The 114,961-nt window shown below is 61.2% G+C and carries 99 protein-coding genes (1 of these 99 running past the window's edge); 43 read left to right on the forward strand and 56 right to left on the reverse strand.

Annotated elements, in window-relative coordinates; all coding sequences use genetic code 11:
* The 5 genes from ACJ8PI_RS21160 to ACJ8PI_RS21180 all read right to left on the reverse strand — a co-directional run.
* Positions 1–812, reverse strand: partial view of a LysR family transcriptional regulator gene (locus tag ACJ8PI_RS21160; protein WP_060428716.1) — the 5' portion only. It extends 97 nt beyond the left edge of the window; only the first 812 of its 909 coding nucleotides appear in the window; its start codon is at positions 810–812; its stop codon lies off the left edge, out of view.
* Positions 813–863: 51 nt separating this feature from the next.
* Positions 864–1,445 (reverse strand): DUF924 family protein, encoded by a 582-nt coding sequence (locus ACJ8PI_RS21165; RefSeq protein ID WP_049195636.1) that lies wholly within the window; start codon positions 1,443–1,445, stop codon positions 864–866.
* Positions 1,446–1,450: 5 nt separating this feature from the next.
* Positions 1,451–3,205, reverse strand: a complete 1,755-nt coding sequence (locus tag ACJ8PI_RS21170) for a monovalent cation:proton antiporter-2 (CPA2) family protein (RefSeq protein WP_033649378.1) — start codon at positions 3,203–3,205, stop codon at positions 1,451–1,453.
* Positions 3,198–3,461 carry a hypothetical protein gene (locus ACJ8PI_RS21175; protein WP_223182202.1) on the reverse strand — a complete coding sequence of 88 codons (264 nt, stop codon included), beginning with the start codon at positions 3,459–3,461 and terminating at the stop codon, positions 3,198–3,200. The genes ACJ8PI_RS21170 and ACJ8PI_RS21175 overlap by 8 nt, the downstream gene beginning before the upstream one ends.
* A 72-nt stretch (positions 3,462–3,533) precedes the next feature.
* Positions 3,534–4,307: an SDR family oxidoreductase gene (locus tag ACJ8PI_RS21180; protein ID WP_049213712.1), complete on the reverse strand. Its 774-nt coding sequence runs from the start codon at positions 4,305–4,307 to the stop codon at positions 3,534–3,536.
* Between the two features lie 432 nt (positions 4,308–4,739).
* Between ACJ8PI_RS21180 and uspB the strand changes: the two genes are divergently transcribed.
* Positions 4,740–5,075, forward strand: a complete 336-nt coding sequence (uspB, locus tag ACJ8PI_RS21185) for a universal stress protein UspB (RefSeq protein WP_016930435.1) — start codon at positions 4,740–4,742, stop codon at positions 5,073–5,075.
* A 73-nt stretch (positions 5,076–5,148) separates the two neighbouring features.
* Here the strand turns inward: uspB and pitA are convergent, their stop codons facing one another.
* Positions 5,149–6,651: an inorganic phosphate transporter PitA gene (gene pitA, locus ACJ8PI_RS21190; protein ID WP_033636373.1), complete on the reverse strand. Its 1,503-nt coding sequence runs from the start codon at positions 6,649–6,651 to the stop codon at positions 5,149–5,151.
* A 300-nt stretch (positions 6,652–6,951) separates the two neighbouring features.
* Between pitA and ACJ8PI_RS21195 the strand changes: the two genes are divergently transcribed.
* Positions 6,952–8,151 carry an NAD(P)/FAD-dependent oxidoreductase gene (locus ACJ8PI_RS21195; RefSeq protein WP_164134877.1) on the forward strand — a complete coding sequence of 400 codons (1,200 nt, stop codon included), beginning with the start codon at positions 6,952–6,954 and terminating at the stop codon, positions 8,149–8,151.
* Between the two features lie 77 nt (positions 8,152–8,228).
* On the opposite strand, the gene ACJ8PI_RS21200 is transcribed toward ACJ8PI_RS21195, so the two are convergent.
* The 4 genes from ACJ8PI_RS21200 to ACJ8PI_RS21215 form a co-directional block, all read right to left on the reverse strand.
* A complete protein-coding gene (locus ACJ8PI_RS21200) occupies positions 8,229–8,642 on the reverse strand; it encodes a VOC family protein (protein WP_164134876.1) in 414 nt (137 codons plus the stop codon).
* Between the two features lie 94 nt (positions 8,643–8,736).
* Positions 8,737–10,917, reverse strand: a complete 2,181-nt coding sequence (locus ACJ8PI_RS21205; protein WP_033649374.1) for a virulence factor SrfC family protein — start codon at positions 10,915–10,917, stop codon at positions 8,737–8,739.
* Positions 10,914–13,859: a virulence factor SrfB gene (locus ACJ8PI_RS21210; RefSeq protein WP_033654509.1), complete on the reverse strand. Its 2,946-nt coding sequence runs from the start codon at positions 13,857–13,859 to the stop codon at positions 10,914–10,916. Before ACJ8PI_RS21210 ends, ACJ8PI_RS21205 begins: the two co-directional genes overlap by 4 nt.
* The gene (locus tag ACJ8PI_RS21215; protein ID WP_164098105.1) at positions 13,859–15,097 is read right to left on the reverse strand and encodes an SrfA family protein; all 1,239 of its coding nucleotides are present in this window, start codon (positions 15,095–15,097) and stop codon (positions 13,859–13,861) included. The genes ACJ8PI_RS21210 and ACJ8PI_RS21215 overlap by 1 nt, the downstream gene beginning before the upstream one ends.
* Positions 15,098–15,380: 283 nt before the next feature.
* Here ACJ8PI_RS21215 and ACJ8PI_RS21220 point away from each other — a divergent pair, with 283 nt between their 5' ends.
* Positions 15,381–16,298, forward strand: a complete 918-nt coding sequence (locus ACJ8PI_RS21220) for a DMT family transporter (RefSeq protein ID WP_049213707.1) — start codon at positions 15,381–15,383, stop codon at positions 16,296–16,298.
* On the opposite strand, the gene pdxR is transcribed toward ACJ8PI_RS21220, so the two are convergent.
* The 9 genes from pdxR to ACJ8PI_RS21265 form a co-directional block, all read right to left on the reverse strand.
* Positions 16,295–17,788: a MocR-like pyridoxine biosynthesis transcription factor PdxR gene (gene pdxR / locus ACJ8PI_RS21225; protein WP_049213705.1), complete on the reverse strand. Its 1,494-nt coding sequence runs from the start codon at positions 17,786–17,788 to the stop codon at positions 16,295–16,297. The genes ACJ8PI_RS21220 and pdxR overlap by 4 nt on opposite strands.
* A 79-nt stretch (positions 17,789–17,867) precedes the next feature.
* Positions 17,868–18,491: a helix-turn-helix transcriptional regulator gene (locus ACJ8PI_RS21230; protein ID WP_033649366.1), complete on the reverse strand. Its 624-nt coding sequence runs from the start codon at positions 18,489–18,491 to the stop codon at positions 17,868–17,870.
* Positions 18,492–18,600: 109 nt separating this feature from the next.
* Positions 18,601–19,128, reverse strand: coding sequence for a fimbrial protein (locus ACJ8PI_RS21235; protein WP_033638613.1), 528 nt, complete (start codon positions 19,126–19,128; stop codon positions 18,601–18,603).
* A gap of 11 nt (positions 19,129–19,139) precedes the next feature.
* Complete coding sequence (locus ACJ8PI_RS21240) at positions 19,140–20,084, reverse strand: fimbrial protein (RefSeq protein WP_041037081.1); 945 nt, start codon at positions 20,082–20,084, stop codon at positions 19,140–19,142.
* The gene (locus ACJ8PI_RS21245; protein ID WP_164134875.1) at positions 20,062–20,673 is read right to left on the reverse strand and encodes a fimbrial protein; all 612 of its coding nucleotides are present in this window, start codon (positions 20,671–20,673) and stop codon (positions 20,062–20,064) included. The genes ACJ8PI_RS21240 and ACJ8PI_RS21245 overlap by 23 nt, the downstream gene beginning before the upstream one ends.
* A gap of 11 nt (positions 20,674–20,684) precedes the next feature.
* Positions 20,685–21,428 (reverse strand): fimbrial biogenesis chaperone, encoded by a 744-nt coding sequence (locus tag ACJ8PI_RS21250; protein WP_033654467.1) that lies wholly within the window; start codon positions 21,426–21,428, stop codon positions 20,685–20,687.
* Between the two features lie 30 nt (positions 21,429–21,458).
* Complete coding sequence (locus tag ACJ8PI_RS21255) at positions 21,459–23,960, reverse strand: fimbria/pilus outer membrane usher protein (RefSeq protein ID WP_048322013.1); 2,502 nt, start codon at positions 23,958–23,960, stop codon at positions 21,459–21,461.
* A 79-nt stretch (positions 23,961–24,039) separates the two neighbouring features.
* Entirely contained in the window at positions 24,040–24,591 is a 552-nt protein-coding gene (locus ACJ8PI_RS21260; protein WP_049195622.1) for a fimbrial protein, read from the reverse strand.
* Between the two features lie 88 nt (positions 24,592–24,679).
* Complete coding sequence (locus tag ACJ8PI_RS21265; RefSeq protein ID WP_033636355.1) at positions 24,680–25,216, reverse strand: fimbrial protein; 537 nt, start codon at positions 25,214–25,216, stop codon at positions 24,680–24,682.
* 1,116 nt (positions 25,217–26,332) lie between these two features.
* On the opposite strand from ACJ8PI_RS21265, the gene ACJ8PI_RS21270 reads away from it, so the two are divergent.
* The 3 genes from ACJ8PI_RS21270 (at position 26,333) to fetB (ending at position 28,248) form a co-directional block, all read left to right on the forward strand.
* On the forward strand, positions 26,333–26,620 hold the full coding sequence (locus ACJ8PI_RS21270) for a FaeA/PapI family transcriptional regulator (protein WP_033649362.1): 288 nt from the start codon (positions 26,333–26,335) through the stop codon (positions 26,618–26,620).
* A 190-nt stretch (positions 26,621–26,810) separates the two neighbouring features.
* Complete coding sequence (gene fetA / locus ACJ8PI_RS21275) at positions 26,811–27,488, forward strand: iron efflux ABC transporter ATP-binding subunit FetA (RefSeq protein ID WP_164134874.1); 678 nt, start codon at positions 26,811–26,813, stop codon at positions 27,486–27,488.
* On the forward strand, positions 27,475–28,248 hold the full coding sequence (fetB, locus tag ACJ8PI_RS21280) for an iron efflux ABC transporter permease subunit FetB (protein WP_033636352.1): 774 nt from the start codon (positions 27,475–27,477) through the stop codon (positions 28,246–28,248). Before fetA ends, fetB begins: the two co-directional genes overlap by 14 nt.
* Before the next feature lie 36 nt (positions 28,249–28,284).
* Here the strand turns inward: fetB and ACJ8PI_RS21285 are convergent, their stop codons facing one another.
* Positions 28,285–29,121 carry a TIM barrel protein gene (locus ACJ8PI_RS21285; RefSeq protein ID WP_049213034.1) on the reverse strand — a complete coding sequence of 279 codons (837 nt, stop codon included), beginning with the start codon at positions 29,119–29,121 and terminating at the stop codon, positions 28,285–28,287.
* 32 nt (positions 29,122–29,153) lie between these two features.
* Positions 29,154–30,596 carry a sugar porter family MFS transporter gene (locus tag ACJ8PI_RS21290; RefSeq protein WP_033636350.1) on the reverse strand — a complete coding sequence of 481 codons (1,443 nt, stop codon included), beginning with the start codon at positions 30,594–30,596 and terminating at the stop codon, positions 29,154–29,156.
* 556 nt (positions 30,597–31,152) lie between these two features.
* On the opposite strand from ACJ8PI_RS21290, the gene ACJ8PI_RS21295 reads away from it, so the two are divergent.
* Both ACJ8PI_RS21295 and iolB read left to right on the forward strand, forming a co-directional pair.
* Entirely contained in the window at positions 31,153–32,658 is a 1,506-nt protein-coding gene (locus tag ACJ8PI_RS21295; RefSeq protein WP_164134873.1) for a CoA-acylating methylmalonate-semialdehyde dehydrogenase, read from the forward strand.
* A gap of 77 nt (positions 32,659–32,735) precedes the next feature.
* Positions 32,736–33,557 carry a 5-deoxy-glucuronate isomerase gene (gene iolB, locus ACJ8PI_RS21300; protein WP_033636349.1) on the forward strand — a complete coding sequence of 274 codons (822 nt, stop codon included), beginning with the start codon at positions 32,736–32,738 and terminating at the stop codon, positions 33,555–33,557.
* Positions 33,558–33,595: 38 nt separating this feature from the next.
* On the opposite strand, the gene ACJ8PI_RS21305 is transcribed toward iolB, so the two are convergent.
* Together ACJ8PI_RS21305 and ACJ8PI_RS21310 are read right to left on the reverse strand one after the other, a co-directional pair.
* Complete coding sequence (locus ACJ8PI_RS21305; protein WP_004930856.1) at positions 33,596–34,432, reverse strand: MurR/RpiR family transcriptional regulator; 837 nt, start codon at positions 34,430–34,432, stop codon at positions 33,596–33,598.
* Positions 34,433–34,635: 203 nt separating this feature from the next.
* Positions 34,636–36,567 carry a bifunctional 5-dehydro-2-deoxygluconokinase/5-dehydro-2-deoxyphosphogluconate aldolase gene (locus tag ACJ8PI_RS21310; RefSeq protein ID WP_164134872.1) on the reverse strand — a complete coding sequence of 644 codons (1,932 nt, stop codon included), beginning with the start codon at positions 36,565–36,567 and terminating at the stop codon, positions 34,636–34,638.
* 545 nt (positions 36,568–37,112) lie between these two features.
* Between ACJ8PI_RS21310 and iolD the strand changes: the two genes are divergently transcribed.
* Genes iolD through iolE form a run of 4 tightly spaced genes read left to right on the forward strand, consistent with a single transcriptional unit; the run spans position 37,113 to position 41,983 of the window.
* Positions 37,113–39,053, forward strand: coding sequence for a 3D-(3,5/4)-trihydroxycyclohexane-1,2-dione acylhydrolase (decyclizing) (gene iolD / locus ACJ8PI_RS21315; RefSeq protein WP_164134871.1), 1,941 nt, complete (start codon positions 37,113–37,115; stop codon positions 39,051–39,053).
* Positions 39,054–39,088: 35 nt separating this feature from the next.
* Complete coding sequence (locus ACJ8PI_RS21320; protein ID WP_033649354.1) at positions 39,089–40,102, forward strand: Gfo/Idh/MocA family protein; 1,014 nt, start codon at positions 39,089–39,091, stop codon at positions 40,100–40,102.
* A 40-nt stretch (positions 40,103–40,142) separates the two neighbouring features.
* Positions 40,143–41,027, forward strand: coding sequence for a sugar phosphate isomerase/epimerase family protein (locus ACJ8PI_RS21325; RefSeq protein WP_060388430.1), 885 nt, complete (start codon positions 40,143–40,145; stop codon positions 41,025–41,027).
* A 59-nt stretch (positions 41,028–41,086) separates the two neighbouring features.
* Positions 41,087–41,983, forward strand: a complete 897-nt coding sequence (iolE, locus tag ACJ8PI_RS21330) for a myo-inosose-2 dehydratase (protein WP_019455194.1) — start codon at positions 41,087–41,089, stop codon at positions 41,981–41,983.
* A 58-nt stretch (positions 41,984–42,041) separates the two neighbouring features.
* On the opposite strand, the gene ACJ8PI_RS21335 is transcribed toward iolE, so the two are convergent.
* Positions 42,042–43,223, reverse strand: a complete 1,182-nt coding sequence (locus ACJ8PI_RS21335) for a P1 family peptidase (protein ID WP_164134870.1) — start codon at positions 43,221–43,223, stop codon at positions 42,042–42,044.
* Positions 43,216–43,731, reverse strand: coding sequence for a GNAT family N-acetyltransferase (locus ACJ8PI_RS21340; RefSeq protein ID WP_164134869.1), 516 nt, complete (start codon positions 43,729–43,731; stop codon positions 43,216–43,218). Before ACJ8PI_RS21340 ends, ACJ8PI_RS21335 begins: the two co-directional genes overlap by 8 nt.
* Before the next feature lie 389 nt (positions 43,732–44,120).
* Here ACJ8PI_RS21340 and ACJ8PI_RS21345 point away from each other — a divergent pair, with 389 nt between their 5' ends.
* Positions 44,121–44,816, forward strand: a complete 696-nt coding sequence (locus tag ACJ8PI_RS21345) for a pirin family protein (protein ID WP_033636340.1) — start codon at positions 44,121–44,123, stop codon at positions 44,814–44,816.
* A 693-nt stretch (positions 44,817–45,509) separates the two neighbouring features.
* Entirely contained in the window at positions 45,510–46,394 is an 885-nt protein-coding gene (locus ACJ8PI_RS21350; RefSeq protein WP_230200706.1) for a hypothetical protein, read from the forward strand.
* Positions 46,395–46,469: 75 nt separating this feature from the next.
* Here the strand turns inward: ACJ8PI_RS21350 and ACJ8PI_RS21355 are convergent, their stop codons facing one another.
* The 8 genes from ACJ8PI_RS21355 to yhfZ all read right to left on the reverse strand — a co-directional run bounded on the left by ACJ8PI_RS21355 (position 46,470) and on the right by yhfZ (position 53,767).
* Positions 46,470–47,324, reverse strand: coding sequence for an acid phosphatase (locus ACJ8PI_RS21355; RefSeq protein ID WP_049235329.1), 855 nt, complete (start codon positions 47,322–47,324; stop codon positions 46,470–46,472).
* A 54-nt stretch (positions 47,325–47,378) separates the two neighbouring features.
* Complete coding sequence (locus tag ACJ8PI_RS21360) at positions 47,379–48,689, reverse strand: YhfT family protein (protein WP_047570181.1); 1,311 nt, start codon at positions 48,687–48,689, stop codon at positions 47,379–47,381.
* A gap of 10 nt (positions 48,690–48,699) precedes the next feature.
* Positions 48,700–49,053, reverse strand: coding sequence for a DUF2620 domain-containing protein (locus tag ACJ8PI_RS21365; protein ID WP_033654455.1), 354 nt, complete (start codon positions 49,051–49,053; stop codon positions 48,700–48,702).
* Positions 49,054–49,066: 13 nt separating this feature from the next.
* Complete coding sequence (locus tag ACJ8PI_RS21370) at positions 49,067–49,960, reverse strand: phosphotriesterase-related protein (RefSeq protein WP_033654454.1); 894 nt, start codon at positions 49,958–49,960, stop codon at positions 49,067–49,069.
* On the reverse strand, positions 49,953–51,182 hold the full coding sequence (locus tag ACJ8PI_RS21375) for a phosphopentomutase (RefSeq protein WP_041037050.1): 1,230 nt from the start codon (positions 51,180–51,182) through the stop codon (positions 49,953–49,955). The genes ACJ8PI_RS21370 and ACJ8PI_RS21375 overlap by 8 nt, the downstream gene beginning before the upstream one ends.
* A gap of 53 nt (positions 51,183–51,235) precedes the next feature.
* Entirely contained in the window at positions 51,236–52,396 is a 1,161-nt protein-coding gene (locus tag ACJ8PI_RS21380) for a YhfX family PLP-dependent enzyme (RefSeq protein WP_049213043.1), read from the reverse strand.
* Between the two features lie 92 nt (positions 52,397–52,488).
* Positions 52,489–52,845 carry a hypothetical protein gene (locus ACJ8PI_RS21385; protein ID WP_033654451.1) on the reverse strand — a complete coding sequence of 119 codons (357 nt, stop codon included), beginning with the start codon at positions 52,843–52,845 and terminating at the stop codon, positions 52,489–52,491.
* A gap of 10 nt (positions 52,846–52,855) precedes the next feature.
* Positions 52,856–53,767, reverse strand: coding sequence for a GntR family transcriptional regulator YhfZ (gene yhfZ / locus ACJ8PI_RS21390; RefSeq protein ID WP_049213044.1), 912 nt, complete (start codon positions 53,765–53,767; stop codon positions 52,856–52,858).
* A 224-nt stretch (positions 53,768–53,991) separates the two neighbouring features.
* Between yhfZ and gntR the strand changes: the two genes are divergently transcribed.
* The 3 genes from gntR to gntK all read left to right on the forward strand — a co-directional run bounded on the left by gntR (position 53,992) and on the right by gntK (position 57,274).
* On the forward strand, positions 53,992–54,987 hold the full coding sequence (gntR, locus tag ACJ8PI_RS21395; protein ID WP_004930833.1) for a gluconate operon transcriptional repressor GntR: 996 nt from the start codon (positions 53,992–53,994) through the stop codon (positions 54,985–54,987).
* 341 nt (positions 54,988–55,328) lie between these two features.
* The gene (gene gntT, locus ACJ8PI_RS21400; protein WP_033636339.1) at positions 55,329–56,645 is read left to right on the forward strand and encodes a gluconate transporter; all 1,317 of its coding nucleotides are present in this window, start codon (positions 55,329–55,331) and stop codon (positions 56,643–56,645) included.
* Between the two features lie 101 nt (positions 56,646–56,746).
* A complete protein-coding gene (gene gntK, locus ACJ8PI_RS21405; protein ID WP_033636338.1) occupies positions 56,747–57,274 on the forward strand; it encodes a gluconokinase in 528 nt (175 codons plus the stop codon).
* 30 nt (positions 57,275–57,304) lie between these two features.
* Here gntK and ACJ8PI_RS21410 read toward each other — a convergent pair whose 3' ends face one another.
* On the reverse strand, positions 57,305–57,898 hold the full coding sequence (locus ACJ8PI_RS21410; RefSeq protein ID WP_033654449.1) for a YhgN family NAAT transporter: 594 nt from the start codon (positions 57,896–57,898) through the stop codon (positions 57,305–57,307).
* 193 nt (positions 57,899–58,091) lie between these two features.
* Between ACJ8PI_RS21410 and asd the strand changes: the two genes are divergently transcribed.
* The 6 genes from asd to glgP all read left to right on the forward strand — a co-directional run bounded on the left by asd (position 58,092) and on the right by glgP (position 69,251).
* The gene (asd, locus tag ACJ8PI_RS21415; RefSeq protein ID WP_033636337.1) at positions 58,092–59,195 is read left to right on the forward strand and encodes an aspartate-semialdehyde dehydrogenase; all 1,104 of its coding nucleotides are present in this window, start codon (positions 58,092–58,094) and stop codon (positions 59,193–59,195) included.
* A 442-nt stretch (positions 59,196–59,637) separates the two neighbouring features.
* Positions 59,638–61,824 carry a 1,4-alpha-glucan branching protein GlgB gene (gene glgB, locus ACJ8PI_RS21420; protein WP_047570194.1) on the forward strand — a complete coding sequence of 729 codons (2,187 nt, stop codon included), beginning with the start codon at positions 59,638–59,640 and terminating at the stop codon, positions 61,822–61,824.
* Positions 61,821–63,803, forward strand: coding sequence for a glycogen debranching protein GlgX (glgX, locus tag ACJ8PI_RS21425; protein ID WP_033654447.1), 1,983 nt, complete (start codon positions 61,821–61,823; stop codon positions 63,801–63,803). Before glgB ends, glgX begins: the two co-directional genes overlap by 4 nt.
* A gap of 15 nt (positions 63,804–63,818) precedes the next feature.
* On the forward strand, positions 63,819–65,096 hold the full coding sequence (glgC, locus tag ACJ8PI_RS21430) for a glucose-1-phosphate adenylyltransferase (protein WP_033636334.1): 1,278 nt from the start codon (positions 63,819–63,821) through the stop codon (positions 65,094–65,096).
* Positions 65,097–65,231: 135 nt separating this feature from the next.
* Positions 65,232–66,662 (forward strand): glycogen synthase GlgA, encoded by a 1,431-nt coding sequence (gene glgA, locus ACJ8PI_RS21435; RefSeq protein WP_164134867.1) that lies wholly within the window; start codon positions 65,232–65,234, stop codon positions 66,660–66,662.
* Between the two features lie 141 nt (positions 66,663–66,803).
* Positions 66,804–69,251, forward strand: coding sequence for a glycogen phosphorylase (gene glgP / locus ACJ8PI_RS21440; RefSeq protein ID WP_033636332.1), 2,448 nt, complete (start codon positions 66,804–66,806; stop codon positions 69,249–69,251).
* 63 nt (positions 69,252–69,314) lie between these two features.
* Here glgP and glpD read toward each other — a convergent pair whose 3' ends face one another.
* The 6 genes from glpD to ulaG all read right to left on the reverse strand — a co-directional run bounded on the left by glpD (position 69,315) and on the right by ulaG (position 75,231).
* The gene (gene glpD / locus ACJ8PI_RS21445; protein ID WP_060429255.1) at positions 69,315–70,823 is read right to left on the reverse strand and encodes a glycerol-3-phosphate dehydrogenase; all 1,509 of its coding nucleotides are present in this window, start codon (positions 70,821–70,823) and stop codon (positions 69,315–69,317) included.
* Between the two features lie 247 nt (positions 70,824–71,070).
* A complete protein-coding gene (locus ACJ8PI_RS21450; protein ID WP_004930797.1) occupies positions 71,071–71,829 on the reverse strand; it encodes a DeoR/GlpR family transcriptional regulator in 759 nt (252 codons plus the stop codon).
* Between the two features lie 50 nt (positions 71,830–71,879).
* On the reverse strand, positions 71,880–72,716 hold the full coding sequence (gene glpG, locus ACJ8PI_RS21455; RefSeq protein ID WP_039569119.1) for a rhomboid family intramembrane serine protease GlpG: 837 nt from the start codon (positions 72,714–72,716) through the stop codon (positions 71,880–71,882).
* Positions 72,717–72,887: 171 nt separating this feature from the next.
* Positions 72,888–73,214, reverse strand: a complete 327-nt coding sequence (glpE, locus tag ACJ8PI_RS21460) for a thiosulfate sulfurtransferase GlpE (RefSeq protein WP_019455180.1) — start codon at positions 73,212–73,214, stop codon at positions 72,888–72,890.
* An 84-nt stretch (positions 73,215–73,298) separates the two neighbouring features.
* A complete protein-coding gene (gene ulaR / locus ACJ8PI_RS21465; protein ID WP_033636329.1) occupies positions 73,299–74,054 on the reverse strand; it encodes an HTH-type transcriptional regulator UlaR in 756 nt (251 codons plus the stop codon).
* Between the two features lie 112 nt (positions 74,055–74,166).
* Entirely contained in the window at positions 74,167–75,231 is a 1,065-nt protein-coding gene (gene ulaG, locus ACJ8PI_RS21470; RefSeq protein WP_033638612.1) for an L-ascorbate 6-phosphate lactonase, read from the reverse strand.
* 354 nt (positions 75,232–75,585) lie between these two features.
* Here ulaG and ulaA point away from each other — a divergent pair, with 354 nt between their 5' ends.
* The 6 genes from ulaA to ACJ8PI_RS21500 are packed head-to-tail and all read left to right on the forward strand — an operon-like array spanning position 75,586 to position 80,012.
* Positions 75,586–76,983, forward strand: coding sequence for a PTS ascorbate transporter subunit IIC (gene ulaA / locus ACJ8PI_RS21475; RefSeq protein WP_033636328.1), 1,398 nt, complete (start codon positions 75,586–75,588; stop codon positions 76,981–76,983).
* Between the two features lie 14 nt (positions 76,984–76,997).
* The gene (gene ulaB / locus ACJ8PI_RS21480; protein ID WP_033636327.1) at positions 76,998–77,306 is read left to right on the forward strand and encodes a PTS ascorbate transporter subunit IIB; all 309 of its coding nucleotides are present in this window, start codon (positions 76,998–77,000) and stop codon (positions 77,304–77,306) included.
* Between the two features lie 10 nt (positions 77,307–77,316).
* The gene (ulaC, locus tag ACJ8PI_RS21485; protein WP_060453125.1) at positions 77,317–77,784 is read left to right on the forward strand and encodes a PTS ascorbate transporter subunit IIA; all 468 of its coding nucleotides are present in this window, start codon (positions 77,317–77,319) and stop codon (positions 77,782–77,784) included.
* A gap of 16 nt (positions 77,785–77,800) precedes the next feature.
* On the forward strand, positions 77,801–78,457 hold the full coding sequence (locus ACJ8PI_RS21490) for a 3-keto-L-gulonate-6-phosphate decarboxylase UlaD (protein ID WP_033636325.1): 657 nt from the start codon (positions 77,801–77,803) through the stop codon (positions 78,455–78,457).
* 9 nt (positions 78,458–78,466) lie between these two features.
* The gene (locus ACJ8PI_RS21495) at positions 78,467–79,375 is read left to right on the forward strand and encodes an L-ribulose-5-phosphate 3-epimerase (RefSeq protein WP_103773132.1); all 909 of its coding nucleotides are present in this window, start codon (positions 78,467–78,469) and stop codon (positions 79,373–79,375) included.
* Positions 79,326–80,012: an L-ribulose-5-phosphate 4-epimerase gene (locus ACJ8PI_RS21500; RefSeq protein WP_033638611.1), complete on the forward strand. Its 687-nt coding sequence runs from the start codon at positions 79,326–79,328 to the stop codon at positions 80,010–80,012. The genes ACJ8PI_RS21495 and ACJ8PI_RS21500 overlap by 50 nt, the downstream gene beginning before the upstream one ends.
* A gap of 3 nt (positions 80,013–80,015) precedes the next feature.
* Here the strand turns inward: ACJ8PI_RS21500 and malT are convergent, their stop codons facing one another.
* A complete protein-coding gene (malT, locus tag ACJ8PI_RS21505; RefSeq protein ID WP_033649340.1) occupies positions 80,016–82,730 on the reverse strand; it encodes an HTH-type transcriptional regulator MalT in 2,715 nt (904 codons plus the stop codon).
* 460 nt (positions 82,731–83,190) lie between these two features.
* Here malT and malP point away from each other — a divergent pair, with 460 nt between their 5' ends.
* Together malP and malQ are read left to right on the forward strand one after the other, a co-directional pair.
* On the forward strand, positions 83,191–85,596 hold the full coding sequence (gene malP / locus ACJ8PI_RS21510) for a maltodextrin phosphorylase (RefSeq protein WP_164134767.1): 2,406 nt from the start codon (positions 83,191–83,193) through the stop codon (positions 85,594–85,596).
* Between the two features lie 9 nt (positions 85,597–85,605).
* Entirely contained in the window at positions 85,606–87,696 is a 2,091-nt protein-coding gene (gene malQ, locus ACJ8PI_RS21515; protein WP_442528168.1) for a 4-alpha-glucanotransferase, read from the forward strand.
* Between the two features lie 70 nt (positions 87,697–87,766).
* On the opposite strand, the gene nfuA is transcribed toward malQ, so the two are convergent.
* A complete protein-coding gene (nfuA, locus tag ACJ8PI_RS21520; protein ID WP_004930777.1) occupies positions 87,767–88,342 on the reverse strand; it encodes a Fe-S biogenesis protein NfuA in 576 nt (191 codons plus the stop codon).
* 58 nt (positions 88,343–88,400) lie between these two features.
* Positions 88,401–89,084, reverse strand: coding sequence for a DNA utilization protein GntX (gene gntX / locus ACJ8PI_RS21525; protein WP_041037030.1), 684 nt, complete (start codon positions 89,082–89,084; stop codon positions 88,401–88,403).
* A gap of 40 nt (positions 89,085–89,124) precedes the next feature.
* Here gntX and bioH point away from each other — a divergent pair, with 40 nt between their 5' ends.
* On the forward strand, positions 89,125–89,895 hold the full coding sequence (bioH, locus tag ACJ8PI_RS21530; RefSeq protein WP_039569141.1) for a pimeloyl-ACP methyl ester esterase BioH: 771 nt from the start codon (positions 89,125–89,127) through the stop codon (positions 89,893–89,895).
* A 270-nt stretch (positions 89,896–90,165) separates the two neighbouring features.
* Positions 90,166–90,450 carry a YdgH/BhsA/McbA-like domain containing protein gene (locus tag ACJ8PI_RS21535; RefSeq protein ID WP_004930765.1) on the forward strand — a complete coding sequence of 95 codons (285 nt, stop codon included), beginning with the start codon at positions 90,166–90,168 and terminating at the stop codon, positions 90,448–90,450.
* A 43-nt stretch (positions 90,451–90,493) separates the two neighbouring features.
* Here the strand turns inward: ACJ8PI_RS21535 and ACJ8PI_RS21540 are convergent, their stop codons facing one another.
* The 5 genes from ACJ8PI_RS21540 to greB all read right to left on the reverse strand — a co-directional run bounded on the left by ACJ8PI_RS21540 (position 90,494) and on the right by greB (position 96,919).
* Positions 90,494–90,733 carry a FeoC-like transcriptional regulator gene (locus tag ACJ8PI_RS21540; protein WP_041037028.1) on the reverse strand — a complete coding sequence of 80 codons (240 nt, stop codon included), beginning with the start codon at positions 90,731–90,733 and terminating at the stop codon, positions 90,494–90,496.
* Positions 90,733–93,048 (reverse strand): Fe(2+) transporter permease subunit FeoB, encoded by a 2,316-nt coding sequence (gene feoB, locus ACJ8PI_RS21545; protein WP_164134766.1) that lies wholly within the window; start codon positions 93,046–93,048, stop codon positions 90,733–90,735. The genes ACJ8PI_RS21540 and feoB overlap by 1 nt, the downstream gene beginning before the upstream one ends.
* Before the next feature lie 72 nt (positions 93,049–93,120).
* Positions 93,121–93,345 (reverse strand): ferrous iron transporter A, encoded by a 225-nt coding sequence (feoA, locus tag ACJ8PI_RS21550; protein WP_025304553.1) that lies wholly within the window; start codon positions 93,343–93,345, stop codon positions 93,121–93,123.
* A gap of 609 nt (positions 93,346–93,954) precedes the next feature.
* Entirely contained in the window at positions 93,955–96,288 is a 2,334-nt protein-coding gene (locus ACJ8PI_RS21555; RefSeq protein WP_164134765.1) for a Tex family protein, read from the reverse strand.
* Between the two features lie 157 nt (positions 96,289–96,445).
* Complete coding sequence (gene greB, locus ACJ8PI_RS21560; protein ID WP_033636315.1) at positions 96,446–96,919, reverse strand: transcription elongation factor GreB; 474 nt, start codon at positions 96,917–96,919, stop codon at positions 96,446–96,448.
* Between the two features lie 230 nt (positions 96,920–97,149).
* On the opposite strand from greB, the gene cbpA reads away from it, so the two are divergent.
* From cbpA to envZ, 4 genes are all read left to right on the forward strand, one after another.
* Positions 97,150–98,112, forward strand: coding sequence for a curved DNA-binding protein (gene cbpA, locus ACJ8PI_RS21565; RefSeq protein WP_033636314.1), 963 nt, complete (start codon positions 97,150–97,152; stop codon positions 98,110–98,112).
* 5 nt (positions 98,113–98,117) lie between these two features.
* Complete coding sequence (locus ACJ8PI_RS21570; protein WP_033636313.1) at positions 98,118–98,423, forward strand: chaperone modulator CbpM; 306 nt, start codon at positions 98,118–98,120, stop codon at positions 98,421–98,423.
* Between the two features lie 257 nt (positions 98,424–98,680).
* Positions 98,681–99,400, forward strand: a complete 720-nt coding sequence (gene ompR, locus ACJ8PI_RS21575; RefSeq protein WP_004709363.1) for an osmolarity response regulator transcription factor OmpR — start codon at positions 98,681–98,683, stop codon at positions 99,398–99,400.
* Positions 99,397–100,767: a two-component system sensor histidine kinase EnvZ gene (gene envZ / locus ACJ8PI_RS21580; protein ID WP_033636312.1), complete on the forward strand. Its 1,371-nt coding sequence runs from the start codon at positions 99,397–99,399 to the stop codon at positions 100,765–100,767. The genes ompR and envZ overlap by 4 nt, the downstream gene beginning before the upstream one ends.
* 34 nt (positions 100,768–100,801) lie before the next feature.
* Here the strand turns inward: envZ and ACJ8PI_RS21585 are convergent, their stop codons facing one another.
* The 7 genes from ACJ8PI_RS21585 to ACJ8PI_RS21615 all read right to left on the reverse strand — a co-directional run bounded on the left by ACJ8PI_RS21585 (position 100,802) and on the right by ACJ8PI_RS21615 (position 107,704).
* The gene (locus tag ACJ8PI_RS21585) at positions 100,802–101,281 is read right to left on the reverse strand and encodes a type II toxin-antitoxin system VapC family toxin (RefSeq protein WP_033636311.1); all 480 of its coding nucleotides are present in this window, start codon (positions 101,279–101,281) and stop codon (positions 100,802–100,804) included.
* Complete coding sequence (locus ACJ8PI_RS21590) at positions 101,278–101,541, reverse strand: FitA-like ribbon-helix-helix domain-containing protein (protein WP_004930730.1); 264 nt, start codon at positions 101,539–101,541, stop codon at positions 101,278–101,280. Before ACJ8PI_RS21590 ends, ACJ8PI_RS21585 begins: the two co-directional genes overlap by 4 nt.
* A gap of 125 nt (positions 101,542–101,666) precedes the next feature.
* Positions 101,667–103,286 carry a phosphoenolpyruvate carboxykinase (ATP) gene (pckA, locus tag ACJ8PI_RS21595; RefSeq protein ID WP_015379308.1) on the reverse strand — a complete coding sequence of 540 codons (1,620 nt, stop codon included), beginning with the start codon at positions 103,284–103,286 and terminating at the stop codon, positions 101,667–101,669.
* 195 nt (positions 103,287–103,481) lie between these two features.
* Positions 103,482–104,360, reverse strand: coding sequence for an Hsp33 family molecular chaperone HslO (gene hslO / locus ACJ8PI_RS21600; RefSeq protein WP_033636310.1), 879 nt, complete (start codon positions 104,358–104,360; stop codon positions 103,482–103,484).
* 25 nt (positions 104,361–104,385) lie between these two features.
* Positions 104,386–104,793, reverse strand: a complete 408-nt coding sequence (gene hslR, locus ACJ8PI_RS21605; RefSeq protein ID WP_033636309.1) for a ribosome-associated heat shock protein Hsp15 — start codon at positions 104,791–104,793, stop codon at positions 104,386–104,388.
* Entirely contained in the window at positions 104,790–105,470 is a 681-nt protein-coding gene (gene yrfG, locus ACJ8PI_RS21610; protein WP_033636308.1) for a GMP/IMP nucleotidase, read from the reverse strand. The genes hslR and yrfG overlap by 4 nt, the downstream gene beginning before the upstream one ends.
* 98 nt (positions 105,471–105,568) lie before the next feature.
* Positions 105,569–107,704 carry an intracellular growth attenuator family protein gene (locus ACJ8PI_RS21615; RefSeq protein ID WP_164134764.1) on the reverse strand — a complete coding sequence of 712 codons (2,136 nt, stop codon included), beginning with the start codon at positions 107,702–107,704 and terminating at the stop codon, positions 105,569–105,571.
* A gap of 444 nt (positions 107,705–108,148) precedes the next feature.
* On the opposite strand from ACJ8PI_RS21615, the gene nudE reads away from it, so the two are divergent.
* Positions 108,149–108,703 carry an ADP compounds hydrolase NudE gene (nudE, locus tag ACJ8PI_RS21620; RefSeq protein ID WP_033636306.1) on the forward strand — a complete coding sequence of 185 codons (555 nt, stop codon included), beginning with the start codon at positions 108,149–108,151 and terminating at the stop codon, positions 108,701–108,703.
* A gap of 51 nt (positions 108,704–108,754) precedes the next feature.
* On the opposite strand, the gene mrcA is transcribed toward nudE, so the two are convergent.
* Positions 108,755–111,313, reverse strand: a complete 2,559-nt coding sequence (mrcA, locus tag ACJ8PI_RS21625) for a peptidoglycan glycosyltransferase/peptidoglycan DD-transpeptidase MrcA (RefSeq protein WP_033654851.1) — start codon at positions 111,311–111,313, stop codon at positions 108,755–108,757.
* A 121-nt stretch (positions 111,314–111,434) separates the two neighbouring features.
* On the opposite strand from mrcA, the gene pilM reads away from it, so the two are divergent.
* From pilM to hofQ, 5 genes are read left to right on the forward strand one after another with little or no spacing between them, the layout of a single operon-like run.
* Complete coding sequence (pilM, locus tag ACJ8PI_RS21630) at positions 111,435–112,268, forward strand: type IV pilus biogenesis protein PilM (RefSeq protein ID WP_033636304.1); 834 nt, start codon at positions 111,435–111,437, stop codon at positions 112,266–112,268.
* Positions 112,268–112,807, forward strand: coding sequence for a PilN domain-containing protein (locus tag ACJ8PI_RS21635; RefSeq protein WP_049213870.1), 540 nt, complete (start codon positions 112,268–112,270; stop codon positions 112,805–112,807). Before pilM ends, ACJ8PI_RS21635 begins: the two co-directional genes overlap by 1 nt.
* Entirely contained in the window at positions 112,800–113,294 is a 495-nt protein-coding gene (locus ACJ8PI_RS21640; protein ID WP_164134763.1) for a hypothetical protein, read from the forward strand. The genes ACJ8PI_RS21635 and ACJ8PI_RS21640 overlap by 8 nt, the downstream gene beginning before the upstream one ends.
* A complete protein-coding gene (locus tag ACJ8PI_RS21645) occupies positions 113,287–113,649 on the forward strand; it encodes a HofP DNA utilization family protein (RefSeq protein WP_164134762.1) in 363 nt (120 codons plus the stop codon). The genes ACJ8PI_RS21640 and ACJ8PI_RS21645 overlap by 8 nt, the downstream gene beginning before the upstream one ends.
* Positions 113,646–114,890, forward strand: a complete 1,245-nt coding sequence (gene hofQ / locus ACJ8PI_RS21650) for a DNA uptake porin HofQ (RefSeq protein WP_049213868.1) — start codon at positions 113,646–113,648, stop codon at positions 114,888–114,890. The genes ACJ8PI_RS21645 and hofQ overlap by 4 nt, the downstream gene beginning before the upstream one ends.
* Positions 114,891–114,961: the final 71 nt, after the last annotated feature.

A 114,961-nucleotide genomic window follows, 5' to 3' on the forward strand; every position in this document is an offset into this window, starting at 1 on the left:
ATCGGCATGGAGGCGGCGCGGTAAGCGGGCAGGACTTCCACCAGTTCACCGGCGTCGAGCAGGTGTTGCACGTCGTAGCGCGGGATTTGCATCAGCCCCAGCCCGGCGCGGCAGCAGGCGATATAGCTCTCGGCGTTGTTGACCACCACCCGGCTGGGCAGTTCGAGCCGCTGGGTGTGGCCGTCGGCGGTCAGGTATTCCCAGGGGGATTCGCGGCCGGTTTTGGGCGAGGCGTAACCGATGCTCCTGTGCCCCTCGGCAAGATCGGCGGGCTGAAGCGGATGGCCGAATTCGCTCAGGTAGGCGGGGCTGGCGCAGTTGATCAGCGCGATATGGCCGAGCGGGCGCATCACCAGGCTGCTGTCGTGCAGATCGCCGACGCGCACCGCGCAGTCGACCCCTTCCTGCACCAGATCGATGGCGCGATCGGCGGAGCCGAGCACCAGCTGCAGGTGGGGATGGCGCCGCAGCAGGCTGGGCAGCGCCGGCGCGATCAGCCGGCGGGCGATGCGGCTCGGCACGTCGACGCTGAGCCGCCCGGAGGCCTGGCGCTGGCTGGCCTGAAACGACTGATCGATATCCTCCACCTCGGCCAGCAGCGGGCGCAGCCGCTCGAGCAGCTGTTCGCCGTCGGCGGTCAGCCGCACCTGCCGCGTGGTGCGGTGCAGCAGGCGCACGCCCAGCTGCGTTTCCAGCTGTTGCACGGCGGCGGACACCGAGGCGCGCGGCACCTCCAGCACATGGGCTGCGCGGATAAAGCTGCCCATCTCCGCCACTTGCACGAATACGCGGTATTGATTGAATCTGTCCATCGATGCGCCCGTTATTGTCCTTATTATTGCCGCTTAAAGCATTCTGCGGCGTTATCCGGCAAACCCTCCTTGCTCCAGGAAGGCTTGCTCCTGCGTGGTAGTATCGCGCAACAGCAGCTGATTGCGATGTGGGAAACGACCGAAACGGCGGATGATATCGCGGTGTCCCTCGGCGTGCGCGCGTTCAGCCGGCCCCAGTTGAGCGTTTAGCGCCACGGAAAGATCCTGATCGGCGAGATTTTCCGAATGGGCGAACGGCAGGCAAAAAAACAGGCGCAGCGAAGGCTCGACGGCCTGCATGTAGTTCGCCGCAATGGCGATGCGGGCGAAGCGGCGCGCCAGCGGATCGGTGGCGTACATGTGGGCGGTGTTGCGAAAAGCGTTGCGCGGAAATTGGTCGAGCAGGATCATCAGCGCCAGCGCGCTTTCCGGCGTCTTAAGCCAGTCGTCGCGTTCACGCCGGGCCGCCGCCAGATGCAGGCCCAAAAAGCGCGCGCGAAAGCGTTGGTCGAAGCGCGGATCCTGCCGGAACCATTGCTCTGCGCCGGCGTCTCGCCAAAACCGCACCACCTCATCGGCCGTTTGATTATCGGCCGCGAGCGCATCGCTGCGCCGGCGGAAAAGGGTCGGCATGCCCGTCATTCCTTCTTCGCCTTGGTCGGCGCATTGCCCAAAATCATCGATGTACCGGCGTAAATGCCGCCGGACACCTCCATCGCCAACCGTTCGGCATCTTTGCGCCGCAGCTCGGCCATCAGATCCGCCGCGGTTTCCGGATCGGAGCCCAACGCCAACATAGCTTCATGCCCGAAAGACATGGCGGACTCTAAGGTGACGCGAATTTGGTAATCCACATTGGCCTTGATCAGCGCGATGGCATGTTCGCGGTCATGAGCGCGAGCCAGCACGCGGGCCTGCGGGAAGTGGGTTTTGGCGTGTTCGACAATCTGCGTGGCGGCTTGCGGATCGTCAATGCAGACCAAGATGGCGCGGGCGTAGCCGGCGCCCGCCGCATGCAGCACATCCATGCGCGCACCGTCGCCATAGTAAACTTTGAAGCCGAAGTCTTGCGCGTCGCGGGCAACCTGGGGTTCGCGGTCGATAATGGCGATATCGGCGCCCATCGCCAAAACGTGCTGGCTGACGATCTGACCAAAACGGCCGAACCCGACGATCAGCACGCTGTTGGTCAAGCCGGTGGGCTGTTCCGTGCCGTCCAACGAGGCGTCGGACGAGGCGCGCAGGCGTTGGTGGATCAACACCGCCAGCGGTGTCAAAGCCATCGACAGCACCACGACGGCGGTCATGTTGGCGTTGGCTTCCGCAGGCAGCACCTGATTGGCCAGCGCAGCGGCGAACAGCACAAACGCAAATTCTCCCCCTTGCGCCATGAGTACGGCGCGGTCGAGAGCATCACCGTGCGAGCTTTTCGTCAACCGGGCCACGCAGTAAATACACAGGCCTTTGATGAACATCATCGCCAGCACGCCGCTGACGATCAGCGGCCAGTTGCGCGCCACCACGGCCAGATCGAGAGACATGCCGACGCCGAGGAAGAACAGCCCCAAAAGCAGACCGCGAAAGGGCTCGATGTCGGCTTCGAGCTGATGGCGGAACGTCGATTCCGACAGCAGCACGCCGGCCAAAAAGGCGCCCATGGCCATGGAGAGGCCACCCAGCTGCATCAGCAAAGCGGCGCCAAGCACTACCAGCAGCGCGGCTGCGGTCATCACTTCGCGCGCTTTGGCGTGCGCCAGAATGCGAAACAGCGGGTTCAGCAGCCAGATGCCGGCCGCCACCAGCGCGGCCAGCGCACCGGCGGCGATGGCGATGCCGCCCCAGGCGGAACCGGATACCGGCGTCGATGAACCGGCCGGCGCGATGAACGCCACCAGCGCCAGCAGCGGGACAATCATCAGATCTTCAAACAGCAATACGGCGACGATTTTCTGACCGCGCGGGCTGGCGATGTCGCCGCGCTCGCCCAACAGTTGCATGACGATGGCGGTAGACGTCAGCACGAATCCCATGCCGCAGATGAAGGAGATGGCCAATGAAAAGCCGAAGGCCATGCCGATGGCGGTGAGCAGCAGCCCGCAGCTCAATACCTGCAGGCTGCCCAGGCCGAAAATATCGCGCCGCATGTTCCACAGATGAGAAGGCCGCATCTCCAGGCCGATGACGAAGAGAAACATCACCACCCCAAGTTCAGCGATGTGCAGGATGGTCTGCGCATCGTTGAACAAACCAAAGCCGAACGGCCCAATCGCCAAACCGGCGGCCAGATAACCCAGCACCGAGCCCAGCCCCAAGCGCTTGAACAGCGGCACGGCCACCACGGCGGCGCCCAGTAGCGTCACCACGTTGAGCAGGTCGCCGGCGCTTTCAGACATGGGCGAGGCGCCAGAATACGAACGCGGCGATGGCGGCGGGGATCGCGAACACCAGCAGCAGGATCGGCAACTCCGCCCGCAGGCTGTAGCCCGCGTGGGCGACGCCCACCCACATATTGACCGCCGCGATCAGCAACCAGGCCGGGACGAAAATTTTTGCCGCCAGCGCCATACCCGCCGCGCTGGCGCCCCAGAGCCAGCCGAACAGCACAAACAATCCCAGGAGAACTACGCCTCCGCCAATGACCATTAGCATGTGCATTGCAATATCCTCTACGCTGCGCCTCCTGGCGGGGGCGGACGCCAGACGCGCGCCCCCCATGCGGCGTTACTTGGTAGTATAGCCGCCGTTGATCAGGATAGTTTGGCCGGTAACCCACCAGCCGTCGCTGACCAGGTGGCGGATAAACGGCACCACGTCTTCGATATCGGTGAGGCCGGTTTTGCTGAACGGCGACAGCGCCGCCGCGCTTTGGTGATACGCCACCGCATCGGCGCCTTCGGCCGGATAGAAGAACGGGGTGTCCATCGGGCCGGGGCCGACCGCCGTCACGGAGATGCCGCGCTCGCCGAACTCCTTGGCGGCGGCGCGGGTGAAGTGCTCCACCGGCGCCTTGGTGCCGGCGTAAGCGGCATAGAACGGCGTGAAGGCGCCGAGCAGCGAGGTGACCAGCGTGCAGATTTTACCGTTGTCGTTGAGGTGTTTGCCCGCCTCTTTCAGGAAGAAGAACGCGGTTTTGGCGTTGACCGCGGTCATCTCGTCGTACTCGGCCTCGCCGATGTCGACCATCGGCTTTTTCAGCACTTTGCCGACGGTATTGATGGCGATATCCGGCTTGCCGACGGCGGCGACCGCATCGGCGAACAGCTTCTCGACCGCGCCCGCGGTGGTCAAATCGGCCTGCAGCGCGACGCCTTGCGCCCCGGCGGCCTGGATGGCGGCGACGGTCTTATCCGCTTCGGCTTTGGAGGCGGCGCTGTTGTAGTGGATCACTACCGCTTTGGCGCCTTGTTCAGCCAAATCGCGCGCGATCAGCCCGCCGAGATTTTTGGCGCCGCCGGCGATCAGGACGGTTTTTCCCTTGATTGAATGGTTTGCCATAACAGTTTCCTTGGATGAGCGTAACGGAAACCTGAGTCTAGCCAGCGTGGGGGGAAAGATCAGCGGCGTGGGGCGGGATAGACTATCCAGGAAAAACGACTAATTGCAGACGAACGGTTATCACTTATAACGCCCCGGCGGGGGCGTTTCGGCGCGTGGCGGTAAATTTTATCCACTGATCAGGCCAGTTTGCGTTTCATTAACCTACAATGATGAATATGGGCCTCACCATTTCCCCTCTGAGTGGAATCACGCCGTGCAAATCTCTCTGTGCGGTGCGGTAACGTCTCCGGAGGCGGTGGGTTATGGGCATGGCCCGTGCAGGCAAAAAAGGGGATGAGAGCGGTAAGCTCCAGCAGAGTATCGGGTAATGAGGTAGGGCGGTTGGACCCGGCGGATGGCCGCGGATAACAACGCCTTGAGGGGGTAATCATGATCAGTACCGTCGCGCTGTTTTGGGCCTTATGTGTGGTGTGTGTGGTAAACATGGTGCGGTATTACTCTTCTCTGCGCGCATTGCTGGTGGTATTGCGCGGCTGCGATCCGCTGCTGTACCAATACGTCGATGGCGGCGGTTTCTTCACCGCCCACGGGCAACCCAGCAAGCAGCTGAGGCTGGTGCGCTATATCTTTGCGCAACGCTATGTCGAGCACCACGATCCGGAGTTTATTCGCCGCTGCGAACGGGTGCGCGGGCAGTTCATGCTGACCTCGGCCCTGTGCGGCCTGGTGGTCATCAGCCTGATAGCGCTGATGATCTGGTATTAATGCCTTCCTGTTTCCCTTGATGCAGGCAAAAAAAAGGCGGCCCTGCGGCCGCCTTCCTCATGATGCTTATCGCTTAGATCAGCTTCAACGCAACCCAATACAGCGCACCGGAAAGCAGAATCGAGATTGGCAGGGTCAGTACCCAGGCCAACAGGATGTTCTTCACGGTTTTGCTCTGCACGCCGCCGCCGTCCACGATCATCGTCCCGGCAACCGCCGAAGAGAGGACGTGGGTGGTGGAGACCGGCATGCCGGTATAACTCGCCACGCCGATAGACAGCGCCGCGGTCATCTGGGCCGATACGCCCTGGGCGTAGGTCATGCCTTTCTTGCCGATCTTCTCGCCGATGGTGGTGGCCACGCGTTTCCAGCCCACCATGGTGCCGAGCGACAGCGCCAGCGCGACGGCGACGATGATCCACATCGGCGCGTACTCGACGGTCTGCAGCAGATCCTGACGCAGGTTCTTCAGGAAGCGCTGGTCGGCGGATGAGGTTTCCGGCAGCTTGGCGACTTTATCCGCCGTGTCGGTCACGCACATCAGCAGGCGGCGCAGGTGGCTGCGCTGCTCAACCGTCAGCTGATCGTAGCTTTGCAGGTTGGTCAGCATGCCCTGAGCCAGCTCGATCGCCGGCATGGCGCGCGAACTGTCGCAGTGGAACTCGGCCGGCTTGTTCGGCGCAGCTTCGTCATCCGGGCTTGGCACCAGCGGCGTCAACGACACCGCATGCGACAGCGCGTCGCCGTGCTGCTGGTAATATTGCTGCAGGTGGGTCACGGCGTCACGCGTACGGGTGATGTCATAACCGGTTGCATTCATATTGACCACGAAGCCGGCCGGCGCAACGCCGATCAGCACCAGCATGATCAGGCCGATGCCTTTCTGGCCGTCGTTGGCGCCGTGCGAGAAGCTGACGCCAATCGCCGACAGGATCAGCGCGATACGGGTCCAGAACGGCGGCTTGCGTTTGCCGTCGACCTTTTCACGTTCCGCAGGGGTCATGTGGATACGCTGGCGTTTCTTGGTGCCACTCCAATAGCGGCGCAAGGCGAACACCATCACTCCCGCCACCATCATGCCGACCAGCGGCGAGAACAGCAGAGAAAGGAAAATACCAATCATTTTCGGGACGTTAAGCGCATCCACCACCGAAGTGTGGGTCATCAGGGCGTTGGTTAAACCGACACCGATGATTGCGCCTATCAGCGTATGGGAACTGGAGGCCGGCAGACCGAAATACCAGGTGCCGAGGTTCCAGATGATTGCCGCCAACAGCATGGAGAAGACCATGGCTAATCCGTGTGCTGAACTGACGTTCAACAACAGATCGGTAGGCAGCAAGTGGACGATGGCGTAAGCAACACTCAAACCGCCGAGCATTACGCCAAGAAAGTTGAACAAACCTGCCATCACGACCGCAAGTTGCGAGCGCATGGCGCGGGTATAAATAACTGTAGCGACCGCATTGGCCGTATCATGAAAACCGTTGATGGCTTCATAAAACAACACGAACAACAATGCGAGAATTAACATCAGGCCGGTATGGAAATCCAGGCCAGCGAACAAATGCAGCATAAGCGTTACGCCAGTTTGTGGACATGAACGCCGCGCATTATCAGTGACAACCGGGGCCGGGGAAAAGGAAAATATGACGTTTTTTTGATTTGGACATGACGAAACGATGACGCGCCTATAACAAAAATATGGAATATCAATGCGTTATTCTCCTCTGACCTCTGTAATATTTTCTTACTATGGCGTTGGCGGCGCCGGGGCTTTACAATCTGCCGCCGTGAATTTGGCGGTGACCGGCGGCGAAACGGCGTAATATGGCGCCCTTTTGTCGCGATTGTGGTTTTGATAAGTGAGGCTCAGGTGGAACAGTTTGATGTCGTAGTGATTGGGGCGGGCGCCGCCGGCATGTTTTGCGCCGCGCAGGCGGGGCAACTCGGTTGCCGCGTGTTGCTGCTCGACAACGGCAAAAAACCGGGCCGCAAGATCCTGATGTCCGGCGGCGGGCGCTGCAACTTTACCAACATGTATGCCGAACCGGCGGCCTACCTGTCGAACAACCCGCACTTTTGCAAGTCGGCGCTGGCGCGCTACACCCAGTGGGACTTCATCGATCTGATCAACCGCTACGGCATCGCCTACCATGAAAAAACGCTGGGGCAGCTGTTCTGCGACGACTCGGCGCAGCAGGTGGTGGATCTGCTGGTCAAAGAGTGCGAGCTGGGCCAGGTGACGATGCGCCTGCGCAGCGAAGTGCTGGGCGTGGAGAAAACCGAACATGGCTACGCGCTGGCGCTGAATGGTGAAAAAGTGAGTGCTCGCTCACTTGTGGTGGCCAGCGGCGGTTTGTCCATGCCGGGGCTGGGCGCTTCGCCGTTCGGTTACAAGCTGGCGGAGCAGTTCGGCCTCAGGGTGCTGCCGACGCGCGCCGGGCTGGTGCCTTTTACCCTGCATAAGCCGCTGCTGGAGCATGTGCAGACGCTGTCCGGCGTCTCGGTGCCGGCGGTGATCACCGCCGAGAACGGCGTCAGCTTCCGTGAAAGCATCCTGTTTACCCATCGCGGTCTGTCCGGCCCGGCGGTGCTGCAGCTGTCCAGCTACTGGCAACCGGGTGAGTATGTGAGCATTAACTTACTTCCTGAGCTGGATTTGGCGGCCTTCCTGGATGATCAACGCCGCCAGCACCCGAACCAAAGCCTGAAAAACACCCTGGCGCTGCAATTGCCGAAGCGGTTGGTGGAGTGCTTGCAAACCCTGGGACAACTGCCGGAGGCCACGCTGAAGCAGCTGAATGCGCCGCAGCAGGCGGCGCTGGTGGAGCTGTTGCAGAACTGGCGCGTGCAGCCGAACGGCACCGAAGGTTACCGCACGGCGGAAGTGACGCTCGGCGGCGTCGACACCAACGAACTTTCCTCCAAGACGATGGAAGCCCACAAGGCGCCGGGGCTCTATTTTATCGGCGAAGTGGTGGACGTGACCGGGTGGTTGGGCGGCTACAACTTCCAGTGGGCGTGGAGCTCGGCCTGGGCCTGCGCCCAGGCGTTGGCGGCGCAGGAGCGTTAACGTTCAGCAGCGTGAAGGGGCTAGGCCGATTTAGAAGGCTATTTTATGATTATCCGACATCCGGAACATACCGTGATTTAATCGGCCGCCGGCCCCTTAAGCTCTATGCGATTGCCGTCCGGATCGCTGAAGTAAACCGATGGCCCGTCGCCTTCCGCGCCGTAGCGCGATTCAGCGGGCTCGACGGCGATCCCCTGCGATCGCAGATAGGCCAGCAGTTCGTCTTCGTTGAAAGGATCGATGCGCAGACAGAGGTGATCGACATTTTGCCGGTGAGGATCGGGCGCGTCGCCGCCTTTTTTTCCAAGCTGGCCGTTCACGTCGACCAGATCAATCATGGCCGTTCCGGCGCGCAGGTGCACCAGCCCCAAATCGGGCCGCCGTTTGGCGATGTCGCAACCCAGCATCTGGGTATAGAACCGCAGGCTTTTTTCCGCATCGCGCACGCGCAGAACCACATGATCGATAGTCTTCAGGCTGAAAGGGGGCATGATTTTCTCCCAGAATCGCTGCGTTACTCATCAGCATAATCGGCAACGCCCGATTTATCCTGTTTTCGCCCCCTATTGCTGCCAGAGCCGCCGCTTATCGCAGAGTCGCCACGATCTCTTCCAACGCCGCGCGCTGCGCCTCGCCGAGCGCGCTTTCCGTCGCCGCATTCTCCGCCAGCAGGGTTTGCAGGCCGATCAGCCAGTCATAGATATAAAACGCGGTGTTTTTGGTCGGCGTCGGCGCCAGCCGGGTTAACCGCTGCTGGCTGCTCCAGTCCACCGCCGGCTGCGGCGGCGGGGTAAAGATCGGCTGGCCGGGGTTGACGCGGCTCTCGGGGCGCGTTGCCGCATCGCGCCGCTGGAAGCCGAGCCAGGCGACGAAGTCGCCCAGTATCGCCAGCGCCTGGCTGATTTGCCGATCTTCACTCTGTTCCGGCAGGCCCCCGGCGCACAGCGCGCGTTCCAGCTCATCATCGAGCCGCAGGCGACAGGCGGCGCCGATCAGCGCATCGACCAGCAGTTCCAGATGCGGCTTTTCGACGCCGAGCAGCTCCAGCAACCGGCGGCTGTCCGGCAGGCTGCGCAGATGGTTGATCCAATCCGCGAATACCCGCGCGGCAAAGGGCGACGCGGAGGGCTCGCCGGATGCCGGGGTTTCCGGCGCGCCGAACAGATCGATGTCGAGCCCGAACGGTACAGGCGTCGTCGTCGGGGCCGGCGCGGCGTGCTGCTGTTGCTGATAAAGCTGGCGCAACGTATCGCGCTGCGGCAACAGCCGTTCCAGCAGTTCGCCGTGGCGGCCGGCCTGCGCCTGCAGCGCGCGCAGCAGCTGTTGGCCGCGTTGCTGCGCCGCGTGCGGAGCGGCGGCGGTGAGCCAGTTGCCGAGCAGGCTTTCCGTCAGCTCACGCTGCAACTCTTCGCGCTGTTCGAGCAGGCGCGCTTGCTTCTGGGCCGGGCGCGCCTGGGTGGCCAGGTAACTTACCATGCGGCGGCAATCCTGTTCATCCAGCGCCAGCAGCGTGGCCCAGCTGTCGCCGGGCTCGCCGACCTGGCGCTGTACGGCGTCGTCGGGGCGCGCTTTGCCTTCCCCGCGTTGATCGAACGGCGTGATCGCCCAGATCAGGCCGGGTTTGCGGCGCTGGCGCAGCGCCGGGGTTTCTCCCTGAGTCTGGTTGACCCAGTTGGCGAGCGCCTGGCCGACGCGGGCGGCGTCCTGCGGCGTGGCGGCGGCATCGGCCACCAGCAGCAGGTTGGCGTGCAGGCCGTCTGCGCAGCGGGTCAGCAAATGGGCGCGTTTCGCCTGTTGCAGCCGCTGCGTCGGTTCCGCCTGCGGGCAGGCGCGGCTGCCGGGCAGGTCGACCAGCGCCACGTCGGCGGGCAGGCCCGCCTGCGCCGTCTGCGGCAGAACGGTGGTGACTTCGGCGGTCAGCCAGGTCAGATCGCTCAACGCGATCTTCCGTTCACCGCCGTGTTCGGCCATCACGACGATCGCGGCGTTTTCCGCTGCGGCGCTCGCGGTCAGCAGCGGTAAGGCGCGGTGCGGAGCATGAACCTGTCGGCTGCCACCGAGGGCATGCAGCGTGTGCGCCAGCTGGCGATAATGCGCTGTCAGCGTCGTTTCCTCTCCCCACAGCGGCGCAAACAGGCGCGCGCGATCGTCGATGCTCAGCTGCGGCGCCAGCGCCACGGCCTGCGGCCAGAAATGCCTGTCCAGCGTCTGTTGCCCCTTGTCGCCGTGGCGGCGTTGGCTATCCCACAGCGCCAGCACATCGCTGTCGCTGAGGCCGTCGAGGGCGACGGCTTGGCGGTGACGCGCCAACGCTTGCAGATGGCCGGCGATCGCGCGGGCGTCCCAGTCCAGCCGGAAGCCGCCCATCGCGGCGGCATCGAGCGTGATGGCCAGCCACTGCGCTTCATCGAGCAGCGTGAGGGCGAGAGGATACTCGGTGGACGGCGTCGGCGCGGTGGCGCAGTAACGCACCGCCAGCGCGGCGTCGCCGTGCAGCCTTTCTGCGCCGGGGGCCAGCGCCGCCAGTAGGTGGGCCTTGGCGGCGGCGTTGTGGCCGTACAGGCCGATAGCGACCTGCTCAGGTTGCGCCTTCGCCAATTGCAGTGCGCGGTTATGGCAACGGCGCAGGCGCAGCGTCAGGCGATCGGCTTCCCGTTCCAAACGGGCGGACTGCCGGCGCGCGGCGCTCACCCAGGCGATCGCCTGCAGAATGCCGGCGCTGAGTGCGTGGTTCGGGGCCGATTGGGCGGTAGTGATAGCTTTCATCGTGGGTAAATGCTCCCGCTGTCTATCCAGTAGTGGGTCGCGCCGGAGGCGCTGGCAGCCAGGGTATTGAGTTTCAGTTGCAGATGGTGCGCCGGGACGGGGCTGCCGTCGGCCAGCAACGCCTGCGCGATCCTGACGCTTTCCGCGCCCTGTTCGGCGCTGGCGGTAATGGCCAGCCGCAGGGTGATCACCGCGTCGCCGGCCAGTTTGCGCGCCAGCTGGGCGTCATTGATGGTCAGCGTATAGAGCGGCGAGGCCGGCCAGCGTTCGTTGTCCAGTTGGCGGAAGCCCAGGCGCAGCGGGCCGCGCAGCTGGAAGCTGCCGGCGGGGTCGAGCGCGAAGTCGGCGCGATCCAGATCGATGTCGCGGTAATAGACGTTATCGTCCGCCAGCATGTTGTTGCCGTCCAGCATGCCCAGGTGGCGAATGGTGGAGTAAGGCTGGAAATCGCCGACGTTGAAGTAAAAGCTCTCCAGCCGCAGGTCGATCGCTAACAGGCACAACATGGCGCCCACCGCGGCGGTGGATTTCGGGTTGTCGATGCGGCCGCGTTTGTTGAACGGGTACCAGCTGCGGGTGTGGTAGCCCTCGAGCGGCAGAATGCGGCTGGCGGGCAGCGGCTGCAGGTGGCGCAGCAGCGCCTGCACGCCGGGGAAACGCGCCGGGCGGCCGGTCAACAGCAGCACGTCGCAGGTATACAGCGCCACCACCTCGGCCAGCAGGCGTAGGCAGCGACCGATGCCGATGCGATCGGACAAGAAGGCGGCGTGCAGATCGGCCAGGCGGATCACCAGCGGGGTGTGCAGAATCTCGAAGGCGTCGCTGTCGGCTTCGCGCTGCACCTCGCCGTTGATAAACGCCAGCACCTGCGGCGTCGGCGGCTGCGGCAGCAAATCGCCCAGGCTGGCGGCGATTTCCGCCCGGCTGTCCAGCGGGTCGTATTCTTCATAGGCGCCGAGCAGCGCGCGCCCGGCGGGCATGAAAATCTGCAGCGCGGCCTGCTGGCGCAGGGTGGAAAGCCCGTCCATACGCCCTTCGTTGCCGAACAGCCTGTCCATCAACGCCGGGGCGGCGCTTACGCCGGCGGCTTCGAACGCCTGCTGCACGGCGGGCAGGATAAACTGCTGGATGGCGTCCAGCAGGATATCGTCGCCGGCGACTTTAAAGCCCTCGCGGAACAGCAGGCGCGGGTTGATTTTGATGTTGTTGCCCACGCCGTCGTCGAGCGAATAGTGCGTGATCGCCAGATCGGTGGTGCCGCCGCCGATGTCGATGGAGGCGATGCGCAGCGTTTTGCCCGCCTGCTCATCCGGCGCCAGCGGCCGGTCGGGCCGGGCCATGGCGGCGAAAAAGGCGTCGGTGCGGCCGGCGAAGTTCACCTGGGTTTCATTGTACAGATAGACCATCTGGCCGCAGGTGGCCTCGTCCCACTCCATCTGCACCTGCGGCGCCGGGAAGCGGGCGTGCGCGCCGTCGAACGGCGCATCCTGCGGGTGCCAGTCGAGGGCCTTCCACACCAGCCCGATCGCCTCCTGCATGCGGCGGCGGAAGATCTCGCGCTCCGGTTTCGGCATCGCCGAAGGCAGCGTCAGAATGATGGCGCGCAAACGGCGCGGCGCGGCGGCGTTCGGCATGCGGCTGCGCTGGGCGATGCTGTTGATCTGCATCAGCGCCTGCGCCAGCAGCTCGCTCAGCATCAGCGTCATCACCGCGCTGCGGCTGTAATGGGCGGCGAACACCGGCAGCCGTTGCGCCGTCGGCAGGGCGGACAGCGGCACGCCTTCGTCGTTGATCAGGGTGGTCAACGGCGCGGCGGCGGCCATCGGCTCGTGCTGCTCGTTGAAGCGCCAGCCGGGCGCATAGCGCTCCTCGTCCCACAGGTAGCGGCGCGGGCTGGAAATGCCGGTAGTGCCTTCATGGCCCGTTCGCCGCTGCGCCAGCTGCGCGGCTTCGCGGCCGACGCGGGTGATGGACGGCCACTGGAAGGCGTCGTCGCGCCCGCTCTGGAAAGACAGATGCGGCTTGCCGAAGCCGGCCCGAGAAAACTCCACCCGGCTCTCGAACAGTTCGTTGTAGACGCGGTGCGGTTCGGACAGCGAACGCAGCTGCAGCTCGTAGGTTTGCTTCAGGCCGTTGCTCTCCTCCGGATGATCCTCGACCAGCACGCCGCAGGTGTGCGAGTTGCCGACGTCCAGCACCAGATCGACGTCGATCGCCGGTTGCTGCAGCGTCGCCGCCACCATCTTTATCTGCGGCACCGCCAGCTGATGGCCAAGCATGTGCAACAGATTGAGGTAGTGCGCCTGATACTCGAAGGTTTTCAGCCCGGCGTTGATCTCCACTTCGGCACGCTGCTCCCGCTCGGCGGCGCGCTGGCTGAACGCCTCGCGCAGCCAGCCGTCCACCCAGGTCAGATCGAGGAACTCGCCCAGCTCGTGGTTGCGGTGCGCCAGCGCGAAACGGAGATCGGTGCCGAGATCGCTTTCGCCCGGCGCCAGCGCCTCCTGGCCGGGCGCCGCGGCGCGGGTGTCGAAGGCCAGCACCACGCGCAGCAGGTTGCCGTCCTGATCCGGTTCATCCAACTGCACCACCTGCAGGCGCGCCCAGTTGTCCGGGCCCGACAAGAACAGGCCCGCCGGGGTGTGGCGCAAGCAGGGCAGCGGCAACCAGAGCTTATCCAGCAGGTGCAGCGACTGCTGCAGCGGATAGCTGAACTCCGGCCGCACCACTTCGGCGGCCTGGTCGCCCACGGCCGGCAGCTGGTATTTGCCGCTCTCGGCCTCCCATTGCAGGCGCAGCAGCGGGCCGCTGGCGGTCTTGCGCACGAATTTGCCGGGAAACTCGGCGTCCAGCAGCGGCGTCAGGGCAAAGTCCAGAAACTGAATGCCGCTGTCCTGAATCAGCGTAATGCCGTGTTTGTAGTCCGTAAGGGGTGCCAGCATCATTTACTCTCGCGCTTGAACGTCATGGGATAGGTGGTGTCCGCATCGTAGCGGCCGGTGCACTCCGCCGCGCCGGTGTCGCCCTGGCGGCAGACGATCTCCGGGATCTGGTAGCGGCTGCCGTCGCTGCAGCGCGCCTTGGTGCGGCTGTTGATCACCAGATTGCCGGACTGCATCAGCCCGGCTTCGACCGCCACCCGGCAGCTGACGCCGTCGCCGTAGGCGATGACGGCGATGCCTTTACCGCCGTTCAGACGATATTGCAGGCTGGGCCGCTTGCCGGTAATCGGGTCTTTCAGCGCCACCGTGGCGCGCCATTTGCCATTAAGGAAACGGGTGGAGCCGGCCTTCACCGCCTCGGGCGGCAGCACCAGCGCATGTTTGTCCAGCGGCGGCGGGATGACCGGCGCCGGGGGCGGCGGCATCAGCGTCGCGTGCGCCAGCGGTAAGCGCAGCTTGGGCAACGGCGCGGCGGTTTTTTCCGGCGGCGCCGGATGCTGGACCTCCGCCGGCATCGCCGGTTGCGGCGGCGGCGAGCGGTGCAGCCAGGCGGCCAGCGCCGCACTGCCCAGCAACAGTACGGGCAACAGCCAGAGAGCGTAGCGCTGGCGCGGGCGAACGACGGCAGAGGATTCGATAGGCGCTGCCGGGGCGGGCGCCGGTTCAGGCTCGGCGGCCGGGGCCGGTTTTACCGGTTCGACAACGGCCGTCTTGCGCGGTGCGGCGGCGATCGGCGCCGGTTTTTCCACTTCCGATTCGAGCGGGCGCAGGCAGGCCAGCGGATCGTCCGGGCTCTGCGCCTGCGGCTTGATAAAGCCCCAGAAGGTCAGCACCGGCCGATCGTCCACCAGGTAAACGTGGTTGGGGTCGGGCATGTGCATCGCTTTGGCCAGCAGCGCACCGAACAGGCGATGGCTGGGGTGATCGGTCGCCTGGGCCTGTTCCGTCAGGCTGCGGAAGATCGTCAGGCAGTGTTCCAGGTGGCGCACCGCCTGCGCGCGCTGGGCATCGCTCGCCGCCAGCCAGGAGGTGACCTTGCCGGGGAAGGGCGCATACCAGTCGATGCGGGTGCCGCTTTCGTTCGGCTGGGGGATCGCCAGACAGTCGGCGGCCTGCTGCTGCCGGCGAAGACGCAGGGTTTCCCGCAGCTGCTGCGCGCAGGCGTAGATCGGTTGCCCGTTTTCGCCTAAAGCCAGCACATCATCCAAACTGCCACTGCGTAAGAAGGGTTTCACCACGGCACCGCACCTTGTCCTGTTCTGCAAAAACGCATAAAAGTCCATGATACCCCGCAGGCAGAGCCGCCAAACGGCCAAGGACAGCCCGAAAAACGCCCTTCTTTGGCGTTAGCGGAACCGGCACAGTGAAAATCTCGCTATCCGGACCTGTCCGTGAACCGCTTTATCTGAAAAATAGAACCAGGCCCCGGCAAGTGACGCCGGGGAACGATGTTCTCTTTCACTATGACATCGCCTCGCGGGTTGCCGATTTCGGTATGCCTCAGGCGTGCGGAGCGTTCACATGACGGACAGTCAGTCTGAAAAAACTCTCGTTGTTCCCCCTGCGCATCCCGCCGCCGGGCATTCGCCCCAGGGCTGGATGAACGGCTTCCTCGGCATGATTATTTTCAGCGGCTCGCTGCCCGCCACGCGGGTGGCGGTGCTGGAGCTCGATCCGCTGTTTCTGACGGCGGTCAGGGCGGCGATCGCCGCCTTGCTGGCGCTGTGTGCGCTGCTGATCACCCGCCAGGCGCGGCCGACGCGGGCCGATTTGCCGCCGCTGCTGTTTGTGGCGCTCGGCGTGGTCATCGGTTTTCCGCTGCTGACGGCGCTGGCGCTGCAGCACACCACCTCGGCGCATTCGCTGGTGTATATCGGCCTGCTGCCGTTGGCGACCGCCGGTTTTGGCGTTTTGCGCGGCGGAGAGCGGCCCAAGCCCGCTTTTTGGGCTTTTTCAGGCGTCGGCGCCGTGCTGGTGGGCGCTTTCGCGCTAAGCCAGGGGAGCGGCGGAGCCTGGCAGGGGGATGCGCTGATGATCGGTGCGGTGCTGCTGTGCGGCCTGGGTTATGCCGAAGGGGCGGTGCTGTCGCGCCGGATCGGCGGCTGGCAGGTGATCTCCTGGGCGCTGGTGGCGGCGTTGCCGTTGACGCTGGCGGCCACCTGGCTGGCGGCGCCGGCCGGTTGGCCTGCCGTCAGCGGCGCCGCCTGGCTGTCGCTGGTTTACGTCTCGGTGTTCAGCATGTGGATTGGGTTTATTTTCTGGTATCGCGGCTTGGCGCAGGGCGGCATCGCCGCCGTCGGGCAGTTGCAGCTGCTGCAGCCGTTCTTTGGCCTGGCGCTGGCGTGCTGGCTGCTGCAGGAAACCGTCCAGCCGATGATGATCGCCGTGATGGCCGGCGTGGTGGTTTGCGTGTTCGGTGCCAAGCGCTTTTCCCGCTAGGCGCCGCTGCCGGCGCAGGCCAGGATCACCTGTCCGAGCCGTTCCACCGCCTGTTGCACCTGGCGGTCGGCGTAACCGCCCAATCCCAGCACCAGACCCGGCTCACCGTGGCCGGGCGCATACATCGGCGACACCGCCCGCAGCGCCAATCCGGCTTCGTTGGCGCATTGGGCGACCCGCACGTCATCGAGATCTTTCCTCAGCCACAGCACCATGTGCATGCCCTGATCGCAGGGCTGCACTATCGCCAAATCGGCGGGGATGTGCGTGTTGATCGCCTCGATCAGCACCCGGCGTTTCTCGGCGTAGACGCCGCGCATTTTGCGGATATGCCGGTCGAGATACCCTTCAGCGATAAAGGCGGCCAGCACGTGTTGATCCGCGCTGGGCGGATGGCGATCCATCAGGATCCTGGCGCCGCAAAAGGCGTCGACCAGCGGTGGCGGCACGATGGCGTAACCCAGCCGCAGCGAAGGGAACAGCACCTTGCTGAAGGTGCCGAGATAGAGCGTTCGCTCGGGCGCCAGCCCCTGCAGCGAAGGGAACGGGTGGCCGGCGTAGCGCATCTCGCTGTCGTAGTCGTCTTCCACGATCCAGGCCTGCCGCTCTTTGGCCCAGCCCAACAGGGCGCTTCTTTTCGCCATGCTCATCGGCATGCCCAGCGGATATTGATGGGACGGCGTGACAAAGGCGGCGCGGGCGTCGGCGGCCAGGCGGATACCGGCGGCGACGTCGATGCCGTCGGCGGCGACGGGCACCCTAATCATGCGCCGATCGCGAAACAGGCTGTCGAAAATGGCGGTGATGCCGGCGTAGGCGGGGTCTTCCACCCAGGCGCTGTCGCCAGCGTCCAGAAGGATCTGTGCGGCCAAATAGAGCCCTTGTTGCGTGCCGGAGGTGATGAGGATTTGCTGCGGCGTGCAGTTTACCGAGCGGGAACGGCGCACATAGTCGCAGATGGCTTCGCGCAGCGGCAACGCGCCCAGCGGATCGCCGTAGCCTGACGGGGCGCCGGGGCCGCGCGCCCGGATGCGGTTGCCGAGCCGCCGCCAGATATCGTCGGGCGCGGTATCGCCGATCGGCACCGAGACGGTGAACGGCACCGGCGGCAACGCCCGCGCCTGGGCGGCAAAGCGCGCCAGATGCTGCGCCTGTGCGGAAAGCGGCACGGCTGTGGACGGAGCGGCCTGCACCGTGGCGTGCGGCGTGCGGCGCGACGCCTGATAGTGGGCGACCCGGGTGCCGGAGCCGGGCTGCGGCTCGAGAAAACCTTCCGCCGTTAGCTGAGCGAACGCCTCCAATACCGTGCCGCGCGCCAGATTCAGCGCCGCCGACAGCCGGCGCGTCGAGGGCAGCAGGTCGCCCGCTTTCAGATCGCCCCGGTGGATGGCCTGGCGCAGGGCCTGCGCCAGCTGGTGGCTAAGTTGACCCGCCTGACGATCGAGCTCGCCGAGGGCGGGGACGTCAACGGCTTTGGCTGTTCTGGGCATGCATTCCGGCTCGCTTTGCAGTGCGAAAATGAGTATTCAGAGTAAACCACTTTGGCGTCACTCGCGAGCCTGTTGTCGTTCAGTTCAGCTCCCGCTGATTCAGCAGCACCCGATTCAACTCGCTGTTTTTGCGCACGTTCAGCTTGCGCATCGCCGAACGTTTGTGGGCGCTGATGGTTTTCTGGCTGCGCTGCAGCAGGCCGGCGATGCTACAGGCGGACATGCCGCTGCTCATCAGGCCCAGCACCTTTTTCTCACAGTGGCTCAGCGCGGCGAGGCGGCAGGCCTGGCATTTCCATATGTCGGCGGCGTGCAGCGCCATCCACGGCTGCTGAATGAATTTTTCCAGCGCCATCTGCAGCTTGAGGCGAATGGCGTAAACCGAGTCGCGCCGGTGGATGCTGAACAGCGGAGACAGGTTTTTCACCTGTTGCTGAGCCGTGTCGTCGAGGATCAGCAAGGTCAGCTGCCGCTGGCGCGGGATGCCGTAGGGGCTCCGGTAGCAGCAGGCGCAGCCCCAGCGCTCTTCCGGCGTGCGGAACACGATTTCGATGTTATCCAACGCCTGCAGCGCCAGCGGCGAGAACTGCGGATACAGGCGTTGGCATTCGTTCAGGGAGTGCAGATAGTCCTGCAGCAGCAGACGCAGCCCCTGCTGGTAGAAGTTATCGCTGTCGAACAGCGTGAAGCGAATATCTGGCATGGGTGGCTCCTTAAAAGGCCGCGGCGCCGCGCCGGAGCGAACGGTGACGGCCAATCGCCGGCGTTTGCGCGCCGGTCGTTTTCCTGATTTCCCTGAGGCGGTGCGGGGCTTATTGGTACGCCAGCACAAAATTGGCGACGGAACTGAATTCGCCTTCGGTAAGGCTTTTATCTTTCATCGCGCTCGGCCGGGCCTGGACATAGGCGCTGAACCTCAGGGCGTTGGGGCCGTCTTGCAATGTCACCGCATCGGCCGGTGTGCCCAGGTCAATCGCTTTGCCAGCACCGTCGAACAGCGCGATGGCGGCGCCGTTGGCGCCATTGTTGATCGCCAGCTTGCCCGGCAGTTCGGCATCTTCGGTGCCGGTAAAGGTGGCGGTGACCGATTTGAAAACGGCGGTTTTACAGTCGGTTAAGCGAATGGAAAATGACACGGGGTTGGTATGGCCGTAGCGGTACAAGGTTTTGATCAACACCGTATCCATCTCGACGGTCTGGTGAAGAGACTGCGGGTCGATATTGCAGGGTCTGCTTACCACGGAGCCGAAAAAGTCTATTTCCTTATTTTCCGCCGCGACTGCGGAGGAAAATAGAAAACCGATGCCGCACAGAGCGGTGATTGTCCGATAGCTCTTCATCATCACCACCATTAAATATAATTAATCAGCAAGATTACGGTCTTGCGGAAATTGCCTTCCTGTCCTTCCCCGCTGGCCTGCAATGAGGCGCTGTAGGATTTTTGCACCTGATCGCGGCCACTCATGTCGGCAAAGCTGTCGAACTGATTGTATTTAATCCATTTGGGGTTGGAATTATCGTGGATGCGCAAGGTTGAACCATTGTCCATATTCAAGCCGGTAGCGTCGGTCAGCGTGCCGTTTTTCACCATGAAATTGGCCTCCAGCGCGAAGCTGTCGCTGCAGCCGTTTTTGCGGATCAAGATGCTGAAATCCTTGCTCGCTACGGTGCCCGCATTGGGTTTCCAGGTCGGGATCTCACCGAAATCAACGCCTTCCGGGGTTGAAAGCTCCACCGAAGCGGCGCACTGGATCACCTTGATTTTATCCAGCCCGGTAAGGGTGAAACGGTAATTTTTTCCCGGGTGGACGTTGATGCCGCCTACGCCATCGAGCTGAAAAACGGCGATCTGACTGGCGCCCCCTTCGGTGATTTCTCCGGTTTTTTGCAAATAAACCTGATAGTTGACATGACCGAGCTCCCGTTGCTTGGGGGTACGAAACATATCGGTTTGTACTCGGGAGTTGATCAAGCCGAGATCCCGGCCGTTATAAATCACCCCCATGGCGATGCCGGCGGCGAACTGCCGGTTGTCCGGATTGGGATAGAAGTAAACCCATTCCCCCTTGGGTTTGCTGGCGTGCGCCCAGCACATAACGTCGCGGCTCATCGGTTTAGAGGTCCAAAGCCGGCTGCCGACCGGTAAGGTGGCCGGTATGGTCAACCGGCCGATATCCTCACTCTCTTCGGTAATGCCGTTCTCGGTATTCAGGTGGCATTCCAGCGCCTGAGCGCCGAATGGCGTCGCCAGGCAACCCAGCAACGTCAGGCGTTTATAAATAGACCAACTGGACATGCACCACTCCTTTGAATTGGTTTGCTTCGATGAACGGACGGGTTGATTCCAATTGAGCGCTGAACCACAACGTATTGCCGCCCGGCTGCAAGACATAGGGGGCGCCGGGTTGGTTGAGGGGCAATGCACGGCCCCGTTGATCTTTCAGCCGCAGGCCAACGCCTTGTACGCCGCCGTGCAGCTTCAGCAACTGCGGATTGTCGGGATCGCTTTCACCGAGGAACACCAGCGTGGCGGCCTGCTCCCCCCGCAGGTAGAGCAGGCCGGCATCGCCATTGCGCATGCCGGCCGGATTGTCCGCCAGCGCCCGCGCGCCCAGCAGGCAATGGGTAAAGGCGAGACGAAAACGTACCGGCGCGCTTTGATCGCCGACACGCCGGAAGGCGAGCGTGCCGATCTCACCGAGATCGACCGACTGATCGCGGCTGTCCGGCGCCAGGCTGCAGGGAGAGCTCAGCAGAGCGCCCTGAAAACCGACGGTGCCGCTGGTGCCCTGAACCTCTCCCGGCGGAGAGGCCATCGCGGCGCCGTTGCCGAGCAGCAAGGCGCCGATCAGCAGAGGCCGCAGGCGGCCGGTGAAGTCAGCCATGCCGTATCTCCTTATTTTTTTCCGGGTGCGGCGGTGCAGAGGCTAGCGCTGCAGGTGAAGCGCAGCTCGGGGTGGCCGCCGAAATCATTGATATAGGTGACGACGAAGGCGTCGAACCCATGGTCGCGCAAACGCACTTTTTCGCTGGATTTGGGGGACAGCATCACCGGCTGAAAATCGCCGATCGCGCCACCGCCTTGTTTTTGCGTCTGACGGGCGATGCCGGTCAGCGTGATGTGGAACGGCGTCGGATTTTCGATGGTGAAACCGTCGGCGGTTTTGTGGAACACCAGCTGTTCTTGCCATATCTCACCCTGCGGCGCGACGATGGCCTTCGGGCGGAAGAACAGTTTGATCTGCGTTTGCAGCGCCAGCTGCATCACGTTGGCTTTACTGCTTTTGGGCGGAATTTCGCGCAAATTGAAATAAAACACCGATTCGCGATCTTGCGGCAATAGCTCGGCTTCCGGCGTTTTGGTAATGCGCACGACGCTGCGTTCTCCGGCTTCCACCCGTTGCAACGGCGGCAATACCACCAGCGGCGAAACGATCTTTTGATGTTGCGCATTCTCGATCCAGGCCTGAGCAAGGAAAGGCAACTCTTTGTTCTCATTGGTTATGTTAAGGCTGATCGATTTGGCGTCGCTCACATAGATGGCGCGCGTGCGATCCAACGCGATCGCCGCGTCGGCCGTCGAAGCCAGCGTCATCAACGCCAGGCTGCCCGCGGTTACTGCTATCGAATGTTTGTTCATGTTATGCGTCTACTCTCAATGTGTTGCGGATTACGGTTTGGTGCACGGCAACAGCAGCCGGTCCAGCGGTTTGGCGGCGCCTGGGATGGCGATGCGGCACTGACGGCGGCCTTCCCAGGCGACGTCCAACCGCTCTTCCGGTTGGACGCCGGTCAGATACACCGAGCCGCCGTCGTTCACCACCGCGATCTCCCGTCCGGTTGCACTCAGCACCGTGGCGCCGAACGGCGGTTCGCTGCCGTCCGCCAGTTTGATGGTGGCTAACAGCTTGCTGCCTTTCACCACCTCGAAGTGGCGATAACCGATGGCGCCTTCCGTCAGCGTGCCTTGCACCACCGCGCGCGTGGCTTCAACGTCGTCCGCCAGCTTGTTGACGTCGATGCGCGTATCGGTGTTGTAGTAGCTGGTGATGTCCGAGATCACCGCCAATCCGAAGCGGTTGCTGTAAGCGCGGCCGTTGTTGATCGGCACGCCGGCGACGCCGTTGGTATCCAGCATCATGCGGCTGCCGCCGTTGCCGGCGTTCTGGTGCGCGGCGACGCCGTGCCGGGTAGCGGTCAGGCCGCCGCGGAAAGTTCCGCCTATCGAGGAGTAACTGCCCTGCTGATAAGACGCGTTGGCGTTGAGCGTGCCGAACGACGCGTTATGGGTGTAGTAACCGCTCGCCGTCGGTTTGCCGGACTGGGTGACGCCGCTGCCGACCTGCCAGGTATTGTTGATGTCGCTGTTGTCGGTGTAGGTCGCCGTTTGGGTCACGTCGCGGTTATTGACCTGCAGCGCGTAGCCCAGACGGTTGTGCTCGCCGATAGGCACGGTGAAATTGAGCATCGCGCTATCGTCGGTGCGGCCCCGATAGTGAGTGCGATAGGCCGCCAACGAGGCGGTGATGTTGCTGATCCCGCCGAAGTCGAACAGCTTGCTGGTCGACATGCCGTAGCGGTTTTGCGCGCCTGCGTCCCAGTAAGTCTGGTGTGAGTAGGTCAGATAAGCGGTGATCGCCTGAGCGCTGTCCTCCGCCATAAAGGTTTTGCTGGCGGTGACGGTATACAACTCTTTTTGTCGGCCGCTGTAGCGATCGTCAATGTCGCCGTAGCGCGCCTGCAGGTACTGCGACATGGTCATAAATTTGCGCTGCGAAAAGCGGTAGCCGGCAAAGGTGATTTGGCCGTTGAGCTCGTCGAAACGTTTGGCGTAGTTGACCTTGAATGACATGCCTTTGGCGCTGGGTTCATCGGGCAGGCGCGCGATCGACTGCGTGGCGTCCACCGACAGGGCGCCGAACAGGTTCAGGTCGCGCCCCAGGCCGAGAGCCCAGGCGTTGTAATCGCCGCCGAGCAGCGCGCCGCCGTACAGCGACCAGGCGTTGCTCAAGCCCCAGGAGAAATCGCCGGCGGAGAACACCGGCCCTTGCGTGCGGTGATCGTAGGCAGACGGCTTGCCCAGCGCCACGTTATAGCGCACGTAGCCGGGGCGGGTCAGATAAGGAATGCTGGCGGTATCTACCTGAAAAGTGGAAACACTGCCGTCTTGTTCTTCCACTTTCACATCCAGTTTGCCGCGTACCGAGCTGCTGAGATCCTGAATGGCGAACGGCCCGGCGGGCACCGTGGTTTGATACAGCGTGCGGCCTTCCTGAGAGACGGTGATCCGCGCGTTGCTTTTGGCGATGCCGCGTACTTCAGGCGCGTAACCCTGCAGGTTGGGCGGCAGCATGCGCTCGTCGCTGGCGAGGTTGAGGCCGGTAAAACGGTAGGCGTCGAACACCGGCGAATTCAGGTAGGTTTCACCCAGCGTCAGCCTGGCGGCCTGCATCGGCAGCGCGCGGTATGCGTAGATCTGATTCCAGTCGAAATTGCTGTCGCGTCGGCCGTATTGTTGGTTGAAATCGGTCTGATAATCGGCGCGCAGGCGCCAGGCGCCCAGGTTGGCGCCCAACGTACCGTAGCTGCTGAGGCTTTCGGCGGTGCCATTGTCGTGGTGCTGTTTACCGATTTGGCCGCTGAGATTGTAATCCAGCAGCACGCCGGGGATGCCATCGTCCCACTGCTCGGGCGGCGTCCAGTCGGGATCGGAGTATTTCATCCAGGCCTGCGGAATGGTGATCGCCAGCACGCCGCCGCTGATGCGATCGGAAACCGCTGCGCCTTTGATGCCGCGAATGTCGGCACACTGGTTGTCGCGCCACAGGGTGACTTTTTTGGCCGCTTCTTCTTTCAGCGCCATTTTTTCCACCAGGTCAGGCGGCAGGCACACCTGGCTGCCGCTCTTGTTATCCGGCGACGGGAAATACTGAATGCTGCGCTGGGGCAGCGTTTTCTGGTTGATTTTGATATCCAGCAGATAGGTGCCCGGCATGACGTAATCGGCGTCAGAAAAGCGGGATAAGTCCACTTTGCTGCGTTCGCCAATATCCAACACGTCGGTATTGAATTCCGTGGCGGAAAAGACCGGTTTTGCCCAGAGAACAGAGAGAATGACGATGATGGGCGTTTTTTTTATTGTCAGTAAAGACGTCATAGAATGATCACTCATGGCAAATCCGCGCCTAATAGCAGGTCATCCCGTAAGACCTGAATACGTAATGCTGTACAGCGTTCCTAACGAAAACCGGCTACAGATAAGACAGGGTGAATTTGGCCAATGAGCTGAAACCGCCCGCCCGTGCCCTGTCGGGGTGAATGCGCAGCTGGGCGCCAAAGCGCAGCGTGTTATCGCCAGCAACGATCAGATAATCCGCCGTCGTGCTGCCGAGCGGGATCGGGGTGCCGGCGTCGGTCAGCAACTCGATAGCCATGCCGCGCGCCTCGCCATGGACGGCGAGCCATTGCGGATCTTGGCTATCCGCGATGCCGCTGAAGGTGAGGTTGGCCGCGCGATAAATAAAATCGGGCTTTATCTGGCTGGCCAGTTCGCAGTTCACCAACCTGATGGCGAAGTGGCGGCGGCTGCCGATGAGGCTCGGCTGGGCATCTCGCCCGGCGTCGCTCATTGAAACCAGCCCGAAATCAACGGTTTGATCCAAACTGTCGCCGGCGATGTTGCACGGCGTTTCGACGATTTCGCCGCCCAGGCTGACTTTGCCGTGGCCCTGAGTTTTCGCCGTGGCGCTAGCGCTGCCGATGCTGAGCGCGATCAGCAATGCGCCTCGCCAATGGATGTTCATGCTGGCTTCTCCCTGTCGAGATCGGTTCCTTTGCCGGAGCCGGCGTCGTTAAGCATGGGGATGCCCGCGCCGGCATCCCCAACGAGGCTTACTGATAAGCCAGGGTAAAGTTCGCCACGCTGGTGAACTGGCCCGGCACGACGGCGCCGGAAGCGCTGTTACCTTGCAGGTATGCGGCGAATTTCAGGGCGTTGTTGCCTTCGTTCAGGCCCTGGCCGTCCGTTGCGGTGCCCAGCTCAACTTCCTTGGCGTGCAGCTGGTCGTAAATCACGATGCCCGCGCCGCTGGCGGAACCGCTCAGCGCCAGCAATTTGCTGTTGACGGCATCCGGCGTGCCGGTGAAGGTCACCTTGACGTTTTTCATGGTGTTGAGCGCGCAGTCTTTCAGCTCAATGCTGAAGGGTTCGGCGCTGGATTTGCCTTCTTTGGCCAGGATGCGGCTGCTGATCTGGCCCATCGGGACGGTTTGATCGACGGAGTCCGGCGTGATGCTGCAAGGCGCATCGATAATTTCACCGCTAAAGGTCACGGTGCCGCTGCCCTGGTTCGGGGTCGGCGCCGCATGTGCAACGGAGGCGGTAGAAAAAGCAATGGCGGTCGCCAGCATTAATTTATTCAGTTTCATTTCTCAGGTTCCTGTAGAGAGTATTTAAATAAAAAGAAAAGCACACCTAAATCCCCGCAGAGCAGCAACGCCCTGTTAGCCGCACTGCGATGGGAGCCAGATCCTTTTGCTTTGGGCAATACGCACACTTTTCGTTATTTGCTTTTAATAACGAAATGGTTATGTGATGTTTGGTCGGTTTTATTTGATTTTAAAACCCGAATATCGGTATGGCGTTTTGCTGGGAATATTCTTGCAAACAATAGCATTGCTTGGAAATAGATTTTGTTGAAATAACTCAAATTCAGAATATAAAACCAAAAGGAAAAAGTTAAATATAAGATCAAAAACCAATAGATCGTATGTAAATATTATCCAGAATAAATGACTGCATAAATAAGGTTATGCGAGATATTAGATCGACTGTAATAGCGGTTGCCCTACAATGCGCAATATCGCTTTGCTAATATTACGCTTTGACGAACATTGAAGAATTTTCTTTATGAAACAAAATGAAAAACATAAGCATTTGTTTTGTATGATTTTGTGTGGTTAGTTGTCCCTATGGTGTTCCACCGCCTATTCCCGGGTTGTCGATGGTTTGTCGAAGAGTCGTTAACAAAAAAATAACAACAAGGCAGTGGGAAGATTATTCTTATCAGATGCTATTTTTTGGACGCGCTTATGTTATTTAACCCATTGTGATTAACCAGAAAAGGGCAGGTGATGCCGTAGGCATTACATAATAATGACCTAAGTGATAATCAAAGGATGAACGATGGAATGATTACTGCGATTAATGCATTTAGCAGATGTAAGGCGCATGCGTTGACAATGTTGGTAATTATGTATTCGCGGTTCGTTATGGGATTGTTTAAACATCTTCATATCATGATAACCATGAAAAAAATTGCACAGAAAAATCCTAGTGAAAAATCCGAGGAATAATGCATGACATTTTATCGGCAAAGGTTGGATTCATTAATAAATATTCATTCGCGCGGTGATAGACAGCGCCAGGTCTATTTTATCGGAACAACGTTGTTTGCGCGGACGCCGCCGTGATTTATGCCCCTGCGCATCACTGACGTGCAGTCATGAACGGGGGCTCAGCAGTAACCACTCAGGAGGAATGCTATGGCCAAGGTGCCGAAAACGTTTGAAAGTAGAAAATCGCTGATGCTGGATGTGTTGCGGGGATTGTGCCGGGATCTTGTGGAAGGGGCCGGGGGCCTGCATCCCCCGCCGGAGCAGTGGCCGAAGACGCGCGAGCTGGCGGATAAATGCGGCGAAAACATTTATACCACCCGCACCCTGCTGCTGGCGCTGGAAAAGGAGGGCAAGGTCCGCTGCACCCACCGCAGCATCAACAATTCTCTACGCTGGTACAGCTGCGACGAACAGGCAGCGATAAAAAAAGAGTGATTCGACCCTGGCGGTCGCTTTTGACTATTCCTACAGCTAATCATTAGTAAAATTTATTATTTGACGGGGCGTTTTGCTCCGTCAATCCTCCTCTCCGCTCGCTGCCATCCGCACAGGCATTGCTAATATGTTTTTTGCGGCCATATACTTATCGCTCAGACGGGAACAGGTGTAGGGAGCCGGCATCGTAATGAAGGAAAAGAAAGACATACTGAGATTGGATGATATTCATTATCAAATAGACAACCAGGTGATCCTGGACTCCGTCTCTTTCACGCTGGGTGAAGGCGAGTTCAAACTGATCACCGGGCCTTCCGGCTGCGGGAAAAGCACCCTGCTGAAAATCATCTCTTCCTTAATGGATCCGACCAGCGGAAACCTCTATTTCGACGGACGAGCGATCGCCGAGATGTCGCCGGAGGCGTATCGCAAACAGGTTTCTTACTGCTTCCAGACGCCGGCGCTGTTCGGCAATGCGGTTTACGACAATCTGGCGCTGCCCTACCAGATCCGTCAACAGTCGCCGGATGAACGAAAAATGCAGGCCGATCTGGCGCGTTTCGGGCTGCCGGAGGCGATGCTGACCAAAAGCATCAATGAGCTGTCCGGCGGGGAGAAGCAGCGCGTGTCCCTGATCCGCAACCTGCAGTTTATGCCCCGGGTGCTGTTGCTCGATGAGATCACCAGCGCGCTGGACGAGGAAAATAAGCGCAACGTCAATGAGATAGTGCATCAGCTGGTGGCGGAGCACCGGCTGGCGGTGCTGTGGGTGACGCACGATACCGAAGAGATAGCGCATGCGGACGAGGTGATCACCCTGCGCGCGCACGGCGCCGAGCAACAGGAGCAACAGCATGAATCAGCATAACATCACCAACGAATCCTTAGGCTTGTCGATGATCCTGGTGGTGGTCGCCATTCTGATCAGCCACCGGGAAAAGCTGGCGCTGGAAAAGGACATTATCTGGAGCATCTGCCGCGCGGTGGTGCAGCTGATCATCGTCGGCTACGTGCTGAAGTACATTTTCGATCTGGATAACGCGGTGCTCACCGTGTTGATGGTGCTGTTCATCTGCTTTAACGCGGCCTACAACGCCAAGAAACGCAGCAAGTACGTCGAACACGCGTTCGTGACGTCGTTTATCGCCATCACCACCGGCGCGGTGCTGACGTTGGCGGTATTGGTATTGACCGGTTCCATCGAATTTACGCCGATGCAGGTAATCCCCATCTCCGGGATGATCGCCGGTAACGCCATGGTGGCGGTGGGATTGTGCTACACCAACCTCGGCCAGCGTTTCAAAAGCGAACAGCAGAAGATTCAGGAGATGCTCAGCCTGGGGGCGACGCCCAAGTTCGCTTCGGCGGCGCTGATCCGCGACAGCATCCGCGCTTCGCTGATCCCGACCGTGGATTCGGCGAAAACCGTTGGGCTGGTCAGCCTGCCGGGCATGATGTCCGGGCTGATCTTCGCCGGCATCGATCCGGTGAAAGCGATCAAATACCAGATTATGGTGACCTTCATGCTGCTTTCCACCGCCAGCCTGTCGACCATCATCGCCTGCTATCTGGCCTACCGTAAGTTTTACAACGCGCGCCACCAGCTGGTGGTCGGCAACCTGAAGTAACGCCATAAAAAACGGCCTCCGCGGAGGCCGTTTTTTTTACCCTTGCAGCAGGGCGATGCTCTGGCGGATTTCCCGTTCGATATCCGCCTCGCTCCAGCTGTCCAGCTGCGAAGAGAAGGGCTCGAAGGCATAGACGCCGGTGTAGCCCAGGCGTTCCAGGTTTTGCACCTGGCGGCGGCTCTCCAGCCGATCGCCCTCGCTCAACATGATGCGCTCTTCGTCGCTCAGCGCGCCTTTATCCCGCCCATCCTCCACGCCGGACAGATGCACCAGGCCGATCTGCGCCACCTGGATCTGCGCGTCGAAGTCGGCCTGCGCCACACCGCTTAAATAGTGGTGGAAAGTATCGAGCACGATGCGGTACGGCGCGCCCGAATCGCGGATGAGCGCCTGGGTCAGCAGCGACGATCGCAGCGAGCTGATGCCGAAGCCCAGCGGCTCGACGTACCCCTGCACGCCATAGCGGGCAAACAGCGGCGCCAGCAGCCGCAGCGCGGCGAGGGTGTCGTCGCGTTTTTGCTGCTCGCTGCGCGTGTCATCGGCGCTGCAGTGTGGGCACAGCACCAGCGCCCGGCTGTGGATGGCCTGCGCCTGCGCCAGCAACGCTTCGGCGCGCTGCTGCAGCGCCGCCGGGTTGTCCATCAGATTGAACATGCCGATGGCGTTGATCGTGACGATCTCGATGCCGTATTGCGCAGCGAGCGCATTGAGCTGCGCGTCGCTCAGATCGTCGGTCACCTTGCCGCTGGGCATATCGTTGCGCAGCTCAACCTTACTGAGCCCGCAGCGTTTCACCAGGCGGAAAAAACTGTCCAGATCGAGATTCGGCGCGATCTTGCGGTTAATGCAGAAGCGGTCCAGTGCAATGGTCATGAGGCATTACTCCAGCGGTCAGGGTTGAGAGATCAGGATTTGCCGTTTTCCAGCGGCAGCGGCTTGCCGTCGGGCAGGGGGTGGCGGTGGCGTTTGGCCAGCACCACCTGCTCCATTTTTTCCAGCGAGACGCCTTTGGTTTCCGGAATATAGCGGCCGATGAACCAGTAGCTGAACAGGCAGCAGGCGGCGAAGATCCACATCGGGAAGGCGCCGTGGAAATGCGAGAACAGGTAAGGGTGGTCGTTGATCATCGGGAACGACTGCGACACCGCGAAGTTAGCGACCCACATGCAGCCGACGGCGATGCTCATCCCCTGCGCGCGCATGCGGTTCGGGAAGATTTCCGACACCAGCACCCAGGCGCCGACGCCCCAGGACAGCGCATAAAACACCATGAAGAACAGCATGCCGAACAGCGCGAAATAGCCGGTGGCCTGGGTGTAGAGCGCGTATGAGGTGAGCAGCAGGCCGGCGATGGCGCCCAGCGTGCCGTAACGCATCAGCGGAATGCGGCCCATGCGATCCATCAGCATGGCGCCGATGACCGAACCGACCAGCTGCAGCACGCCGATCCAGATGGTCTGAAACAGCGCTTCCTGCGCGTTTTCGGTGACGGTTTTCAGCACCACCGGCGCGTAGTACATCATCACGTTGACGCCGGTCACCTGCTGCAGCATGGCGATCATGCAGCCGACGAACAGGATGAAACGCACCCGCACATCGCCGTAGTTCAGCTTCCGATGCCGCTGCTGTTGATCCTGCTGCAGCGAGTCTTTGATTTCTTTCAGCAGATTCTGCGCGTGGGCGGCGTTGGAAACCTTGGTCAACATCGCCAGCGCCTGATCGTCGCGGCCCATCATCACGTTCCAGCGCGGCGACTCAGGAATGACGAACACCAGGATGCAGAACAGAATGCAGGGGATGACGCCCGAGGCGAACATCCAGCGCCAGCCCATTTCCACCAGCCAGGCTTCGCTGGCGAGGCTGGCGATTTTGAAGTTGACGTAGAAAATCACGATCTGACCGAACACGATGGCGAACTGCTGCATACTGAGCGCGCGCCCGCGCATGTCCTTCGGCGACACTTCCGACATGTACATCGGCGACACGGTGGCGGCAATGCCGACCGCCAGCCCGCCGATGATGCGGTAGATGACGAACCAGGTGAAGGTCGGGGCCAAGGCTGCGCCGACGGCGGAAACGGTGAACAGCAGCGCCGCCAGCATCAGCGCCTTTTTACGGCCCCAGCGCGCCGCCAGCGGCCCGGCGGCGAAGGCGCCGACCACGCAGCCGATCACCACGTTGGAGACCGCCCAACCGGTTTCGGCCGGGCTGAGATTGAAATAGGTTTTCAGCGCTTCGATCGCGCCGGAGATCACGGCGGTATCGTAGCCGAACAGAATGCCGCCCAAGGCGGCGATGCCGCAAATTCGCAATATGTAGCCGGTATTGTGCTTACGCTGATATGACATGTGTTGCTCCGATTTTTATCCTGGCTTCCGTCCGCACGGTTGGGTTATCGGGAAGAGGGCGAGCGGAAGGGTGTGAACCGTGCCTGTCATCAAGGCGATGTCGTCGATAAATGCTGGAACAAACAAGAACATTTATTTCATAATTAGTGAATAATGGAATATTGATTTTTAGATCCAGTTCAAAAAAAACCGTCACGCGCGATCCGGGCGCCTTGGGCGTTCGGGGGCGGGCGGTAACGGCGACAGGGCAGGCGCGGTGCGGGTTTTCTGTAGCAAAGTCAGTGTGTATTGCCCCTGGTTTCTCCTGCGCCGTTGCGCTTTCCCTGGCGCGGTAATGAAAGCGCCAACCCGATCGACACCGCAAAATTGCGACCTCACGCACTAAAAACAAATTTTTCAAAACAATTTATTTGAAACTTTTTTTTCAATGAAATAGAGTTTGCTGCATCCGGTCAGGATGTAGCCGGCTTGCCGACGGGGTTTGGCGAGCGGGACGATTAACGCCGCGCCGCCGGCGAGTGGCCAGGCGACAGCGGACTTGAAAAGAGGGCGTGACATGAAAACCGTGGGTAACTTTATTGACGGGCAGGTGTGCCTGAGCAGCAGCAATCAAACCGTCGACGTGCACAACCCGGCCAGCGGGCAGGTTGAGCGGCGCGTCACGCAGAGCACCGCCGCCGAAGTCAAGCAGGCCATCGACGTGGCCCATCGGGCGTTTGCCGATTGGTCGCGCACCACGCCGCTGCGCCGCGCGCGCATCATGTTCAATTTCAAGGCGCTGCTGGAACAGCACCGCGACGAGCTGGCCGAGCTTATCGTCAGCGAGCACGGCAAGGTGTACTCGGATGCGCTGGGCGAACTGACGCGCGGCATGGAAGTGGTCGAATTCGCCTGCGGCATCCCGCATCTGATCAAGGGCGAGTATTCGCCGGACGTCGGCAGCGGCGTCGACAGCTTCTCGCTGATGCAGCCGCTGGGCGTGGTGGCGGGCATTACCCCGTTCAACTTCCCGGCGATGGTGCCGATGTGGATGTTCCCTATCGCGCTGGCCTGCGGCAACACCTTCATCCTCAAGCCGCCGGCGCTGGTGCCTTCCGCCTCGGTGCGCCTGGCGGAACTGCTGAAAGAAGCCGGCCTGCCGGACGGCGTGTTCAACGTGGTGCACTGCGCCAATGAAGACGCGGCGCAGCTGTGCACCGATCCGCGCATTCAGGCGGTGAGCTTCGTCGGCTCCTCCACCGTGGCGGAACATATCTACACCACCGCCAGCGCGCACGGCAAGCGGGTGCAGGCCTTCGGCGCGGCGAAGAACCAGGCGATCGTCATGCCGGACGCCGATCTGGACGCCACGGTCAACGCGCTGATGGGCGGCGCGTTCGGCTCCGCCGGTGAGCGCTGCATGGCGCTGCCGATCGCCGTGGTGGTCGGTGACGACACCGCCGATAAACTGATCGCCAAACTGAAGCCGCTGATCGCGCAGCTGCGCGTCGGGCCGGGCTTGCAGCAGGGCGGCGAAGAGAATGAAATGGGGCCGCTGGTGTCGTCCGCCCACCAGAAAAAGGTGCTGGGCTACATCGAACTGGGCGTGGAAGAAGGCGCCACCCTGGTGGCCGACGGCCGCAATTATCAGGTGCCAGGCTATCCTGAAGGCTACTACGTCGGCGGCACGCTGTTCGACCATGTGAAGCCGAACATGCGCATCTACCGTGAAGAGATCTTCGGGCCGGTGCTGGGCATCGTGCGGGTGCCGGATTACCGCACCGCCATCGACACGGTGAACGGCCACGAGTTTGGCAACGGCAGCGCCATCTTTACCGGCAGCGGCCACTACGCGCGCCAGTTCGTGCAGGAAGTGCAGGCCGGGATGGTCGGCGTCAACGTGCCGGTGCCGGTGCCGATGGCGTTCCACAGCTTCGGCGGCTGGAAGCGCTCGGTGTTCGGCGCGCTTAACGTGCACGGCACCGACGGCGTGCGCTTCTACACGCGCATGAAGACCGCCACCGCGCGCTGGCCGGCCGGGCAGCAGACGGTGTCCGAATTCAGCATGCCGACGCTGGGTTAAGCCATCGCAAAGTATGAGCGGGCCGTTGCTCCTTCGGGGCAACGGCCTTTGCACGGGGAGTTAACAGGAGAATCGAGATGTCTTCACTGCTTGCCAAATGTCAGACGCCGAACGCCGAGGGGCGTATTCAGCACGTGACGCCGGAAAATGCCGGGTGGCGCTATGTCGGTTTCGACGTTTATCGCCTGGCCGCCGGGCAGTCGCTGCAGCTGGAGTGCGGTGACAAGGAGCTGTGCCTGGTGCTGGTGGCCGGTATCGCCTCCGTCGCCACGCTGCGCGCCGAATACCCGCATATCGGCAAACGCATGAGCCCGTTCGAGCGCACGCCGCCTTACGCGGTGTATGTGCCGCACCACGATCGCATCGACGTGCGGGCAGAAACCGATCTGGAGCTGGCGGTGTGCAGCGCGCCCGGCAGCGGCCACCTGCCTTCACGGCTGATTACGCCGGCGGATATCGGCGTGGAGCGGCGCGGCAAGGGGCGCAACCAGCGGTTGGTGCACAACATTCTTCCGGACAGCGAGCCGGCCGACAGCCTGCTGGTGGTGGAGGTTTACACCGACGAGGGCAACACCAGTTCCTACCCGAGCCACAAGCACGATCGGGAAGACTCACCGGACGAAACCTATCTGGAAGAGACGTATTATCACCGCATTCAGCCGGAGCAGGGATTCTGCATGCAGCGCGTCTATACCGACGATCGCACGCTCGACGAATGCATGCCGGTCTACAATCGGGACGTAGTGAAAGTGCCACGCGGTTATCACCCGGTGGCGACCCTGGCGGGCTACGACAACTATTATCTCAACGTGATGGCCGGGCCGGTGCGGCAATGGAAATTCACCTGGGAAAAAGACCACGCCTGGATTAACGGCGACGGCTATCCCGCCGCGCAATAAGCGCCTGAGGCCCGGCTTGCCGGGCTTTTTTGTCAGCCTTACTCGTCCCGGGCGTTATTCAGCGCCAGCGAAACCGCCAGCGTCTGCGCCAGGCACATCGAGGCCACCTGCGAACGGAACCCGTCCACCTGCGCTTCGCGCACCACGAAACAGACGTCGCTGAAGGCGGCCAGCGGGCTGACCTGGCTGTCGGTGATGGCGATCTGCTGCGCGCCGCGCTTGGCGCCCAATTCCACCAGTTCCACCGCCTCGCGGGCGTACGGCGAATAGCTGATGGCGATCACCACGTCCTTCGGTTTCACCATGCTCAGCTGTTCGGTGAACATGCCGCCCAGGCCGTCGATAAGAAACGCGCGGCGCTCCAGATGGCGCAGCGCATAGGTGAGATAGGAGGCGACGCTGAACGAACGGCGCAGGCCGATCACGTAGATGTTTTCGGCGTTGTTGAGCAGTTCGACGGCGCGATCCAGCTGCTCGGGGGCGATCTGCATCGCCAGCTGCTGCAGCGCCTGCGCGTTGACCATGGTGAATACGTTGAGAATTTCCGCCGGCTTCTCCGGCGCGACGTTGTCGTCGGTGGAGGTTTGGCGGAACAGGCGCGCGCGCTCGGTATAGTTCACCGTCTCTTCCATCAGATGCTGACGGAACACCTGCTTCATTTCGTTGAAGCCGCTGAAGCCGAAGGCGTTGGCGAAACGGATCAGGGTGGAAGGCGGCACGCTGGCCTGTGCGGCGATGGAGGCAACGGTATCGAAAGCGATGCTGTTACTGTTATCCAAAATATAGCGCGCCACCTGCTTCAAACGCTTGCTCAGCGTTTCATAACGGTGGCGGATCTCGTCCTGTAACAGCGAAAGTTGAGTTGGGTTGTTCATCCATTCGGCTCGCAGTGGGGTGAAGGCGCATTGGCCTGACGCCTGAAATATTGACAGGGTATTTTAACAGACGGAGCGGAAATTTCATTTCCTCAAAAAGCGATTTATTCGATCGCACATTGCGCGACTTCACAGAAAATAGGCAAAAAAATCCCCTTAAAGCGGCGAAATGGCCTTAAGGGGACGTGAACCTGCTCTCGCTGTCAGTGCGCGCCGCCCGCCTGCGGGCGGTACTGGCGCCAGAAACCGATCAGCGTCAGGTATTTTTGTTTCACCTGCTCGATCAGGGCGGCGTCGTCGATTTCCCCCTGCAGCCAGCGGCGCGAAGGTTGGCCGAAGATAGTGCGGCCGACGGCGAAACCCTTCACCCAGCGCGCATCCGCGGCGGCGGCAAAGCCCGCCTTCAGCACCGCTTCCGGGGAGTCGAGCCCCAGGATCAGCACGCCGCGGCAGTAGGGATCGTAGGTATCGATCAGCGCACCGACCCGTCGCCAGTTTTCCGCGCTCAGCGGCGGCAGTTTCCACCAGTCCGGCTGAATGCCCAACCGGTAGAAGTGCTCAATCATCTCCAGGTAATGGCGTTCGTCCTTGTCGGGGTTGTTGTCCGGCAGGATCACTTCCAGCAGCAGCTCGTGGCCGGATTTGCAGCAGCCGCGGTAGACGTCGGCGATCAGCTCATCCTGCTCGCGACGCAGTTCCGCCGCGTCGTGCGGGTGATAAAACACTAGGCACTTCACCACGTGCTCCTGCGGCCAGTCGATCAATTGCGAGCCGATATTGCCGTGCTCCAGGCGCAGCGGGCGCGAACTGGGCAGCTCTACCGGCCGGCCGATCCACCATCCCTGGCCGGTGATCTCGTTCAACGCCGCCTGCCCGTAGGTGGTGTCGGCCAGAATGCCGCTGTTGCCGTTGAGGCCGGCCTGCGCGGCGGCCTGTTGCGCCGCGGTCAGCAGCAGGGTTTTCAGGCGCGGAATGCGCTCCTCGCCGACGCCGGCTTCGCGTGCCATGTCCGCCAGCTGCTTGCGGTGATCGAAGGCGAAGACGCACAGTTCCGGCCACTGTTGCTTGCGGGTGGTGACCCGGTGCAGGTGGTTCAGGCGCGCATCGCGGTCCGGGCGCGTGACCTGCCGTTCACGCAGCAGGTAGTCGTCCAGCTCCCGTTTGGTCGGCATCGCCGGCGCGCAGCCGTGGCGCGAGACCACCAACGCGCCGCAGGCGTTGGCGTAGCGGCAAGCCTGATCCCAGCCCTCATCGTTCAGGTAGCCACGCAGCAGGCCGGACATAAAGGCGTCGCCGGCCCCCAGCACGTTCAGCACCTCAACCCGCACGCCGGCGTGCAGTTTCACCTGTTCCCAGCCATCGGCGATTTCGCCCTCGAACACCGAGCAACCCTGCGCGCCGCGCTTGCACACCAGCGTGGCCGCCGTGGCCCGGCGCACGTTTTTCAGCGCCGTCAGCGTGTCGGTGCTGCCGCCGGCGATATGAAACTCTTCTTCGGTGCCGACGATCAGATCGAAATGGTGCAGCACCTCCTGCAGCTCGCGGGTCACCTGGTCCGATTCCACAAAGCGGGTTTCTCCGTCGCCCAGCGACGTCAGCCCCCACAGCACCGGGCGGTAATCGATGTCCAGCGCGGTGCGCAGGCCGTGGCGGCGCGCGTATTCCAGCGCCTTCAGCACCGCGGCGCGGGTGTTCGGGTGCGACAGGTGCGTGCCGGTGATGGCCAGCGCGCGCGAGCAGGCGATGTAGGCCTCATCGATGTCGTCCGGCGTCAGCGCCATGTCCGCGCAGTTTTCGCGGTAGAAGATCAGCGGGAAGGTTTCCTGGTCCTTGATGCCGAGGATCACCAGGCCGGTTAATCGCTGTTTGTCGGTGATCAGGCAGCGGGTATCGGCCCCGACGCGCTGCAGTTCTTCGCGCAGAAAGCGGCCCATGTGCTCGTCGCCGACGCGCGCCAGCATGCCGGATTTTAACCCCTGAATGGCGGTGCCGTAGGCCACGTTGCCGGAAGAACCGCCGAGGTACTTGGCGAATGTGCCGGCGTCTTCCAGCCGCGCGCCGATCTGCTGAGCATAGAAATCGACGGCGATGCGCCCGAGACAAATGACATCAAGCTGTTTTTCTTGTGTAGCCATACCCGTTTCCTTCTGTTTAAGCAAAACTCCGGCGGCGGCCCGAGCGTGGCGCCCTGCAGGAAGCATGTGGACAGTATGGGGAATGAAAATTTCAATTTCAATATAGAATGAAATTTACACCCCAAAAATGTGATGCATTTAAAACATCGACAGAGGCGTGGGAAAAGGCGGTGAAACGGCTACGGGAGGGGGGCCGGGGCGCGCATAAAAGAGGGGAAATGACAGGGTAAAAGGCGGTCAACCCATGAGCCAACGGCTTTTATTGGCCGGTGCGTGGCGCGAAGCCAGTGAAGGCTGAATCACGAGATGAAACGGGCTTTTCATGCATTATGCGATCTTTATCGCAAAATGAAATGTTTCTTCTGTAATGTGATTTTATGAAAAATATATTTGTTTATAATCGCTTCACGTTTCAGGTTGTCGACTTCGTGAGCAGCGGGCATCGCCTGCTCAAGATAATAGCTGCCGCCGCGTAACACAAACACGGAATTGTCGGCTCGGCGCGAGCCCTTTCCGGGGCGGCCCTCAATCTAAAGGGTGAGTAAATGGGCAAGATCAGGCTAACCATGGCGCAGGCGCTCGTCAGATTCCTCGATAACCAATATCTGCTGGCCGACGGCGTGGAAACCAAATTCGTCGCGGGCATTTTTGCGATTTTCGGCCACGGCAACGTGCTGGGGCTGGGGCAAGCGCTGGAGCAGGATAGCGGCGATCTGCGGGTGCATCAGGGCCGCAACGAGCAGGGGATGGCCCATGCGGCGATCGGCTTCGCCAAACAGAAGCTGCGCCGGCAGATCTGCGCCTGCACCTCATCGGTCGGCCCCGGCGCCGCCAATATGATCACCGCCGCGGCCACCGCCACCGCCAACCGCATTCCTTTATTACTGCTGCCGGGCGATGTTTACGCATCCCGCCAGCCGGATCCGGTGCTGCAGCAAATCGAGCAGTCTTACGATCTCAGCATCAGCACCAACGACGCGTTCCGCGCGGTGAGCAAATACTGGGACCGCATCGTGCGGCCGGAACAGCTGATGAGCGCCTGCATCAACGCGATGCGCGTGCTGACCGATCCGGCGGAAACCGGCGCGGTGACGCTGTGTCTGCCGCAGGACGTGCAGGGTGAAGCCTACGACTATCCCGACTATTTCTTCCAAAAACGCGTGCATCGGCTCGATCGCCGCCCGGCGACCGACGGCATGTTGGCGGACGCGTTGGCGCTGCTGGCGGCCAAACGCAAACCGCTGCTGGTGTGCGGCGGCGGCGTGAAATACTCGCAGGCCGGGCGGGCGCTGCGCGAATTCGCCGAGCGCTTCGGCATTCCGTTCGCCGAAACCCAGGCCGGCAAAGGCACGGTGCCGAGCGACCATGAATTCAACCTTGGCGGCATTGGCGAAACCGGCTGCCTGGCGGCCAATACGCTGGCTCGTCAGGCCGATCTGGTGATCGGCGTCGGCACCCGTTACACCGATTTCACCACCTCGTCCAAATGGCTGTTCCAAAATCCGGACGTCAGCTTCCTCAATATCAACGTCAGCGCCTTTGACGCCGGCAAGCTCGACGGCGTGCAGGTGCTGGCGGACGCCCGCGAGGCCCTGAGCGAACTGGGCGCGCTGCTGGCGCAGGCCGAGTACCGCGCCGGCTGGGGCGACGCCATCGCCGCGGCGCGCAGCGCCCAGCGTGAAGAGACCGAGCGCGTTTACGCGGTGGAATACGGCGGCGCAGGCTTTGTGCCGGAGATAGACGATCACCTCGATCGCGAGCGGGTGTTCGCCGAATTTATCGCCCAGACCGATTCCGCGCTGACCCAGAGCCGGGTGCTGGGGGTGCTGAACCGCGAGCTGCCGGCGGACAGTGTGATCGTCGCCGCCGCCGGCAGCCTGCCGGGCGATTTGCAGCGGGTGTGGCACAACCGCGGCGAGCACGGTTATCACGTGGAGTACGGTTACTCCTGCATGGGGTATGAGGTGAACGCCGCATTGGGGGTCAAGCTGGCCGAGCCGCAGCGCGAGGTGTACGCGATGGTGGGCGACGGCGCCTTCATGATGCTGCATTCCGAACTGGTCACTTCGATTCAGGAAGGCTGCAAGATCAACGTGATGCTGTTCGACAACATGACCAACGGCTGCATCAACAACCTGCAGATGGAACACGGCATGGACAGCTACACCACCGAATTCCGCTTCCGTAATCCACAGGGCGGCAAGCTCGACGGCAAACTGGTGCCGGTCGATTTCGCCATGCTGGCGGCGGCTTACGGTTGCAAAACCTATCGCGTCACCACCGAGCAGCAGCTGCTCGATGCGCTGGCCGACGCCCGCAGGCAGACCGTGTCCACGCTGCTGGACATCAAGGTGCTGCCGAAGACCATGGTGCACAAGTATCTCAGCTGGTGGCGCGTGGGCGGCGCTCAGGTGGCCGACAGCGAGAAAATCGTCGCAGTGGCGCGCAAGCTGCAGGAAAACATCGATAAGGCGCGCGATTACTGATTCGTTTTCATACATAAATCTCGAGGGTAGCGAAAATGACATTGAACATTGGGGTTATCGGCACCGGCGCCATCGGCCGCGATCATATCCGTCGCTGCAGCAAAGTGTTGCAGGGCGCACGGGTGGTGGCGGTGAATGACATCAACCGCGACAACGCCGCCAAGGTGGTGAGCGATCTGCAGCTGGATGCGCGGGTGTATGACAACGGCCACGATCTGATTAAGGCCGCCGACGTGCAGGCGGTGCTGGTGACTTCCTGGGGGCCGAGCCACGAAGAGTTCGTGCTGGCGGCCATCGCCGCCGGCAAACCGGTGTTCTGCGAGAAGCCGCTGGCGGTGACCGCGCAGGGCTGCAAAAACATCGTCGATGCCGAAGCGAAGCACGGCAAACGGCTGGTGCAGGTCGGCTTTATGCGCCCCTATGACCAGGGCTATCGCGCGCTGAAACAGGTGCTGACCAGCGGCCAGATCGGCGAGCCGCTGATGCTGCACTGCGCGCACCGCAACCCGACGGTCGGCGAGGCCTACACCACCGATATGGCGATCACTGACACCCTGATCCACGAAATCGACGTGCTGCGCTGGCTGCTCGACGACGACTATGTGTCGGTGCAGGTGGTGTTCCCGCGCAAGAGCCCGAAGGCGTTCCCACACCTGAAAGATCCGCAGATTGTGCTGTTCGAAACCGCTAAAGGCACGCGCATTGACGTCGAAATCTTCGTCAACTGCCAGTACGGCTACGACATTCAGTGTGAAGTGGTAGGGGAAACCGGCATCGCCAAACTGCCGGAGCCGTCTTCGGTGCAGATGCGCAGCGGCGCCCGCCTGTCGACCGAAATTCTGACCGACTGGAAGGATCGTTTTATCGACGCTTATGACGTTGAGCTACAGGGCTTCATCAACGACGTGGCCGCGGGCAAGTTGACCGGGCCTTCCGCCTGGGACGGCTACGCCGCCGCGGTGACCGCCGACGCCTGCGTGGCGGCCCAGCTCAGCGGCGAAATCGTGCCGGTGACCCTGCCGGCGCGCCCGGCGTTTTACAACAAATAACCGGCTTGCACCACCTACCCACGATTGCAGAGGAGTGACCATGAAGATCGCTTTTGATGTCGACGTTATACGGGATTTGGGCGTCACCAAAATGGTTCAACAGGTGGCGGACTGGGGCTACAAATACATCGAGCAGTCACCGCACCCGCAGATCAACCCGTTTTACAAGCATCCGAAGGCCAGCCGCGAAATCATGGCGGAGTATAAAAACGCCCTGAAAGCGACCGGCGTGGAGATCTCCTCATTTATCGTGGTGTACCGCTGGTCCGGGCCGGGGGAGGATCGCCGCCTGGCGGCGGTCAAAAACTGGCGGCGGATGATCGAAATCGCGGTGGAAATGGGCGTGCAGGTGATCAACACCGAACTGGCGGGCAACCCCAACGAACCGGAGATCTGCGAGGAGCTGTGGTATCGCTCGATGGAGGAGCTGCTGCCGATCGTCGAGCGCGAGGGCATTCGTATGGAGATCCAGTCGCACCCGTGGGACTTCTGTGAGCTGAGCAACGAAACCGCCGATCTGGTGAAATCGCTGCGCAGCGATCACGTCAAATACCTCTACAGCGTGCCGCACACCTTCTACTACGACAAGGGGCAGGGCGACGTGGCCGGCATGCTGCAGTACGCCGGGGACGATCTTTCCCACGTGCTGATTGCCGACACCATGAACCACACCAAGCATTGCCGCTATATCGTCAACCCGCCGGGGGTAGACGCAGCGGTGCACCAGCACGTCGGCATCGGCGAAGGCGAGGTGAATTTCGACGCCCTGTTCCAGACGCTGCGCGACATGGAGTTTGCCAACCGCAGCTTCAAGGTCGGCGGCGAATCGATCATCTGCACTTCGCTGTTCGGCTACCCGGAAAAGATGCCGAGCCAGGCGGTGGCGACCAGAGAGCGCATCGAAAGAGAGCTGTTGGGTAAATAATCTTATTCGGCTCGCCGGCGGCGTTTGCGCCGGCGGCCCTCCAAGCACCGAGGCAGACCATGAATAAAGACAACGTGAAATTGGCCATTGCGCCGATCGGCTGGACCAACGACGACATGCCCGATCTGGGCAAGGAAAATACCTTCCAGCAGTGCGTCAGTGAAATGGCGCTGGCCGGCTTCACCGGCAGCGAAGTAGGCAGCAAATACCCGCGCGATCCGGCGGTGCTGAAACCGATGCTGGACATTCGCGGTATCCAGATCTGCAACGCCTGGTTCAGCACTTTTTTCGCCGACGGCCAGAAAGACAAAACCATCGATGAATTTATCAACCACATGAATTTCCTGCATGCCATGGGTGCCAGGGTGATCGGTTGCTCCGAGCAGAGCAAGAGCATTCAGGGCACCACCAAAGGCGTGTTCGAAGAGAAACCGTACTTCAGCGATGAAGAGTGGCAGCGGGTGGCCGACGGTTACAACGAGCTGGCGAAGATCGCCGCCGGCAAAGGCATGCAGGTGTGTCTGCACCACCACATGGGCACCGGCATTCAAACCACGGCCGAAATCGATCGCTACATGAGCATGGTCAACGACGACGTCTACCTGCTGTTCGATACCGGCCACGCCTACTATTCGGAAGGCAGTCAGCAGGCGATGATGGCGATCCTGGAGAAGTATCTGCCGCGCATCAACCACGTCCACCTGAAGGACGTGCGCGATGAGGTGGTGGCGGAAGTGAAGGCCAACAAGCTGAGCTTCCTCGATGGCGTGAAGAAGGGCACTTTCACCGTGCCGGGTGATGGCGTGATCGACTTCAGGCCGGTGTTCAAGCTGCTGGACGAGCGCGGTTACAAAGGGTGGATGGTGGTGGAGGCCGAGCAGGATCCGGCGCTGGCCAACCCGTTCGAGTATGCGGTAAAAGCGCGCCGTTATATTCGGGAAACCGCCGGCATTTAAGCGGCGAGGGTTAATCATGATTAAGGGGCGCCAGCGCCCCTTTTTTGGTGGCGGCGTGTTAACCGCCGAGCGTTTGCCAGGTTGCGACCTGGCTGCCTGGCCACGGCGTGGCGGCATGCACGCCACGGGCGATCGCTCGGGCCAGGGTGTCCGCCGCCAGCGCGCCGATTTGCAGCACCGCCAGTTCGCGGCTGCCCTGAACCTCGCGCTGCCCGGTGGACAGGGCGAACACCACGTCGCCGTCAAACGGGCTGTGCAGCGGGCGAATAGCGCGCGCTATGCCGTCTTGCGCCATGATGGCCACCCGTTTCAACTCCACTCGCGTCAGCGCCAGATCGGTGGCGATACAGGCCAGGGTGGTGTTCTTTCTGCCGCCCTGCGGCTCTTGTTCCATCCAATCTTCGCCTTGGGCGCGCAGTTGCGCCAGCGCCGCCGCGCCGCCGTTGCCGAATTCACCGTCAATTTCATAGGGCGTCGCCCAGAAGGCGCGGGTGCCGGGCGCTACCACCGCACCCAAACTGTTGACCGCCACCAGCGCGCCGACGGTAGCGCCATTGGCGGCAATGATAGATGCCGAGCCGAGGCCGCCTTTCAGCTTGCCCATGCCGGTCATGGCGCCATAGCCGGCGCCGACGGTGCCGAGCGGAAAATCCAGCCCGGCCTTGCCGACCGCATCGATGCCCAACTGGCGATACGGCGGCGTGAGCTGCCAGTTTTTGTCGCCGCCGTTGGCCAGATCGTACAGGCAGGCGGTGGGCACGATCGGGGAGACCGGCACGCCGGGCGCCGGGCGCAGCGCGTAGCCTTTACCCTGTTGCCCCAGCCAGGCTGCGACGCCGTCCGCCGCCGCCAGGCCGTAAACCGAGCCGCCGCTGAACGTCAGCGCATCGACGGTTTGCGCCAAATTGTCTTCACCCAGCGCGTCGGTTTCCCGGGTGGCGGGGCCGCCGCCGCGCACGTCCACGGCGGCGATCGCCGGGCTGTCCGGCAGGATAACCGTCGCGCCGGTGCGCACCCGGCTGTCCTGCGCCACGCCGACCTTCAGGCCCGGCACATCGGTAATCAGGTTGCGGGCGCCTGGGCGCCCGGCGGCGGAAGTTGGCATAGCGGCACCTAATGGGGTGAGAGGAGAGAATATGCCGACGGCGGCGGTCAGGCCGGCCAGCGCTTGTAAAAAGGTTCGGCGGTTGATGTTCAGGGGCCGGCGCAGCGGCCCCTGCGGGTGGGGACGATTACGCATCGCCGTGCGGCTGCCCGGAGCGCAAACGCGCCATATGGTAGGCATCGACCAGCACACCGTCGCGCATGGCATAGGCGCGGCTGGTGCCCTCTATCTCGAAACCGAATTTGCGGTACAGCGCGATGGCCGCCGGGTTGTCGGTGAACACCGTCAGCTCGATGCGTTCGATGGCCGCCCAGTTGTCGCACAGGTCGATCATCGCCTGCATCAGGCGGCTGCCGACGCCTTTGCCGTGGTAGTGCGGATCGACGCCGATGCCGAAGGTGGCCACGTGGCGGCGGCGCACGCGCTGATTCAGCATGACGGCCAACTGGCCGGTAAGCTGCCCGTCGATGAAGGCCGCCAGGTTATGCGTACCCGGTTCGGGATTGGCGAGGCGCTTCTGCCAGGACTCGACGGACGGTAGAGGAAGCTGCAGCGTATCGCGGTAGACGGGCGCCAGAGAATAAAGATGATGCAGGGCCTGCGCATCCGTTGTTTCCACGTGGCGTATCACGATCTCGCTCATCTCGCTGCTCCTGTTGCTTACCGGTTGAATAACCTCTGAATTTATCCGTTTACTGCCTTGAGTCAATATTATTTCAACGGGTCAAAAAAAACGCTTTACAGGTGCGAATGATAATGATTATTATTGCGATGCGTTCCGGGGAGGGCATCAACCCTTGATACTCTCGCTGCGAAGGCACGACATTGCTCACATTGCTTCCAGTGTTTACTTAGCCAGCTCGGGTGCTGGCTTTTTTTTTGCCCTTTTTCAACCGCTTCCGCCTTCAACAAATCCGTTGCCCATCCGCCGTTTCATTCCATCGAAATTTTTGAACAGAGGCATGAGTTTTTTACGCTTTCTTATTCTGCCCGCAGGACTAGACTGTAAAAAAACATTGAGGAGAGTTGAATATGATTTATGTACGCAAAGCGGAAGACCGCGGCCACGCCAATCATGGCTGGCTGGATAGCTGGCACACCTTCTCATTTGCCGACTACTACGATCCGAACTTTATGGGGTTCTCGGCGCTGCGTGTGATCAACGAAGATGTGATCGACGCCGGGCAGGGTTTCGGCACCCACCCGCATAAGGACATGGAAATCCTGACCTATGTGCTGAGCGGCACGGTGGAGCATCAGGACAGCATGGGCAACAAGGAGCAGATCCAGGCCGGCGAATTCCAGATAATGAGCGCGGGCACCGGGGTACGTCACTCCGAGTACAACGCCAATCAGGATCGTCCGCTGCACCTGTACCAGATTTGGATCATTCCGGATCAGGTCGGGCTGGAGCCGCGCTACGAGCAGCGCATGTTCGACGCGCCGCAGGGCCGTCAGCTGGTGCTGTCGCCGGATGCGCGCGACGGTTCGCTGAAGGTGTTTCAGGATATGACGTTGTCGCGTTGGGCGCTGAATAAAGGCGAACAGGGTGAGTACCCAATCGCCGCCGGCCGTCGCATTTGGATCCAGGTGGTGCGCGGCAAGGTCTCGGTCAACGGCCAGGCCGCCGGCATCAGCGACGCGTTTGCGGTGTGGGATGAATCGGGTCTGACGATTCAGGCCGACGAAGAGAGCGAAATCCTGCTGTTCGATCTGCCGCCGGTGTGATTAGGCGGTAAATATCAAGTTGTTGCCTTCCGCTGATGCGGCAGGCGGCGCAATATGACCAACCTGGTGCTTCAGGCTTAGCCTGGAGTGCGGGTTGGTTTTCTTGTTATGGCCCGGTTATTTCCTCGGTTTTCTGGCGTTTCCTTCGCGCCAGGCTGCAAAAAGTGTTTGCCTTCTTTTGAGCAAGAAAGTTAATTCTGGAGCCGCTGTGTGATTTTTATACGCCTGACATAAGAGCGGCAACGATTAAATTAAGCTGGCTTTACATTATTGATAATAATATTTACAGCCTGTCTGTTTATCGAGCGATTTAATAAAGGATTTAGAATTATTATATAAATAAATCATTTCCTGATAACGTATTAATTGCAAAGGCAATGCCATTGTTTGTGTTTGCATGATGTTAATTTCAGGTAGGGCGTCTGTGAACTGATGGTCAAATAATATTGACGGGCTGAAATACGTAAATAAAACGGTCCGGAAATGAGTGCCAGAACGGTGGCTGATTTTTGACTTGGACGATAGCCGCTCAGTGGGTTGCGTGCTAAATATATTTTTAATTTATTTCGTCAGTTTATTTTTTGGTTTTCCAATCGCGCCACAGAGGGGCGTCCGAGCTCACGCGTACGGGCTTTCGACACGCTGAATGCCATTGCAGAAAACAATCTCATACCTGGAGATAGAGGAAAAATGATGAAAATTAAAAATGAACGTAACGGCACTTATGATGATTTCTTAAATGCGATACTCACTTTCGAAAGCACGATCGAACCGCAAAAAGCGCAATATTATGCGGAAAATTATGATAATCCAACCGCGACATCTTATCAGGATGTGGAGTATCCCGGCCGGGTTATTCGGGCCCAGGATGGCACGACAACCAAAAGCAATGTCTCGATAAGAGAATATTTCGAGCGTTTGGGTATCGGCAAATACTATACTCAAGGTTCAACGGATCCTCAGATGTTCAAGCAAATGCAGTATGCGACGATGAACTATCTCGGTTTTATCGGTTACCAGCTCAGCGAACAAGACTTCTGGGATCTGGGATATTACACGCATTATGATGAAAACCATCTCCCTAAATATTATTCCGACGTGCCGGTGTCAAATTGGGCCAACGGCGTGCGGGATAAGGTCATGAATCTGCCTGGCAAAGGCGAAGTGCATGTCACGGATGTGAATACCTGGCAAGGGACCTTTACCGGCAAACACGGCATTAATAGTTTTAACGATGTTCTCGATCCGGATAAACAGGACTATGTCGCCAAAGATCATTTTGTCGATAAGTACGAGGGCATGGTGCGTTTGCTGGCGGAGAGAGGCAAAACCCTGAATGATTATTTGGGCACCACTATTCGTTGGTCTGAATGCCATCCCGTGTTGACGCCGCCGCCGGGCGTGCCGGATGCGGTGGAAATCACGCTGTCGGGTTTACTCGGCGGCGCCCATCTGCGCGGTGCGGAGGGCATTACCGCCCTGCTGGTCGATCGTGAAAATCGGGCGGATGAAAACGGCACGGCGATTTTGCAGTATGTCTATCAGTTCGCAGGCTATGACACACCGTTTAACCCCTAATGCTCTTCCATAGTCGCTGCGTAATGGCACGACTCCCCCGCGCGCAAGCGCGGGGGAATCGACGCGGGCTAAGGGTCAGCGTTCTTCCGTTTGCTGCTGCAACAGCCGATCTATCTCTCGTTTTGCTTCCCGAAATTGCTGCTGATATTCCGCGCTGGCTTGCAATCGAGCAAAGGCACCGGCCGCCAACACGCGGCCGGCTTCGACATCGCTGGCCCAGTGTACGCCGCAAATCAGCCGGCTGCGGCCAAACTCATAACCCTTGCGCATGAGCTCCGTCGCACGTTGCGGCACCATGGCCGTCAGCGTCATCGCCCATACGAAACCGGTTACGGCATGCCCGGAGGGATAGGAACCGCCATCGTTGCTGAGCGCACTGTGCTCTTGCGGGGTACAGCTCTCCACCCGCAGCGCGGAGTAGGGGCGAATGCGGGCGTGGGCCTTTTTCGCGCCGTTGGAAGCATAGCCTGCGTCCGTGAGTAGGCGGCTCAGCAAAAGGTGGGTATGCGGCGTGCGCTGGCGCGATATCTCCGTACCCAACGCTGCGGAGAAAGCCCGACCGATGGCATTGAAGGACAGATTGGCATCCTCCACCGCCAACCTGCCCCGGGGCGTATCGCGCAGTTTGCGAAGCTGGTAAAAGGTTTCCACGTCGGCTTTCCAGGCCGCGCTGCCTTCAATCGGCGGGGCCGGCAGGATTGCCGCGCCGTCCGGATAGTCTGCAGGCGTAAGATAACCGTTGATCCAGCCTTCTATGTAGGGAGAAAAGCCTACATTCGGATAGCCGATATCCGAATAGTCTACCCGCCACCGCTCGCGGGTATCGCTGTTGGGCGCGATGGACTCGGCATGCGCCGGCACGTTTTGCAGACAAATCAGGGCGAGCCCTGTAACGGCGCTTCGTTTTATGTTCAGAGCGAATATAGCCATCGTTATATATTCCCTTCCTGGCATGACGCTGTTTCAGTAATGGCGACGGTTTGATCACTGCGGCACAAACAGGCCGATCCAGCCGAAAATATTGAGCAGAATGCCGGTGATAATGACCGCCACCACCGGCGCGGCGATTTTCAGCACCGGGCGGCCGAGCGCTTCGTTAAGGAAATAGAGCGCCGCCGCCATGCTGAAGCCCGTGTACCCGGCCATTTTGATGGCCGCGAAAGTGGAGCCGATCAACAAGGCGAATTCCATCAGCATATTCATCGCGTTGCGGATATTGTCGGATGCATTGCGCACCGAAGGATATCGGCCCAGCCATTTGCCGATATAGCGCAGCAGCAGGATTTCCAGCGTGATGACGATGGCGCCCGCCGGTGCGGCAAGCCAGGGCGAAGGCGAAAGGTAGCCGACGACAAAGACGAACGTGAAGCCCGCCACCGCATATACCCCGGTCGCCAGCGCGGTAGTGGCGATCAGCGGAATGAATCCAAGCCCGCGCATGAATTCGGCCAGCGCCGCCTGGTGCAGAAGGGCGTCTGATTCTTCGGGCGAGATGCCGGGCGCGTAGGCTTTCGCCAGCGTATAAATCGAGACTTCGGAGCCTCCGAAGATCTTCATGCTGGCGACGGCAGAAATCAGCGCGCCGGTTACGGCAATAAGCGGCAGGTTGTTGATAATGCGCTGTGTGCGCTCCTCAAACATCGACGGGGCCGAAGCCTCTTCACCCGTTGGGGAAGTCCGACGATCTCTCAGATCGCGGAAAATCGCGATGCCCAACAGCAAAACCATACCGACGAAGATTTCGATCGACTCCGGGAACAGATGCGGGAAATAACGCACGACGATCAGGCGCGACAGCAACACCAGCAGGGCCGCGACCACGCTCTGTTTCCAGCCGAACTGGTAGAAAATGGCGACCAGGGGAAAGAGCGCGAAGGCCGACACGACCGGGTTACTCAGTTCCCCCAGCGCGCCAATGATGTCTACCGGCAGCGAGGTCAGGAGTTGGTTGATGGGCTGCAGGCTGGTGAAGACCAGAATGCCCCAGATGGCGCCGAGAATGAATGCCAGCCACACGTTGACGGCCAGCACGCCGATGATGTCGGTAGGCAGAAACAGCAGCCAGCTGTTCAGCAAGCCGGTGGACAAGGTAAATGAAATGCCGACGGAGGCCACGAACCCTATGCTGAGGCCAAAAGCGATGCTGCCCGCTTCCCGACGGTTCATATGGCCTTCCACCAGTTGCGGAAGGATAGGGCGAATGCCGTCATGAAAGACTGCCGCCGAACGGTGAGATAACAGCGCCGTCATGCCCGTCAACAGGGACACCAGAATGACGGAAAGGATAGGGTCCATTTTCGCCTCCTTATGACAGTTGCCGAATCAACAGCGGGATCGCATGTTCGACGTGCTCGACCGAAAGGCCAAACGCGACTTTTCCTTCCGCCACCCACTTCGTTATTTGCTCTTCTTTCGCACGAATGCCCGGCTTGGCGATCGTGCAGCATTTGTTGAAGCCGATGATGGCTATCGCGATGGACAGCGCAGCGCCGGCGCCGGTATTGCAGGCGCCGATGAAATAGTCCAGTTCGCCGTTTTTGACTCGGGCGGCGGCGTCCATGTCGCTTAAGATGCTGACGTCAAAAATGCCTGGGGCGGCGCTCTCGATGGCCTGTTTGATCTGTTCCCGCTGTAAACCTGCAATTCCGATTTTTTTCATGGCTATCACCTTATTATTTGAAGAACCGATTTGGGTTGTGTTGCAGCATTGCGGTCACGGCTTGCTGACCGATCCCCGCCTCCAGCAACAGCGGAACGAAACTGTCCATGAGGTAGCTGAAGCCGGGGCCGCCGTTGCCGCGCAGATGCGAACGGCGCGTGATGTCCATCGACAGCATCACCCGCTCGAGCAGGCCGCGTTGCGACAGCGCGGTCAGCATCGCCACGCGTTTTTCATCCGGGTAGTAGCTGTTTTTGCCAATGGTGTCGAACTGCACCCACGCGCCCCTATCGATCAGGTGCAAGACAGTTTCCAGATTGTCTTTCAGATCGCAGTGGCCAATCACGATGCGGTCGGCCGGCACGCCGTAAGATTGCAGCAGGGCGAGCTGCTCCGGCCCCATGGTGCTGAAACTGGTATGCGTGGAGATTGGCCGCCCCGTGGCGTGGTGAGCGAGGGCGGCGGCGTGGAACATTTTTGATTCGTCGGGCGTGATTCGGCCCTCGCTGCTGCCGATTTCGGCAATCACGCCAGCGCACAGGCCGCTGCCGTCGATGCCGCATTCAATTTCGGCAATCATTTCGGCGGCCAGCGTTTGCGCGTCTCGGGTGGCGACGTGTTCGGGATAGAAATCCTGTTGGTAGTAGCCGGTGGAGAGCAGCACGTTGATACCGGTGTCGCGCATCAGGCGCGCGATGAAGTGGACATCCCGCCCCATATAGCGGTTCGTTACCTCGACGATGTTGCGGACTCCCCGCGCCATCAACGCCTCCATTTCATCGCGCAGCAGAGCATAGCTGTCGAGGCGACAGTCATCGTTATGCTTAAACGGTGAAAGATCGATGTGCAGATGTTCATGCGCATAGGTGTAGCCGTCGGCGTTGAGCCATTCAATCTGATCAGCCATGAGAATTCCCCTGCAATAATGAGAAAAAAGAGGTGCCGTTCTGCGGTGCGGGAGCGCCGAAGGCGTCGCAAACGGAGGCGCCCACGTCGGACAGCGTGGCCCGATCTCCCAGCCGGACGCCAGTAACGCCCGGGCGCCAGACCAGCAGGGGCACGCACTCGCGCGTGTGCTGTGAATGCCCGATCGTTGGGTCGTTGCCATGATCGGCCATGACCACTAACGCGTCGTCCTTATCCAGCAGCGACATGAGATGCGCCAGATATCCGTCCACCAGTTGCAGGCGCTCCGCATAACGCGCCACATCCTGCGCATGCCCGGCCAGATCGGTTTCCTGAATGTTGGTGCAGATAAACCGCCGGCCCGGTCGTTGCGCTTCGCTCAGGGTCAGCGCCATGATTTGCGCGGAATCGACAATCCCGCCGAAGTTATCGCCGTCGGGATTGGCGACGATATCCGCCACTTTCCCTATCAGGGATGTCGGGATGCCTTGACGTTGCAGACAGGCGGGAACCTGTACGGCCTCATCGACGCCGTAACCCAAATGAACGACCCGGAAGCCTTGCCGGTAGACGCCCGAACGCGGGGCATCGATGCCGGCGTACATGTCTTGCCGGCTTTGCGCCGCTGCGGCGATGGCTTCGTTGCTGGTGCTTTCTCCGCCGAAGACAATGACGCGGCTCACGGGCGCGCATCGCCTAACGATGGCGCCGATTTTTCTGACCGTGTCGTAATCGATCAGGTTCAGATTGGCGGTCACGTTGTAGACCAGGCCGGGGTCGGTTTCAAGGTTATCGCCGACGGCCACGGCGTCGTTGACCCAAAGGTATGCCGTATTCGCCGTCACCGGGAGCCGCTGCACCCGGTAGCCCGCTTTCCGCAGGGCGCCAGCCGTTTTATCCATGATTTCGCCGAACGGCATTCTGAAGGGCTGTTTGGGCTGAGTTCCCATAATTTCCTGATGCCCCATGAACGAGTCGGCGCCTTCATGTTGCAGAGCCGCTTTGCCGACGTTTGCCTGCGGATTGGGCCCCATCACGTTGGCCCGGTATCCCAGCGCGTTGATCAGGCCCAATCTTTCCATTGCGGGCAGGCGCAGGTCGGGACATTGCTGCAAGATATGGCCGCAGGTATTGGCGCCTGCGTCGTTCGGCCTGACTTGCGGCACATCCTCCATGGCGCCGACGCCAAAGCTGTCGATCACCAGGACTACAAATTTGTTCATGCTGTGTTCCCCCCCTGATATTGGCGGCTAAGACGCCGACGGCGTTTTGGCTATTACCGCGAGACGATGGGATTGCCCAGGCTGTCGTAGAGCCCGGCCAGCGTTGGCCGGCCTGCGCTGATGCCCTGGATAAGCGCTACGTCGCTGCGGGTGACGAAGATCTGCGTGCGGAAACACATGATTACCGGGCTGCCAACCGCGAAATTGCCCTCCAGCCCCAGGTAGTAATCGATATTGTCCGATTTGAACGGCAGTGTCCGCGTCTCGCTGGGGGTATCCCCGGCGAAAACCAGCGCGTTCCGTAGGCGGCCGCGGCGGTAATAGCCGCCGCCGAAGCACAGGCTGTTCGATCCTGCGTTATGAGACACTTCCGACAGATACAGCATGGCGATGCGTTCCGGTTGATCGCCGTATTCATTGGCCGGAATGGTGCCGGTAAACGCGTGGCCAGGTTCAATATGCGTCGCGCCGCCGCGGGCAAGCGCAGGGATGGTGTTGCAGCTATTGGCCGACGGGGCGTTAACCTGCTCGATAGGAAAGCCCGCCGCGCGCAGCGTTTTCGCCGCGTTGACCAGCGTGGCAAAGTTCGACGTGGTGAGGCTTTCGCCCGCCGTTGCCGACGCCAGGGCGCAAGGAAAATTCGTGACGCCGACGATCTCCACGCCGCCAAGCGCGGCGATGCGCGCCGCGACATCGACCAGCTCGTCAGGCTGGAAGCCGCCTTCCTGACCGGGGTAGACGATATCGCCGGTCTGGCATACTTTCAGCAGCAGGCGTTGCCGCATGCCGAGACGCCGGGCGCATTCGGCGATCCTGCGCGCTTTCTCAAATGAGAAAACCGTGATGACTTCCGGCCGGCATCGCAGCGCGCTCTCGATTTCCCCGTCCGGAATTTGCACTAAATGCCCCAGATGGCGAAGCGGCACGCCGTTATTGGCCAGGCATCGCGCCTCGCGGAAATCCACCGCCACCGCTCCGCTGAACCCCTGGTCGATAATTTGTTGGGTTAGCCAGGGATTACGGCCGAACTGCTTGCTCATCACATACGGCGTCACACGATATTCTTCCGCCGTTTGCAGAATGCGGCGCGCATTCTGTTTCACCATATCCACATCGATCACCCAGGTGTCCGGCGTGAGTTTGTGCTGGCGCAGCAGCCCGATCGACGCGTCAATCAGCGGCTGATTTTGTTTGCGTAGCGCATCTAAAAACATAGGGTTGGCGACTCCTTAAGACAGCGGTTTCCGGAACATCAGATTGGCCGTCGTTTAAATATTCATTTTTTTGAACATTTGTTGCGAAAAAATCAATGCCGCTGTTGGGGAGACAAGCCGAACAGGTTGGCCAAGAGATAACCTTCCTCGTTGGGATGCAGCCGTACGCTGAACTTTGCCAGCAGCCCATCATTCAGCCGCCGCAGGCGGGGCAGTTCACCCGATGCGGCGATCTCCTGCAGAAAATCCTCGCCCAGCGGTGCGATGATTTCGCCGCGCCGTGAACGCATCAGCGCGTTCGCCATATGCGCGATGGCCATCCATCCCTGTTCCTCGGGCAGCGGGCGCCCCCAGCGCGTTTCCAGATCGTCAATGACTTGCAACATGCCGCGGAAGATATCTTCATCTATCACTCCGGCCTGGCAAAGCAGCTTCATCTTCTCTTCCACAATCTCTCCTTCAATAGCTGGGCTCAATCTCTTCTGACACCACGGCGCGCTGATGCTGGCGAACCCGATGCGTATCGACAAAAGTATCCAGCAGTTTCCCGGTGCTTCGGTCATCGCTGCGGATTAAAATGGTAGCCTCCGTCGCCAGCACGACGCGTTGATCCCCTTCCAGGGGCACGGCCTCCAGCCCGTAGCGGGCCAACACCTGGCGGTTCTCGACGTTCCAGACGACGGCATCGATGGTGCCGTTTTCGAGCCGGCTCAGGCAGTCGTGGTAAGGAATTTCCACCCGTGCGACCGCCGCCGGGTCATAAATCATATCCGTCAGCAGCTTTTGGTCCATCGAACGGCAGTCCACGCCGACTCTGCGCACCGCGCCGTGATCCCCGCGGCGGCGAATGATTTGATGCGATACCCAAGAATGCTCTCCAAGCGTCGCCGCGATCTTCACCCCGTTTTCCGGCCGGCTTACATACTCTTCGGCGGCCAGACGCGAGACGACCGCCAGGTCATAAATGCCATTGCGCAAACATTCCACGCGAATATCCGCTCCCCGCATATGTGCGAAGTAGAACGGTACGTCGGAAAACTCGCGCTTCAATCCGCTGGCGAGCCCCTCGTACTCGCGGGTATAGGGTAACGGCATGGCGCAAACAACGCGGGAAATGTTGGCGTAATCCAGCAGCGACCTATAGTCCACATGGGTTAAGAAGCTGCCGTTGCGCCCGCTGCGTTGTACGGTTATGCAGCCTGCGTTTTCCAGTGTCTTGAGCGCCGCCTGCATCAAACCGATGGACAGGGCGTTGTCGCGGGCCAGTTCGCCAATCGTTTTTAATCGCTCCCCCGGTTGGCATCCCAGCAAGTACATCGCCAGACAGCTCAGCGATAACCCTTCTTTTTTTATAAATTGACTGCGGCTCATTTAAATATTCATTTAAGTGAAGATTTGTGTCAGGGATACACCAAAAGCGTGGAGAGATCCAAAAATTACGGCGAATGTGTGATGAAGTGCACGTAGCGGTTATCGGTTTCCGCTTGGCGCGGAGAATCTGTGAGTTCTGTTGGCCGTCGCATAACCGACAATATCGGCCCGCCGTTTTTTTTGCTAAAATGACTGCCCATTCACGGTTAGTCAGTTCATTGATAATGAAGAAAAAACGGCCGGTACTCCAGGATGTGGCGGACAAGGTGGGCGTGACCAAGATGACGGTGAGCCGTTATCTGCGCAATCCCGACCAGGTTTCTGCCGCCCTGCAGCAAAAAATCGCCGTCGCGCTGGATGAGCTGGGTTACATCCCCAACCGCGCGCCGGACATCCTCTCCAACGCCACCAGCCGGGCGATTGGCGTGCTGTTGCCGTCGCTGACCAACCAAGTGTTCGCCGAAGTGCTGCGCGGCATCGAAAGCGTCACCGACGCGCACAACTACCAGACCATGCTGGCGCACTATGGCTACCTGCCGGAGCGTGAAGAAGAGCGTCTGACCTCGCTGCTTTCTTACAATATCGACGGCCTGATCCTGTCTGAGCGCCATCACACGCCACGCACCCTGAAAATGATCGAGGTGGCGGGCATTCCGGTGGTGGAGCTGATGGACTGCGTCTCGCCGTGCATCGATCTGGCGGTGGGCTTCAACAACTTCGAGGCGGCGCGCCAGATGACCCAGCAGATCATCGCGCACGGCCACCGTCACGTGGTCTATTTCGGCGCCCGACAGGATGAACGTACCATCATCAAACAGCAGGGGTATGAGCAGGCGATGCGCGAATCCGGCCTGGAGCCGTACAGCATCATGACCGCACGCTCTTCCTCCTATTCCGCCGGCGGCGAGCTGCTGCGCCAGGCGCAGCGCGACTACCCGCAGATCGACAGTATCTTCTGCACCAACGATGACCTGGCGATCGGCGCGGCCTTCGAGTGCCAGCGGCAGGGGCTGTCGATCCCGCAGGACATGGCGATCGCCGGTTTCCACGGCCATGATATCGGCCAGGTGATGGTGCCGAAGTTGGCCAGCGTGCTGACGCCGCGCGAACGCATGGGGCAGATCGGCGCCGAGCGCTTGCTGGCTCGGCTGCGCGGCGAAACGGTGTGCCCGCGCATGGTGGACGTCGGTTTCACCGTGATCCCCGGCGGCAGTATCTGAGCCATTTTAACGTTCTGTTTTAACACCCTTTCTTTTTGCAGCGCGCCCTGAGGCGCGCGGGTTATCCCGCCTGTAAGCCCGCCGCTCGTTGCCGGTATAAGTTTGATCTCTGTCCCAGAACGCGAATTTTAGCCGCTTACCCGGTTCCGGCACACTCGTTGTTACCGGTATCATGATACCGGTAACAACGAGTGTGCGGTCATCTTGCTGCAAGACTGAACCTCTGACTCAACAACACCTACAGCTCTTCTTATAACACCGGGAAAGAGCCTAAAAATAAAACAACCGCACGCTTTACGCCTATCGTAAAGAGAGTCGCGATAAAAGGTTGGAGAAAAATTATGCCATTAGTGATTGTTGCAGGCGGCGTAGCGCTGCTGCTGCTGCTGATGATCCGCTTCAAGCTGAACGGCTTTATCTCTCTGGTGCTGGTTGCCCTGGCGGTCGGGATCGCACAGGGCATGCCGGTCGATAAAGTCATCGGCTCCATCAAGGCCGGCGTGGGCGGCACGTTGGGCAGCCTGGCGCTGATCATGGGCTTCGGCGCCATGCTCGGCAAGCTGCTGGCGGACTGTGGCGGCGCGCAGCGCATCGCCACCACGCTGATCGACAAGTTCGGCAGAAAACACATTCAATGGGCGGTGGTGCTGACCGGCTTCACCGTCGGCTTCGCGCTGTTCTACGAAGTGGGCTTCGTGCTGCTGCTGCCGCTGGTGTTCACCATCGCCGCCTCCGCGCGCATCCCGCTGCTGTACGTCGGCGTGCCGATGGCCGCCGCGCTGTCGGTGACCCACGGCTTCCTGCCGCCGCACCCGGGCCCGACCGCCATCGCCACCATCTTCCATGCCGATATGGGTAAAACCCTGCTGTACGGCACGCTGCTGGCGATCCCGACGGTGATCCTGGCCGGCCCGGTTTATGCCCGCTTCCTGAAAGGCATCGACAAGCCGGTGCCGGAAGGCCTGTACAACCCGAAAACCTTTACCGAAGCGGAGATGCCGAGCTTTGGCGTCAGCGTCGCCACGTCGCTGGTGCCGGTGATCCTGATGGCACTGCGCGCGGTCGCTGAAATGGTGTTGCCGAAGGGCCACAGCCTGCTGCGTTTCGCCGAGTTCTTCGGCGACCCGGTGATGGCGACCCTGATCGCCGTGCTGATCGCTATCTTCACCTTCGGCCTGAACCGCGGCCGCACCATGGATGAAGTGATGGGCACCATCACCGATTCGATTAAAATCATCGCCATGATGCTGTTGATCATCGGCGGCGGCGGCGCCTTCAAGCAGGTGCTGGTGGACAGCGGCGTCGAGCAGTACATCGCCGGCCTGATGGAAGGCAGCAACGTTTCGCCGATTCTGATGGCCTGGTCAATCGCCGCCGCGCTGCGTCTGGCGCTGGGTTCCGCCACCGTAGCGGCGATCACCGCCGGCGGCATCGTCGCCCCGCTGATCGCCACCACCGGCGTCAGCCCTGAGCTGATGGTGATTGCGGTCGGTTCCGGCAGCGTTATCTTCTCGCACGTTAACGATCCGGGCTTCTGGCTGTTCAAGGAGTACTTCAACCTGAGCATCATGGAAACCATCAAATCCTGGTCGGTGCTGGAAACCATCATCTCGGTGTGCGGCCTGGTGGGCTGCCTGCTGCTGGCGACGGTCGTATAATCTTTATCCGGCGCCCTGCGGGGCGTCGGCGTTCCAGAGTATCTTTATCAGTCGGGACGCATTTGGCGCGCTCGCGCCAGTTCCCATAAGGGCATGACACAATGAGTAATCCGCAGAATCACGTATTTATCCTGATGGGCGTATCCGGCAGCGGCAAATCCGCCGTGGCCAGCGCCGTCGCCCACGAGGCCGATGCCGCCATGCTGGACGGCGATTACCTGCACCCGCGCGCCAACATCAACAAAATGGCCGCCGGGCACGCGCTGGACGACAACGATCGCGCCCCGTGGCTGGCGGCCTTGAACGACGCCATCTTCGCCATGCAACGCACCAATCCGGTGTCGCTGCTGGTGTGTTCGGCGCTGAAAAAAAGCTATCGCGACCGCCTGCGCGAAGGCAATCGCAACCTGCATTTCCTCTACCTGAAAGGGGACAAGACGGTGATTGAGGAGCGCCTGAAACAGCGCAAGGGCCACTTCTTCAAACCGCAGATGCTGGTTTCGCAGTTCGCCACGCTGGAAGAGCCGGGCGAGCAGGAGCCGGATGTGCAGGCGATCGACATCAACCAGCCGCTGGACGGCGTGGTCGCCGACACGCTCGCCTGCATCAACCGCATCACCGCCCGCTGAGCGCGGGCCGTCGTCGGCGCCGCCAGGCGCCTACAGCTTCATGTAAGCCCGTATGCCGTCCAGGAACATCTGGGTCGACAGCATCACCAGAATCAGCCCCATCAACCGTTCCAGCGCGCTGACGCCTTTGCTGCCCAGCAGGCGCAGGAACAGGTTCGACATCAGCAAAATGGCCGCAGAGAGGCCCCAGGCGATCAACAGCGCCGCCACCAGATGGGGCAGCTGATGCGGATACTGGTGCGACAGCAGCATCAGCGCCGCCAGAATCGACGGCCCGGCCACCAGCGGGATCGCCAGCGGCACCAGGAAGGGTTCTTCGCCGGCGGACAGCCCGGAGCTGTTCCCCTCCTGCGTGGGGAAAATCATCTTGATGGCGATCAGAAACAGGATGATGCCGCCGGAAATGGAGACGGTTTCGGTGCGCAGGTTGAGGAACGCCAGAATTTTCTCGCCGGCGAACAGGAAGATCAGCATCAGCAGCAGGGCGATCAGCAGCTCGCGGATCAGCACTACCCGGCGGCGGCGCGGTTCCAGATGCTTGAGCACCGACATGAAAATCGGCAGGTTGCCCAGCGGATCCATAATTAAAAACAGCAATACCGTAGCGGAAATCATCTCTGTCATGGTGACCTCGTGATCGGGAAAACGCCTCGGCCTTTCCGGCCGCGTCCTTGCCTATAAGAAGGATTGCTGAGAAATCCCCAGCCATCGAATAAATTCACTTTGCGCCCGCGCCGACATTTTGTAAGGTGAGGAGATATTGCACACAACTCGTTATCACCTACATAAGCCCTTATCCGGGCGGGACATAGATATTATGAAAAACGTTGGTTTCATCGGTTGGCGCGGAATGGTCGGCTCGGTTCTCATGCAACGCATGACGGAAGAGCGCGATTTCGACGCCATTCGCCCGGTCTTTTTCTCCACCTCGCAGCACGGTTCCGCCGCGCCGGCCTTCGGCGGCCAGCAGGGCACGCTGCAGGATGCGTATGATATCGACGCGCTGAGCGCGCTCGATATCATTATTACCTGTCAGGGCGGCGATTATACCAACGAAGTGTATCCTAAGCTGCGCGCCAGCGGTTGGCAGGGGTACTGGATCGACGCGGCCTCTTCGCTGCGCATGCAGGACGACGCCATCATCATCCTGGATCCGGTCAACCACGCGGTGATTCAGCAGGGCCTGGACAACGGCATCAAAACCTTCGTCGGCGGCAACTGCACCGTCAGCCTGATGCTGATGTCGCTCGGCGGCCTGTTCGCCAACGATCTGGTGGAGTGGGCGTCGGTCGCCACCTATCAGGCGGCCTCCGGCGGCGGCGCGCGCCACATGCGCGAACTGCTGACCCAGATGGGCATGCTGCATGCCGACGTGGCGAAAGAGCTGCAGGATCCGGCTTCCGCCATTCTGGATATCGAGCGTAAGGTGACCGAGGCCACCCGCAGCGGCAAACTGCCGACCGATAACTTCGGCGTGCCGCTGGCCGGCAGCCTGATCCCGTGGATCGACAAGCAGCTCGACAACGGCCAGAGCCGCGAAGAGTGGAAAGGCCAGGCGGAAACCAACAAGATTCTGAACACCGGCAGCGTGATCCCGGTCGATGGTCTGTGCGTGCGCGTCGGCGCGCTACGCTGCCACAGCCAGGCGTTCACCCTGAAGCTGAAAAAAGACGTGTCGCTGCCGGAAATCGAGCAGATGCTGGCGACGCACAACGACTGGGTGCGCGTGATCCCGAACGACCGTGAGCTGACCATGCGCGAACTGACGCCGGCGGCGGTGACCGGCACGCTGAATACGCCGGTCGGCCGTCTGCGCAAGCTGAATATGGGGCCGGAGTACCTGTCGGCGTTCACCGTGGGCGACCAGCTGCTGTGGGGCGCGGCCGAGCCGCTGCGCCGCATGCTGCGTATTCTGCTGTAAACCCGCACTTCCTGGGGGCTGGCTGCTTTCAGCCCCCTAAAGCCTTATTTTCCACTTTTTTGTTCGCCGCGTCCGCGTCGGGCAACGTCATCGCAAGCCCTGCTTCAATGAGCTGTACCCCGCATATCTCCTCGTCGGCCGCCGCATGCCGGCGCCGCCAGGCTGGCAGTTTTCTTAATGAAGAATTTTCCTGAGCAATGCTGAGCAGTTTTTAACAGACATTGGCTATGCTTAACGCATGGGCGAACAATTTTTCACCATGACTGAAATATTTCAAAAAATAAGCATAAAGAGCGAAATTCAGGTCGGCAGAGTAAAGATTGGTCAATAACCGACCGCAATCACGCTTTGGATACCGAATGCATTGCATGATGACAAAAACGGCCAAGGAATAACCAACAAGCCGTGCTTAGATCATGCTGTTAATCTAAGGAAGAAGACTATGCCTGTACTTCCCGATCGTGACGTGATTGATCAGATCATCTCCGGCCATTACGCCGACCCCTTTGCTCTGCTTGGCATGCATGCGACCGATAACGGTCTGCAGGTGCGCGCGCTGCTGCCGGACGCTGGCGCAGTCTGGCTGGTGGAACAGCAAACCGGCCGGCGTCTGGTGCAGTTGAACTGCGACGATCCGCGCGGCTTCTTCAGTGCCGTGGTGCCGCGGCGCAAAAATCCTTTCCGCTATCAGCTGCAGGTCAGCTGGCGCGATCACCAACAGACCGTCGACGATCCCTATCGGTTCGGCCCGCTGCTGCAGGACATCGACAGCTGGCTATTGGCCGAGGGCACGCACCTGCGCCCCTATGAACGCCTGGGGGCTCACCTCGCCACGTTGGATGACGTCGACGGCGTCAGCTTTGCCGTTTGGGCGCCCAACGCCCAGCGCGTCTCGGTGGTGGGGGAGTTCAACTTCTGGGACGGCCGCCGCCATCCGATGCGTCTGCGGCGTGAAAACGGCATCTGGGAGCTGTTCCTGCCCGGCGTGCGGGCCGGCCAGCTGTACAAATATGAAATCGTCGATTGCTACGGCAATACCCAGCTGAAAGCCGATCCTTACGCCTTCGAGGCGCAGATGCGCCCGGACACCGCCTCGCTGGTGGCGCCGCTGCCGGAGGTGGTGCCGTCGACGCAGGCGCGCCGCCGCGCCAACGATTTTGACCAGCCGATCGCCATCTACGAGGTGCATCTCGGCTCATGGCGCCGCCACACCGACAACCATTTCTGGCTCAGCTACGGCGAGCTGGCGGTGCAGCTTATCGACTATGTGAAGGACATGGGATTCACCCATATCGAGCTGCTGCCGATCAACGAGCACCCGTTCGACGGCAGCTGGGGCTACCAGCCGCTGGGGCTGTATGCGCCGACCCGGCGCTTCGGCACGCCGGCCGATTTCCGGGCGTTCGTGGCGGCGGCGCATGAGGCGGGCATCAACGTGATCCTCGATTGGGTGCCGGGGCATTTCCCGAGCGACGCCTACGGCCTGGCGAATTTTGACGGCACCGCGCTGTACGAATACGCCGATCCGCGCGAAGGCTACCACCAGGACTGGAATACGCTGATCTACAACTACGGCCGCCACGAGGTGCGCAACTACCTGGCGGGCAACGCGCTGTATTGGCTGGAGCGCTTCGGTATCGACGCGCTGCGGGTCGATGCGGTGGCGTCGATGATCTATCGCGACTACAGCCGCGCCGACGGCGAGTGGGTGCCGAATTACTACGGCGGCAACGAGAACCTGGAGGCGATCGCCTTCCTGCGTTATACCAACCAGACTATCGGCCAGGCGCAGCCGGGCGCGGTGACGTTGGCGGAGGAGTCCACCGACTATCCCGGCGTCACCCTGCCGCCGGACGCCAATGGCCTGGGATTCCACTACAAGTGGAACCTCGGCTGGATGCACGACACGCTCAATTACATGAAGTGCGATCCGGTGCACCGCAAGTATCACCACAACCAGATGACCTTCGGCATGCTGTATGCCTACACCGAGAACTTCGTGTTGCCTATCTCGCACGATGAAGTGGTGCACGGCAAAAAATCGATCCTCGACCGCATGCCGGGCGACGCCTGGCAAAAGTTCGCCAACCTGCGCGCCTATTACGGGTTTATGTGGGCGCATCCGGGCAAAAAGCTGCTGTTTATGGGCTGCGAGTTCGCGCAGGGGCGCGAGTGGAATTTCGATACCAGCCTCGATTGGCATTTGCTGGAGGGGCTGGATAACTGGCACAACGGCGTGCAGCGGCTGGTGCGCGATCTGAACCACTGCTACCGGCAGCAGGCGCCGCTGTATGAGCGCGACTACCGCCCGGACGGCTTCGAGTGGCTGGTGGTCGACGATCACGACAACTCGGTGTTCGCGTTCGCGCGCTACGATTCGCAGGGCAATGAGCTGATCGCCATCAGCAACTTTACCCCGGTGCCGCGCTACCGCTACCGCATCGGCCTCTCACGCGCCGGCGACTATCGCGAGATCCTCAATACCGATTCGCACCACTATCACGGCAGCAACGCCGGCAATCAGGGGCGGGTCTCTTCCGAAGCGGTCGGCAGCCACGGCCGCGACTTTTCCATCTGCGTGACGCTGCCGCCGCTGGCGACCATTTATCTGCTGCGGGAGGCGCCATGACGGAGCTGACGGCCGGCCTCGCCGCGCCGCTGGGCGCGCATTACGACGGCGAAGGCATCAACTTTACCCTGTACTCGGCGCACGCCGAGCGGGTGGAGCTGTGCCTGTTCGACGGCCAGCAACGCGAAGTGCGCCTGCCGCTGCCGGCGCGCAGCGGCGATATCTGGCATGGCTATTTGCCGGGCGGCAGGCCGGGGCAACGTTACGGTTACCGGGTCTACGGCCCGTTCGACCCGGCGAACGGGCAGCGTTTCAACCCCAACAAGCTGGCGCTCGATCCGGCCGCGCGCGCGGTGGAGGGGCCGGTGGCGGATCACCCGCACCTGCACGGCGGTTACGAACAGCCTGATCCGCACGACAGCGCCGAGCTGATGCCGAAATGCGTGGTGGTGGACGAACAGTACGACTGGCAGGACGATCGCCCGCCCGCCACGCCCTGGGGGCAGACGGTGATTTACGAAGCGCACGTGCGCGGCCTGACGCTGCTGCACCCGAAGATCCCGCCGGCGCTGCGCGGCAGTTTCGCCGCGCTGGGGCACCCGGTGATGATCGCCCACTTCAAACGCCTCGGCATCACCGCGCTGGAACTGCTGCCGGTGCAGCAACATACCTCCGAACCGCGGCTGCAGCGGCTGGGGCTGATCAACTACTGGGGCTATAACGTGCTGGCGCCCTATGCGCCGGACAACCGCTACGCCAGCCTGAGCACCGACGGCACGCCGCTGAACGAATTTCGCGATGCGGTCAAGGCGCTGCACCAAGCCGGCATCGAGGTGATCCTCGACGTGGTGTTCAACCACAGCGCCGAGCTGGATAGGGACGGGCCGATGCTGTCGCTGAGCGGCATCGATAACCAGAGCTACTACTGGCTGACGCCGGAAGGTGACTACGTCAACGACACCGGCTGCGGCAACACCCTGCGGCTCGATCAGCCGCAGGGCGTGGCCTGGGTGATGGATTGCCTGCGTTTTTGGGTACGGGAGTGCCACGTCGACGGTTTCCGCTTCGATCTGGGCAGCGTGCTCGGCCGCACGCCGGGATTCGATCGCGATGCGCCGCTGTTCCAGGCGATGCTGGCGGACGATGTGCTGTCGCGCTGCAAGCTGATCGCCGAACCCTGGGACGTTGGCCCCGGCGGCTATCAGGTGGGGGCGTTCCCCGGCCGCTTCGCCGAATGGAACGACCATTATCGCGACGACATGCGCCGTTTCTGGCTGCAGAGCGGCGTGTCGCTCGGCCAGTTCGCCCGGCGTTTCGCCGCCTCCAGCGATCTGTACAACCAGCGCGGGCGGGCGCCTTACGCCACCGTCAACATGCTGACCGCCCATGACGGTTTTACCCTGCAGGACGTGGTCAGCTTCAACGAGAAACACAACCAGCCGAACGGCGAAGGCAACCGTGACGGCAGCGATCGCAATTTCAGCAACAACCACGGAGTGGAAGGCCTGGTCGCCGACGACGCCATTGTGCAACGCCGCAGGGCCAGCCAGCGGGCGATGCTCGCCACGCTGTTGCTGTCCCAGGGAACGCCGATGCTGCTGGCCGGCGATGAACAGGGACACAGCCAGCAGGGGAACAACAACGCCTATTGTCAGGACAACGCCACCACCTGGCTCGATTGGGCCACGGCGGATGACGCGTTGACCGATTACGTCGCGGCGCTGATCGCGCTGCGCCGCCAGATCCCCGCGTTGCAACAGGACCGCTGGTGGCAGCAGGACGACGGCAACGTGCAGTGGCTGAATGCGCAAGGGCAGCCGCTCGACGCGCAGCAGTGGGAGCAAGGCGATCTGCTCATGCAGATCCTGCTGTCGCAGCGCTGGCTGCTGCTGGTCAACGCCACGCCGCAAACGGTGGAGATGAGGTTGCCGGAAGGCGATTGGCAGGTTGTCGCCCCGTTCACTCAGGAAGACTCACGGGCGGTGTTACCCGCCTGGCACCAGGCCGCGCGCTCGCTTTGCGTTCTGGTACGGAAATAATAAAAGGAGTCCGCTATGGTTAGGTTTGAAAATAAAGACCCCCTGATGTTGGCGCGCCAGCTGCCGATTAAATCCGTAGCGCTGATCCTGGCCGGCGGCCGCGGCTCGCGCCTGAAAGATTTGACCTCCACCCGCGCCAAGCCCGCCGTCCACTTTGGCGGCAAGTTCCGCATCATCGATTTCGCCCTGTCGAACTGCCTGAACTCCGGCATTCGCCGCATCGGCGTGATCACCCAATACCAGTCGCACACGCTGGTGCAGCACATTCAGCGCGGCTGGTCGTTTCTCAACGAGGAAATGAACGAGTTCGTCGATCTGCTGCCGGCCCAGCAGCGCCTCAGCACCGAGCATTGGTACAAAGGCACCGCCGACGCGGTGTACCAGAACCTGGACATCATCCGCCGCTATGAGGCCGAATACGTGGTGATCCTGGCGGGCGACCATATCTACAAGATGGATTACTCGCGCATGCTGATAGACCACGTCGAGAAGGGCGCCCAGTGCACCGTGGCCTGCCTGCCGGTGCCGCGCAGCGAAGCCGGCGAATTCGGCGTGATGAAGGTGGATGAAAGCGACCGCATCATCGAGTTTCTGGAGAAACCCGCCAACCCGCCGGCGATGCCGGGCAACCCGGATATGTCGCTGGCCAGCATGGGCATCTATATTTTTAATGCCGCCTACCTGTTTCAGCTGCTGGAAGAGGATATGTCGACCCCCGGCTCCAGCCACGATTTCGGCAAGGATCTGATCCCGAAAATCACCGCGCAGCAGGCGGCGTGGGCGCATCCGTTTACCTTGTCCTGCGTGACCTCCAACCCCGATCTGCCGCCGTACTGGCGCGATGTGGGCACGCTGGACGCCTACTGGCGCGCCAACCTCGATCTGGCGTCGGTGACGCCGGAGCTGGACATGTACGACCGCGCCTGGCCGATCCGCACCCACATGGAGCCGCTGCCGCCGGCCAAGTTCGTGCAGGATCGCTCCGGCAGCCACGGCATGACCATGAACTCGCTGGTGTCCGGCGGCTGTATCGTCTCGGGCTCGGTGGTGGTGCATTCGGTGCTGTTCCCGCGCGTGCGAGTGAACTCGTTCTGCACCATCGACTCTACCGTATTGTTGCCGGACGTGAACGTCGGCCGTTCCTGCCGCCTGCGGCGCTGCATCATCGACCGCGCCTGCCACATTCCGGAAGGCATGGTGATCGGGGAAAACGCCGATGAGGACAGCAAGCGTTTTTATCGCTCGGAAGGCGGCATCGTGCTGGTGACGCGCGAAATGTTGTCAAAATTGTGAGTTAACGTGGGCGGCAGAACGATAGCCTGCCGCCTGATGAACGGTTCGATGGCTTGCGCAACGCGGCACGCATAACAGCGGCAAGCCTGCTTTATTTCTTATCCAGAGGCCTTCGGCCGACTTTCAGGAGTGATAATGCAGGTCTTACACGTATGTTCTGAAATGTTCCCCCTGCTGAAAACGGGTGGACTCGCAGACGTGGTTGGCGCGCTGCCGGCGGCGCAAATCGCCGAAGGCGCCGATGTTCGGGTGCTATTGCCCGCTTTCCCTGACGTACGCAACGGCATCCCCGACACCTCGCTGGTGGCGAAAATCGACTCGTTCGCCGGCCGGGTCGGCCTGCGTTACGGCACCTACCATGGCGTGGGCATCTATCTCATCGATGCGCCCTGGCTGTATGACCGGCCGGGCAGCCCGTACCACGATCAGTCCATGTACGCCTACCCCGACAACCACCGCCGCTTTGCGCTGCTGGGCTGGATGGCCTGCGAGCTGGCCAAGGGGCTGGATCGCTACTGGCGCCCGCAGCTGGTGCATGCCCACGACTGGCACGCCGGCCTGAGCTGCGCCTATCTGGCCGCCAACGGCCACCCGGCGCGCTCGGTGTTTACGGTGCACAACCTGGCCTATCAAGGGCTGTTCTCTGCCCATCACGTGACCGAGCTGTGGCTGCCGGCGTCGTTTTACGATGTTTATGGCCTGGAGTTCTACGGCCAGATGTCGTTCCTCAAGGCCGGGCTGTTTTATGCCGACCACGTGACCGCCGTCAGCCCGACCTATGCGCGCGAGATCACCCGGCCGGAGTTCGGCTACGGCATGGAGGGGCTGCTGCAGGAGCGGCAGCGGCAGGGCAGGCTGAGCGGCATCCTCAACGGGGTGGACGACAACATTTGGGATCCGGCCCGCGACCCGCGGCTGAGCGCCCGCTACGACGCTGACGATCTGAAAAGCAAGGTCAAAAACAAGCTGCATCTGCAAAAGGCCATGGGGCTGAAGGTGGATGAATCGCTGCCGGTGTTCGCGGTGGTGAGCCGATTGACCAGCCAAAAAGGCCTGGATCTGGTGCTGCAGGCACTGCCTGAACTGCTGGCGCAGGGCGGGCAGCTGGCGCTGCTGGGCGCCGGCGATGCGGTGCTGCAACAGGCGTTTCTGGCCGCCGCCGCCGATTATCCCGAGCAGGTTGGGGTGCAGATCGGCTATCACGAATCCTTCTCCCACCGCATCATCGGCGGCGCCGACGTGATTCTGGTGCCGAGCCGCTTCGAGCCCTGCGGCCTGACGCAGCTCTACGGCCTGAAATACGGCACGCTGCCGCTGGTGCGCCGCACCGGCGGGCTGGCGGACACGGTGGTGGACTGCGCGCTGGAGAACCTGGCCGACGGCACCGCCAGCGGCTTCGTGTTCGACGATTGCGACGCCGTCGCGCTGGGCAACGCCATCCGCCGCGCCATGGTGCTGTGGAGCCGGCCGAAACACTGGCGCCACGTTCAGCGCCACGCCATGAGCGTGGACTTCGGCTGGCCGGTGGCGGCGAAAGAGTATTTATCGCTTTATCAACGTTTATAGCCCGCGTTTCGCGTCTCGGGTTGACGCGCGGCGGGCAGCCGTTTGGGTTGATTGTCGGGGCGCGGCGTGCCGCGTCCATGTTCAGCGGGGCCCGCTATTCCGCGGCGAATGGCTGGGCTCCCTACAAGGGATTAAAAAGCCATGACTTCACCGTTTAGTTACACCTCACCTACGGTCAGTGTGGAAGCGCTGAAACACTCCATCGCCTATAAGCTGATGTTTATCGTCGGCAAGGATCCGGCCATCGCCAACCGGCACGACTGGCTGAACGCCGTGCTGTTCGCGGTGCGCGATCGCATGGTTGAACGCTGGCTGCGTTCCAACCGCGCCCAGCTGTCGCAGGACGTGCGGCAGGTGTATTACCTGTCGATGGAGTTTCTGATCGGCCGCACCCTGTCGAACGCGCTGCTGTCGATGGGCATCTATCAGGATATCGACAACGCGCTGAACGAAATGGGGTTGAGCCTGGGTGAACTGCTGGAAGAAGAGAACGACCCTGGCCTCGGCAACGGCGGTCTGGGCCGCCTGGCGGCCTGCTTCCTCGATTCGCTGGCGACGCTGGCGCTGCCGGGGCGCGGTTACGGCATTCGCTACGAGTACGGCATGTTCAAGCAGAACATCGTCAACGGCCAACAGATGGAGTCGCCGGACTACTGGCTGGAGTACGGCAATCCGTGGGAGTTTCCGCGCCACAACACCCGCTACAAGGTGCGCTTCGGCGGCCGCGTGCAGCAGGAGGGCGCCAAGGCGCGCTGGCTGGAGACCGAAGAGGTCGTGGCCATCGCCTACGATCAGGTGATCCCCGGTTTCGACACCGACGCCACCAACACCCTGCGGCTGTGGGGCGCGCAGGCCAGTAACGAGATCAACCTCGGCAAGTTCAACCAGGGCGATTATTTCGCCGCGGTGGAGGATAAAAACCACTCGGAGAACGTGTCGCGCGTGCTGTATCCGGACGACTCGACCTCCTCCGGGCGTGAGCTGCGGCTGCGGCAGGAGTATTTCCTGGTGTCGGCGACGGTGCAGGACATCCTCAACCGCCATTGGCTGATGCACAAAACCTTCGACAACCTGGCGGACAAGATCGCCATTCACCTCAACGACACTCACCCGGTCTTGTCGATTCCCGAGCTGATGCACCGGCTGATCGACGAGCACAAATTCAAGTGGCTCGACGCCTGGGAAGTGGTGGAGCAGGTGTTTTCTTACACCAACCACACGCTGATGAGCGAAGCGCTGGAGACCTGGCCGCTGGACATGATTGGCCGCATCTTGCCGCGCCACCTGCAGCTGATTTTCGAAATCAACGATCACTTCCTCAAGATGGTGCAGGAAGTGGCGCCGGGCGACAACGACCTGCTGGCGCGGGTCTCGATCATCGACGAAACCAACGGCCGCCGGGTGCGCATGGCGTGGCTGGCGGTGGTGGCCAGCCACAAGGTCAACGGCGTTTCCGCCCTGCATTCCGAGCTGATGGTGCAGTCGCTGTTCGCCGACTTCGCCCGGCTGTTCCCCAATCGTTTCTGCAACAAAACCAACGGGGTGACGCCGCGCCGTTGGCTGGCGCTGGCCAACCCGCCGCTGGCGGCGGTGCTGGACGACTGCATCGGCCAAACCTGGCGCACCGATCTCAGCCAACTGAGCGAGATCAAAGCCAACGTCGATTACCCGAGTTTCCTGCAGGCGGTGCAGCGCGCCAAGCGGCAGAACAAGGAGCGGCTGGCGCTGTACATCGCCAAAACGCTCAACGTGGTGGTCAACCCGGATGCGCTGTTCGACGTGCAGATCAAGCGCATCCACGAGTACAAACGGCAGCTGCTCAACGTGCTGCACGTCATCACGCTGTATAACCGTCTGCTGGACGATCCGGAGATCGAGCGCGTGCCGCGGGTGGTGATCTTCGCCGGCAAGGCGGCCTCGGCCTACTATGCCGCCAAACAGATCATCCGCTTGATCAACGACGTGGCCAAAGTGATCAACAACGATCCGCGCGTGCATACCCAGCTGAAGGTGGTGTTCATTCCGAACTACGGCGTCAGCCTGGCGCAGATCATTATCCCGGCGGCGGATCTGTCGGAACAGATCTCGCTGGCGGGCACCGAGGCCTCGGGCACCAGCAACATGAAGTTCGCGCTGAACGGCGCGCTGACCATCGGTACGCTGGACGGCGCCAACGTCGAGATGCGCGAGCACGTAGGGGAGGAGAATATCTTTATCTTCGGCAATACCGCCGAGCAGGTGGAGGAACTGCGCCGCAACGGTTACAACCCGCGCCAGTACTATGAGCAAGACCCGGAGCTGCATCAGGCGCTGACGCAGATCGCCACCGGCGTGTTCAGCCCGGAAGAGCCGAAACGCTATGGCAATTTGTTCGACTCGCTGGTCAACCTGGGCGATCACTACCAGCTGCTGGCGGATTACCGCAGCTACGTGGACACGCAGGACAAGGTGGACGAGGTGTATCTCAATCAGGACGAGTGGACGCGGCGCGCGGTGCTGAATATCGCCAACATGGGCTACTTCTCCTCCGATCGCACCATTCAGGAATATGCGGATGAAATCTGGCACATTCAGCCGGTGAAGCTGTAAAGCGTGCGAGGAAGAGCAAAGAAAAGGGCCGGATAACCGGCCCTTTCTTCGTTACGCTGCGGCTCAGGAAGCCAGCGACAGCGCTTTCGTTTTCGCGTGTTCCGCCAGCCAGGCTTTCACTCGCGCCTGCTGCGCTTCGTCCAGCCACATGCCCAGCTTGGTGCGGCGCCAGATGGCGTCGTCCAGCTCTACGACCCACTCTTTCTCGGTCAGGTAGCGCAGTTCGGCTTCATACAGACCGTGGCCGAAATCTTCGCCCAGATCGGCGAGGCCGTTGGCGCCGGCCAGGATCAGCTCGCTCTGGCTGCCGTAGGTGCGGGCATAGCGGCGCGCCAGGGCTTCCGGCAGCCAGCCGTGTGCACGGCGCAGTTTGGCCGCGTAGCCGTCGCGATCGCCGCCGATGTCACCGCCCGGCAGCGTGGCGTTTTTGGTCCACGCCGGGCCGCAGCCTGGGTAGTAGTGGGCCAGTTTTTCCATCGCGTGCTCGGCCAGCTTGCGGTAGGTGGTCAACTTGCCGCCGAAGACCGACAGCAGCGGCGCCTTGCCTTGCTCGTCGTGCACGTCCAGCGTGTAATCGCGGGTGATCGCCTGCGGCGAATCGGATTCGTCGTCGCACAGCGGACGCACGCCGGAGTATGTCCAGACGATGTCGTCGCGGCCCAGCTGCTTCTTGAAGTGATCGTTGTACACTTTCAGCAGATAAGCGATTTCGTTCTCGTCGATCTTCACGTCCTTCGGATCGCCTTTGTACTCCACGTCGGTGGTGCCGATGATGGAGAACTCGTCATTCCACGGGATCACGAACACGATGCGGTGGTCTTCGTTCTGCAGAATGTAAGACTGCGGCTGATCGTGTACGCGCGGCACCACGATGTGGCTGCCTTTGATCAGGCGGATGCCGTAAGGCGATTTCAGCTTCAGGCCGTCGTCGAAGAAGTTTTTCACCCACGGGCCGGTGGCGTTCACCAGGCCTTTGGCGCGCCAGGTGAAGGTTTTGCCGCTGTCGATATCGACCGCTTCCACCATCCACATGCCGTTTTCACGCCATGCGCGGGTCACTTTGGTGCGGGTGCGCACTTCGCCGCCGCGTTTTTCCACTTCCTGCGCGTTCAGCACCACCAGGCGAGCATCGTCGACCCAGCAGTCGGAATATTCGAAACCGCGCTTCAATTCAGGCTTCAGCACCGACTCTGGTCCAAAGCGCAAGCCCTTGCTGCCCGGCAGGCTGGTGCGTTTGCCCAGGTGATCGTACAGGAACAGGCCGATACGGATCATCCAGGCCGGGCGCAGGTGCGGCTGGTGCGGCAGGCGGAAACGCATTGGGAACGCGATGTGCGGCGCCAGCTTCAGCAGCACTTCACGTTCGGCCAGCGCTTCGCTCACCAAACGGAATTCGTAGTGTTCCAGGTAGCGCAGGCCACCGTGGATCAGTTTGGAACTGGCGGAAGACGTAGCACAGGCCAAGTCTTGCGCTTCCAGTAGCAGTACCGACAGCCCGCGCCCGGCAGCATCCGCCGCGATGCCGGCACCGTTGATGCCGCCACCGATAACGATCAAGTCTTTGGTTTCCACGTCATCTTCCTCCAGATGTTCGAAATAGCTCTTTCATGTTCGTTTTCGCTCATGATTGTAATCAAAAACCAACAAGCAAGCCAAGACTTAACCAAACAAAAACATTTAGGCGTGATAAAGGTAACAGTTTGGTGATGATAGGCACATAAATTATAAGGATATGGCGCGGGCGGGCAAACGGCTGTCGAAAAGGGGGCGTCGGGGGTGGGAAACGGGGCGGCGGCGCGCCCCGCGGATTAACGGCGGATCAGCACAGCTCCAGCTGCACGTCGTACTGCTCGATGATTTTCATCACGCTCGGCGGCGGCAGCTGGTCGGTAAACAGGTAGTCGATCAGGTTCATGTTGCCCAGGTTGACCATGGCGTTGCGGCCGAATTTGGAGTGGTCGGTGACCAGCATTACGCAGCGGGAATTTTCGATAATCGCGCGTTTGGTGCGCACTTCGTGATAGTCGAATTCGAGCAGCGAGCCGTCCATATCGATGCCGCTGATGCCGAGAATGCCGTAATCGAGGCGGAATTGAGAGATGAAGTCCAGGGTGGCTTCGCCCATGATGCCGCCGTCGCGGGTGCGCACTTCGCCGCCGGCCAGGATCAGACGGAAGTCTTCCTTGGCGGTCAGCAGGGTGGCGACGTTGAGGTTGTTGGTGACCACGCGCAGGTTCTTGTGGTTCATCAGCGCATGGGCCACCGCTTCCGGCGTGGTGCCGATATCGATGAACAGCGTGGCGCCGTCCGGGATCTGGCTGGCGACGCGCTGCGCGATGCGGGCCTTCTCTTCCGACCACATCACCTTGCGATCGTTATAGGCAGCGTTGACCGAGCTGGAAGGCAGCGCCGCGCCGCCGTGGTGACGCTGGATCTTGTTCTGGTCGGCCAGGTCATTCAAATCGCGGCGAATCGTTTGCGGGCTGACGTCAAAATGTTCGACCAGCTCTTCCGTGCTGACGTAACCCTGCAGGCGCACCAGCTCGATAATTGCGTCATGACGCTGTGTTTGCTTCACGATAATCCCCTAAAACGCCCGCTATGCCCGCTGGGCACAGCTCCCGGCTGTTATTGTTCGTTGTGTGCGCGATGGCGCGTATCCCAAAATGCCATCAATAACCCTAACACTAAACCGGCTACGTGTGCCGCGTTGGCGATCGACATTCCTAAAATATCGAAATATCCGGCCACCAGCCACAGCACCGAGAACGCCATCAGGCCGCGCGGCAGCATCAGGCCGCGCTCCGGCGCCCGTTCGCCCGTTAGCCACACATAGCCCATCAGCGCATAAACCACGCCCGACAGCCCGCCGAACAGCGCGCCGCTGAACAGCGATTGCGCCCAGCCGCTGAAGAAGGCCGACACCACCGCCAGCACGAACAGCTTGCCGGCGCCGAGGCGTTTTTCCATCTGGCCGCCGAGATACCACCACCACATCAGGTTAAACAGAATATGCAGCAGGGAGAAGTGCAGGAACGCATGGCTGACCCAGCGCCACAGCTGTGTGTATTGGCTGCTGTTTTGCGGCCAGGAGAGCCAGTACATCACGGTGTCGTCGCCCAGCGCCTGCATCAGAATATAGACCGCAATGCACAGCACCATCACGCCGAGCGTCAGCGGCCCGGCCTTGCTGCGCAGGGTGTGCAGATAGGATTCGCTCTGATAGTGCAGGCCGGCGTCGGTATGGCCGGTCTGCCAACTGGCGGCCTGATAACGGCGGTTGAGCGGATCGGTCAGAAACTGCTGCAGCTCGTGTTGCACCTGCTCGAGGTGAACGTCGTCGGCCAGCCAGATTTCCGCCGCCTCGCCGCTGTTGCGCAGCTCAAGCCGGATGCCCTGGGTCGCCATATAGTCGACAAAGGCCAGCGCCAGGCGCGGGTTGGATACGGCGATTACTCTAACCATTGCTCTTCCGTCGTAAGTGAATGATTTTGGCCGCGGCTTGCCCGCCGGCGACCCTGACGGCCGATTATAACGTCGAAATCCTGAGCGCTGGCAAACGGATCTGCGAAAAACCCGCGAAAACGCGCACAAAATCGAAGGGGAAGCCCGCCGACGCACGGCGGGCGGCGGGGATCAGGCAGAGGTTTCCACGTCTTGCGGATACTGGCGGGCCCAGGCCTCGAAGCCGCCGTCGATACTGTAGACCGCGTCGAACCCCTGGTGCAGCAGGTACTGCGCCGCGCTGCGGCTGCTGTTGCCGTGGTAGCACATCACCATTACCGGCCGCTCGAAGTCGTTTTGCTGCATAAAGGCCGACAGGGTGGCGTTGGTGAGGTGAAAGGCGCCCGGCGTATGCCCGGCTTCAAAACTTTGCGGATCGCGGATGTCGACCAGGGCGGCGCTGCCCTCTTTCCAGCGGGCGTACGCTTGCTCAACGTTGATCGCTTCGAACTGTTCCATACTGCTGACTGCCTCGTAATTGGGGGACGCCGCTATTGTAACCAACTCTGCGGCGTTTAAGACCAGAGCAAGGGTGTGGTTTTGTCACACCAGCAGCACTTCAACGCCCTGTTGACGCAGTTGCTCAACGATCGCCGGATTGGCAGCGCGGCCGGTGATCACCATGGCGATTTGCTCGGTGCGGCTGAACAGCATGCCGGCGCGTTGGCCGACTTTGCTGCTGTCGACCAGCACCACCAGTTTACCGACGTAGTTGAGCATCTTTTGCTCCGCCATGGCGGTCAGCATATCCGTTTTATACAAACCCTCGGCGGTAAGGCCGATACCGCTGGTGAACATCCAGTGCCCGGCGTACAGCGTCGCGTCGCCGTCCTGAGGCGCCAGGGTAATCGACTGAGTCTTGTTGTACTGGCCACCCATGATCACCACGCTGTCATGGTCCTGTTCGATCAGGTAGTTGGCCAGCGGCAGGTAGTTGGTGATCACCTGAACCGGCTTGCCGCAAATTTCACGCCCCAGCAGAAATGCGGTGGAACCGCAGTTGATCACCACGCTCTCGCCCGGCTGACAGAGTTGCGCCGCCGCTGCCGCGATGCGCATTTTTTCATCGAGATGCTGGGTTTGATGGATGTTGAGCGGCGTCCAGGCCGGGCGCGGGGTTTGCGTGGCTTCGGCGCCGTTGCGCACTTTGCGCAATTTGCCAATTTCATTCAGTTTGTTGATGTCCCGGCGCGCGGTGGCCGGAGAGATGTCAAACGCCGCGATCACGTCCGCCACGGAGATTTGCCCCTTGCGATGCAAGAGATCGAGAATGGCATTGTGGCGTTGGGACTCTGTCATGCGGGCTCCATCAGGGTGAGAAGAACGTCGTTGCCTTCGATTATATGCGCGCCGTTTGACGATTTGAATCATTGCCGTTCAAAAGCGCGCATCAGTATGCAACACCGGTTGATTACAAGAAAGACTTGAAGGGCAGGTCGGGTTCCTGGGTGAAACAATCATCGAACCCGCGCGGATAGTGATATTCCAGATTGTCTTTGTCCTGCGGCCAGATGAACTTGCCGCCAACCTGCCAGATAAAGGGTTTGAAACCGTACTTGAGCCGATCCTTTTTCATGTCCCACAACACGCGGATCTCCTGCGGGTCTGCCTGGAAATTCGACCAAATATCGTGGTGGAAGGGGATCACGACCTTGGCGTTCAACGATTCCGCCATGCGCAAGATGTCGGCGCTGGTCATCTTGTCGGTAATGCCGCGTGGGTTCTCGCCATAGGAGCCGAGGGCGACATCAATGTGGTGATCGTTGCCGTGCTTGGCGTAATAGTTGGAGTAGTGAGAATCGCCGCTGTGATAAAGGTTGCCGCCCGGCGTTTTGAACAGGTAGTTGACCGCACGCAGATCCATGCCGTCCGGCAGTACGCCCGCGGCCTTTTGTTCCACCGGTAATGTGATCAGCGCCGTGCGATCGAAAGCATCCAGCGCATGAATTTCGACGTCTTTGATTTTTATCACGTCGCCAGGTTTGACGGTGATGCAGCGCGCCGGCGGCACGCCCCAGCCGATCCAGATATCCACGCAGCTTTTCGGCCCGATAAACGGGACGGAGTCGGGACAGTTCTGCAACACGGCCGCCGCGACGTTCACATCGATATGGTCGTTGTGATCGTGCGTGGCCAGCACGGCGTCGAGCTGGGTGATGGCGAACGGGTCGAGTACGAATGGGGTGGTGCGCAGGTTCGGCTGCAGTTTCCGCACCCCCGCCATGCGCTGCATTTGGTGGCCGGTTTTCATCAGCGGGTTGCCGTGGCTCTGCTTGCCGGTGCCACACCAAAAATCGACGCACAGGTTGGCGCCTTCTTCAGACTTGAGCCAGATGCCGGTGCAGCCCAGCCACCACATGGCGAAGGTGCCGGGCGCGACTTTCTCCTGCTCTATCTCTTCGTTCAGCCAAGTGCCCCATTCGGGAAAGGTGTTCAATATCCAGGACTCGCGGGTGATGTCGTTGACTTTACTCATGGGTTTTCCCTCATTGTCGGTGATGATAAAATCATAAGTAATCACATTTAGATTTTATGTGACTTGTTTTGATTGAATCTAGCATCGTTTTTTTCAGCTGACAACGATCTTAACTCCCGTTAACGCCGCCTTATTCGCGTGCGACACTGCCCATGGCGCTTATGCTTCTCCTGGTTACTGCTATTAAATTCAATGGGTAATAAAATGAGTGTTGCCTAATTCATTGAATGTTAGTGGAATTGATTTTTATCTTGCGAGGTTGTTCACAAATAATCATTTATGATCTTTTTGTGATTGTTGGTGATTGATATGGTGAAAGCGTTACCTGCACGCCAACCTTTCCGGGAGAGCCGTATGGAAACCCTTTACACCATCTTCACCGTCTTTTTTAACCAGGTGATGACCAATGCGCCGCTGCTGCTGGGGCTGGTTACACTGCTGGGTTACACGTTGCTGCGCAAAAGCGCGGCGGTCATCATCAAAGGCACGATCAAGACCATTATCGGTTTCATGTTATTGCAGGCCGGCTCCGGCATCCTGACCGGCACGTTCAAACCGGTTGTGGCGAAGTTGTCCGAGGTATACGGCATCAACGGGGCGATTTCGGACACCTATGCTTCGATGATGGCCACCATCGAACGTATGGGGGACGCCTACAGCTGGGTCGGCTACGCGGTATTGCTGGCATTGGCGCTGAACATTCTCTACGTACTGCTGCGGCGTATTACCGGGATTCGTACCATCATGCTCACCGGCCACATCATGTTTCAGCAGGTCGGGCTGATCGCGGTATTTTTCTACATTCTGGGTTACGGCATGTGGACGACGGTATTGTGCAGCGCGCTATTGGCTTCACTGTACTGGGGCATCACCTCCAACATGATGTTCAAGCCGACGCAGGCGGTAACGGAAAACAGCGGCTTCTCGATCGGGCATCAACAGCAGTTCGCTTCGTGGCTGGCCTACAAGGCCGCACCGTATCTCGGTAAAAAAGAGGACAGCGTGGAAGATCTGAAGCTGCCCGGGTGGCTGAACATTTTCCATGACAACATCGTGTCCACCGCCATCGTGATGACGCTGTTTTTCGGCATCATTCTGTGCTCGTTCGGCTTGGACACTCTGCAGGCGATGGCCGGTAAAACCCACTGGAGCATCTATATCCTGCAAACCGGGCTGATGTTCGCGGTGGCGATTTTCATCATCGTGCAGGGCGTGCGCATGTTCGTCGCCGAATTGACCGAGGCCTTTAACGGCATATCCCAACGTCTGATCCCCGGCGCGGTACTGGCCATCGACTGCGCCGCCATTTATAGCTTCGCGCCCAACGCCGTGGTGTGGGGTTTTATGTGGGGCACCATCGGCCAACTGATCGCCGTCGGCATACTGTTGGCGCTCGGCTCTTCCATCATGATCATTCCCGGTTTCATTCCCATGTTCTTTTCTAACGCCACCATCGGCGTATTCGCTAACCACTTCGGCGGCTGGCGCGCGGCGATGAAGATCTGTCTGGTGATGGGAATGATAGAGATCTTCGGCTGCGTGTGGGCCATCAAACTGACCGGGCTAAGCGCCTGGATGGGCATGGCGGACTGGTCGATTCTGGCGCCGCCGCTGATGCAGGGGCTGAGTCTGGGCCTGTGGTTTATGGGTGTGGTGATCGTTATCGCCCTGCTGTACATGTTCTTCGCCGGACGCACCCTGCGTGCGGAAGAAGATGCTGAAAAACAATCGGTTGAACCAGCGTCACGTTAATAGGAGTGCAGATTATGACGGTACGAATCCTGGCGGTATGCGGTTGCGGGCAAGGCAGTTCCATGATCATGAAAATGAAAGTCGACCAATTTTTAACGCAGCAAGGTGTGAATCATTCGGTCAACAGCTGTGCGGTGGGGGAATACAAATCCGAGTTGAACGGGGCCGACATCATCATTGCTTCCACCCATGTCGCCGACGAAATCGTCGTGAGCGGCAACAAATATGTGGTTGGGGTGCGCAATATGCTCTCGGCGGCGGACTTCGGCCCGAAGCTGATGGAAGTTATCGGCACGCATTTTCCGCAAGATTTGAAGCAGTAAGGAGCGAGTGATGAAGCTGAGCGATTCGTTGGCGCAAAACAACACCATCCAACTGCAGGCGGAGGCTGCTGACTGGCGGCAGGCGGTGCGGTTGGGCGTCGATTTGCTGGTGGCTGCCGGGGTGGTGGAACCGCGCTATTTCGACGCCATTTTGGCCGGCGTCGAACGGCACGGCCCTTACTTCGTGCTGGCGCCGGGCCTGGCGATGCCGCACGGCCGGCCGGAGGAAGGGGTGCTGAAAACCGGCTTCGCCTTGGTCACCTTGAAAACGCCGGTGTGTTTCGGCGATGAGGACAACGATCCGATAGACATCTTGATCACCCTGGCGGCGGTGGACGCCAAAACGCATCAGGAGGTGGGGATCATGCAAGTGGTGAATCTGTTTGAAGATGAGGCGAACTTCGATCGCTTGCGGGCCTGTCGCCACGCGAGCGAGGTATTGGCGTTGATCGACAAAACGTCTACGGCGGCGAATTGATTGAAGGAGACAAACAATGAACACGCATTTACCGATGTTGCAGGTGGCGCTGGATAACCTGTCCATGGCCGCGGCTTACGATACGACTCGCCTGATCGCGGCCGAAGTCGACATCATCGAAGTCGGCACTATTTTGTGCGTGGCGGAAGGCGTGCGCGCCGTACGCGATCTGAAAGCGCTGTATCCGGATCGCATCGTGTTGGCGGACGCAAAAATCGCCGATGCGGGTCAGATTTTGGCGCGAATGTGCTTCGAGGCGCATGCCGATTGGATCACGGTGATCTGCTGTGCCGACATCAATACGGTCAAGGGCGCCCTGCAGGTGGCGCATGAGTTCGGTGGCGACGTACAGATCGAACTGACGGGGTTCTGGACCTGGGAACAGGCGCAGGCGTGGCGTGAAGCGGGAATGGGTCAGGTGGTGTACCACCGCAGCCGCGATGCGCAGGCCGCAGGGGTCGCATGGAGCGAAGACGATATCCGCGCGGTGCGTCGCCTGAGCGAGATGGGTTTTAAGGTGACGGTCACCGGCGGACTGGCGCTGGAGGATTTGCCTCTGTTCCAGGGCATTCCCATCCACGTCTTTATCGCCGGACGCAGCATTCGCGATGCCGCCGATCCGGTCGCGGCGGCGCGGGAATTTAAATCCGTCATTGCCCAGCTGTGGGGCTGAGGAGCGGTTATGTTGCACAAATCCGTGCCGTTGGGCATCTATGAGAAAGCGTTGCCGCCGGGCGAGGACTGGCTGACGCGCCTGCAACTGGCGGGTGAGTTGGGATTCGATTTCGTTGAAATGTCGATCGATGAAAGCGACGGCCGCCTGGCGCGGCTGGACTGGAGCGCTGAACAGCGGCTCGCCTTGGTTAGCGCCGTTGCGGCGAGCGGTGTGCGCGTCCCTTCTTTATGCCTCAGCGCCCACCGGCGTTTTCCGTTGGGCAGTGCAGACGACACCACGCGCGACCGGGGACTGGAGATCGTGCGAAAAGCTATTCGGCTGGCGCAGGATACCGGCATCCGGGTGATCCAACTGGCCGGGTATGACGTTTATTACCAGCAGTCAACTGCACAGACCCGCGCCCGGTTCCGTGCCGGATTGGCGCAGGCGGTGGAGATGGCCAGCCGTGCGCAGGTCATGCTGGCGATGGAAATCATGGACTATCCGCTGATGAACTCGATCAGCAAGGCGCTGGGCTATGCCCACTACCTGAATAACCCGTGGTTTCAGCTGTACCCGGACATCGGCAACTTGTCTGCCTGGGACAACGATGTGCCGATGGAGCTCATGGCCGGGCGCGGACATATCGTGGCGGTACACGTTAAGGATACGCGGCCGGGGGAGTTTAAGAATGTGCCGTTCGGCGAGGGCGTGGTCGATTTCGTGCGCTGTTTCGAAACGCTGTTGCAGAGCGGCTATCGCGGCCCCTATCTGCTCGAGATGTGGAGCGAGAAAGCGGACGATCCGCTGCGGGCGGTGCGGGAGGCGCGAGCCTGGGTGGTTGAACGCATGGTCGAGGCCGGGTTGGAAATAAGGGGGGAGCATGCTGGAGCAACTGAAAAGTCAGGTGTACCGAGCCAATATGGCGTTGCCTGAGCACGGGCTGGTGACCTATACCTGGGGCAATGTCAGCGGCATCGATCGGGCCAGTGGGCTGGTGGTGATCAAACCCAGCGGCGTACCTTATGAAACGATGCGGGCTGAGGATATGGTGGTGGTGAATGCGCGAGGTGAGGTTGTCGAGGGGCAACTGCGGCCTTCGTCCGATACGCCGACGCATTTGGCGCTGTATCGGGCGTTCCCCCAACTCGGCGGTGTGGTGCATACGCACTCTACCCATGCCACCGCCTGGGCGCAGGCGGGTGAAGCGATACCGGCGCTCGGCACCACCCACGCCGACTATTTTTCCGGCGACATTCCTTGTACACGCGGGCTGACTGCGGAAGAGGTGGCGCGGGAATATGAGCTGAACACCGGTCGGGTGATTATCGAAACCCTGAAAGGGCGTGAACCGCTGCACATTCCCGGCATCCTGGCGTATCAGCATGGCCCGTTCAGTTGGGGAAGGACGCCGGATGAGGCGGTGCATAACGCCGTGGTGTTGGAGGAGGTGGCGAAAATGGCGTGGATCAGCCGGGATATTAACCCCGGCCTGAAACGGATCGATGACTATCTGCTGGAAAAGCATTTCAGCCGCAAACATGGCGCCGGCGCCTATTACGGCCAGCGCTGACTCTCAGGCGCCGTACCCCATCATCTTCAACAGCTGCTGCGCTTGCTGCACCGCTTCCTGGCGATGGGCCACGCCCAGTTTCTGATACAGGTTGCGGATGTGCGTCTTGATGGTGGTGGCCGCCACGTCCAACTCGCCGGCGATCTGGTCGTTGCTGTAGCCGGAATAGATCAGCCCCAGCACCTGCCATTCGCGCTGGGTGAGCGGGCTGGTGCGGATCAGCTCCGGCACCTGCGGATGGGTCAGCAGCTTATCGACGAAATTCTCGTCAAAATGCGCGAACTTGTGCCGATGATGCTGGTTGATGTCGCGCAGGATGCGCTGGGCGCGATGCTGTTCCAGCTCCGGCAGCGTGTTGAGCTGGATCAGCTGTCGCAGCTGCTGCGCCATCGCTTCGCCCTCGATGACGAAGTGGCTGATAAAGCCGGTGCGGTTGGCCAGCGACAGCGCTTCGATCAGCGCCTGCTGCGCTTCGCCCTTGCGCTCTTGCAGCCAGTAGAGCTGGTTGCTGAGCAGCAGGTTGCGGTTGAGATCGCTCACCAGCCGCAGGCGGCGGGCGTTTTCGTTCAGCTCATCCAGCACCACGCCGGCCTCTTCATACTGGCCGAGCAGGATCTGCACCCGCGCGATGTTGCGCCACTGGCCCTGCGTGAAGTGGTTGTCCGCCATGCCGGGCTTTTCGGTGTGGCGCAGCCATTGGGCGGCGGCGGCGGTGTCGCCGGTCATCTGCCAGTGGATCACCCGCGACTTGTCGGTGTTGGTCAGCCAGTCGCGATGGTAGTGGGCGCCGTGCAGCAGGGTTTCGCAGCGCTGCAGATGGGTATTGGCGTTGTCCAGATCGCCGCGCGCCAGCGAGCATTTGGCCAGCATGGCGATGCACTGCAGCTGCTGTTGCGGCTGGTAGTTCGCCAGGATTTTCAGCCCGGTGCGCGCCGCGTCTTCCGCCTCGTCCAGCCGCGACCACGACCACAGGATCTGCGCGCGAATGCGCAGCAGGAACTCGTGCATCGGCAGCTGTTCCAGGTGCTGTTCGCGGATCAGTTCGAACGCCTTGTCCTGGGTTTCGTAAGCGGCCTGCAGGAAGCCCTGGGCGATGAGGATTTCGCTCTGCTGCAGCAGCGCCCAGAGCGCGTAATGGTTGGCCTGATGACGACGCGCCATCTGCTCGGTTTGCTGCATCATCGGCAGCGCGCGCGCCAGTTCGCCCTTGCAGTGGTGCACTTCGCCGGTCACCGAGGTGGCGACGATGCGGCTGTAATAGCTGGACAGCGGCAGGAATTTCAACGCTTCGGTCGCCAGCCGCTCGGCTTCTTCCGGTTTGCCGGCGTTGATCGCCACCTGGGCACGCAAGGCGTCGAACTCGGCGTGCAGCGTTTGGTCTATCTCGATTTTCTGCTCGCGCATGGTGCGCTCGGCGCGCTCCAGCAGGGTGTTGACCTCGCCGTAGCGGTGCTGGCTCTGCGCCAGCCAGGCCTGCAGCAGCGCCAGCTTGGGATTTTGGATCAGGCGCTCATAAGGCAGCGCGTTGAGGCACTCCTCCAGCAAGGCCAGTTCGCTGTGGTGGAACAGCGACCAGGCGTGTTGCAGCAGGATATCGCGCAGCATGCTGACGTCGCTGGCCGCCAGCGCATGGTGAATGGCCTCCGCCGGATACCCCAGCGCCAGCCAGCCCTCGGCGGCGGCGCGGTGCAACCCCGGCAGCTCCAGCGCCAGCTCCCACTGGCAACGCTGGCGCAGGAAAGAAGCGAACAGCGGATGGAAGTTGAACCATTCGCCGGTGTCGTCCATGCGATGGATAAACAGCCCCTGGCGCTCCAGCTCCTCCAGCCGCTGCTGGCCGTTGTCTTCGCCGGTCAGCCGCACGATCAGCGCGTCGTTCATCGAGCGCAGCACCGAACAGCGCAGCAGGAAGGCGCGCGCCTCGGCATCGACGTGATCCAGCACTTCGTCCACCAGATAGTCGGACAGGTGGCTGGCGTTCAGCCCCGCCAGCCGCTTGGCCGACAGCTGAGCTGACGAGGCGGACTGGCGGGCCGACAGCGCGATCAGCTGCAGCGCGGTGGCCCAGCCTTCGACTTCGTCGCACAGGCGGCTGCTGTCCTGCTGTTCCATCGGCGCCGCCAGGCGGCAGTCGAAGAATTGTTTGGCTTCCTGATGGGTAAACGCCAGCTGCTGCGTGCCCATTTCCAGCAGCTGATCGCGCACCCGCAGATTGGCGATGCCGAGCGGCGGCAGGGTGCGCGAGAGCAGGATCAGCGTCAGGTTTTCCGGCTGATGGCGCAGGAAGAAGCGCATGGCTTCGTGAATGGCGTCGTTGGTGATCAGGTGGTAGTCGTCGATCACCAGGTACAGCGGCTGGTGCCAGTCGGCCAGCTCGATAAACAGCTGGGCGAACAGCGCCGACAGGCTGGCGTACTGGTGTTTCTGGCTCAGCGCCTCGCTCTTGACGCAGCGGCCGCCGCTGGCCTGCTGCAGCGCGGCGATCAGGTAGCTGGCGAAGCGCTCCGGTTGGTTGTCGCTCTCGTCCAGCGAATACCAGCCCAGATCGGCCTTGCCGGCCGCCCATTGGGCGATCAGCGTGGTTTTTCCGTATCCCGCCGGGCAATTGACCAGTGTCAGGCGATAGTTGCCCGCGCTGGCCAGTTTGGCCAGCAGGCGATCGCGGATCACGGTATTTTGCAGCCGTACCGGGCGGCTCAGTTTTGATGGGATCAGCATAGTATTCCAGGGTATAAATCGCGGTTCCCGCCGGGATTGGAGTGGCGCTAATTATTTTATGGTTCGTAATTAATAGCTCCCCCTAACTTCTGCCAACCCTAAACGTATTGCAACAAGCTTCCGCATCGGCTTGGAGTTAAGTTGCTATCGATCACACTTTTTTACGTTTGGCGTCGGCGCGCGGCGATGCGGTTGCAGATCGCATTTCCGGCCATGCACAAAACTTCAGCAGTGCGAATACTTGTGCTAACGTCATGGCTAACGTTCTCAGTGCTCGCCGCACGCGTTGGCGGGCTTTTTTGCATCGTCGCAAGGGAGTCAAACAGTGCCTGAGATCACAATTCCAGCTACGCCCCAATCCTCCTCCCCAGCTAATCCCCAGGCGGGATGATGCCGTCAGGCTTTCTCACCGGCACGATAGCGGCAATTTGACCCACTTACTGGATAGAGAGTTTTCCTTATGTCACAGCCTACGCTCAAGAAGGATGCTTTTCTGGCGGCGCTTGCCCGTCAGTGGCAACGGTTCGGCCTCAGTTCCGCACAGCAGATGACGCAACATCAATGGTGGGAAGCCGTCAGTGCGGCGCTGGCCGAGCAGTTGGCCGCACAGCCGGCGCCGCGCAAAAGCGCCAAATCGCTGCGCCACGTGAACTACATCTCGATGGAGTTTCTGATCGGCCGGCTGACGGCGAACAACCTGATCAACCTGGGCTGGTACGACACCGTCGAGCAGGCGCTGGCGGAGCAGAACGTCAAGCTGGCGGATCTGCTGGAGCAGGAAACCGATCCGGCGCTGGGCAACGGCGGGCTGGGGCGGCTGGCGGCCTGTTTCCTTGACTCGATGGCGACGGTGGAGCAACCGGCCACCGGGTATGGGCTGAACTATCAGTACGGGCTGTTCCGCCAGTCGTTCCAGGGGGGGCAGCAGCAAGAGGCGCCGGATAACTGGCAGCGCGAGAGCTACCCGTGGTTCCGCCACAACGCCGCGCTGGCGGTGGACGTGGGCATCGGCGGCAAGCTGGAAAAGCAGGCCGACGGCCGCGAACTGTGGCGCCCGGCCTTCACCCTGCGCGGCGAAGCCTGGGATCTGCCGGTGCTGGGGTATCGCAACGGCGTGGCGCAGCCGCTGCGCCTGTGGCAGGCGACCCATCAGCATCCGTTCAACCTGAGCGATTTCAACGACGGCAAATTCCTGCAGGCGGAGAAGCAGGGCGTAGAAGCCGACAAGCTGACCAAGGTGCTCTACCCGAACGACAACCATCAGGCCGGCAAGCGCCTGCGCCTGATGCAGCAGTATTTCCAGTGCGCCTGCTCGGTGGCGGACATTTTGCGCAAGCACCATCAGGCCGGCCGCAAGATTGAAGAGCTGCCGAAGTACGAAGTGATCCAGCTGAACGACACCCACCCGACCATCGCCATTCCGGAAATGCTGCGCATTCTGCTGGACGAACACCAGCTGGAGTGGGAGGCGGCCTGGGCGATCACCAGCAACACTTTCGCCTATACCAACCACACCCTGATGCCGGAAGCGCTGGAGTGCTGGGATGAAAAACTGGTGCGCAGCCTGCTGCCGCGCCATTTCTCCATCATCAAACAGATCAACGCCAGGTTCAAAAAGCTGGTGGATAAGCACTGGCCGGGCGACGAGGCGGTGTGGGCCAAACTGGCGGTTCACCACAACAAGCAGGTGCGCATGGCCAACCTGTGCGTGGTCAGCGGCTTTGCGGTCAACGGCGTGGCGCAGCTGCACTCGGATTTGGTGGTGAAGGATCTGTTCCCGGAATATCACCAGCTGTGGCCGAACAAATTCCATAACGTCACCAACGGCATCACGCCGCGCCGCTGGCTGAAACAGTGCAACCCGGCGCTGTCGGGCCTGATCGACGAGACGCTGAAGGTGGAATGGGCGAACGATCTCGACGCGTTGCGCGGGCTGGAAAAATTCGCCGACGACGCGGCGTTCCGCCAGCGTTATCAGCAGATCAAACGCGACAACAAGGTGGCGCTGGCCCATTACGTGCACGGCGTGATGGGGTTGACGCTCGACCCGGACGCGATTTTCGACGTGCAGATCAAGCGTCTGCACGAGTACAAACGCCAGCACCTGAATCTGCTGCACATCCTGTCGCTGTATCGCCAGCTGCGCGACAACCCGAATCTGGACATCGTGCCGCGCGTCTTCCTGTTCGGCGCCAAGGCGGCGCCGGGCTACTACCTGGCGAAGAACATCATTTACGCGATCAACCAGGCGGCCGAGAAGATCAATAACGATCCGCTGGTGAAAGACCGCCTGAAAGTGGCGTTCATTCCCGACTACCGCGTGTCGGTGGCCGAACTGATGATCCCGGCGGCGGATATCTCCGAGCAGATCTCCACCGCCGGCAAAGAGGCCTCCGGCACCGGCAATATGAAGCTGGCGCTGAACGGCGCGCTGACGGTCGGCACGCTGGACGGCGCCAACGTCGAAATCGCCGAGCAGGTGGGCGAAGACAATATCTTTATCTTCGGCAATACCGTGGAGCAGGTGAAGGCGATACTGGCGAAGGGCTACGATCCGCTCAGCTACCGCAAAAAGGACAAGCACCTGAAGGCGATTTTGGATGAGCTGGCGAGCGGCGCGTTCAGCCACGGCGACAAGCACGCGTTCGACATGATGCTGCACAGCCTGCTGGAGGGCGGCGATCCCTATCTGGTGTTGGCGGACTTCGCCTCGTATTGCCAGGCGCAAAGCCGGGTCGATGAACTGTACCGCGATCGGGACGAATGGACGCGGCGGACTATCCTTAACACCGCGCGCGTCGGCATGTTCAGCTCGGATCGTTCGATCCGCGATTACCAGCAGCGCATCTGGCAAGCCAAACGTTAAGGAGAACGAATGGATCGCAAGCGTATCGATCAGGCGGCGGCACAGGCGGGGATCGCCGCCGATTTCATCAATGCCCACGGCAAGCGGCAGGCGATTGAACCGGAGACCAAGCGCAAGCTGCTGGCGGCCATGAATCGGGCCGAAGCCGCGCAGGAAGGGGCGGCGTCGCCGTTACCGGCGGTCAAGGTGTTCTATCAGGGCGCGCCGTTGGCGTTGACCCCGGCGGGCGAAGGCGAGTACCTGTGGGCGCTGCAGCGTGAAGACGGCGAATGCCTGCAGGGGCGCGTCGGCGCGCGCAAGACCCTGACGCTGCCGGGCGATCTGCCGGCGGGCTACCACCAATTGACGCTGAGCCAGGGCGCGCGGCAGTGGTCATGCCGAGTGATCGTCGCGCCGAGGCGCTGCTTCGAGCCGAACGCCTTGCTGACCGGCAAGAAGCTGTGGGGCGCCTGCGTTCAGCTGTATACGCTGCGTTCCGATCGCAACTGGGGCATCGGCGATTTCGGCGATCTGCGCCTGATGGTGGAGCAGGTGGGGGAACGCGGCGGCGCTTTCGTCGGCCTCAATCCGATCCATGCGCTGTATCCGGCCAACCCGGAGAGCGCCAGCCCCTACAGCCCCTCGTCGCGCCGCTGGCTGAATCTGGCGTATATCGACGTCAACGCGGTGGAGGATTTCCAACGCAGCGACGCGGCTCAGCGCTGGTGGCAGAAGCCGGCGACGCAGAAGCAGCTGGCCAAGGCGCGCGCCGCGGAGTGGGTGGATTACACCGCCGTGATGCAGCTGAAGCTGGCGGGGCTGAAGCTGGCGTTCCCGCTGTTTCAGGCGCGCAAGCCGAACGACGCGCAGCGTCAGGCGTTCGAACGGTTCGTGACTGAGGGCGGCGAAAGCCTGTATCAGCAGGCGGCGTTCGATGCGCTGCATGCCCACCTGGCGGCCAAAGACGCCAGCCAGTGGGGCTGGCCGGCCTGGCCCGAGCGCTATCGGCGTGGGCAGAGCGAAGCGGTGCGGCAGTTCTGCGATGAGCATCAGGACGCGGTCCGCTTTTACCTGTGGCTGCAGTGGCTGGCGGCCACGCAGTTCGCGCAGTGTTTCGAACAGAGCCGGCAGCAGCAGATGCCGATTGGCCTGTATCGCGATCTGGCGGTCGGGGTGGCGGAAGGCGGGGCGGAAACCTGGTGTGACCGCGAACTGTACTGCCTGAAAGCGTCGGTCGGCGCGCCGCCGGACATCCTGGGGCCGCTGGGGCAAAACTGGGGCTTGCCGCCGATGGATCCGCACGTGATGGCGGCGCGCGGTTATCAGCCGTTCATCGATCTTTTGCGCGCCAACATGACCAGCTGCGGCGCGCTGCGCATCGATCACGTCATGGCGCTGCTGCGGCTGTGGTGGATCCCGTATGGCGAAACCGCCGATCGCGGCGCCTACGTCAAATACCCGGTGGACGATCTGCTGGCGGTGCTGGCGCTGGAAAGCCAGCGCCACCGCTGCATGGTGATCGGCGAGGATCTCGGCACGGTGCCGGTGGAGATCGTCGGCAAGCTGCGCGACAGCGGCGTCTATTCCTACAAAGTGCTGTATTTCGAAAGCGACGGCGAACACCATTTCCGCGCGCCGCAGGCCTATCCGGTGCAGGCGATGACGACCATCACCACCCACGATCTACCGACGCTGCGCGGCTACTGGCAAAGCGACGATCTGACGCTCGGCAACCGGCTGGGCCTTTACCCGGATGCGGAGATCCTGCGGGCGCTGTTCGCCGATCGGGAACGCGCCAAGCAGGGGCTGCTGGACGGGTTGCATCGCTATGGCTGCGTGCCGCAGAAGGTGGGCAAGAAGGCGGCGCTGCTCGGCATGAGCCCGCTGCTTAACCGCGGCCTGCAGCGCTATGTCGCCGACAGCGCCAGCGCCCTGCTCGGCCTGCAGCCGGAAGACTGGCTGGACATGGCCGATCCGGTCAATATTCCCGGCACCAGCGATCAATACCCTAACTGGCGGCGCAAGCTGACCGAAACGCTGGAGGAGATGTTCGCCGATCCGCGGATAAACCGGTTGCTGAAGGATTTGGACAAACGGCGGCGCAAGGTGTCGGTGGGCTGAAAACGACAATGCCGGAACGGGTTTCCCCCTTCCGGCATTGTGTTATCCACCGCGGCGCGAGCGCCGGGGATCAGTAATAGGAGTGCTCGCCGCGCTGGTGCTCGGTCAAATCGCGCACGCCTTTCAGCTCCGGGAATTTCTGCAGCAGCTCTTTCTCGATGCCTTCTTTCAGCGTGACGTCGACCATCGAACAACCGTTACAGCCGCCGCCGAACTGCAGGATCGCCATGTTGTCGTCGGTGATCTCCATCAGCGTCACGCGGCCGCCGTGGCCCGCCAGCTGTGGGTTGATCTGCGACTGCAGCACGTATTCCACGCGCTCCATCAGCGGCGCGTCGTCATCGACCTTGCGCATCTTGGCGTTTGGCGCTTTCAGCGTCAGCTGAGAACCCAGCTGGTCGGTCACGAAGTCGATTTCGGCGTCTTCCAGATACGGCGCGCTCAGCTCATCGACATAGGCGGACAGTTTGTCGAACTTCAGTTCGGTATCCGTCGCTTCTACCGCGTCCGGCGGGCAATAAGAGACACCGCATTCGGCCGTCGGCGTGCCCGGGTTGATCACGAATACGCGGATTTGGGTGCCTTCTTCTTGATTTGCCAGCAGTTTGGCAAAGTGTTCCTGTGCAGCATCTGTTATACGGATCATAGCATTAGCTCAATAGTTGACTTCTATAGTCGGTTATAATACGCCCATTGCCGTGGCACTACAACGTGCGGCAAACGCACCATATCTGCACCGAGGCGGCGCCTTGCCGCCGCAACAGCGCCGCGATCTCCGCGACGGTGCTGCCGGTGGTCACCACGTCATCCACCAGGGCGATATGCCGGCCGGCGACCGGCACCGTGCAGGTGAAAGCGCGCTGCAAATTGCGCCTGCGCGCTCCGGCGCTCAGCCGCTGTTGCAGGGCTGTCTTGCGCACCCGGCGCAAAGCGGCGGGCCGATAGGCGCAGCCCAGCCAGCGCGCCAGCGGCCGGGCCAGCAGATCGCTCTGGTTATAACCACGGCGCCAACAGCGTGATGTATGCAAGGGTACCGCTAAAATCAGGTCGGGTCTGTTCAGATTCTGCTCTCTGCGCGCCTGCTGCCACCGCAACAGCATCAGGCGTGCCAGCGTCGGTGCCAGCTCGGGCGCGCGGTGAAACTTGAACCTCTTTACCAGTTGGCTGAGGGGCGCAACGTAGTCGCCGACGAACACCAGCCGCTGCCAGGGCGGCGGCCGTTGCAGGCAGCGGCCGCAGGGCATTTGCGTTTCCCCGGCGGGCAATCCGCAGCACGGGCAACACGGCGGGTGGGCCGGCAGATGGCGCAGGCAGCAGCTGCAGATGCCATGACGCATCAGACTCAACGGCTGTCGGCATAGCCAACAGCGGCTGCGGATTGATAGCATAGAGCCTCCGAGACGGATAAGCATGAAAGGACAATAACCAATGACAGCGCTGTACTGGCAAACAATAGGTGAGGGCGAACGCGATCTTGTGCTGCTGCACGGCTGGGGCTTGAACGCCGAAGTGTGGAGTTGCATTCAGGCGCGACTGGCGCCGCATTTTCGCCTGCACCTGGTCGATCTGCCGGGTTATGGCCGCAGCCAGGGGTTCGGCGCGTTGTCGCTGGCGCAGATGACGGAAATCGTGCTGGCGGCCGCCCCGCCGCAGGCCTGGTGGCTAGGCTGGTCGCTCGGCGGACTGGTGGCCAGCCAGGCGGCGCTGATGCAGCCCGAGCGGGTCAAGGGGCTGATCACCGTAGCCTCCTCGCCGTGCTTTGCCGCCCGCGATGAGTGGCCGGGGATCCGCCCGGACGTGCTGAGCGGTTTCCAGCATCAGCTGAGTCTGGATTTCCAGCGCACCGTCGAGCGTTTTCTGGCGTTGCAGACGCTGGGCACCGAGAGCGCGCGTCAGGATGCGCGCCAGCTGAAAGCGGTGGTGCTCAGCCAACCGACCCCGAGCGTCGAGGTGTTGAACGGCGGGCTGGAGATCCTGCGCACCGCCGATCTGCGCGTGCCGCTGGCGGAGTTGAATCTGCCGCTGCTGCGGATCTACGGCTATCTGGACGGGCTGGTGCCGCGCAAGGTCGCCGAGCTGCTCGATGCCGCCTGGCCGCATTCTGCGTCGCAGATCGTGGCCAAAGCCGCCCATGCGCCGTTTATCTCTCATCCCGATGAATTTGTGACGATGATCGAAGCGTTTATTGCAGCACATTGAATCCGGTGGGAAATCGCACGATAGGGCGCTAAAAAAAACGCCGCCGGGTGGATAAAAGACAAAGCTGTTCGATACTTAGTGAGTCAATGCGTTGGCTGCAAAATGAAAAGACCGCGTGCGGCGCTTTTCATTTTGGCGTTTCGTCTCTGGGAAACAGGCCCCGTCAGGGAAAGCAACGAGGCCTGAGGATGTCGCGGCAGCCTGCGGTACTACGCATGGATTCTTGACGGCTTTCATAACAGATAAATTATCCATTGAGAGGTTAGTGTCATGAAATCATTGAAGATGATTATTGCAGCGGCAGTGCTGGGTTCGGTGTCTTTCGGCTCCATGGCGGCAACCCTGCTGACCAAGGAAGATCTGGATAAGAACCCGGGTAAATACGAGAAGATCGGCACCGTCACCACGACGGCGGAAACCACGTCACCGATGGATGCCAAGGAAGAGCTGTCCAAACTGGCTGACGAAAAGGGCGGTCAATACTACGTGATCCTGGCAGGCCGCGAACACGGTAAATTCAGCGCCATCGCCGAAGTTTACAAAGACAAGCAATAAGCCTTGAACGGCAAAGGGGCGCCCGTCATGGCGCCCCTGATCGTCAGGCCTTCAGCCGGTAGAACACCGTGCTGCACCCCTCCCCCTGCGGGCAGCTTTTGCAACTGCCGCTCAGACAGGCGCCGTCATCCTGTTCGATGCGTTCCACTTTTCCCATCGCCGTCAATCGATCCAGCATCGCCTGCACCAGCGGCAGTGGCGTCGCCAGCGAGTGGCTAAGCTGCTGCGCCTGGGCGCTGCCGCGCAGCGCCAGCGCATCGCGCACCTGCAGCAGCCCGGCCATCAGTGACAGCTCCCTTTGGCGCTCTGGCAACAGGCCGCCGGCGTGGCGTTGCCCAGGCGCACCGTGACGCGGCTGCGCGCCCGGCGCAGGCCGAACAGCACCAGCAGATTCACCAGCACCACCGCCAGGATCGCCGTCAGGCTGTACTGCGGGTGTTGATTGAAGGTGGCCGCCTGATAGAACAGCGTCGCCAGCGAGTAGGCCACGTTCAGCCCCCACAGAATAGAGAAGGTCATCCAGCCGCGGCTCGATTCACGGGCGATGGCGCCCATCACCGAGACGCAAGGCACATACAGCAGCACGAAGATCAGATAGCTGTAGGCGGAGATGCCGGAGCCGAATTTGCTGCTCATCACGCCCATCGAGCCGACGCCCATCTCGCCGTCGCCCTTGCTGGCTTCGATCGGGTTGGAGAGCACGCTCAGGCTGAAGGTATTTTTCAGGCCTTCCCAGGTTTCGTGCAGCGCGCCGCCCAGTTCATCGAGCAGGTTGAAGTTGGCGGCGTCGAACGCTTCTTTGTTGATGCGCTCGGCGGTGTACAGCGTATTCAGCGTACCGACCACCACTTCTTTCGCCATCGCGCCGGTCACCAGCCCGACGGTGGCCTGCCAGTTATCGCTGTGGACGCCCATCGGCTGCAGCAGCGGCGTCAGCACCTTGGAGACCGAGGCCAGCGCGGAGTCGTTGATGTTGTCGACCGTCTTGCCGCTGAACGAGAAGCTGTTCAGGCCGCCGATGAATATGCTGGCCACCACGATCACCTTGCCGGCGCGCAGTACGAAGCCTTTCAGCCGCTGCCAGGTTTGCAGCAGCAGGCTTTTCAGGTGCGGCACGTGGTAGACCGGCAGCTCCATCACGAACGGCGAGGCTTCGCCGCGCATGAGGGTGTATTTGAGCACCAGGCCGGTAAGGATCGCCACCGCAATGCCGAGCATGTACAGCGAGAACACCACCCCGGCGCCGTCCTGGCCGAAGAAGGCGGCGGCGAACACCGCGAAGATCGCCAGACGGGCGCCGCAGGACATGAACGGCGCCATCATGATGGTGATCAGGCGCTCGCGCTGGGCATCCAGCGTCCGGGCGCCCATGATGGACGGCACGTTGCAGCCGAAGCCGACGATCAGCGGCACGAAGGATTTGCCCGGCAGCCCGAGCGCCTGCATCAGGCGATCCATCACGAACGCCGCGCGCGCCATGTAGCCGGAATCCTCCAGGAACGACAGAAACAGGTACATCATGCCGATCTGCGGCACCAGCGGCAGCACGGTATTGATGCCGCCGCCGACGCCCTGCGCCAGGAAAACGGTCAGCCAGTCGGGGAAGTGCAGGGTGTAGCCGAGCCACTGAATGCCCTGAATGAAGATCGCCGCCGAGCCGATATCGAAGATCGGCTGCAGCGCGCCGCCGATGTTGATCGCCAGCAGGAACATCAGGTACATCACCAGCAGGAAGATCGGCACGCCCAGCCAGCGGTTGAGGATCACTTTATCCAGCAGCTCGGTCAGACGGTTGGGCATCGCCTGCTGCGAGTTGCTGACCGCATCGCACAGGGCGGCGATGGACTGGTAGCGCGCGTCGGCGATCACCAGCGCCGGGTCTTCCTGCTGCTGCTGTTGCAACGCCTGGGCAGCCGCAGGCAACAGCGCGACGGCGGGGCCGGCCAGCCGGTGACTGTAGATGTCGCCCTCCAGCATTTGCAATGCCAGCCAGCGGCGCTGCACCGCCGGCAGCGTTTGCGGCATGGCGTCGCTCAGCGTGGCGACCGCTTTCAGCAACAGCGGTGGGTAGTTCACCAGCGCCTGCTGTTCGTTGATGTGATGATTGTCGATCATCTGTTTCAGCACGCCGATGCCGTCGGCGCGGGTGGAGATCATCGGCACTACCGGGCAGCCGAGGCGCGCCGACAGCGCGGCGACGTCGATATCGATATGCTGACTTTTGGCGATGTCGAGCATGTTCAGCGCCACGATGCAGGGAATGCCCAGCTCCAGCAGCTGCAGCGTCAGGTAGAGGTTGCGCTCCAGGTTGGAGGCGTCGACCACGTTGATCAGCAGATCGGCGTCGCCGCTCAAAATGTAGTGGCAGGCGATCTGCTCGTCGAGCGAGGTTTGCTCTGAAATGGTGGTCAGGGAGTAGGTGCCGGGCAAATCGACCAGCCGTACGTCGGACTGCGGGGTGGTGAAATGGCCTTCTTTGCGTTCGACCGTCACGCCCGCCCAGTTGCCGACCCGTTGGCGTGCGCCGGTCAGCTGGTTGAACAGCGTGGTTTTGCCGGAGTTCGGGTTACCGATTAAGCCGATGGTGAGTTTTTTCATAGTTCAGCGTGTCGTCTTCAAGGAGAACAGCGCCGGCGCAAAGGCGCGTCGGCAAACGGAGAGCGCGTCGGCTCAGGGCTGGCCGTCGAGCTGCAGCAGCGCCAGATCCTTCCTGCGCAGCACCAGGCTGACGCGGCGAGTTTTAATTTCTATCGGATCGCCCAGCGGTGCGACGCGCACCACGTCGAACGAAGAGCCGGGCAGCATGCCGAGCGATAACAGTTTCTGGCGGTAGGCCGGCGCAATTTCACCGGAAAAGCCGACAATCTTATACGTGCGTTTAGGTTGGAGCTGCATGTGATTAACCTTCCGGGTGCCGATGAGCATCGGGCTGATGATAATTGGACGTTGCCGGCGAAAATGCCACGCCGTCGGCGGTATTCATCCATAAGGTCATGCAATAAAGTGAGCGCAAATAATAGTAATTATCATTATCGCGTTCAATACAAAAAGTAAGGGTATTGTAACCAATTATTATGGCGTCGACAGTTTTTGATGGCGTTGTCTTGATTAACGACGTTTTACCACCGGTTGCGCTGGGGAACAAATGAGAATGGCGAGTTAAATCAGTTACGTATTTGTAGCCGAGTTTTCTTGTTTGCAAATATAGATGGTTTTTTCCCTTTATTTATTTCCACCGAAAGGCAATTCAATAACATTATTCCGCCGTAATGCGAGCGGTAACCATTTGTGTTTCTCTCACAATTCGCGAGATGAAAAATGCGTGTTAACGAAGTTGTTAATAAATGGCTGCAGAAGGGATTGTTGTTGCCTGAATAATGGGAGGGTGGTCACGCAGGCGCGGGAAATAAAAAGATGACGGTTTATTGAGGCGGGTCAAGAAATGCCGCAAGTTTTATTCATCAGAAAGGGGCGGAGCAGGCTCTGCCCCCTGTTGGATCTGACTTAGCGTTTCTTGCCGAATGCCGCCGCCAGCGCGTCGCCCATGGCGCTGTTGCCGGCCGGCGCCGCGTTGCGCGGTTTGGCCTTGTTGCCGCCCGCCGAACGGTTGGCGTGGTCGCGCGTCTGTGCAGGCGCGTTGCCGCCGCGGCGCGGTGAACCTTCGCCCGGCTGCTCATCCAGGCGCATGCTCAGCGCGATGCGTTTACGCTGCAGATCGACTTCCATCACCTTCACTTTGACGATGTCGCCGGCCTTCACCACGGTGTGCGGATCTTCAACGAACTTGTCCGCCAGCGAGGAGATGTGCACCAGGCCATCCTGATGCACGCCGATATCCACGAAGGCGCCGAAGTTGGTGACGTTGGTGACCGACCCTTCCAGGATCATGCCCACCTGCAGATCGTTGAGGGTTTCCACGCCTTCGGCGAAGGTGGCGGTTTTGAACTCAGGGCGCGGATCGCGGCCCGGCTTCTCCAGCTCTTTCAGGATGTCGGTGACCGTCGGCACGCCGAACTTGTCGTCGGTGAAGTCGACCGCTTTCAGGCTGCGCACCGCCGAGGCGTTGCCCATCAGGTCCTGCAGCGCCTGCTCGGTGGCGGCCAGGATGCGCTGCACCACCGGGTAGGCTTCCGGGTGAACGGTGGAAGCATCCAGCGGGTTGTCGCCGTGGTTGATGCGCAGGAAGCCGGCGCACTGTTCGAAGGCCTTCGGCCCCAGGCGGCTGACTTTCAGCAGCTGTTCACGGTTGCTGAAGCGGCCGTTCTCGTCGCGCCAGTTGACGATGTTCTGCGCCATCATGCGCGTCAGGCCGGCCACGCGGGTCAGCAACGGCACCGACGCGGTGTTCAGATCGACGCCGACGGCGTTCACGCAGTCTTCCACCACCGAGTCCAGCTTCTTCGCCAGCTGGCTCTGGCTGACGTCGTGCTGATACTGGCCGACGCCGATGGATTTCGGGTCGATTTTCACCAGCTCCGCCAGCGGATCCTGCAGACGACGGGCGATGGACACCGCGCCGCGCAGCGACACGTCGAGATCCGGGAACTCCTGCGCCGCCAGTTCTGACGCGGAATACACCGACGCGCCCGCTTCGCTGACGATCACTTTCTGCGCCCGGACGTCGCCGAACTGCTTTTGCAGGTCGAGATAGAAACGCTCGGTTTCACGCGAAGCGGTGCCGTTGCCGATGGCCACCAGCTCCACGTTGTGTTTGATGCACAGCGCCGCGACGATGGCGGCGGCTTTGGCCGCTTGCCCGGTGTGCGGGTAGACGGTGTCGGTGGCGACCAGCTTGCCGGTCGCGTCGACCACGGCGACTTTCACCCCGGTGCGCAGGCCCGGATCGAGGCCCATGGTGGCGCGCATGCCGGCCGGCGCGGCCATCAGCAGATCATGCATGTTGCGGGCGAAAACGTTGATCGCTTCATCTTCCGCGCGCTCGCGCACCGTGCCCATCAGCTCGGTTTCCAGGTGCAGCAGCACCTTGATGCGCCAGGTCCAGTTGACCACCGCCTTGCGCCAGGCGTCGGCCGGGGCGTTGTTCAGGCGCAGGTTGAGGTGATTGATGATGATCAGCTCCGCCTGGCTTTCGCGCGGCGCTTCCTCAAACTGCGGATCGGCGTTCAGCGCCAGCTGCAGCACGCCTTCGTTGCGGCCGCGGAACATCGCCAGCGCGCGGTGCGAAGGCACCTGGGAAATCGGTTCGTGGTGATCGAAATAGTCGCGGAACTTGGCGCCTTCTTCTTCCTTGCCCTCGACCACTTTGGACACCAGATGGGCGTTTTTCCACAGGTAGTCGCGCACCTTGGCCAGCAGCGTGGCATCTTCGGCGAAGCGCTCCATCAGGATATAGCGCGCGCCGTCGAGGGCGGCTTTGACGTCCGCCACGCCCTTGTCGGCGTCGACGTAGCGTTCAGCCAACTGTTCCGGCTGCTGTTGCGGATCCTGCCACAGTGCGTCCGCCAGCGGTTCCAGACCGGCCTCGATGGCGATCTGGCCGCGGGTGCGGCGCTTCGGTTTGTACGGCAGATAGAGGTCTTCGAGTTCGGTCTTGCTCAGCGTGGCGTTGATCGCCCCCACCAGTTGTTCGGTCAGTTTGCCCTGTTCATCGATCGACTTCAGGATGGTCTGACGACGATCTTCCAGTTCACGCAGATAACCCAGGCGGGTTTCCAGCTGGCGCAGTTGGGTGTCGTCCAGGCCCCCGGTGACTTCCTTACGATAGCGTGCAATAAAGGGCACGGTATTACCTTCATCCAGCAGACGGATGGCGGAGTCGACTTGCTCCGGCCGGGCCTGCAGTTCTGTTGCAATAATGCGGCTCAGTGGGTCATTCATAGGTCTGGTATCTGTATTGAGAACGGTGAATAAACAGGGGACAGTTATACGGATTGATCGGGGAAAATGCCAGTGGAGCGGGCCGCCGCCGCGCGGCCGCCACGTGGAGAACTGCGCAGGCGGCGGCGTTGGCGGCGGTTCGGAAAAAGCTGAAAGCTTACTTCGGGTAGTCTATCTCGTTAACGTACCACTGCGCCTCGCCCAGCGGCGTATTGACGGTGGCGACGTCGCCGACCTCTTTTTTCAGCAGGGCGCGCGCCATCGGCGCGTCGATGGAGATGTAATCCTTGCGGCCGAAGATCTCGTCGTAACCGACGATGCGAAAGCGTTTGGTCTCGCCGTCGTCGTTCTCCACCTCCACCCAGGCGCCGAAGAACACCTTGCCTTCCTGTTGCGGGGAGTAATCGACGATCTTCAATTGCTCCAGGCATTTGGTCAGATAGCGGACGCGGCGGTCGATCTCGCGCAGCCGCTTCTTGTTGTACTGGTAGTCGGCGTTTTCGCTTCTGTCGCCCAGGCTGGCGGCCCAGGTCACTTTCTTGGTCACCTCGGGGCGTTCTTCGCGCCAGAGGTAATCCAGCTCTTGCTTGAGCTTGTCATACCCTTCACGGGTTATCAGTTGAGTTCTCATGGTGATTTATCTTTATGGGGCCACCGCCACAGTGTACGTGAATGCGGGGGGCTTTAGAAATGGCGCGCGGGCCTGCGCGTTGCCGCACGGTTGTTATTCAGTTTGCGCAGCTTTTAACAATCGGGAGTATGCTTAGCGATAGCGGAAAAGGAATGTGACGAAAGGAGGATATCTGGCGAGAGAGACAAGGAATTTTGGCGCACAACCCAACACATTGAAGGTATTACCGCATGGAATTTAAAGATTACTACGCAACGATGGGCGTTGAGCCCAACGCCGATCTGAAAACCATCAAAACGGCCTACCGCCGGCTGGCGCGTAAATATCACCCTGACGTGAGCACCGAAGAAGACGCCGAGAGCAAATTCAAGGAGCTGGCCGAAGCCTATGAGGTGCTGAAGGACGAAGAGCGCCGCGCCGAGTACGATCAGATCCGGCTGCACCGCAACGATCCGAACTTTGGCCGCCAGGCGCGCGGCGATCGCGGCGGCTATCAGCAGAGCGCTTCATGGCACGGCGGCGGTGCCGACGCGCAAGACTTCTCCGATTTCTTCGAAAGCATGTTCGGCGGGCGTGCGGCGGGCGGGCATCGCTCCGCTTCGCACTCGCACGGCGGGCATGGCTTCCGCGGCCAGGATCTCGAGATGGAGGTGCCGCTGTTCCTCGAGGAAACGCTGCATGGCCAAAGCCGCGAGATCTCCTACAAGCTGCCGGTGTACGACGAGCTGGGGCGGCAGGTGAGCGAAGCCAGCAAAACGCTGAACGTGAAAATCCCGGCCGGGGTGGGCGACGGCGAGCGCATTCGCCTCAAGGGGCAGGGCGTGGCCGGCGTGGGCGGCGGCCAGAACGGCGATCTGTATCTGGTCATCCGCCTCGCGCCGCACCCGCTGTTTGAGATCGACGGCCACAACCTGAGCATCGTGGCACCTCTCGCCCCTTGGGAGGCGGCGCTCGGCGCCAGCATTGAGGTGCCGACGCTGACCGGCAAAATCGCGTTGACCGTGCCGGCCGGCAGCCAGAGCGGCAAACGGCTGCGGGTCAAGGGCAAGGGGCTGGCGGGCAAGAAAGAGCCCGGTGACCTGTATGTCATTCTCAAGGTAGTGATGCCGCCGAAGCCGAACGAGAAGGCCAGCGCCCTGTGGCGAGAACTGGCTGAACAGGCGGCGTTCAACCCGCGCGCGGAATGGGAGTAAAGCACATGATGAAAAAAGAGATCACTTTCACCGTGGTGGAACTGTGCCAACGGGTGGAGATTTCAGAGGATGAGCTGGTCGAGATCGTTGGCCTGGGCGTGATCGTGCCGCTGGAGCCGGCGCAGCCGAGCTGGGAGTTCGACTACCCGGCGCTGAGCCATCTGCAGCGTGCGCGCAGGCTGCGGGCCGAGCTGGATCTGGATTGGCCGGGGATCGCCATGGCGCTGACGTTGCTCGATCGGGTTGAGGCGCTGCAGCAAGAGAACCGGCAGCTGCGTCGGCAGCTGGCGCGTTTCCTGCAGACTTCCTGACTCGCCGTCAAAACGCCACCGTGCGGTTTGCCGGTGGCGAAATTGCGTAAAATTGGGCCGCGGCCCCACATTGCGCTGATAAAGGGCGATATTTTGACGAACCCCCGTCGACATTCACTGAAAATTGTTGATAAATGGGGAAAAGAATAAGCTTTGTAACAATTTCGTCTAGAATACATACCATTAAACGCTGTCTCAAATGGCAAGGTTTTCTAACAATATTCGAGTCAGGCAATAAAGCCTTTGGGAGTAATACCATGCAAGAGAATCATAAGATCCTGGTTGTCGATGATGACATGCGCCTGCGCGCACTTTTGGAACGTTATTTAACCGAGCAGGGCTTCCAGGTTCGCAGCGTTGCCAACGCTGAGCAAATGGATCGCTTGCTGACCCGTGAATCCTTCCATTTGATGGTGCTCGATCTGATGTTGCCGGGCGAAGACGGCCTGTCCATCTGCCGCCGCCTGCGCAGCCAGAGCAACCCGATGCCGATCATTATGGTCACCGCCAAAGGTGAAGAGGTCGATCGCATCGTCGGGCTGGAAATCGGCGCCGACGACTACATTCCTAAACCGTTTAACCCGCGTGAGCTGTTGGCTCGCATTCGTGCAGTGCTGCGCCGCCAGGCTAACGAGCTGCCGGGCGCGCCTTCGCAGGAAGAAGCGGTGATCGCGTTCGGCAAATTCAAACTGAACCTCGGCACCCGCGAGATGTTCCGCGAAGACGAACCGATGCCGTTGACCAGCGGCGAGTTCGCGGTACTGAAGGCGCTGGTCAGCCACCCGCGTGAACCGCTGTCGCGCGATAAGCTGATGAACCTGGCGCGTGGCCGCGAATACAGCGCCATGGAGCGCTCCATCGACGTGCAGATCTCTCGCCTGCGCCGCATGGTGGAAGAAGATCCGGCGCATCCGCGTTATATCCAGACCGTTTGGGGTCTCGGCTACGTGTTCGTCCCGGACGGCAGCAAGGCATGAGGCGATTGCGCTTTTCACCGCGTAGCTCGTTTGCCCGAACCCTGTTGTTGATCGTCACCCTGCTGTTCGTCAGCCTGGTGACGACCTATCTGGTGGTGCTGAACTTCGCCATCCTGCCCAGCCTGCAGCAGTTCAACAAGGTATTGGCCTACGAAGTGCGTATGCTGATGACCGATCGGCTGCAGCTGGAGGACGGCACGCTGCTGGAAGTGCCGCCGGCGTTCCGCCGCGAGATCTACCGCGAACTGGGCATCTCTCTCTACACCAACTCGGCGGCGGAGGAGAGCGGCCTGCGCTGGGCGCAGCACTACCAGTTCCTCAGCCAGCAGATGGCGCAGCAGCTCGGCGGGCCGACCGATGTGCGGGTGGAGGTGAACAAGAACTCCCCGGTGGTGTGGCTGAAAACCTGGCTGCAGCCCGATATCTGGGTGCGCGTGCCGCTGACGGAAATCCACCAGGGCGACTTCTCTCCGCTGTTCCGCTATACGCTGGCGATCATGTTGCTGGCGATCGGCGGCGCCTGGCTGTTTATCCGCATTCAAAACCGCCCGCTGGTGGAGCTGGAACATGCGGCGCTGCAGGTGGGCAAGGGGATTATTCCGCCGCCGCTGCGCGAGTATGGCGCTTCCGAAGTGCGGTCGGTGACTCGCGCATTCAATCAGATGGCGTCGGGCGTCAAGCAGCTGGCGGATGACCGCACCTTGCTGATGGCCGGGGTCAGCCACGATCTGCGCACGCCGTTGACGCGTATCCGGCTGGCGACGGAGATGATGAGCGCCGAAGACGGCTATCTGGCCGAGTCGATCAATAAAGACATCGAAGAGTGCAACGCCATCATCGAGCAGTTCATCGATTATCTGCGCACCGGGCAGGAGATGCCGACCGAAAGCAGCGATCTGAACGCCATTTTGGGCGAGGTGGTCGCGGCGGAAAGCGGCTATGAGCGGGTGATTGAAACCGCGCTGTCGCCGGGTGAGCTGATGATGAACGTGCACCCGCTGTCGATTAAGAGGGCGGCGGTGAACATGGTGGTGAACGCGGCGCGTTACGGCAACGGCTGGATCAAGGTGAGCAGCGGCCGCGAGCTGCAGCGCGGCTGGTTCCAGGTGGAAGACGACGGCCCGGGCATCAAGCCGGAAGAGTTGAAGCACCTGCTGCAGCCGTTCGTCCGCGGTGACAGCGCGCGCAGCACCAGCGGCACCGGTCTGGGGCTGGCGATCGTGCAGCGTATTATCGATGCGCACGACGGTGAGTTGGAAATCGGCACCAGCGAACGCGGCGGGCTCTTGATCCGCGCGTATATTCCGTTGCCGATGGAGAAAAAAGAGTCGGCCAACGGCCATCAAACCGCCAGGGAAAACGCCTGACGCGCTTGGCGCGGGCCGCGTCGTTGCGGCCCCGTCAGGACTTCCTGCTCATCACGTAGTATTCCGCCGCATCCTCATGCAACCGACGGCCGGTCGGCGCCTGCCACGGATCGATTAACTCGATGCCGCAGTGGAGGAAGTCTTTGGTATTGCGGGTAGCCAGGGCGGCGCCGTAATGCAGGCAGGTGGCGGCGATTTGGGCATCCGGCACGCTCATCGCTTTACCCAGAAGCCGATTCCTTGCCGTCAATTCCGCGTATTGCATCGCGCACAGCCCATCAAACGGCAATATCTGCCCCTCGAACTTCAATTCAAGAGCGTCCGCCAATTTGAGCTTGAGATCCCGCTGGCGCTTGCCGTCAGGCATGCAGGCGACGCCGCTGAACAGTTCGGCCAGGACAATGGCGCTCAGATAGAGATCGTCATTGTCCTTTTCATTTAGCCAGTTAATGACGTTGTAGTACGGGCTGGGGCGCAGCGTTTCTGAAATGACGTTGGTGTCGAGAATGATCATGCGTTGTCATCTTCATCATCAAAGGTGACGATGCGTGGTGGCACGGCGTCACGCGGTGGGATCTCCAGCTCGACGCCGCCAAATTCGGCGAAGTGCTGATGCATCCAGGTACCCAATCCATAGCGCGGCGGCTTTTTCACCAGCGCCTGTTTCAGGATCATGCGCGCTTCCTCTTCCATGGAATGGCCGTTTTTCGCCGCTGAAATACGCAGCAGCTCTTTGATTTCGTCGTCCAGATTTCTGACGGTGATAGTAGCCATTGAAACCTCCTTTGCTATCAATGATTGCATTGACTTATTTTCTCGCCTTGCTGGTTAAAAAGCAATCGCTGAAAATAAAAAAGGCGCGGGATCCGCGCCTTAGCTGAAGAGGTAACGCTACCGAATTACAGCTTAGGGCCAGCGCTGACCAGCGCGGCGCCCGCAGGCGTGTCGGTGTATTTGTCGAAGTTGGTGATGAAGCGCTCGGCCAGATCCTGCGCTTTTTCCTGCCACTGCTCGAGGCTGGCGTAGGTATTGCGCGGATCGAGGATTTCCGGGTTCACGCCCGGCAGCGCGGTCGGCATCGCCAGATCGAAGATCGGCAGGGTGACGGTTTCCGCCTTGTCGATTTCACCGCTCAGGATGGCGTCGATGATGCCGCGCGTATCTTTGATCGAGATGCGCTTGCCGGTACCGTTCCAGCCGGTGTTGACCAGATAAGCCTGGGCGCCGGCGGCCTGCATGCGTTTCACCAGCACTTCGGCGTACTGCGTCGGGTGCAGCGACAGGAACGCGGCGCCGAAGCAGGCGGAGAAGGTTGGCGTCGGTTCGGTGACGCCGCGCTCGGTGCCGGCCAGTTTGGCGGTGAAGCCGGACAGGAAGTGGTACTGAGTCTGGTTGGCGGTCAGACGCGATACCGGCGGCAGCACGCCGAAAGCGTCGGCGGTCAGGAAGATCACCTTGGTGGCATGACCCGCCTTGGACACCGGCTTGACGATGTTCTGGATATGGTAGATCGGGTAAGAAACGCGGGTGTTCTCGGTTTTCGAACCGTCGTTGAAGTCGATGCTGCCGTCGGCCAGCACGGTGACGTTTTCCAGCAGCGCGTCGCGTTTGATGGCGTGGTAGATGTCCGGCTCGGCTTCTTCAGACAGCTTGATGGTCTTGGCGTAGCAGCCGCCTTCGAAGTTGAACACGCCGTCGTCGTCCCAGCCGTGCTCGTCATCGCCGATCAGCTGACGCTTAGGATCGGTGGAGAGGGTGGTTTTGCCGGTGCCGGACAGGCCGAAGAACACCGCCACGTCGCCTTTCTCGCCCACGTTGGCCGAGCAGTGCATCGAGGCGATGCCTTTCAGCGGCAGCAGGTAGTTCATCATCGAGAACATGCCTTTCTTCATTTCGCCGCCGTACCAGGTGCCGCCGATCAGCTGCATGCGCTCGGTCAGGTTGAAGGCGACGAAGTTCTCCGAGTTCAAGCCTTGCTGCTGCCAGTTCGGGTTGGTGCATTTGGCGCCGTTCATCACCACGAAGTCCGGCTCGAAGTCAGCCAGCTCTTCGTCGCTCGGGCGGATGAACATGTTTTTCACGAAGTGCGCCTGCCAGGCCACCTCGGTGATGAAGCGCACTTTCAGGCGCGAGTCGGCGTTGGCGCCGCAGAAGGTATCCACCACGAACAGGCGCTTGCCGGAAAGCTGTTCGGTGACCAGGTGTTTCAGATCGGCCCACACTTCCGGGCTGAGGGGTTTGTTGTCGTTTTTGCCTTTGCCCTGATCGGCCCACCACACGGTATCGCGGGTGATGTCGTCGCGGACGATGTATTTGTCTTTCGGCGAGCGGCCGGTGAAGATGCCGGTATCGACGGAGACGGCACCCAGCTTGGTGACTACCCCACGCTCAAAACCTTCCAGAGATGGGTCTGTTTCTTCCTTAAACAGCAGTTCATAGCTCGGGTTGTGAACGATTTCGCTAACGTCGTGAATGCCGTAAGCGGCCAGATCCTGAGGGGTTATACCTTTAACGCGCATGTTACTACTCCTTGGTCACAGAATTTCTGGCGGCAATTGTAGGGATCTAACGGTGCGTAACAGCGATGGGTATCAAATATTTAACGTTTTAGGCGGTATTTCGTTACGATCTGAGAGATAGCACACGGAAAAAAGCAAACGTGCAAACGGCGGGCGTTGGCGGGCGCCGGGCGCGCCCGCCGAAGGGGGTATAACTTAGTGCAACCTGTCGCTTTCGCCGGTATTACCCGCATACAAGGCGGCAACATCAACCGGGTCAAAGACATAGTGGCTGCCACAGTAGTCGCAGTGCATGTCGATATTGCCGTCCTGCTCCAGCATGTCCGCCACTTCATCGGTCGGCAGGGTCAGCAGTGCGTCGGCGCAACGCTGGCGTGAACAGGTGCAACGGAACTGCACGTCCTGCGGTTCGTACAGGGTGACTTCTTCCTGGTGATACAGGCGGTACAGCACTTCGTTGGCCGGCAGACCGAACAGCTCTTCGCTTTTTACCGTGTTGGTCAGTTGCACCAGATGATCGAAATCATCGAGGTTGCCGTCCTGCGCCGGCAGCACCTGCAGCAGCATACCGGCCGCCGCGGCGTGGCCTTCCGCTTCGCCGGTGCGGATGAACAGGCGGGTTGGCAGCTGTTCGGACTGGCGGAAGTAGGCTTCCAGGCACTCGGCCAGGGTTTCACCTTCCAGGCCGACCACGCCCTGATAGCGCTCGCCTTCCGTCGGGGAAATGGTGATGACCATGACGCCGTTGCCGATCATCTGATGCAGGGTGCTGTCGTCGGCGATAGGCGCCTGGGTGCGCGCAACGCCGCGCATCTCCTGGCGGTTGTTGCCGTTGATCACCGCCAGTTTCAGCGGGCCGTCGCCCTGCAGCTGCACGGTGATGTCGCCGTCGAACTTCAGGGTCGCGGTCAGCAGACTGGTGGCGACCAGCAGCTCGCCCAGCAGCTTTTGCACCGGCGCCGGGTAGTCGTGATTATTCAGGATCTGCTGATAGGTTTCGCTGACGGTAACCAGCTCGCCGCGCACCGCGTAGTTTTCAAACAGGTAACGGTGCAATTGGTCATGGTTGGACATAATCTTCTCTCATTGCGGTGAGGGGTTATTCCGGCTCACCAAATTTAAATTTCATCAGGTCGCGCCGCTCCTTTTTGTCCGGACGGCGGTCCGGATGCGGCATGGTCAACGCGTTCATCTTGCGCGCCAGCGCCATTTTTTCGCGGTTGGCGATGCTGGCTTCGGTTTCCTGATACATTTGCTGCGCCTCGCCGGCGCCGCGGCGTTGGCTGCTCAGCGCCAGCACGATCACGGTTCGTTCTTCGTTGCCCTGCCGCAGCTTGAGCTCGGCGTTGAGTTCGACAATCTTGCTCGGCTTGCCGCGCTGGCCGTTGTAATGCACCTTGCCGCCGTCGATCATTTCGCGCGCCAGCGCGCGGGTCTTGTAGAAGCGTGCGGCCCACAGCCACTTGTCCAGCCGGACCGCGTCGTCGCGCGTCGCTTTTTCCTTCATGCTTCCCCCTTGGCCAGCGCCGGTATCAGCAGGCGATAGTCGCGCATCGACGGATGGCGCTGGAAGCTTTTTTCCGCCGTGCTGGAGTCCGGGTTTTGCACGCCCAGGCAGTAACGAATGCCGAAAGCGCGCGCCGCGTCGAGGATCGGCTCGCCGTCGTCGACGAACAGCGTGCGCTGCGGATTGAATCCGGTGTGCTGCTGCACCGCCTGCCACAGACGCTGATCTTCTTTCGGATAACCAAATGTGTGGGTGGAAAACAATAAATCAAGGTGTCGATCGAGGCCGGTATGCTCGATTTTCACCGCCAGGCTGTGCGGATGCGCATTGGTCAGCAAAATGGTTTGCAGGCCGGCGTCGCGCAGCGCCTGTAAAAACGGCTCGGTGTCTTCGCGCAGCCGGGCGCGGCTGCCCACTTCGCTGGTCATGCGGTAGATATCCAGATCCAACCGCTCGCTCCAGTAATCGAAGCAATACCAGTTCATGGTGTGCTGCACCGCCTGATATTCCCGCTCAATGATATTGCGGGCTTCGTCGAACGGAATGGCGCGCCTTTCGCTCAGCGCCTGCGGCACCAGGCTGAGCCAAAAGTGGCTGTCGAACTCCAGATCCAGCAAGGTGCCGTCCATATCCAGCAGCACGGTATCGATCTGCGGCCAATCAAACTCGGGAACCATAAAAACTCCACGGGCGGACCGACGGGCGGTCCGCAGATGAGAATAATAGCGTTAGCGTAGCATAAGCAGATGACAGGGCGGAGGCCCCGACGCCAGGTTCAGGCCATCGGCCGCATCGACATCGGATTGAGCTGCGGATTGAAGCAGCTGTCGTAGTAACGCTGGATATCGGCGACGCGGTGCTGATTGATGCGCCGACGCTGCACCAGCCGCCAGGCGTTATAGCCCAGGCTGATGACCACCGCCAGCAACAGCAGGCTGGTACCGAGGTAGCGCCACAGGGTGATCATGTCCGGTTCGCTGTGCAGCGCCACGTGGCGGGTGCCGTTGGCGTCGACGCTGAGGCTGGTGATCACCCCCTGCGCCTGGAACGGGGTATGCAGCAGCAGAGTGGAAAGGCGCTGCAGCTCATTCCACTGGTCGAGGGCGTTGTATTCGCTCTGCGGCGCCGAGGATTGCGGGTGGCTGACCAGTTGGCGGCCTTCGTCGCTGCGGATCAGGAAACCGCCCGGCGGCGGGCTGTTGAGCGCCGCGGCGGCCAGACGCGTTTCATTGAAGATGAACGACGACGTGGCCACTTTGGTCAGGCTGTCCAGCGATTCGGCACTCACCGGGCGCAGCAGCACGTTGACGCCTTGCAGCGCGCCGGATCTGGCGCGTTTCACCAAACCGCTCCAGTTTTTGGCGTTACCCAGGTTGACCAGGGCGTTTTTCAACCGCACGCAGTCGTTTTCTGCCTGACACAAATCCTGTGTTTTCAGAACGATATCAGAGAAGTCATCCAACAGGATCATGCCGGATTTCTCAATGGCGCTGGCCAACTGCGGGTTGACCTTTTGATCGGCGCCGCTCGGATGCAGCTGGCTGTTGACCGTAGCCAGCAGGGCCGTCGCTTTGTCTATGACTTCCGATTCCGGCTGCGGCAGCGGGGCGGCGTTGTTCCAATAAATGCCGGAGCAGTCGAACGGCGCGAAATTGGCGGCGCCGCCACCGTTGGCCGGCGGCGGCACATAGCACATGCCGCTGCCGCGCACTTTCAGCGTGTCGCCGATGCGCAGCGGCGTGGCCTCCAGCGCCTGTACGCTGGTCACTTCCACTTTTTGCGCGCCCTGCAGCCAGGCCATGCTGAGGGTCAGCGGCAGGTTGAGCGGGATATAGATCAGCAGCAACAGCAGCACCAGCGCCGAGCTGGCGACCAGCACCGCGTTGCGGCCCCACTGCTGCAGCGGGAAGTTCTTCACTTCGTCATGCAGCGAGAGGAAGCGCCCCTGGCGCACCACCTGCCGATTGAGGTAGACGTCCACGTCGGTGGTCTTGCCTAGGTCCTGCGTCAGGTAAGGCTGCCAATGCGGCGGGTAGATAAGATCGATGATGCCGAGCGAAATGTTGCTGATCTGCCCCTGGCCGGATTCGCCGAACAGGCCCCAGCGCTTCGGCGTGCCGCGCAGACAGTGGATCTCCTTCAGCTCGCGTGAGGCCGGGCGACGGAACAGATTCCAGCATCCCCAGGCGATCATCAGCACCGCCACGAAAATCATCCAGGGGATCACCAGTACCGGGCTTATCAGGCTGAAGAACAGCAGCAGCAGCGCAACGGAGATGATGACGGCTTCACGGATGCCGTTCGGCCGGTTCAGCGCATGCTCTTCCGGCGTTTCCTTGCGAATATTGACCAGCTCGACATGCTCGCTCTCCTCCTTGCGGATGGACGCGTTTTTGGTCGGCGCGGCGCTCACCACCGGCGGCTGCGGCCGGTCGTGAATATGATCTTTCAGCGAATGCCCGTTGAGCGAAATCACCAGCGGCAGCGTCTGGGTTCTGATCACTTCCACATGGTTGTCGGCGGTGATATAGGGCTCCCAGAACGGCGGCAGATGCACCTCTTCAGCGTCGAGGTAATAGCGCCATTTATTGGGATCGTCGCTGGCCAGCCCGTAGCGAGTGATGGCGTGCGTGACGGGATAAACGTTATCGCTTTGCGGGGTGAGCGCCAGCTTGGCCGCGGGCAGCGTAGCGCCGCCGCCGGGCAACAGTTTGTTGCTCAGCTTGTTTTGCTGATTGAGGTAGAATTCGACCGCGGCGCGCTCTTCGTCGGTCAGCTTGCGGTGGGCTGGTTTGATAAACGGCAGCGCGTGCGCCAGCGCCGACGGGTTGCGGGCCTTGAACCACAGGTACAGACCGGCGGCAATCAGACAGACAAGCACTAAGGCCAATATCAACACTATTGTGCTCATGCAATCCCCATCTCACACCGTGAATTTCGCCAACCTGATGAAAAGCTGAATATTATACGGAGTAAACCGCCAGGAGGCACCCAGAACTAATGAGGGAACAAACAGATTCTCGCTCTGGATCTCATTCCTTCATGACGCAAGGCCATTTTATCACTGATTCTTGCCTGCGTGATACTAGCAACCGGCCTCTGCCGTCGATATCGGCATTATCCTATTTTCTTGCACGCTGTTTGCTGAATCAGTACGGAAAATCGCCGGCCGCTGGCTACGCTTGTTAAAAGAAAGTAAATTACTGCTCATGCGCGTTGCGGCGGAGCTTGCCCTTAACGCACAATGTGATCAGGATCGAATTTGGTCAGCGTTTGAGCGCCTACGAGCCGTGCGTTACGCCAATCATTATTTCGGTTGCCCCGTCCACGTCTGGGTAACCTTTTTGAGGCAATCATGGATAAACACCTGCAAAAACCTAAAATTCTGAAAGTGGAAACGGTCGCGCGTTCGCGTTTGTTCAACGTCGAGTCGGTCGATTTGGAATTCAGCAACGGGGTTCGGCGGGTGTATGAGCGCATGCGGCCTTCGGATCGCGAAGCGGTGATGATCGTGCCGGTGATTGGCGATGATCTGCTGCTGATCCGCGAATATGCGGTAGGCACCGAATCCTATGAGCTGGGGTTCCCGAAAGGGCTGATCGATCCCGGTGAGGGCGTGCTGGAGGCGGCCAACCGCGAGCTGATGGAAGAGGTGGGATTCGGCGCGAAGCGCTTTGATTTTCTCAGCAAGCTGACGATGGCGCCATCCTACTTTTCCAGCAAAATGAATATCGTGCTGGCGCACGATCTCTATCCGCAGAGCCTGGAAGGGGATGAACCAGAGCCCCTGCCGCAGGTGCGCTGGCCGATCGCCAACATGATGGCGCTGCTGGCGGAACCGGATTTCCGTGAGGCGCGCAACGTCAGCGCGCTGTTCCTCTCCGAGGCGTTTTTGCGCGCATCGCGCTGATACGCTTCGCGCCGAACAAAAAAAGGGCCAGATTTCTCTGGCCCTTTTCGATCAGAACAGCTCGTGGCTTTCACCGCCCGGATCGGTCAACGTGGTGCCGGTATCGCGCGATGGGTAGTCCGTCGGCTGCGTTCCTTCGATGAAGTACTCGGAACGGCTGCCGCCGCCACCGCCAGAGAGCTTGCCGCTGCTCTTGTCGATGGTGACGCTGATGATGCCAGGCGGCGGCGTGACTTTCTGCTCCGGGATGCCTTCCAGCGCGGTCTTCATGAAGTCGTCCCACGCCGGCTGGGCGCTCTTGGCACCGCCTTCACCGCCGGAAATTTGATCCGGGATGGCGCCGGATACCGTCGACCGGCCCAGATCGCGGCGGTGATCGTCGAAACCGATCCACACCGAGGTCACGGTATCCGGGCCATAGCCGGAGAACCAGGCGTCCTTGGAACTGTTGGTGGTACCGGTTTTGCCGCCGATATCATGACGCTTCAGATCGCGCCCGGCGCGCCAGGCGGTACCCATCCAACCCGGTTCGCCGAAGATGTTGCTGTTCAGCGCGTCGTGGATCAAGAAGGCCAGCTGTGTGCTGATGACGTGCGGCGCATACTGTTGGTCGCCATCCTGCTGTACCTGAGCCGGGGTGACCTGCTCCAGCTGCGGCATCGGCACCGTGCTGTTGTTGCCTTCCTGCGAGGTGGCGACGTTTTCGATGTTGTCGTCGGACAGCACCGCCGAGCGGTGGGTGTCGCCGTAGATCACCGGCAGGTTGCAGCTGCTGCACACCACTTTCGGTTTGGCTTCGAACACCGTATTGCCGTTGTCGTCTTCAATTTTGGTGATGAAGTACGGATCGACCAGGTAACCGCCGTTCGCCAGCACCGCGTAGCCGCGCACCAGCTGCATCGGGGTGAAGGAGGCGGAACCCAGCGCCAGCGATTCGGTATGCACGATATTCTGCGCCGGGAAGCCGAAGCGCTGCAGATATTCCGCCGCGTAGTCGACGCCCATCGCGCGCATCGCGCGCACCATCACCACGTTCTTCGATTGCCCCAGCCCCTGTCGCAGGCGAATCGGGCCGTCGTAGGTCGGCGGCGAGTTCTTCGGCCGCCAGTCGGTGCCGGCGCCGGCATCCCAACGGGTGATCGGCAAGTCGTTCAGGATGGTGGCCAGCGTCAGGCCTTTATCCATCGCGGCGGTGTACAGGAACGGTTTGATGTTCGAACCTACCTGGCGCAGTGCCTGCGTGACGCGGTTGAATTTGCTCTGGTTGAAATCGAAACCGCCGACCAGCGCTTTCACCGCGCCGTCGTTCGGGTTGATCGAGACCAGCGCCGAGTTGACATCCGGCACCTGCGACAGCCACCAGGCGTCGTTCACTTTGCGCACCCACACCTGCTGGCCGGCCTGCACCACGTCGGTGACGCGTTTCGGCGTTGGGCCTTGCTGAGTGTCTGAGCGATATGGCCGCGCCCAGCGCATGGTCGCCATCGGCAGGGCAATGCTGCTGCCGTCGGCCAGCATCGCCGTCGCTTCCTGCGGGTTGGCGGCGGTAATCACCGCCGGCGCCAGCGGGCCGTAGTTCGGCAGGTTTTTCAGCGAATCGACAATCTGTTTGCGATCCCAGGCCGCTTCGCCGACTTTCCACAACACGTTGGACGGGCCGCGATAGCCGTGGCGCATGTCATAGGCCAGCACGTTGTTGCGCACCGATTCCTGCGCCGCCAGCTGCAGCCGTTTGGTGACGGTGGTGTAAACCTTGTAACCGTCGGTATAGGCGTTTTCACCGTAGCGCTTGATCATCTCCTGACGCACCATCTCGGAGAGATACGGCGCGGAGAAGCTGATTTCCGGCGCATGGTAATTGGCGACCAGATCTTCGGAACGCGCCTGATCGTACTGCGCCTGCGTGATGTAGTGTTCGTCCAGCATGCGCGACAGCACCACGTTGCGACGGGCAACGGCGCGATCGTGCGAATAGAGCGGGTTGAAGGTGGACGGCGCTTTCGGCAGGCCGGCGATGGTCGCCATTTCGCTCAGGGTCAGCTGACTGACGTCTTTGCCGAAATAGACCTGCGCGGCGGCGCCCACGCCGTAGGCGCGGTAACCCAGATAGATCTTGTTCAGATACAGCTCAAGGATTTCATCTTTGGTGAGCATCTGCTCGATGCGCACCGCCAGGAAAGCTTCCTTGATTTTACGCATCAGGGTGCGTTCCGGGCTTAAGAAGAAGTTACGCGCCAGCTGTTGGGTAATGGTACTGGCCCCCTGTGAAGCGTGGCCGGAGACCAGCGCGATGGAGGCGGCGCGGAAGATGCCGACCGGATCGACGCCGTGGTGATCATAGAAGCGGCTGTCTTCGGTGGCGATGAATGCGTGCACCATCACCGGCGGAATTTGATCCAGTTTCAGCGGAATGCGGCGCTTCTCGCCGTATTGGGCGATCAGTTCGCCATCGGCGCTGTAGACCTGCATCGGTATCTGCAGCCGCACATCTTTCAGCGTTGCGACGTCGGGCAGCTGTGGCTCGACATATTTGTACAAGCCAAAAATCGAGGCTGCTCCCAGCACGATGCAACATACTGCAAGGATTAGAAAATACTTTACGAACTTCACCTGAGATTTCCCATTTCTAAGTCATTTGGGCAGTTTATAAACAACCGCGCGGTAGTATAAAGGCAAGCCTGCGACATGGATATGTTCTTTTATCATCTGATGTTATGGAGGCTTGCGAAACATGTTCCCTCAAGCATGGCAGGTAGGGCTGGATATACAAATCGACTGCGTGCGGGCGGTGGCGGCCCAACGCCGCCGCAACGGCTGGCAGTTGCGCCACTGGTGGCAGCAGGCGCTGCCGCAGGCGGTTTTGCGCGATGGCTGCCTGCAACCTTCCGAATTCCTGATCCGGGCGCTGCGGCAATGGCGTGTCCAGCTGCCGCGACATATTTCCTTACGCATTGCTCTGCCGGCGCAGCGCGTGTTGCAGCAGCGCATGACGCAGCCGGACGCGCGGCTGCGCGAGCCGGAACGCAGCGACTATATCGGTGGCCACGGTTTGAAGCAGTTCCCGCTCGACGGTCAGACGCTGGCGCTCGACTATCGCGCCGCGCCGGCGGATGAGGCGGCGCTGCTGTTGACCGCTGCGCGGCGGCAGGAGCTGCAGCAGTGGCTGCATTGTCTGCGTCAGGCTGGCCTGCATCCGCAAGCGGTCGATATCACCCCCTGTGCGCTGCGGATGATGGCGACGGCGGCAGGCGTGCCGCCCGCTGCGGGGCTGATGCACCGTCTCGAACGAGAATGGCTGTGGGTGGCGCCGGCCGACGGCGCGTTCGCTTTTGGTCTGGCGCCGGGCGACGATGACGCGCAGGCGCTGCGGGCGCTGCAAGCCCAGATGCCGGTGGGCGACGATCGGCCGGTCTATGCCGGCGGCGTGCTGGCGGGAGCCTTGCCCGCCGGTTGCCTTGGTTGGTCGCCGCTCAGCGCCTTCACGCAGCTGCGTCCGCCGTTGCCTGCGCATCCTTCGGCGTTCGCGTTGGCCGGTGGTCTGGCGCTGCGCGAGGAGGATCGCTGATGTATCAGGTCAACTTTCTGCCCTGGCGCCAGCGCCGCGAGCGGCGGCGCGGCTATTTCTGGCTGGGCGTGCTGCTGTTGCAGGTAGCGGCGCTGCTGCTGGCACTGTTCCTGATCGCCGGCCAGCTGCGGCATCAACAGGCGCAGCGGCAGGCGCGGCTGGCGATGCTGGGTGAAGATTTGGCGGCATTGACGTTGCTCGTCCGCCAGCAGCAGCAAGAGCGGGCGCAGCGAGCGCTGCACAGCGTCCGCGCCGAACGGCAGGCGAGCAACGCCCAACATAACCGGCGTTATTTGCAGCTGCTGCAGCAATTGTCCTCTAGCGTTCCTCCCCCGCTGTGGCTCACGGCGCTGGACAGCGATGCGGCGAACGGCCTGCGGCTGCGTGGATTGAGCCGCTCTCCTGCGGCCATCACGCAGTTCGAACGACGGCTGGCGGGGATGCCTGCGTTGCCACGGCTGCGTTTGGCTGAGGTGGCGCAACGCGAAGACGGCCTGTACTCCTTTCACCTGGCGGCGCGCTGGGGGCGTGATGGATAGCCGTTTGTCATCCGGGCTGCGCTTCTGGCTGAGCTTGCCGGGTTGGCTATTGCTGGTGGCGCAAGGGCTGGGCATTGGCGCGTTGGCGCTGTTGGGCGGCGGCTGGATGCTGCAAGACGAATGGCGTCAGCGGGAAAGCGCGGCGGAGCGGCAACAGCGCCTGTTGCAACAGATCGCTATGGTGCAACGCCAACTGGACGAGGTGCCGCAAACCGCTATCCCTGCGGCGGCGCTTGCGCCGATCGCCACCGGCGATCTGGCGAGCGTGCTGCAACGAGCGGGGGGCGCCCTGTTGCGCTGGCAGCGGCAGGAAAAACCGCCGCGGCAAACGCTGAGCTTGCGCATTGACTACGCCGGTTTGCTGGTGCTGCTGGAGGCGCTGCCCGCCGATTTGCGCCTCCAGCAGCTGAGCGTGGAGACACCGCCGCAGGGCATGACGGCGCGGTTGGTTTTACAGGATGCCGCCGAGGAGCAGGCCGATGAGTAAAAGACCTGGCCGTTGGTGGTGGCTGCTATGGCCGTGGGCCTTATGCGCTGAGCCGCGCGATCCGTTTGCGCCGCCTCCGCTGCCTGCTTGTGCCCAAACGGAGGCATCGCCGGCGGGCTGGCGACTGAAAGGCGTCATCGGGCACCCGGCGCTGCGCTATGGCTGGGTGGTGACGCCGGCGGGGCAATGGCTACGCCTGCGGCCGCAGCAGCGGGTACTGGCCGAGCGCTGGCAGGTGACGCAGGTGCAGGCGCGCAGCATGACGTTAACGGCGCTGGCGGCCGAACCGGATTGCCCGGCGAGCCAGGGCGACATCTCGCTGATGATGGACAACAACAAGGATGGCAAACCATGAAAGGACGCGCTGGATTGGGCGTGGCGCTGTGGTGCCTGGCGCTCGGCGCCGCGCAGGCGCAGGATAAGCAGCGGGTTTCCCTGGAGTTTCAGGATGCGCCGGTGACGGTCATCCTGCAGGCGCTGGCGGATTATCGGCAGATGAACCTGATCGCCGCGCCCGGCGTGAGCGGCAACCTGACGCTGCGGCTGGAGAATGTGCCCTGGCCTCAGGCGCTGGCGCTGACTCTGCGTATGGGCAAGCTGACGATGACGCGGGAGGGGAGCGTGATGCTGATCGCCCCGGAGCCGGACGCGCAGGAAAAAAAACAGCAGCGAGAAGCGCTGGCGCAGCGGCAACCGCTGCACAGCCTGAGCCTGACGTTACAAAACGGCGATGCGGCGGAGATTGCCGAAAGCCTCAATGCCCAACGCGGCGCCTTGCTCAGCGAGCGAGGCAGCGTGCTGGCGGATAAGCGCACCAATACGCTGCTGCTGCGCGACACCGCGCCAATCCTGGCGCAGTTGAAAAAACGGGTGACGGAAATGGACGCGCCGCTGGCACAGGTGCAGCTGGCGGCGCATATCGTGACCATCAACAGCGAAAGCCTGCGTGAACTTGGCGTGCGTTGGGGATTGGCGCCCGACGACAGGCCGACGCGGCCGCTGCGGCCGGGCAATCTCGGCGTCAATCTGCCGCTGGAGCGCAGCGCGGTGAACGCCGGTTTCCACCTGGCGCGCATCAGCGGGCGTTTGCTGAGCCTCGAGCTGACGGCGCTGGAGCAGGAAAATCAGGTGGAGATCATCGCCAGCCCGCGCCTGCTGACGGCGCATCTGCAAACCGCCAGTATCAAACAGGGAACCGAGATACCTTACGAAGTGTCGAGCGGCGCCAGCGGTGCGACCGCGATCGAGTTCAAAGAGGCGGTGCTGGGCATGGAGGTGACGCCCAAGGTGTTGCCGGACGGACGCATCACGCTGACGCTGCACATCAGCCAAAATATGCCGGGGCGCGCCATCAGCCGGGGCGCGGGGGAAGCGCTGACCATCGATAAACAGGAGATTAAGACGCAGATCACGGTGAAAAACGGCGAAACCCTGGTGCTCGGCGGTATTTTTCAATGGCATAGCGGCAAGACGGCGGACAAGGTGCCGGGATTGGGCGATGCACCACTGCTGGGGGGCTTGTTCCGGCAAAGCGGCGCGCAACAGAAAAAACGCGAGCTGGTGATCTTCATTACGCCGACCCTGATTAAGGGATAAGCGGCTGCCTGTCGGCCGGGCGGCAAATCTCCTAAAGTTGATGTGCAGATACACTTTTTTATCCCCTTGGG

It is taken from the genome of Serratia sp. CY82433 (assembly GCF_052166535.1).
GTDB classification, from domain to species: domain Bacteria; phylum Pseudomonadota; class Gammaproteobacteria; order Enterobacterales; family Enterobacteriaceae; genus Serratia; species Serratia sarumanii.

Coding starts and splice junctions, on each gene's coding strand:
- ACJ8PI_RS21165 (WP_049195636.1), bottom strand. CDS start 1,445: ATGCCGACCCTTTTCCGCCGGCGCAGCGATGCGCTCGCGGCCGATAAT.
- ACJ8PI_RS21170 (WP_033649378.1), bottom strand. CDS start 3,205: ATGTCTGAAAGCGCCGGCGACCTGCTCAACGTGGTGACGCTACTGGGC.
- ACJ8PI_RS21175 (WP_223182202.1), bottom strand. CDS start 3,461: ATGCTAATGGTCATTGGCGGAGGCGTAGTTCTCCTGGGATTGTTTGTG.
- ACJ8PI_RS21180 (WP_049213712.1), bottom strand. CDS start 4,307: ATGGCAAACCATTCAATCAAGGGAAAAACCGTCCTGATCGCCGGCGGC.
- uspB (WP_016930435.1), top strand. CDS start 4,740: ATGATCAGTACCGTCGCGCTGTTTTGGGCCTTATGTGTGGTGTGTGTG.
- pitA (WP_033636373.1), bottom strand. CDS start 6,651: ATGCTGCATTTGTTCGCTGGCCTGGATTTCCATACCGGCCTGATGTTA.
- ACJ8PI_RS21200 (WP_164134876.1), bottom strand. CDS start 8,642: ATGCCCCCTTTCAGCCTGAAGACTATCGATCATGTGGTTCTGCGCGTG.
- ACJ8PI_RS21205 (WP_033649374.1), bottom strand. CDS start 10,917: ATGAAAGCTATCACTACCGCCCAATCGGCCCCGAACCACGCACTCAGC.
- ACJ8PI_RS21210 (WP_033654509.1), bottom strand. CDS start 13,859: ATGCTGGCACCCCTTACGGACTACAAACACGGCATTACGCTGATTCAG.
- ACJ8PI_RS21220 (WP_049213707.1), top strand. CDS start 15,381: ATGACGGACAGTCAGTCTGAAAAAACTCTCGTTGTTCCCCCTGCGCAT.
- pdxR (WP_049213705.1), bottom strand. CDS start 17,788: ATGCCCAGAACAGCCAAAGCCGTTGACGTCCCCGCCCTCGGCGAGCTC.
- ACJ8PI_RS21230 (WP_033649366.1), bottom strand. CDS start 18,491: ATGCCAGATATTCGCTTCACGCTGTTCGACAGCGATAACTTCTACCAG.
- ACJ8PI_RS21235 (WP_033638613.1), bottom strand. CDS start 19,128: ATGAAGAGCTATCGGACAATCACCGCTCTGTGCGGCATCGGTTTTCTA.
- ACJ8PI_RS21240 (WP_041037081.1), bottom strand. CDS start 20,084: ATGTCCAGTTGGTCTATTTATAAACGCCTGACGTTGCTGGGTTGCCTG.
- ACJ8PI_RS21245 (WP_164134875.1), bottom strand. CDS start 20,673: ATGGCTGACTTCACCGGCCGCCTGCGGCCTCTGCTGATCGGCGCCTTG.
- ACJ8PI_RS21250 (WP_033654467.1), bottom strand. CDS start 21,428: ATGAACAAACATTCGATAGCAGTAACCGCGGGCAGCCTGGCGTTGATG.
- ACJ8PI_RS21255 (WP_048322013.1), bottom strand. CDS start 23,960: ATGAGTGATCATTCTATGACGTCTTTACTGACAATAAAAAAAACGCCC.
- ACJ8PI_RS21260 (WP_049195622.1), bottom strand. CDS start 24,591: ATGAACATCCATTGGCGAGGCGCATTGCTGATCGCGCTCAGCATCGGC.
- ACJ8PI_RS21265 (WP_033636355.1), bottom strand. CDS start 25,216: ATGAAACTGAATAAATTAATGCTGGCGACCGCCATTGCTTTTTCTACC.
- ACJ8PI_RS21270 (WP_033649362.1), top strand. CDS start 26,333: ATGGCCAAGGTGCCGAAAACGTTTGAAAGTAGAAAATCGCTGATGCTG.
- fetA (WP_164134874.1), top strand. CDS start 26,811: ATGAAGGAAAAGAAAGACATACTGAGATTGGATGATATTCATTATCAA.
- fetB (WP_033636352.1), top strand. CDS start 27,475: ATGAATCAGCATAACATCACCAACGAATCCTTAGGCTTGTCGATGATC.
- ACJ8PI_RS21285 (WP_049213034.1), bottom strand. CDS start 29,121: ATGACCATTGCACTGGACCGCTTCTGCATTAACCGCAAGATCGCGCCG.
- ACJ8PI_RS21290 (WP_033636350.1), bottom strand. CDS start 30,596: ATGTCATATCAGCGTAAGCACAATACCGGCTACATATTGCGAATTTGC.
- ACJ8PI_RS21295 (WP_164134873.1), top strand. CDS start 31,153: ATGAAAACCGTGGGTAACTTTATTGACGGGCAGGTGTGCCTGAGCAGC.
- iolB (WP_033636349.1), top strand. CDS start 32,736: ATGTCTTCACTGCTTGCCAAATGTCAGACGCCGAACGCCGAGGGGCGT.
- ACJ8PI_RS21305 (WP_004930856.1), bottom strand. CDS start 34,432: ATGAACAACCCAACTCAACTTTCGCTGTTACAGGACGAGATCCGCCAC.
- ACJ8PI_RS21310 (WP_164134872.1), bottom strand. CDS start 36,567: ATGGCTACACAAGAAAAACAGCTTGATGTCATTTGTCTCGGGCGCATC.
- iolD (WP_164134871.1), top strand. CDS start 37,113: ATGGGCAAGATCAGGCTAACCATGGCGCAGGCGCTCGTCAGATTCCTC.
- ACJ8PI_RS21320 (WP_033649354.1), top strand. CDS start 39,089: ATGACATTGAACATTGGGGTTATCGGCACCGGCGCCATCGGCCGCGAT.
- ACJ8PI_RS21325 (WP_060388430.1), top strand. CDS start 40,143: ATGAAGATCGCTTTTGATGTCGACGTTATACGGGATTTGGGCGTCACC.
- iolE (WP_019455194.1), top strand. CDS start 41,087: ATGAATAAAGACAACGTGAAATTGGCCATTGCGCCGATCGGCTGGACC.
- ACJ8PI_RS21335 (WP_164134870.1), bottom strand. CDS start 43,223: ATGCGTAATCGTCCCCACCCGCAGGGGCCGCTGCGCCGGCCCCTGAAC.
- ACJ8PI_RS21340 (WP_164134869.1), bottom strand. CDS start 43,731: ATGAGCGAGATCGTGATACGCCACGTGGAAACAACGGATGCGCAGGCC.
- ACJ8PI_RS21345 (WP_033636340.1), top strand. CDS start 44,121: ATGATTTATGTACGCAAAGCGGAAGACCGCGGCCACGCCAATCATGGC.
- ACJ8PI_RS21350 (WP_230200706.1), top strand. CDS start 45,510: ATGAAAATTAAAAATGAACGTAACGGCACTTATGATGATTTCTTAAAT.
- ACJ8PI_RS21355 (WP_049235329.1), bottom strand. CDS start 47,324: ATGGCTATATTCGCTCTGAACATAAAACGAAGCGCCGTTACAGGGCTC.
- ACJ8PI_RS21360 (WP_047570181.1), bottom strand. CDS start 48,689: ATGGACCCTATCCTTTCCGTCATTCTGGTGTCCCTGTTGACGGGCATG.
- ACJ8PI_RS21365 (WP_033654455.1), bottom strand. CDS start 49,053: ATGAAAAAAATCGGAATTGCAGGTTTACAGCGGGAACAGATCAAACAG.
- ACJ8PI_RS21370 (WP_033654454.1), bottom strand. CDS start 49,960: ATGGCTGATCAGATTGAATGGCTCAACGCCGACGGCTACACCTATGCG.
- ACJ8PI_RS21375 (WP_041037050.1), bottom strand. CDS start 51,182: ATGAACAAATTTGTAGTCCTGGTGATCGACAGCTTTGGCGTCGGCGCC.
- ACJ8PI_RS21380 (WP_049213043.1), bottom strand. CDS start 52,396: ATGTTTTTAGATGCGCTACGCAAACAAAATCAGCCGCTGATTGACGCG.
- yhfZ (WP_049213044.1), bottom strand. CDS start 53,767: ATGAGCCGCAGTCAATTTATAAAAAAAGAAGGGTTATCGCTGAGCTGT.
- gntR (WP_004930833.1), top strand. CDS start 53,992: ATGAAGAAAAAACGGCCGGTACTCCAGGATGTGGCGGACAAGGTGGGC.
- gntT (WP_033636339.1), top strand. CDS start 55,329: ATGCCATTAGTGATTGTTGCAGGCGGCGTAGCGCTGCTGCTGCTGCTG.
- gntK (WP_033636338.1), top strand. CDS start 56,747: ATGAGTAATCCGCAGAATCACGTATTTATCCTGATGGGCGTATCCGGC.
- ACJ8PI_RS21410 (WP_033654449.1), bottom strand. CDS start 57,898: ATGACAGAGATGATTTCCGCTACGGTATTGCTGTTTTTAATTATGGAT.
- asd (WP_033636337.1), top strand. CDS start 58,092: ATGAAAAACGTTGGTTTCATCGGTTGGCGCGGAATGGTCGGCTCGGTT.
- glgB (WP_047570194.1), top strand. CDS start 59,638: ATGCCTGTACTTCCCGATCGTGACGTGATTGATCAGATCATCTCCGGC.
- glgX (WP_033654447.1), top strand. CDS start 61,821: ATGACGGAGCTGACGGCCGGCCTCGCCGCGCCGCTGGGCGCGCATTAC.
- glgC (WP_033636334.1), top strand. CDS start 63,819: ATGGTTAGGTTTGAAAATAAAGACCCCCTGATGTTGGCGCGCCAGCTG.
- glgA (WP_164134867.1), top strand. CDS start 65,232: ATGCAGGTCTTACACGTATGTTCTGAAATGTTCCCCCTGCTGAAAACG.
- glgP (WP_033636332.1), top strand. CDS start 66,804: ATGACTTCACCGTTTAGTTACACCTCACCTACGGTCAGTGTGGAAGCG.
- glpG (WP_039569119.1), bottom strand. CDS start 72,716: ATGGTTAGAGTAATCGCCGTATCCAACCCGCGCCTGGCGCTGGCCTTT.
- glpE (WP_019455180.1), bottom strand. CDS start 73,214: ATGGAACAGTTCGAAGCGATCAACGTTGAGCAAGCGTACGCCCGCTGG.
- ulaR (WP_033636329.1), bottom strand. CDS start 74,054: ATGACAGAGTCCCAACGCCACAATGCCATTCTCGATCTCTTGCATCGC.
- ulaG (WP_033638612.1), bottom strand. CDS start 75,231: ATGAGTAAAGTCAACGACATCACCCGCGAGTCCTGGATATTGAACACC.
- ulaA (WP_033636328.1), top strand. CDS start 75,586: ATGGAAACCCTTTACACCATCTTCACCGTCTTTTTTAACCAGGTGATG.
- ulaB (WP_033636327.1), top strand. CDS start 76,998: ATGACGGTACGAATCCTGGCGGTATGCGGTTGCGGGCAAGGCAGTTCC.
- ulaC (WP_060453125.1), top strand. CDS start 77,317: ATGAAGCTGAGCGATTCGTTGGCGCAAAACAACACCATCCAACTGCAG.
- ACJ8PI_RS21490 (WP_033636325.1), top strand. CDS start 77,801: ATGAACACGCATTTACCGATGTTGCAGGTGGCGCTGGATAACCTGTCC.
- ACJ8PI_RS21495 (WP_103773132.1), top strand. CDS start 78,467: ATGTTGCACAAATCCGTGCCGTTGGGCATCTATGAGAAAGCGTTGCCG.
- malT (WP_033649340.1), bottom strand. CDS start 82,730: ATGCTGATCCCATCAAAACTGAGCCGCCCGGTACGGCTGCAAAATACC.
- malP (WP_164134767.1), top strand. CDS start 83,191: ATGTCACAGCCTACGCTCAAGAAGGATGCTTTTCTGGCGGCGCTTGCC.
- malQ (WP_442528168.1), top strand. CDS start 85,606: ATGGATCGCAAGCGTATCGATCAGGCGGCGGCACAGGCGGGGATCGCC.
- nfuA (WP_004930777.1), bottom strand. CDS start 88,342: ATGATCCGTATAACAGATGCTGCACAGGAACACTTTGCCAAACTGCTG.
- gntX (WP_041037030.1), bottom strand. CDS start 89,084: ATGCTATCAATCCGCAGCCGCTGTTGGCTATGCCGACAGCCGTTGAGT.
- bioH (WP_039569141.1), top strand. CDS start 89,125: ATGACAGCGCTGTACTGGCAAACAATAGGTGAGGGCGAACGCGATCTT.
- ACJ8PI_RS21535 (WP_004930765.1), top strand. CDS start 90,166: ATGAAATCATTGAAGATGATTATTGCAGCGGCAGTGCTGGGTTCGGTG.
- ACJ8PI_RS21540 (WP_041037028.1), bottom strand. CDS start 90,733: ATGGCCGGGCTGCTGCAGGTGCGCGATGCGCTGGCGCTGCGCGGCAGC.
- feoB (WP_164134766.1), bottom strand. CDS start 93,048: ATGAAAAAACTCACCATCGGCTTAATCGGTAACCCGAACTCCGGCAAA.
- feoA (WP_025304553.1), bottom strand. CDS start 93,345: ATGCAGCTCCAACCTAAACGCACGTATAAGATTGTCGGCTTTTCCGGT.
- ACJ8PI_RS21555 (WP_164134765.1), bottom strand. CDS start 96,288: ATGAATGACCCACTGAGCCGCATTATTGCAACAGAACTGCAGGCCCGG.
- greB (WP_033636315.1), bottom strand. CDS start 96,919: ATGAGAACTCAACTGATAACCCGTGAAGGGTATGACAAGCTCAAGCAA.
- cbpA (WP_033636314.1), top strand. CDS start 97,150: ATGGAATTTAAAGATTACTACGCAACGATGGGCGTTGAGCCCAACGCC.
- ACJ8PI_RS21570 (WP_033636313.1), top strand. CDS start 98,118: ATGATGAAAAAAGAGATCACTTTCACCGTGGTGGAACTGTGCCAACGG.
- ompR (WP_004709363.1), top strand. CDS start 98,681: ATGCAAGAGAATCATAAGATCCTGGTTGTCGATGATGACATGCGCCTG.
- envZ (WP_033636312.1), top strand. CDS start 99,397: ATGAGGCGATTGCGCTTTTCACCGCGTAGCTCGTTTGCCCGAACCCTG.
- ACJ8PI_RS21585 (WP_033636311.1), bottom strand. CDS start 101,281: ATGATCATTCTCGACACCAACGTCATTTCAGAAACGCTGCGCCCCAGC.
- ACJ8PI_RS21590 (WP_004930730.1), bottom strand. CDS start 101,541: ATGGCTACTATCACCGTCAGAAATCTGGACGACGAAATCAAAGAGCTG.
- pckA (WP_015379308.1), bottom strand. CDS start 103,286: ATGCGCGTTAAAGGTATAACCCCTCAGGATCTGGCCGCTTACGGCATT.
- hslO (WP_033636310.1), bottom strand. CDS start 104,360: ATGTCCAACCATGACCAATTGCACCGTTACCTGTTTGAAAACTACGCG.
- hslR (WP_033636309.1), bottom strand. CDS start 104,793: ATGAAGGAAAAAGCGACGCGCGACGACGCGGTCCGGCTGGACAAGTGG.
- yrfG (WP_033636308.1), bottom strand. CDS start 105,470: ATGGTTCCCGAGTTTGATTGGCCGCAGATCGATACCGTGCTGCTGGAT.
- ACJ8PI_RS21615 (WP_164134764.1), bottom strand. CDS start 107,704: ATGAGCACAATAGTGTTGATATTGGCCTTAGTGCTTGTCTGTCTGATT.
- nudE (WP_033636306.1), top strand. CDS start 108,149: ATGGATAAACACCTGCAAAAACCTAAAATTCTGAAAGTGGAAACGGTC.
- pilM (WP_033636304.1), top strand. CDS start 111,435: ATGTTCCCTCAAGCATGGCAGGTAGGGCTGGATATACAAATCGACTGC.
- ACJ8PI_RS21635 (WP_049213870.1), top strand. CDS start 112,268: ATGTATCAGGTCAACTTTCTGCCCTGGCGCCAGCGCCGCGAGCGGCGG.
- ACJ8PI_RS21640 (WP_164134763.1), top strand. CDS start 112,800: ATGGATAGCCGTTTGTCATCCGGGCTGCGCTTCTGGCTGAGCTTGCCG.
- ACJ8PI_RS21645 (WP_164134762.1), top strand. CDS start 113,287: ATGAGTAAAAGACCTGGCCGTTGGTGGTGGCTGCTATGGCCGTGGGCC.
- hofQ (WP_049213868.1), top strand. CDS start 113,646: ATGAAAGGACGCGCTGGATTGGGCGTGGCGCTGTGGTGCCTGGCGCTC.